101 protein-coding genes, 2 tRNA genes and 1 pseudogene (1 of these 104 running past the window's edge) are annotated in these 113,834 nt (G+C 74.6%); 43 read left to right on the forward strand and 61 right to left on the reverse strand.

Annotation, left to right across the window (positions count from 1 at the left end; all coding sequences use genetic code 11):
* The first annotated feature begins 1,107 nt into the window (after positions 1-1,107).
* Together Acit_RS02920 and Acit_RS02925 are read left to right on the forward strand one after the other, a co-directional pair.
* Entirely contained in the window at positions 1,108-2,340 is a 1,233-nt protein-coding gene (locus tag Acit_RS02920; protein ID WP_248105535.1) for a diguanylate cyclase domain-containing protein, read from the forward strand.
* Positions 2,337-2,609 carry an EAL domain-containing protein gene (locus tag Acit_RS02925; protein ID WP_248105536.1) on the forward strand — a complete coding sequence of 91 codons (273 nt, stop codon included), beginning with the start codon at positions 2,337-2,339 and terminating at the stop codon, positions 2,607-2,609. Before Acit_RS02920 ends, Acit_RS02925 begins: the two co-directional genes overlap by 4 nt.
* 10 nt (positions 2,610-2,619) lie before the next feature.
* On the opposite strand, the gene Acit_RS02930 is transcribed toward Acit_RS02925, so the two are convergent.
* Positions 2,620-3,639: an aldose 1-epimerase family protein gene (locus tag Acit_RS02930; protein WP_248105537.1), complete on the reverse strand. Its 1,020-nt coding sequence runs from the start codon at positions 3,637-3,639 to the stop codon at positions 2,620-2,622.
* A gap of 111 nt (positions 3,640-3,750) precedes the next feature.
* Here Acit_RS02930 and surE point away from each other — a divergent pair, with 111 nt between their 5' ends.
* From surE to Acit_RS02950, 4 genes are all read left to right on the forward strand, one after another.
* Positions 3,751-4,635: a 5'/3'-nucleotidase SurE gene (gene surE, locus Acit_RS02935; protein WP_248105539.1), complete on the forward strand. Its 885-nt coding sequence runs from the start codon at positions 3,751-3,753 to the stop codon at positions 4,633-4,635.
* Between the two features lie 482 nt (positions 4,636-5,117).
* Entirely contained in the window at positions 5,118-5,762 is a 645-nt protein-coding gene (locus Acit_RS02940; protein WP_248105541.1) for a transglycosylase family protein, read from the forward strand.
* A 122-nt stretch (positions 5,763-5,884) separates the two neighbouring features.
* Positions 5,885-6,844 (forward strand): alpha/beta fold hydrolase, encoded by a 960-nt coding sequence (locus tag Acit_RS02945; RefSeq protein WP_248105543.1) that lies wholly within the window; start codon positions 5,885-5,887, stop codon positions 6,842-6,844.
* A gap of 127 nt (positions 6,845-6,971) precedes the next feature.
* Positions 6,972-7,736 carry an enoyl-CoA hydratase/isomerase family protein gene (locus tag Acit_RS02950; protein WP_248105545.1) on the forward strand — a complete coding sequence of 255 codons (765 nt, stop codon included), beginning with the start codon at positions 6,972-6,974 and terminating at the stop codon, positions 7,734-7,736.
* A gap of 42 nt (positions 7,737-7,778) precedes the next feature.
* Here Acit_RS02950 and Acit_RS02955 read toward each other — a convergent pair whose 3' ends face one another.
* Positions 7,779-11,948 (reverse strand): DEAD/DEAH box helicase, encoded by a 4,170-nt coding sequence (locus tag Acit_RS02955; RefSeq protein WP_248105549.1) that lies wholly within the window; start codon positions 11,946-11,948, stop codon positions 7,779-7,781.
* A 283-nt stretch (positions 11,949-12,231) separates the two neighbouring features.
* On the opposite strand from Acit_RS02955, the gene Acit_RS02960 reads away from it, so the two are divergent.
* From Acit_RS02960 to Acit_RS02980, 5 genes are all read left to right on the forward strand, one after another.
* Entirely contained in the window at positions 12,232-12,723 is a 492-nt protein-coding gene (locus Acit_RS02960) for a DUF1707 SHOCT-like domain-containing protein (RefSeq protein ID WP_248105550.1), read from the forward strand.
* Between the two features lie 101 nt (positions 12,724-12,824).
* Positions 12,825-13,262, forward strand: coding sequence for a WXG100 family type VII secretion target (locus Acit_RS02965; protein WP_248105552.1), 438 nt, complete (start codon positions 12,825-12,827; stop codon positions 13,260-13,262).
* Positions 13,263-13,423: 161 nt separating this feature from the next.
* Positions 13,424-14,797, forward strand: coding sequence for a hypothetical protein (locus Acit_RS02970; RefSeq protein ID WP_248105554.1), 1,374 nt, complete (start codon positions 13,424-13,426; stop codon positions 14,795-14,797).
* Positions 14,798-15,202: 405 nt separating this feature from the next.
* Positions 15,203-17,188, forward strand: coding sequence for a hypothetical protein (locus Acit_RS02975; RefSeq protein WP_248105556.1), 1,986 nt, complete (start codon positions 15,203-15,205; stop codon positions 17,186-17,188).
* Between the two features lie 163 nt (positions 17,189-17,351).
* Entirely contained in the window at positions 17,352-18,089 is a 738-nt protein-coding gene (locus tag Acit_RS02980; protein WP_248105558.1) for a hypothetical protein, read from the forward strand.
* Here Acit_RS02980 and thiC read toward each other — a convergent pair.
* Positions 18,052-19,863, reverse strand: coding sequence for a phosphomethylpyrimidine synthase ThiC (gene thiC / locus Acit_RS02985; RefSeq protein WP_282436137.1), 1,812 nt, complete (start codon positions 19,861-19,863; stop codon positions 18,052-18,054). The two genes, Acit_RS02980 and thiC, sit on opposite strands and share 38 nt — an antisense overlap.
* Before the next feature lie 200 nt (positions 19,864-20,063).
* Here thiC and Acit_RS02990 point away from each other — a divergent pair, with 200 nt between their 5' ends.
* Entirely contained in the window at positions 20,064-21,761 is a 1,698-nt protein-coding gene (locus tag Acit_RS02990; RefSeq protein ID WP_248105560.1) for a carbamoyltransferase family protein, read from the forward strand.
* Here the strand turns inward: Acit_RS02990 and Acit_RS02995 are convergent.
* Entirely contained in the window at positions 21,721-22,854 is a 1,134-nt protein-coding gene (locus Acit_RS02995) for a glycosyltransferase family 4 protein (protein ID WP_312709280.1), read from the reverse strand. The two genes, Acit_RS02990 and Acit_RS02995, sit on opposite strands and share 41 nt — an antisense overlap.
* 216 nt (positions 22,855-23,070) lie before the next feature.
* On the opposite strand from Acit_RS02995, the gene Acit_RS03000 reads away from it, so the two are divergent.
* The 4 genes from Acit_RS03000 (at position 23,071) to Acit_RS03015 (ending at position 26,955) form a co-directional block, all read left to right on the forward strand.
* Entirely contained in the window at positions 23,071-24,345 is a 1,275-nt protein-coding gene (locus Acit_RS03000; RefSeq protein ID WP_248105562.1) for a cytochrome P450, read from the forward strand.
* A 73-nt stretch (positions 24,346-24,418) separates the two neighbouring features.
* Complete coding sequence (locus Acit_RS03005) at positions 24,419-25,471, forward strand: hypothetical protein (RefSeq protein ID WP_248105564.1); 1,053 nt, start codon at positions 24,419-24,421, stop codon at positions 25,469-25,471.
* A gap of 12 nt (positions 25,472-25,483) precedes the next feature.
* Positions 25,484-25,984 carry an SRPBCC family protein gene (locus Acit_RS03010; protein ID WP_248105566.1) on the forward strand — a complete coding sequence of 167 codons (501 nt, stop codon included), beginning with the start codon at positions 25,484-25,486 and terminating at the stop codon, positions 25,982-25,984.
* The gene (locus Acit_RS03015; protein ID WP_248105568.1) at positions 25,981-26,955 is read left to right on the forward strand and encodes an MBL fold metallo-hydrolase; all 975 of its coding nucleotides are present in this window, start codon (positions 25,981-25,983) and stop codon (positions 26,953-26,955) included. The genes Acit_RS03010 and Acit_RS03015 overlap by 4 nt, the downstream gene beginning before the upstream one ends.
* Before the next feature lie 45 nt (positions 26,956-27,000).
* On the opposite strand, the gene Acit_RS03020 is transcribed toward Acit_RS03015, so the two are convergent.
* Positions 27,001-27,756, reverse strand: coding sequence for an SDR family NAD(P)-dependent oxidoreductase (locus tag Acit_RS03020; protein ID WP_248105570.1), 756 nt, complete (start codon positions 27,754-27,756; stop codon positions 27,001-27,003).
* A gap of 124 nt (positions 27,757-27,880) precedes the next feature.
* Between Acit_RS03020 and Acit_RS03025 the strand changes: the two genes are divergently transcribed.
* Positions 27,881-28,300 (forward strand): DUF3054 domain-containing protein, encoded by a 420-nt coding sequence (locus Acit_RS03025; protein ID WP_248105572.1) that lies wholly within the window; start codon positions 27,881-27,883, stop codon positions 28,298-28,300.
* 184 nt (positions 28,301-28,484) lie between these two features.
* On the opposite strand, the gene Acit_RS03030 is transcribed toward Acit_RS03025, so the two are convergent.
* A complete protein-coding gene (locus Acit_RS03030) occupies positions 28,485-29,435 on the reverse strand; it encodes a pirin family protein (protein WP_248105574.1) in 951 nt (316 codons plus the stop codon).
* Between the two features lie 57 nt (positions 29,436-29,492).
* On the opposite strand from Acit_RS03030, the gene Acit_RS03035 reads away from it, so the two are divergent.
* Entirely contained in the window at positions 29,493-30,515 is a 1,023-nt protein-coding gene (locus Acit_RS03035; RefSeq protein WP_248105576.1) for a nitronate monooxygenase, read from the forward strand.
* Positions 30,516-30,579: 64 nt separating this feature from the next.
* The gene (locus tag Acit_RS03040) at positions 30,580-31,356 is read left to right on the forward strand and encodes a maleylpyruvate isomerase N-terminal domain-containing protein (RefSeq protein WP_248105578.1); all 777 of its coding nucleotides are present in this window, start codon (positions 30,580-30,582) and stop codon (positions 31,354-31,356) included.
* Here Acit_RS03040 and Acit_RS03045 read toward each other — a convergent pair.
* Positions 31,350-32,189, reverse strand: a complete 840-nt coding sequence (locus tag Acit_RS03045; RefSeq protein ID WP_282436138.1) for a helix-turn-helix domain-containing protein — start codon at positions 32,187-32,189, stop codon at positions 31,350-31,352. The two genes, Acit_RS03040 and Acit_RS03045, sit on opposite strands and share 7 nt — an antisense overlap.
* A 62-nt stretch (positions 32,190-32,251) precedes the next feature.
* Between Acit_RS03045 and Acit_RS03050 the strand changes: the two genes are divergently transcribed.
* The gene (locus tag Acit_RS03050; RefSeq protein ID WP_248105580.1) at positions 32,252-33,718 is read left to right on the forward strand and encodes a glycoside hydrolase family 1 protein; all 1,467 of its coding nucleotides are present in this window, start codon (positions 32,252-32,254) and stop codon (positions 33,716-33,718) included.
* A 33-nt stretch (positions 33,719-33,751) separates the two neighbouring features.
* Here the strand turns inward: Acit_RS03050 and Acit_RS13425 are convergent, their stop codons facing one another.
* The 7 genes from Acit_RS13425 to Acit_RS03085 form a co-directional block, all read right to left on the reverse strand.
* Positions 33,752-35,092 (reverse strand): M16 family metallopeptidase, encoded by a 1,341-nt coding sequence (locus tag Acit_RS13425; RefSeq protein WP_248105587.1) that lies wholly within the window; start codon positions 35,090-35,092, stop codon positions 33,752-33,754.
* Positions 35,089-36,387, reverse strand: coding sequence for a M16 family metallopeptidase (locus Acit_RS03060; RefSeq protein WP_248105588.1), 1,299 nt, complete (start codon positions 36,385-36,387; stop codon positions 35,089-35,091). The genes Acit_RS13425 and Acit_RS03060 overlap by 4 nt, the downstream gene beginning before the upstream one ends.
* A 4-nt stretch (positions 36,388-36,391) precedes the next feature.
* Positions 36,392-36,568 carry a hypothetical protein gene (locus Acit_RS13430; protein ID WP_248105589.1) on the reverse strand — a complete coding sequence of 59 codons (177 nt, stop codon included), beginning with the start codon at positions 36,566-36,568 and terminating at the stop codon, positions 36,392-36,394.
* Positions 36,569-36,904: 336 nt separating this feature from the next.
* Complete coding sequence (locus Acit_RS03070; protein ID WP_248105590.1) at positions 36,905-38,233, reverse strand: sensor domain-containing phosphodiesterase; 1,329 nt, start codon at positions 38,231-38,233, stop codon at positions 36,905-36,907.
* A 234-nt stretch (positions 38,234-38,467) separates the two neighbouring features.
* On the reverse strand, positions 38,468-39,442 hold the full coding sequence (locus Acit_RS03075) for a phosphotriesterase family protein (protein ID WP_248105591.1): 975 nt from the start codon (positions 39,440-39,442) through the stop codon (positions 38,468-38,470).
* A gap of 83 nt (positions 39,443-39,525) precedes the next feature.
* Positions 39,526-40,497 (reverse strand): SPFH domain-containing protein, encoded by a 972-nt coding sequence (locus tag Acit_RS03080; protein ID WP_248105592.1) that lies wholly within the window; start codon positions 40,495-40,497, stop codon positions 39,526-39,528.
* On the reverse strand, positions 40,494-40,973 hold the full coding sequence (locus Acit_RS03085) for an NfeD family protein (protein WP_248105593.1): 480 nt from the start codon (positions 40,971-40,973) through the stop codon (positions 40,494-40,496). Before Acit_RS03085 ends, Acit_RS03080 begins: the two co-directional genes overlap by 4 nt.
* A gap of 124 nt (positions 40,974-41,097) precedes the next feature.
* On the opposite strand from Acit_RS03085, the gene Acit_RS03090 reads away from it, so the two are divergent.
* From Acit_RS03090 to Acit_RS03100, 3 genes are all read left to right on the forward strand, one after another.
* Positions 41,098-42,153, forward strand: coding sequence for a GGDEF domain-containing protein (locus Acit_RS03090; protein ID WP_248105598.1), 1,056 nt, complete (start codon positions 41,098-41,100; stop codon positions 42,151-42,153).
* Between the two features lie 178 nt (positions 42,154-42,331).
* The gene (locus Acit_RS03095) at positions 42,332-42,706 is read left to right on the forward strand and encodes a nucleotidyltransferase domain-containing protein (protein WP_248105600.1); all 375 of its coding nucleotides are present in this window, start codon (positions 42,332-42,334) and stop codon (positions 42,704-42,706) included.
* On the forward strand, positions 42,690-43,109 hold the full coding sequence (locus Acit_RS03100; protein WP_248105601.1) for a HEPN domain-containing protein: 420 nt from the start codon (positions 42,690-42,692) through the stop codon (positions 43,107-43,109). Before Acit_RS03095 ends, Acit_RS03100 begins: the two co-directional genes overlap by 17 nt.
* Positions 43,110-43,254: 145 nt before the next feature.
* Here the strand turns inward: Acit_RS03100 and Acit_RS03105 are convergent, their stop codons facing one another.
* The 7 genes and pseudogenes from Acit_RS03105 to Acit_RS03135 all read right to left on the reverse strand — a co-directional run bounded on the left by Acit_RS03105 (position 43,255) and on the right by Acit_RS03135 (position 51,243).
* Positions 43,255-43,629, reverse strand: coding sequence for a VOC family protein (locus Acit_RS03105; protein ID WP_248105603.1), 375 nt, complete (start codon positions 43,627-43,629; stop codon positions 43,255-43,257).
* Positions 43,630-43,720: 91 nt separating this feature from the next.
* Complete coding sequence (locus tag Acit_RS03110) at positions 43,721-44,656, reverse strand: hydroxymethylglutaryl-CoA lyase (protein WP_248105605.1); 936 nt, start codon at positions 44,654-44,656, stop codon at positions 43,721-43,723.
* The gene (locus Acit_RS03115; protein WP_248105607.1) at positions 44,653-45,390 is read right to left on the reverse strand and encodes an isochorismatase family protein; all 738 of its coding nucleotides are present in this window, start codon (positions 45,388-45,390) and stop codon (positions 44,653-44,655) included. Before Acit_RS03115 ends, Acit_RS03110 begins: the two co-directional genes overlap by 4 nt.
* A gap of 5 nt (positions 45,391-45,395) precedes the next feature.
* A complete protein-coding gene (locus tag Acit_RS03120) occupies positions 45,396-47,288 on the reverse strand; it encodes a hydantoinase B/oxoprolinase family protein (RefSeq protein ID WP_282436140.1) in 1,893 nt (630 codons plus the stop codon).
* Between the two features lie 4 nt (positions 47,289-47,292).
* Positions 47,293-49,353, reverse strand: a complete 2,061-nt coding sequence (locus tag Acit_RS03125) for a hydantoinase/oxoprolinase family protein (RefSeq protein WP_248105609.1) — start codon at positions 49,351-49,353, stop codon at positions 47,293-47,295.
* 41 nt (positions 49,354-49,394) lie between these two features.
* Positions 49,395-50,470: pseudogene (locus Acit_RS13840) on the reverse strand (CaiB/BaiF CoA transferase family protein).
* A gap of 62 nt (positions 50,471-50,532) precedes the next feature.
* The gene (locus Acit_RS03135; RefSeq protein WP_248105611.1) at positions 50,533-51,243 is read right to left on the reverse strand and encodes a GntR family transcriptional regulator; all 711 of its coding nucleotides are present in this window, start codon (positions 51,241-51,243) and stop codon (positions 50,533-50,535) included.
* 171 nt (positions 51,244-51,414) lie between these two features.
* Here Acit_RS03135 and Acit_RS03140 point away from each other — a divergent pair, with 171 nt between their 5' ends.
* Positions 51,415-51,990: a GNAT family N-acetyltransferase gene (locus Acit_RS03140; RefSeq protein WP_248105613.1), complete on the forward strand. Its 576-nt coding sequence runs from the start codon at positions 51,415-51,417 to the stop codon at positions 51,988-51,990.
* Here the strand turns inward: Acit_RS03140 and Acit_RS03145 are convergent.
* From Acit_RS03145 to Acit_RS03205, 12 genes are all read right to left on the reverse strand, one after another.
* Positions 51,944-53,326 (reverse strand): sensor domain-containing phosphodiesterase, encoded by a 1,383-nt coding sequence (locus Acit_RS03145; protein WP_248105615.1) that lies wholly within the window; start codon positions 53,324-53,326, stop codon positions 51,944-51,946. The genes Acit_RS03140 and Acit_RS03145 overlap by 47 nt on opposite strands.
* Positions 53,327-53,394: 68 nt before the next feature.
* A tRNA-Asn gene (locus Acit_RS03150) sits at positions 53,395-53,470 on the reverse strand.
* A gap of 74 nt (positions 53,471-53,544) precedes the next feature.
* Positions 53,545-54,924, reverse strand: a complete 1,380-nt coding sequence (gene rpoD / locus Acit_RS03155) for an RNA polymerase sigma factor RpoD (RefSeq protein ID WP_312709313.1) — start codon at positions 54,922-54,924, stop codon at positions 53,545-53,547.
* Complete coding sequence (dnaG, locus tag Acit_RS03165; protein ID WP_248105617.1) at positions 54,921-56,801, reverse strand: DNA primase; 1,881 nt, start codon at positions 56,799-56,801, stop codon at positions 54,921-54,923. The genes rpoD and dnaG overlap by 4 nt, the downstream gene beginning before the upstream one ends.
* Before the next feature lie 27 nt (positions 56,802-56,828).
* Complete coding sequence (ppdK, locus tag Acit_RS03170) at positions 56,829-59,483, reverse strand: pyruvate, phosphate dikinase (RefSeq protein WP_248105618.1); 2,655 nt, start codon at positions 59,481-59,483, stop codon at positions 56,829-56,831.
* A gap of 71 nt (positions 59,484-59,554) precedes the next feature.
* A complete protein-coding gene (locus Acit_RS03175; RefSeq protein WP_248105857.1) occupies positions 59,555-60,841 on the reverse strand; it encodes a glycine--tRNA ligase in 1,287 nt (428 codons plus the stop codon).
* Positions 60,842-60,909: 68 nt separating this feature from the next.
* Positions 60,910-62,157 (reverse strand): coproporphyrinogen-III oxidase family protein, encoded by a 1,248-nt coding sequence (locus Acit_RS03180; protein WP_248105619.1) that lies wholly within the window; start codon positions 62,155-62,157, stop codon positions 60,910-60,912.
* Positions 62,154-63,644: a cryptochrome/photolyase family protein gene (locus Acit_RS13435; RefSeq protein ID WP_248105620.1), complete on the reverse strand. Its 1,491-nt coding sequence runs from the start codon at positions 63,642-63,644 to the stop codon at positions 62,154-62,156. Before Acit_RS13435 ends, Acit_RS03180 begins: the two co-directional genes overlap by 4 nt.
* Positions 63,641-64,357 (reverse strand): DNA repair protein RecO, encoded by a 717-nt coding sequence (recO, locus tag Acit_RS03190; RefSeq protein WP_248105621.1) that lies wholly within the window; start codon positions 64,355-64,357, stop codon positions 63,641-63,643. The genes Acit_RS13435 and recO overlap by 4 nt, the downstream gene beginning before the upstream one ends.
* Complete coding sequence (locus Acit_RS03195; RefSeq protein WP_248105623.1) at positions 64,354-64,641, reverse strand: hypothetical protein; 288 nt, start codon at positions 64,639-64,641, stop codon at positions 64,354-64,356. Before Acit_RS03195 ends, recO begins: the two co-directional genes overlap by 4 nt.
* Before the next feature lie 3 nt (positions 64,642-64,644).
* On the reverse strand, positions 64,645-65,385 hold the full coding sequence (uppS, locus tag Acit_RS03200; RefSeq protein WP_248105625.1) for a polyprenyl diphosphate synthase: 741 nt from the start codon (positions 65,383-65,385) through the stop codon (positions 64,645-64,647).
* A 179-nt stretch (positions 65,386-65,564) separates the two neighbouring features.
* On the reverse strand, positions 65,565-65,768 hold the full coding sequence (locus Acit_RS03205; RefSeq protein ID WP_248105628.1) for a cold-shock protein: 204 nt from the start codon (positions 65,766-65,768) through the stop codon (positions 65,565-65,567).
* Between the two features lie 137 nt (positions 65,769-65,905).
* Between Acit_RS03205 and Acit_RS12780 the strand changes: the two genes are divergently transcribed.
* Entirely contained in the window at positions 65,906-67,975 is a 2,070-nt protein-coding gene (locus tag Acit_RS12780; RefSeq protein WP_282436143.1) for an ATP-dependent DNA helicase, read from the forward strand.
* Here Acit_RS12780 and era read toward each other — a convergent pair.
* The 11 genes from era to lepA all read right to left on the reverse strand — a co-directional run bounded on the left by era (position 67,969) and on the right by lepA (position 78,571).
* On the reverse strand, positions 67,969-68,874 hold the full coding sequence (era, locus tag Acit_RS03215; protein ID WP_248105630.1) for a GTPase Era: 906 nt from the start codon (positions 68,872-68,874) through the stop codon (positions 67,969-67,971). The two genes, Acit_RS12780 and era, sit on opposite strands and share 7 nt — an antisense overlap.
* Before the next feature lie 12 nt (positions 68,875-68,886).
* Positions 68,887-70,251 carry a hemolysin family protein gene (locus Acit_RS03220; RefSeq protein WP_248105633.1) on the reverse strand — a complete coding sequence of 455 codons (1,365 nt, stop codon included), beginning with the start codon at positions 70,249-70,251 and terminating at the stop codon, positions 68,887-68,889.
* A gap of 20 nt (positions 70,252-70,271) precedes the next feature.
* Positions 70,272-70,784: an rRNA maturation RNase YbeY gene (gene ybeY / locus Acit_RS03225; protein ID WP_248105637.1), complete on the reverse strand. Its 513-nt coding sequence runs from the start codon at positions 70,782-70,784 to the stop codon at positions 70,272-70,274.
* Entirely contained in the window at positions 70,774-71,745 is a 972-nt protein-coding gene (locus Acit_RS03230; RefSeq protein ID WP_248105639.1) for a PhoH family protein, read from the reverse strand. The genes ybeY and Acit_RS03230 overlap by 11 nt, the downstream gene beginning before the upstream one ends.
* 64 nt (positions 71,746-71,809) lie before the next feature.
* Positions 71,810-72,181: a histidine triad nucleotide-binding protein gene (locus tag Acit_RS03235; RefSeq protein WP_248105641.1), complete on the reverse strand. Its 372-nt coding sequence runs from the start codon at positions 72,179-72,181 to the stop codon at positions 71,810-71,812.
* Positions 72,182-72,227: 46 nt separating this feature from the next.
* On the reverse strand, positions 72,228-72,479 hold the full coding sequence (locus Acit_RS03240; RefSeq protein ID WP_248105643.1) for a helix-turn-helix domain-containing protein: 252 nt from the start codon (positions 72,477-72,479) through the stop codon (positions 72,228-72,230).
* Between the two features lie 115 nt (positions 72,480-72,594).
* Positions 72,595-73,170, reverse strand: a complete 576-nt coding sequence (locus tag Acit_RS03245; protein WP_248105645.1) for a transcriptional regulator — start codon at positions 73,168-73,170, stop codon at positions 72,595-72,597.
* Between the two features lie 108 nt (positions 73,171-73,278).
* Complete coding sequence (locus tag Acit_RS03250) at positions 73,279-74,094, reverse strand: RsmE family RNA methyltransferase (protein ID WP_248105647.1); 816 nt, start codon at positions 74,092-74,094, stop codon at positions 73,279-73,281.
* A gap of 4 nt (positions 74,095-74,098) precedes the next feature.
* Complete coding sequence (gene dnaJ / locus Acit_RS03255) at positions 74,099-75,238, reverse strand: molecular chaperone DnaJ (protein WP_248105649.1); 1,140 nt, start codon at positions 75,236-75,238, stop codon at positions 74,099-74,101.
* On the reverse strand, positions 75,238-76,389 hold the full coding sequence (gene hrcA, locus Acit_RS03260; RefSeq protein ID WP_248105651.1) for a heat-inducible transcriptional repressor HrcA: 1,152 nt from the start codon (positions 76,387-76,389) through the stop codon (positions 75,238-75,240). Before hrcA ends, dnaJ begins: the two co-directional genes overlap by 1 nt.
* Positions 76,390-76,783: 394 nt before the next feature.
* On the reverse strand, positions 76,784-78,571 hold the full coding sequence (gene lepA / locus Acit_RS03265) for a translation elongation factor 4 (protein ID WP_248105657.1): 1,788 nt from the start codon (positions 78,569-78,571) through the stop codon (positions 76,784-76,786).
* 108 nt (positions 78,572-78,679) lie between these two features.
* On the opposite strand from lepA, the gene rpsT reads away from it, so the two are divergent.
* Positions 78,680-78,973: a 30S ribosomal protein S20 gene (gene rpsT / locus Acit_RS03270; protein ID WP_248105658.1), complete on the forward strand. Its 294-nt coding sequence runs from the start codon at positions 78,680-78,682 to the stop codon at positions 78,971-78,973.
* On the opposite strand, the gene holA is transcribed toward rpsT, so the two are convergent.
* From holA to Acit_RS13440, 3 genes are all read right to left on the reverse strand, one after another.
* Positions 78,924-79,922 carry a DNA polymerase III subunit delta gene (holA, locus tag Acit_RS03275; protein ID WP_248105659.1) on the reverse strand — a complete coding sequence of 333 codons (999 nt, stop codon included), beginning with the start codon at positions 79,920-79,922 and terminating at the stop codon, positions 78,924-78,926. The genes rpsT and holA overlap by 50 nt on opposite strands.
* 68 nt (positions 79,923-79,990) lie before the next feature.
* Positions 79,991-80,899 (reverse strand): dihydropteroate synthase, encoded by a 909-nt coding sequence (folP, locus tag Acit_RS03280; RefSeq protein ID WP_248105660.1) that lies wholly within the window; start codon positions 80,897-80,899, stop codon positions 79,991-79,993.
* A 52-nt stretch (positions 80,900-80,951) separates the two neighbouring features.
* Positions 80,952-81,659: a tetratricopeptide repeat protein gene (locus Acit_RS13440; RefSeq protein ID WP_248105661.1), complete on the reverse strand. Its 708-nt coding sequence runs from the start codon at positions 81,657-81,659 to the stop codon at positions 80,952-80,954.
* Between the two features lie 132 nt (positions 81,660-81,791).
* On the opposite strand from Acit_RS13440, the gene Acit_RS03290 reads away from it, so the two are divergent.
* Both Acit_RS03290 and Acit_RS03295 read left to right on the forward strand, forming a co-directional pair.
* Complete coding sequence (locus Acit_RS03290; protein WP_248105663.1) at positions 81,792-82,874, forward strand: phosphotransferase family protein; 1,083 nt, start codon at positions 81,792-81,794, stop codon at positions 82,872-82,874.
* Positions 82,871-83,815 (forward strand): PAC2 family protein, encoded by a 945-nt coding sequence (locus Acit_RS03295; RefSeq protein ID WP_248105665.1) that lies wholly within the window; start codon positions 82,871-82,873, stop codon positions 83,813-83,815. Before Acit_RS03290 ends, Acit_RS03295 begins: the two co-directional genes overlap by 4 nt.
* A gap of 20 nt (positions 83,816-83,835) precedes the next feature.
* On the opposite strand, the gene Acit_RS03300 is transcribed toward Acit_RS03295, so the two are convergent.
* Positions 83,836-84,348 carry a hypothetical protein gene (locus Acit_RS03300; protein WP_248105666.1) on the reverse strand — a complete coding sequence of 171 codons (513 nt, stop codon included), beginning with the start codon at positions 84,346-84,348 and terminating at the stop codon, positions 83,836-83,838.
* Positions 84,349-84,496: 148 nt separating this feature from the next.
* Here Acit_RS03300 and Acit_RS03305 point away from each other — a divergent pair, with 148 nt between their 5' ends.
* On the forward strand, positions 84,497-85,531 hold the full coding sequence (locus Acit_RS03305; protein ID WP_248105667.1) for an LLM class F420-dependent oxidoreductase: 1,035 nt from the start codon (positions 84,497-84,499) through the stop codon (positions 85,529-85,531).
* A 116-nt stretch (positions 85,532-85,647) separates the two neighbouring features.
* On the opposite strand, the gene leuS is transcribed toward Acit_RS03305, so the two are convergent.
* Positions 85,648-88,131, reverse strand: coding sequence for a leucine--tRNA ligase (gene leuS, locus Acit_RS03310; protein WP_248105669.1), 2,484 nt, complete (start codon positions 88,129-88,131; stop codon positions 85,648-85,650).
* A gap of 71 nt (positions 88,132-88,202) precedes the next feature.
* The gene (locus Acit_RS03315; protein ID WP_248105671.1) at positions 88,203-88,604 is read right to left on the reverse strand and encodes a flagellar export chaperone FliS; all 402 of its coding nucleotides are present in this window, start codon (positions 88,602-88,604) and stop codon (positions 88,203-88,205) included.
* 275 nt (positions 88,605-88,879) lie between these two features.
* Here Acit_RS03315 and Acit_RS03320 point away from each other — a divergent pair.
* A tRNA-Ala gene (locus tag Acit_RS03320) sits at positions 88,880-88,953 on the forward strand.
* A 131-nt stretch (positions 88,954-89,084) separates the two neighbouring features.
* Here the strand turns inward: Acit_RS03320 and Acit_RS03325 are convergent.
* The 3 genes from Acit_RS03325 to Acit_RS03335 form a co-directional block, all read right to left on the reverse strand.
* Entirely contained in the window at positions 89,085-89,378 is a 294-nt protein-coding gene (locus Acit_RS03325) for a DUF5615 family PIN-like protein (RefSeq protein WP_248105672.1), read from the reverse strand.
* A 4-nt stretch (positions 89,379-89,382) separates the two neighbouring features.
* Positions 89,383-89,700 carry a hypothetical protein gene (locus tag Acit_RS03330; protein ID WP_248105675.1) on the reverse strand — a complete coding sequence of 106 codons (318 nt, stop codon included), beginning with the start codon at positions 89,698-89,700 and terminating at the stop codon, positions 89,383-89,385.
* Between the two features lie 176 nt (positions 89,701-89,876).
* A complete protein-coding gene (locus tag Acit_RS03335; RefSeq protein ID WP_248105677.1) occupies positions 89,877-90,323 on the reverse strand; it encodes a hypothetical protein in 447 nt (148 codons plus the stop codon).
* 96 nt (positions 90,324-90,419) lie between these two features.
* Between Acit_RS03335 and dtd the strand changes: the two genes are divergently transcribed.
* Positions 90,420-90,857 (forward strand): D-aminoacyl-tRNA deacylase, encoded by a 438-nt coding sequence (dtd, locus tag Acit_RS03340; protein WP_248105679.1) that lies wholly within the window; start codon positions 90,420-90,422, stop codon positions 90,855-90,857.
* 106 nt (positions 90,858-90,963) lie between these two features.
* Here dtd and Acit_RS03345 read toward each other — a convergent pair whose 3' ends face one another.
* Complete coding sequence (locus Acit_RS03345) at positions 90,964-91,890, reverse strand: IclR family transcriptional regulator (protein WP_248105681.1); 927 nt, start codon at positions 91,888-91,890, stop codon at positions 90,964-90,966.
* 155 nt (positions 91,891-92,045) lie between these two features.
* On the opposite strand from Acit_RS03345, the gene Acit_RS03350 reads away from it, so the two are divergent.
* From Acit_RS03350 to Acit_RS03380, 7 genes are all read left to right on the forward strand, one after another.
* Positions 92,046-92,714, forward strand: coding sequence for an acetate uptake transporter (locus Acit_RS03350; RefSeq protein WP_248105683.1), 669 nt, complete (start codon positions 92,046-92,048; stop codon positions 92,712-92,714).
* On the forward strand, positions 92,711-95,164 hold the full coding sequence (locus Acit_RS03355; protein WP_248105685.1) for a xanthine dehydrogenase family protein molybdopterin-binding subunit: 2,454 nt from the start codon (positions 92,711-92,713) through the stop codon (positions 95,162-95,164). Before Acit_RS03350 ends, Acit_RS03355 begins: the two co-directional genes overlap by 4 nt.
* Entirely contained in the window at positions 95,161-96,090 is a 930-nt protein-coding gene (locus tag Acit_RS03360; RefSeq protein ID WP_248105687.1) for an FAD binding domain-containing protein, read from the forward strand. Before Acit_RS03355 ends, Acit_RS03360 begins: the two co-directional genes overlap by 4 nt.
* Entirely contained in the window at positions 96,087-96,614 is a 528-nt protein-coding gene (locus Acit_RS03365) for a (2Fe-2S)-binding protein (RefSeq protein WP_248105689.1), read from the forward strand. The genes Acit_RS03360 and Acit_RS03365 overlap by 4 nt, the downstream gene beginning before the upstream one ends.
* Positions 96,611-98,182 carry a class I adenylate-forming enzyme family protein gene (locus tag Acit_RS03370; protein ID WP_248105691.1) on the forward strand — a complete coding sequence of 524 codons (1,572 nt, stop codon included), beginning with the start codon at positions 96,611-96,613 and terminating at the stop codon, positions 98,180-98,182. Before Acit_RS03365 ends, Acit_RS03370 begins: the two co-directional genes overlap by 4 nt.
* Positions 98,179-98,997, forward strand: coding sequence for an enoyl-CoA hydratase/isomerase family protein (locus Acit_RS03375; RefSeq protein WP_248105693.1), 819 nt, complete (start codon positions 98,179-98,181; stop codon positions 98,995-98,997). Before Acit_RS03370 ends, Acit_RS03375 begins: the two co-directional genes overlap by 4 nt.
* Before the next feature lie 146 nt (positions 98,998-99,143).
* Complete coding sequence (locus Acit_RS03380) at positions 99,144-100,811, forward strand: histidine kinase N-terminal 7TM domain-containing diguanylate cyclase (protein ID WP_248105695.1); 1,668 nt, start codon at positions 99,144-99,146, stop codon at positions 100,809-100,811.
* 45 nt (positions 100,812-100,856) lie between these two features.
* Here Acit_RS03380 and Acit_RS03385 read toward each other — a convergent pair whose 3' ends face one another.
* From Acit_RS03385 to Acit_RS03395, 3 genes are all read right to left on the reverse strand, one after another.
* On the reverse strand, positions 100,857-101,225 hold the full coding sequence (locus tag Acit_RS03385) for a VOC family protein (protein WP_248105696.1): 369 nt from the start codon (positions 101,223-101,225) through the stop codon (positions 100,857-100,859).
* Between the two features lie 112 nt (positions 101,226-101,337).
* On the reverse strand, positions 101,338-102,252 hold the full coding sequence (locus Acit_RS03390) for an esterase/lipase family protein (protein WP_282436145.1): 915 nt from the start codon (positions 102,250-102,252) through the stop codon (positions 101,338-101,340).
* Positions 102,253-102,438: 186 nt separating this feature from the next.
* Positions 102,439-103,737: an acyl-CoA dehydrogenase family protein gene (locus tag Acit_RS03395; protein WP_248105698.1), complete on the reverse strand. Its 1,299-nt coding sequence runs from the start codon at positions 103,735-103,737 to the stop codon at positions 102,439-102,441.
* Between the two features lie 220 nt (positions 103,738-103,957).
* Between Acit_RS03395 and bioB the strand changes: the two genes are divergently transcribed.
* A complete protein-coding gene (bioB, locus tag Acit_RS03400) occupies positions 103,958-104,968 on the forward strand; it encodes a biotin synthase BioB (RefSeq protein ID WP_248105700.1) in 1,011 nt (336 codons plus the stop codon).
* A 5-nt stretch (positions 104,969-104,973) separates the two neighbouring features.
* Positions 104,974-105,207 carry a biotin synthase auxiliary protein BsaP gene (bsaP, locus tag Acit_RS14045; RefSeq protein WP_446650469.1) on the forward strand — a complete coding sequence of 78 codons (234 nt, stop codon included), beginning with the start codon at positions 104,974-104,976 and terminating at the stop codon, positions 105,205-105,207.
* Here bsaP and bioD read toward each other — a convergent pair.
* Together bioD and bioA are read right to left on the reverse strand one after the other, a co-directional pair.
* A complete protein-coding gene (gene bioD / locus Acit_RS03405) occupies positions 105,204-105,902 on the reverse strand; it encodes an ATP-dependent dethiobiotin synthetase BioD (protein ID WP_248105702.1) in 699 nt (232 codons plus the stop codon). The genes bsaP and bioD overlap by 4 nt on opposite strands.
* Positions 105,899-108,424, reverse strand: a complete 2,526-nt coding sequence (gene bioA / locus Acit_RS03410) for an adenosylmethionine--8-amino-7-oxononanoate transaminase (RefSeq protein ID WP_248105704.1) — start codon at positions 108,422-108,424, stop codon at positions 105,899-105,901. Before bioA ends, bioD begins: the two co-directional genes overlap by 4 nt.
* 256 nt (positions 108,425-108,680) lie before the next feature.
* Between bioA and ribC the strand changes: the two genes are divergently transcribed.
* Entirely contained in the window at positions 108,681-109,166 is a 486-nt protein-coding gene (gene ribC, locus Acit_RS03415; protein ID WP_248105707.1) for a riboflavin synthase, read from the forward strand.
* A gap of 29 nt (positions 109,167-109,195) precedes the next feature.
* Here the strand turns inward: ribC and mobF are convergent, their stop codons facing one another.
* Positions 109,196-110,458, reverse strand: a complete 1,263-nt coding sequence (gene mobF / locus Acit_RS03420; protein ID WP_248105709.1) for a MobF family relaxase — start codon at positions 110,456-110,458, stop codon at positions 109,196-109,198.
* A 103-nt stretch (positions 110,459-110,561) separates the two neighbouring features.
* Positions 110,562-112,607, reverse strand: a complete 2,046-nt coding sequence (locus Acit_RS03425; RefSeq protein WP_248105712.1) for a helix-turn-helix transcriptional regulator — start codon at positions 112,605-112,607, stop codon at positions 110,562-110,564.
* A 41-nt stretch (positions 112,608-112,648) separates the two neighbouring features.
* On the opposite strand from Acit_RS03425, the gene Acit_RS03430 reads away from it, so the two are divergent.
* Together Acit_RS03430 and Acit_RS03435 are read left to right on the forward strand one after the other, a co-directional pair.
* Entirely contained in the window at positions 112,649-113,677 is a 1,029-nt protein-coding gene (locus Acit_RS03430) for a cytochrome c oxidase assembly protein (protein ID WP_248105714.1), read from the forward strand.
* Positions 113,678-113,725: 48 nt separating this feature from the next.
* Positions 113,726-113,834 carry the beginning of an acyl-CoA carboxylase subunit beta gene (locus tag Acit_RS03435; protein ID WP_248105716.1) on the forward strand. It continues 1,388 nt past the right edge of the window, so the window shows 109 of its 1,497 coding nt (coding positions 1-109); its start codon is at positions 113,726-113,728; its stop codon lies beyond the right edge, outside the window.

Raw genomic sequence — 113,834 nt, forward strand, 5'->3', positions numbered from 1 at the left:
CACCACCGGCGCCGCCAACTGGAGATCCCCCGCCGAACCGAAGAACGACGCGTCCCCGAACGAATACACGTCCCCCGCCGAGGTCACCTCCCAATACCCGCCGACGCCGGCCGTCGAGAGCAGCACCGATCCCGCCCGCAGCGGGACAGGCGGCGAGCCGTTCGGGCGCGCCGGAGCACTGGGGCGCACAAGCACCAGCGCCAGCAGGGCGAGGAGGCCGACCATGCGCAACCAGCCGCTGGGAGCTGGGACCCGGTCGGTCCCGACGAACCGCCGAGCTCCCCGCGTCCACCTCGCCCTACGAAACCACCCCATGCATCGATCCTCCCACAGACGGTCCCATCGAAGGGGCGGCGTTCGAGAACGGGCGGACCGCTCGACTCGTTCGGTGCCTTCTGAACCTCCGGCGTCCTCCGACGCCGGAGCGCTCCAGGGGCAGACCAGCACTGCCACGGTCGAGGCGTCGGCGGCTCCCCCCGGGGACGGCCTCGACGTCACGGCCGAGCTTCGTTCCCGCCTCGCTGTTCTTCGACGGGGCGTCGTGGGTTCGGCTCTGGCAGAGTCTGGCTGCGTCCTGGGCTTCCTCCTGCTCTACGCCCTGCTCCCTGGCCATCCCCCGCTGCAAGGCTCTCTCTACGCTGCCGCGCTGGCCGGCGCCACGGCCGCCGCCGGTGCGCTGGGCCTCCTGCTGCGGCGGCTGCCCGACGAGCTCGCCGAGCGCTTCGGGGTCGGGGAGCTCTGGGGCCTGTTCGATGTCACGGCCATCTCCGTCGGGATCGCCGCCTCCGGCGGCGCCCGCTCCGACCTCTTCCTCGCCTATCTGGTCCTCGCCGTCTTCCAGGGCGGGGTCGTGTTCCGCCGCACGAGCCGGCTGGCCCTGAACCTCGCAGCCCTCGCCGCCTACCCGCTCACGTTGGCGGCGCTGGGGTGGCACGTCGGCACGGCCCCGATCCTCCTGCGGGAAGGCCTGCTCGCCACCGTGGTCTGGGGCACCGACCTGCTCTCCCAGGCGGTCGGCCAGGAACTCCGCGCACCGTCCGGCTCTCGGTTCGGTCCCGCCAGGGCGCTGCCCTCTGGCGACAGGCTGCTCGCCTGGGTGGGGCCTGGGTGGGCCTCGACATGGCGGACCTGTGGGCCCAGCTGCCGAGGGATCTCGCCAGCCTGGGCTACCCGGCGGCCGCCGTCGCCACCGTGGACCTCCAGCAGCGGACCTTCACCCCCCGCGGGGTCGTCGGCCTGCCCGGTGCGCTCGTCGGGCACCCCCAGACCCTCGAAGGCCGTCTGGCCGAGGAGCGTCGCCGGGCCGACACGGCCCGCCACCTGCTCACCGAGGCCCCCGAGGCGCTGCTCGTCGCCGACGCCCAGGGAACCGTCCGTGAGGCGAACCGAGCGGCTGCCCAGGCGTGCGGCGTGCATGCCGAGGAGCTGATCGGCGAACCTCTCGGCCGGCTGCTCAAAGCCCCGTACGACCCGTCGTCGCCCCTCGCCCTCGCCGGTCTCCTCGACGAGCCCGTGGCCGCCTCGGGGACCGTCGGCCCCATCGACATCGTGGTCCGCCGGTCCGACGGCAGCACGTTCCCCGCCGAGGCCCGGCTCTCGGCGGTCCAGGGACCAGAAGGCCGCCTGCTGGCCGTGACCTTCGTCGACGTGGCCGCCCGCCAGGCCCGGGAAGCCCAGCTCGAGGAGCGGGCCAGCACCGACGAGCTCACCGGCCTGGCCAACCGCCGACGCCTCTTGGCCGCGCTCCGCACCGCCCTCGGAGACCGGGCATCGGGCCCGTCGGCCCTCTGCTTCGTCGACGTCGACCACTTCAAGTACGTGAACGACAGCCAGGGCCACCAGGTCGGCGACGACCTGCTCCGGCAGGTCGCGGCCCGGCTGGGCCAGGTGGTGCCGCAGGCGGTGGTGGCCCGGTTCGGCGGCGACGAGTTCGCGGTGCTGGCCCCCGGTGTCGAGGACGCCGAGGGGGCCTTGACCGTCGCCCGCCAGCTGCTCGCCAGCCTGGAACGACCCCTCACCCTCCAGGGCGCGGACCTCCCGGTCACGGCGTCGGCCGGCGTGGTCCTCGTCGCCCCCGGCGACGATCCCCTCGACGCCCTGCGCCGGGCCGATGCCGCCATGTACCTCGCCAAGCGTCGGGGTCGCGCCCAGGCAGCCCTCTTCGAGGACGGCCTCACGGTCGAGGCGACCCATCGACTGGCCGTTGCCGGCGGCCTCCAACGGGCCCTCCGCCACCACGAACTCGACCTCGCCTACCAACCCCTCGTGGCCCTCCGGAGCCGTCGGGTCGTGGCGGCCGAGGCCCTGGTGCGCTGGCCGACCTGCCGATCGACGTCTTGAAGATCGACAAGCTCTTCGTGGACGACCTCGGGGGCCGGTCCCGGGGGGTCGTCCAGGCGGTGGTCGACCTGGCCCGCGCCTACGGCCCGACGGTGACCGCCGAGGGGATCGAGGACCCCGGTTGCGCCGAGGAACTGGCCCGCCTCGGTTGCCATCTCGGCCAAGGCTTCCTCTTCGTCCGCCCCGGCCCCCTCGGAGCGCTGCTCGACCAGCTCCGGGCCCAAGGGCCGGGCCTGGACGAGGACTGGCTGCCCGAGCCGAGCCGCTGAGCCGGGCCCCTCAGTCGACCCGCGAGGACCCCGCCCGGGAGTCCTCGTGGCCGAGGGGTTCGGCCCCCGGCCCCAGCGGCTCGATCCCCCAGCTCGCCTGCCAGCTGGCCAGCGGTGCCAGCATCACGAGGTCCTGGCCGCTGCGCAGGGCGTCGGGTGGGCAGGTCATGGGCTCGATGGCCACCGCCGCCCGCCGACGACTCGCCGGCTCCACGCCATCGGCGCTGTAGACCATCAGGTAGCCGAAGGCCCGGTCCACCCAGAGCCGCACCGCCCGACCCGTGGCCGGGTGCTCCAGGGTGGCCGTGGCCCGACCCTGTTCGTCACGGACCAGGTCGGTGAAGGCCGTGTCCAGCCGCGTCGGCCCCAGCACCCGTCCGGCGAGGAAGTCGTACTCCGTCCCGGCGACCGCTTGCCGACCGGTCGGCAGGCCCCGCTCGTCGGCCACCAGCCGGGTCCTGGCCGGCACCTGCAGCCGGACCCGGTCGACAGGGACCAGGCCGACGGTCAGGTAGGGGTGGAACCCGAGACCCAAGGGGACGGTCTCCTCGTCCGAGGGGTTCTGGGCCGTGGCGGTGACCGTGAGGCCTCCTCGACCCAGCCGGTACTCCACCCGGAGGTCCACGCACCAGGGGTAGGCCGGCTGGGGCAGCAGCCGGCAGCCCATCACCACGAGGTTCTGGGCGCTCGAGAGCACCTTCCAGGGCAACCAGCGCACCAGGCCGTGGATGGCGTTGCGCCGCTCGGGCTCGTCCAGGGGGGCCCGCCCGGTCTTGCCGAGCAGCTGGTAGCGCCCGTCCCCCAGGCGGTTCGGCCACGGTGCGAGGACCTGGCCCCGGCCCGACGAGCAGACCTCCTTGGCGCCAAAACCGTCGAGCACCGCCTGCCCGTCGACCTCGTAGCTCCGCAGGGTGGCTCCCACTTCGGTCACCACCACCCGCTGGCCGCCATGACCGATCACGTACTGGCGCCCCGACGGCACCCCGTCGTAGGCCGGTCCCATCACCCCGTCCCGCCTGGCCTCCGGCATGCTGGCTCCGCTCCCGTCCCCTCGCACCCCGGCACCAATCGGCGGAACCGGGCACCGGTATGGTACGCAGGCGGGGCCAATCAGGTGACGGGCCGGAGGGGAATCGAGTCGATGCGGGTGCTGGTGACCAACGACGACGGGGTCGACGCACCGGGCATCGCCGCCCTGGCGACGGCCGTGCACCGAAGCGGGGCGGACACGGTCGTGGTTGCCCCCCTCGAGAACGCCAGCGGTGCAGGAGCGGCGGTCGGTCCGGTCCACGGCCGGGGTTCGATCGCCTACGAGCGTCGCCGTCTGCGGGGTCTCGAGGAGCTGCCGGCTTTCGGGGTCGACGGCCCGCCGGCGCTGGCCGTCATCCTCGCCTGCGTCGGCGCCTTCGGTCCCCGGCCCGACCTCGTCCTCTCGGGCGTCAACCACGGGGTCAACGTGGGCCGCTCGGTCCTCCACTCCGGCACCGTCGGGGCGGCCCTGACCGCCGCCCACTTCGGCCTTCGGGCTCTCGCCGTCTCGCTCCGTTTCGGCCCCCCACCCGAACCCTGGGAGACCGCCACCACCTTGGCCGTGGCCGCCATGCCCGATCTGGCAGCCGCCCCTGCCGGCACCGTCTGGTCCCTCAACGTCCCCGACGTGCCCCTCACCCAGCTGGCCGGCGTCCGTCGAGCTCGCCTGGGTCGGGCGGCCACCATCCGGGCGGCCACGCACGACGGGGCTTGTGGGCCCGAGGCCGCTGATCCGGGGTGGCTGCCCGAGGGTGACGGCACCTTGCGCCTCGACCTGGTCCGGCCTGCGACGCCGGGACAGCCCAGCGGCTCGGCCGATGCCGACAGCGACGCTGCGGTGGTCGCGGCCAACCTGGCGGCACTGACCCCCCTGGTTGGTGTGCGCGAGGCCACCGACGACACCACCGAGGAGTTCCTCGGACGGGCCCTGGTGACCCTCCAGTCGGCGTGCCCTCGCCCCCCGATCGGCCCGCAAGCCGACCTGCCGGCCACCTGAGCCGCCCCACCTCACGTCCGACCCGCTCGCCGTCGACTCGGCGGGCCCCGGTGCCCCCAGGTTGCACGGCTCGGGACGGATCGCTAACCTGCCCCCACCTACTGCACCAGACAGATGGGTGTCGCGCGGCAGTGCGGAGGCTGCCGAGCACGAGGCCGGAAGGGCCCGTGCGCTGCGACCCGTTGCCGGTCCCTGGGATTCGCTGTCGCCCTTGAGCGCGCCAGCGGGGTTCCGCGGGAACTGGCCTCCTGCTCACCATGCCGACGTTCTTCCCACGAGCTTCCGACCAGGAACGCTGAGAGGCGCCTAACGCAGCACCACCAGGGTCGTCCCGTCTGCACCTCGTACGGACGTCTCGTCCAGGGCCGGCTGTCCCTTCCACGGCGCCGGAACCGCGAGCTGGATGCACCGACGACGGGCTGCCCGCATTCCCAAGCCGACCTGGAGCCCTCCGGGGATCCCGTGACTCGAGGAGGCGCAAGATGCGGAAGCACCGACTCTCCGGTGTTGTCGTCATCGCGACCTTGCTCGGGGCGGGTGCAGCGCAGTCGCACCGCTCCGAGCCCCATGCCAACCAGACCACGACGTCGTTCCAGACGGTCAGCGACACGCTGGTCCGATCAGACGACTTTCCCCTGACCAGCAGCGTGCAGCGGGCCGGGAGCCGGGCCTTCGCCTTCCGCCAGCCGGCGGTCCCCGCACCGACTTCCGGGGCCCTCACCCTGGTGCCCTTGGCCGGGCAGCTGACCGATCCTCCCAGCCTGCCCCCGCCCCCGCCGGCACCAGCCCCCAGCCCTGCCCCGGCGGCCGTTGTCGCCGCAGCACCGGCGCCAGCACCACCCCCACCCCCTCCGCCACCGCCGCCACCTCCCCCGGCACCGAGCGGACCCACGCCCAGCCAGTGGCTGGCCTTGCGGATCTGCGAGTCGGGGGACGACTACCAGGCGAACACGGGCAACGGCTACTACGGCGCCTACCAGTTCTCCCTGGCCACCTGGCAGTCCCTGGGCTACAGCGGGCTGCCGTCGGCGGCCTCGCCGGCCACCCAGGACGCCGCGGCCGAGCGACTCTGGGCCGAGGCCGGCTGGAGCCCGTGGCCGGTGTGCTCGGTCCAGCTCGGCTTCTGACCCCCGGTCCCCCGAGGGATCCTGCGGATCACCGGTCTGGGGGACCGTCCGTCCGTTCGCGGCCGCTGGCGGCCGTTCGGACGGTCCCCCGGGCTGCCTGCTCGGACCGCTAGGGTGCCGCCATGGCGCAGCACGGCCATTCCGCTCGACCGCTCTCCCTCGTGCCTCGGCCCCCCGACCTGGCCGCTCGGGCTAGCGCAGTAGTGGGCCGGTCCTTGCGCGTGCTCGGCGACCTGGTCGACCGACGGCCCTTCGACGAAGAGTGGCTGGATCTCGACGGGGAGCTGGTGCACGTCGAGCAGTTCGGCACCGGCCCCCGGGTGGTCGTCCTCCTGCACGGCATTCTGCTGGACAGCCAGATGAACCACCGCCTGGCGGCGTCCCTCGCCGACGCCGGCTATCGGGTGGTCCTCGTCGACCTGCCCGGCCACGGTCGCTCGACCCGGTCCCGGGATCCCCACGACCACCGGGTGGACCGCTACGCCGAGGTCCTCCTCCGGGTGCTGGACCGCCTGGAGATCGAACGAGCCGTTGTCGGCGGGGTCTCCCTGGGCGCCAACGTCAGCCTGACGCTCGCGGTCGCCCACCCCGAACGGGTCCTGGGCCTGCTCGCCGAGATGCCCGTCCTCGAGCACGCCACCCCCACCGCCGGGGTCTGCTTCCTGCCGCTCTACTTCGCCGTCTGGGTCGCAGGCCCGCTGCTGCGGCCGCTGTCCCGAGTGGTTCGCCGCCTGCCGCGCAGCCGGGTGGGCATCCTCGACACCTTCGTGCAGGTGGCGGCCTCGGACCCCTCGGAGGTCGCCGCTGTCCTCGGGGGCGTGGTCACCGGTCCCCTCACCCCCCGGCTGGCCGACCGACGAGCCTTGCGGGTGCCGACGCTGGTGATCGGTCATCACTTCGACGCCGTCCATGCGTTCGCCGACGCCAAGGACCTCGCCGAGGAAGTGCCCGGGGCGCAGCTCGTCCTGGCCCGCTCGGTGGCCGAGCTTCGCTTGTCCCCCGGCCGGCTGACCGAGCGGATCCGGTCGTTCCTGGCCGCGGTCTGGGCCGGCACCCCGACGAGCGACGCCCAGGCCAGCTGAGTCCCGTACCGCCCATCGATTCCGAGCGCTGCGGTCGATCCCGAACCCGAGGAGTTTCGACGTGTCCGAGCACCCCGACGCACCAGCCCCTGCCGGCCCAAGCGCCCCGGGGGGATCCCCGCCCGCCGTGCGGGTCGAGCAGGACGGCCTGGTGCAGATCGTCACCCTGAACCGGCCTCCCCACAACCTGCTCGGCGAACCCGACCTCGCTGCGCTGGCCGACGCCCTCGACGAGGCGGCGACCTCGGCCCGGGCCGTCGTCCTCGCGAGCGAGGGCCGCTCGTTCTGCGCCGGGGCGAACTTCCGCTCCGAGGACGCCCCGGACCCGACCGACGCCCAGGCCTTTCGGACCCGGACCGCAGCGTTCTACGCCCAGGCTCGCCGGATCTTCGCCGCCCCCCTGCCGGTGGTCGCCGCGGTCCACGGTGCAGCCATCGGGGCCGGTTTTGGCATTGCCCTGGCCTGCGATCTTCGCGTGGTCTCCTCCCAGGCCTTCTTCCAGGCCAACTTCGTCACCTTGGGCATCCACCCGGGATTCGGGCTGACCCTGACGCTGCCTCGACTCGTCGGACCCGGTCGCGCCGCCGACCTCTTCCTGACCGGTCGTCGGGTCGCGGGCGAGGAGGCCGTGGCCCTGGGGCTGGCCGAGCGCCTGGTCCCCCCGGGCCAGGAGCGTGCCGCCGCCCTGGAACTGGCCCACCAGATCGCCCAGGGCGCTCCCCTAGCCCTGGCCGCCACCCGCCGGACGCTCCGTCGGGACCTGGTCGAGCTGGCCGCCGAGGCCATGGCGGTCGAGCTCCAGGAGCAGGCCGCCCTGGCCGGCACCGCCGACGCACGCGAAGGCGTCGCCGCGGTGCTCGAGCGCCGCGCCCCGCGCTTCGGGGGCCGCTAGGCCCCCGGGCTGCCCTCAGCGGCTCGGCTCGGGTCCCTCACGCTAGGAGGCGGCCCGCTGCTCCTCGGAGGCTGGGGTGACCACCACGCCGCTCCCCGCCACGTCCAGCTGCGCCAGGCCTGGCAGCTGCCGAGCTGCCAGCACCAGCGGGTCGTGGCGGGCGAGCCGCAGCGGCGTGGGGCCACCGCGCTGGTCGGCCAACCGTTCGGGCACCCCCGGGGGCACGAACTGTTCGCCGCTCAGACCGGCCACGAACCGTCCGCCGAGCAGCAGCCCCTGGGCTTCCTGCTGGCGCGCGGCCCGCCGCAACGCGAGCCAGGGCACCGCCACCCGCTGCAAGGCGGCCGTCTCCCGACACACCAGACCCCAGCAGGTCGCCAGCTGGCTCACCACCAAGTCGGCCGCCGCCTCCTGGTCGGGGATGGCCGCCGCCGGCAGCACGCTGAAGCGGCCCCCGACCCCCTGGGGCTCCCAGCCCCCCCGTCGACCACCGCCCGATCCGCGGCCCCTCCCTCGACCTCGGCCCACCAGCGAGCGCACCGCCTCGAAGCTGTCCGCCGTCACCAGACCGCTGGCCGCCAGCACCGCCAAGCCGTCCAGCACGTCGCTTGGGAGGCGCCCCGTCCGGTCCACCAGGTCCTCCAGGAACAGGGCTCCCTCCGTCTCGAGGATCCCTCGCAGCTCCGCGGCGGATCCCGTCAGTCGATCCGCTCCCGCCTCGGCCCGCCGCTCGCCCCGCACCAGCCCCAGCCATTGGGCCAGCATCCGCCTGGGCACCAGCCCGAGCGGGGTGTTCCGGTGCAGCCCGGCTCGCCGCATCCCCTCGCCCCTGACCGGTTCCCGCAGCCGGGCCCAGGCGACCTCGCCGCGCTGGCAGAGCCCGTCCAGCCACGCCGGTTCGTAGGCCCGCAGGCGAGCGGCCAGCACGCCCCGCTCCCACCAGCCGGCCGGCACCTCCAAGCCCTGCAGCTGCTCCACCACGGCCCGCACCCCGCTCGCCCCCTCCAGGCGCTGCTCGGCGGTCAGGTGCTGCCAGTCCTGCAGGAAGCAGCCGTAACGGGCCAAGGGCACCGCCACCGTCGTGGCCCGCCGGGCCCGCCGCGCCCCGCTGTGCAGACGTTGCGCGCTCCGTCGATGGGCCCACTGCGCGTCGGGCCCCAGTCGAGGGTCGAACGGTCCCTGCAGCGCAAGCCCCCGCTGCTGCAAGCTGGCGAGGGCACGTCGCAGCACCTGGCGCCTGAGCCCGGTGGCCCGGACCAGCTCTTCCTCGCTCACCGCCCCGCTGCGCTCCAGGTGGCCCTCGACGATGGCGGCCGCAGCGTCGTCCGGATCGGGGCCGTCGGGGCCACTGGCGGATGCGCACGCCTCGGCCGACCCGGCCGTCACCACCGCTGCCGGCCAGCACGCCCGCACCGCCGCCCAGCGCTCCGACGCGCACCAGCGCAGCTCCCCGTCCTCGCCGGGCAGCCGACACCCCACGGCTCGTCCCGCCCGCTGCAGCTCCTCGAACCACCTGCTCCAGCGCGCCTCGGGGATCAGCGGTGAGCAGCGCAGCAGCAGGTCGTGCAGCTCTTCGGCGTCCCGCGGGGGCGCCGCCGCCCACGCGGCCACCTCGTCGCACACCTCCGGCGGCACCACCGTCAGGGGCACGGCCAGCGCTGGACCGGGCCGACTCCGCACGGCCCTGGACCGCCGCTCCTCCAGGGGGGCGTCGTCCAGGAAGGTGTAGGGCCGACCGTGGAGGATCTCGTGGGCCAGGACTGACGGCTCCACGGTCTCGGCCAGGTGGACCGTCAGCCGGCCGGCCTCCAGGTCGCCGACCACCGCCTCCATCCCGGCCCCGTCCAGCACCTCCTCCAGGCATTCGGCCAAGGTGGCGGCCACCAGCGGATGGTCGGGCACCGGCACGGGGCCCGCCGCCGTGTTCTCCTGGCACGCAGCCAAGGCGGGGAAGACCGCCGCCATCAGGTCCGCGGCCTGCATTCGCTGGATCGGCAGGGGGACCCGTCGACCAGCCCGCGACCGGGCAACGGCGAGGGATCGCACCGCGACATGGCGCCAGTGCACCGGGAACAGCGGCGAGGTCAGAACCGCCTGGGCCAGGACCGCCCGCCGCCCGGCTGCCCGCAACAGGGCCGGCACGTCGGCCAGGGCCAGGCCGTGCTGCGCCCCCAAGGACAGCAAGGCGGCGTCGTCGTTCGCTGCGGCTTGCAGCTCGAAGTCGAAGGTGGTGCAGAACCGCTTCCGCAAGGCCAGGCCCAAAGCTCGCATGATCCGCGCCCCGAGCGGTGCGTGCACGATCAGCTGCATGCTCCCCGCCTCGTCGAAGCACCGCTCGATCACCACGCACCGGTCCGTCGGCAACCGACCGAGTTGGGCCAAGGCGGCTCGCAGGTAGTCCACGACCTCGCCGGCCACCGCCGGATCCACGCCCGCGTCGGCGGCCAGCGCCGCCACCACCGCGCTGCGCGGCTCGTCCCCCCGCTCTTCGATCCAACGCCGCAAGCGGCCCACCGCCGCCGAGAGCTCCGGGCTCCGTCCCGGAGCCTCGCCGACCCAGAACGGCACGGTCGGCGCCGCCCCGCCGGCGTCGGCCACCCGCACCCAGCCGTCGTGGACCTGGAGCACCCGCCAGCTGTGGGTCCCGAGGGTGAAGACGTCCCCCGCCATCGTCTCCAAGGCGAAGTCCTCCGTCACGCTGCCCAGCTCCAGGCCTTCGGGGTCCAGCACCACTCGGTAGTCCCCGCTGTCAGGGATCGTCCCCCCGTTCACCACCGCCGAGAGCCGGGCCCCTCGCCGAGGCCGCAGCCTGCGATGAACCCCATCTCGGTGCAGCCACGCCAGCCGCCGGCCATGACCGGTCGGGATGCCCTCGCTCACCAGGCCAACCAGCCGCTCGAAGGTCGCCCGGTCTAGGTCCTCGTAGGGCGCGGCCCGCTGCACCATTTCGAAGAGCCGCTCCTCCTCGACGCAGCCGGCCGCCGCCACCTCGGCCACCAGCTGCTGGGTCAGCACGTCCAGGGGGCCTCGCCGGACGGCCAGGGCCTCCAACCCACCCTGCCGCCGCGCGCCCAGGAGGGCCACGATCTCGACCAGCTCGTCTCGCGTCGTCGGGTAGAGCACGGCACGCGCCACGCCGCCGACCCGGTGGTTGGCTCGCCCCACGCGCTGCAAGAACGTCCCCAGGGCCCGGGGCGAGCCGACCTGGCACACCAGCTCCACCGGACCCACGTCGATGCCCAGCTCCAAGGAGGCCGTGGCCACCACCACCTGGAGGTCCCCCGCCCGCAACCGGGCCTCCACCTGGCGCCGCCGAGTCGCCGACAGGCTCCCGTGGTGCGCCGCCACCCGGCCCTCCCCCAGCCGCTCCTCCACCAGCCGGGCCAGACGCTCGGCGAATCGCCGCGTGGCGACGAACACCAGCGTGCTCCGGTGCTCGCTCGCCTCGAGGGCCAGCCGATCGGCCAGCTCCTCCAGCTGGGCGTTCGACAGCACGGCCGCCAGCGGCCCGCTCGGCAGGGCCACGCGCAGCTCGGTGGCCCGCTCCTCGTCCACCGCCACGACCTCCACTGCCTTGGCCCGGGCGCGACCCACCAGGAAGCGGGCCACCTCCCCGAGGGGACGAGCCGTGGCCGAGAGGCCGATGCGCTGGGGCCTCCCCCCCGCCTGCAGCCCGTCCAGTCGGGCCAGGCTCAGGGCCAGGTGGGCCCCCCGGGCCGTGCCCACCAGGCTGTGCACCTCGTCCACCACCACGGTCCGCACCTGTCGCAGCGTCTCCCTCGACCGGGCCGCGGTCAGCAGCAGGTAGAGGCTCTCCGGGGTCGTCACCAGGATCCGGGGTGGCCGGGCGGCCATCCGGGCCCGCTCCGCAGCCGGCGTGTCCCCGGTCCGCACCCCGACCGGGATCGCCGGCAGGGCCACGCCCCGGGCCGCAGCCACCCTCGCCAGCTCCTCGAGCGGCTCGACCAGGTGCTCCTTCACGTCCACAGCCAGGGCCCGAAGCGGCGACACGTAGAGCACCTGCGGCCCCACCTCGCTGCCCAGGGGCTCTTGGAGGGCCTGGTCGATGGCGACCAGGAAGGCCGCCAGGGTCTTGCCCCCACCGGTTGGTGCGCTCACCACCACGTCCCGACCAGCCCGCACCAGTGGCCAGGCTGCTCGCTGCGCGGGGGTCGGGCCGGCCGGGAAGCGCTGCTGGAACCACTCGGCCACCACTGGATGGAAACCCCGCAGCGGATCCTCGCCCGACCCCCCGGGAACCGGCCCGTTCCCCGGTGCACCGGCGCCAGGCTCCCTCCCAGGTCGCCACGGGCTCGACCAGCCGGCTTCGGGCACCCCGCCATTCCACCACTGGCCTGTGACCACGCAGTCCCCCCAGGCTCGGCCACTCCGGCTGGCCCCCCGACCCCGACACCAGGGGCGCCGTCGACGCCCCGGGCGTCCTGCCGGTCCGCCGACCCCTGCAGGGCGACCGAACCTCGGGCAGACTGGTGAGGTGGCCGACCTCCGGGGGCTCCGCTGCGGCGACGAGGACCGTGAGCGGGCGGCGGCCGTCATCCGCCAGGCCCTGGCCGAAGGACGGCTCGGCCTCGACGAGCTCGACCCCCGCCTGGACGGGGTCTACGCCGCCCGGACCTACGGGGAGCTCTGCCAGCAGGTCGCCGACATCCCGGGGGGACCCGAACGGGTCCTGCCGGCCCCGCCGGCCCCGCCGGCCCCCAGCCCCGCCCCCGTCACCCGCCACCGTCGGCGAACGCCTCGCCAGGCCATTCGGGCCTACCTGACCACCGTGGCCTGCTGCTGGGGGCTCTGGGCCTTCAGCGTCGCTGCCTCCCCGCAGCACGCCGCCGAAGCCATCTGGCCACTGTGGGTCACCGTCCCCTGGGGCATGGTCCTCCTCAGCCGCTACGGACGACGACGGACCGAGCCCCCGTCGCCACCCTCGGCCCTCCCCCCCAGCCCGGGCGACCCCCGAGCCGGCTGGTAACATCCGCCGGGATCCGGCACACCGGGTGGTGGAGACCGGGGGGTCGGGCTCCTGGCAGGGCCCGAGGCCGGCAAGGGCGGACGAGCGGAAAGGATGCGGGCGTGGCCAACAGCGGGTACCAGGTATCCCCTGAGCAGCTGGAGCTGGCCGCCACCCAAGTGGAACGGGGGGCAGCCAAGGTCAAGGCAGCCGTCGAGGACGTCCTGCGGATCATCGAGGGGGTCAGCGCCCAGTGGAGCGGCACGGCCCAGAAGCAGTTCGCCGCGCTCTGCAACAGCTGGGCGGCCAACGCCAGTGAGCTGGACCGCTCCATCCTCACCATCGCCACCCTGCTCAAGAACGCGGCGGCGGCCTACGAGCAGGCCGAGGCCCAGGTGGCTCGGCTCTTCGGCCAGCCCGAGTCCACGGCAGCACCACGGGCCGAGGCCAACGGGCCCGAGGCGCCGACCGCTCCCGTGCCCCCGACTCCGGCCCCCTTCCAGGGCATCGGCCTGCGACCCCGGGCCGAGGCTTTCGGGCCGGCGGACGGGGAGGGGTGAGCCCCAAGGGCGAGCGGTGCGCCGCCGCACGATCCACACCGCGGCCCTCCGGGTGCCCACACCCGGGGACGCCGCAGCACTGACGAGGTTGGGAGTGCCGTGCGGAGCCGTCGGGGGGCGCTGCCACCGCACGCCGAGTTGAAGCGGGGGAGACGGGGACCGTGGCCGAGGCCAACACTGGCGCAGCAGATCTCACCAGTTACCTGATCGCCGCCTGGCGGGCTGCCGCCGAGCGGGACGAGTCCGCCGGCGGGTCCGCCTGGCCCGACGCCGAGGCGGCTGGCCTGGCTCTCGCCCTGACCAGTCCCTTCGCCGACGAGGAGACGCAGCTTCGAGCGGTCGAGGAGGCCGCTCGACGGCTTCTCGAGCGGGCCGCACCCGAGCGGGGCCGTCGGCTGCTCCGCTGCCTCGACCAGGTCCTCCGGGACGGTGGCTCGCCCTACGGTCTCGCGGCCATCGCCCCGCTCTTCCAGGAGCCGCCTGCCCCCGAGCCTCGACCCTCGGGGTCGCCGCCGGTCGAGGCGCTCTCGGCGCCCGAGCCGGCCGGTCCTGAGCCCAAGGCCGGCCACGGCTGGCGCCTCGTTCCGCCACCTGCTGCCGAGGAGCCGAAGGCCAAGGAGCCCGCTCCCGAGCAGCCCACCGGGGCGGCACTGGCGGCCGAAGCACCAGCGACTGACGAGCCCGCTCCCGAGGCGCCCTCGCCGGTCGGCAGCGAGCCCCCGGCCGAGCCCGTCGACGGGCCCTCTGCCGAACGGGTGGACGCCTCCGAGACCGGCGACGGCAGCCAGGAGGTGACGGTCCACGCCGCCGAGGCACCGGCATCGGCTCCTCCCGAGGATGGGTCGACCGAGCCGGCACCACCGCCCTGGTGGGCTCGACCGGTAGCCGGGTCGGCGACGACGGTTCCCGAGGAGCCCAGCGGCGCCGCACCGGACTCGTCCCGAGCGGAGCGCTGGGACCAGCCCGCGGGGCCCGTCCAGGGACAGCCCATGGTCGAGGCTGTCGAGCACGAGGTCCTCGGCGGTTCCTCGACGAACGGCCGGCTCGAGGTCCGACCGGCGGAGGTGGCCGACCGGGCCACCTTCGAGTCCGTGGTCTGCTCGCTCGTCGACGAGAAGACCCCCTTCGCCGTGTGCTTCGTCGGCCTCGACGAGGTTCCCGGGCCGGTCCTGGGCGTGCCCGAGGAGGACGACGCCCCGGAGGAGGAACGGGCGGTGCGAGACACCCTTCTCCGAGCCCTCGCGGAGCGCACCAGTGGCCGGGGCACGGCCTACGCCATCGGTCGGGGTCTGGTGGCCATCACGCTGCCCGGAGCCCGTCTCCGGGAAGCCGAGCGGCTGGCCCGTCGGCTGCCCGCTGGGGCCATCAAGGCATCCTTCAGCTGGGGCGCCGCCGAGTTCCCCGACGAAGCCGACGAGGTTCGGGAACTGCTGCGGGTCGCCCTGGTCCGCCTGGCCGACATGCGGGACGGCCGAAGCAGCCCGCCCCTTCTCGGTCGGCTCCGCCGGCGGAACAGCGCTCGCTCCTCGGCCTGAGTCGGCCGCCCGCAGCCCGACTGGACTCGATGGCCGGGGCTCGGGGCCACGAGCCTCGGGCAGGGGTCGAGGCGCGACGGGCAGCACCTGCGAGCGGCGACACCGGCACCGGTCCGCCGAGCGAGTTCCGCTCCCCAGGGCCGTCGACGGGCTCCAGTGGGGGACAGCATGCGATTCGCCGCACCGCCCGGGCGGGCACCGAAGGACCATTGGTGGCCGCCAGAGATCGGGCCCCGTGGCCGGTCTCGGCGCGCTGGCGGGAGCGAGCGGACCGGCCGGTCCTTGGCCGCCCGATGGTGCCGCCCACTCGCCGCCCTCGTCGTGGCGGCCGGCCTGCTGGCTGCCTGCGGCACGTCGACCCGGCCGGCTCGATCGAAGACCAACGTCGCCACGCCAGTCCTCAGCGTGGCACCGGTCCCCCACGCCATCACCGTGCACGGGCCGGGGACCACATGGGGGGCGGCAGTCCCCGGCGCCCCGGTGTGCGACCCGCTCGGCGGCCAGCACTGCATGCTGCCGTTCCCCAGTGACGACTACACGGTGGCGGACCCGTCGACCTCGTCAGGCCGTCGGGTGGACTTTCCGGTGGCCACCATGCCCCGAAACGTCCAGGGCCAGCCCATCGACCCTGCCGCCTGGAACGCCAACGACGGCTTCTCCCCTGGCTCCACCATCGAGGTGGAGGTCCCCGGACTGGACCCCGCCCGTTCCGGGATCGTCGGGCCCTACCAGGTCGCCGCATCAGTGGCTCCCTCGGCTCCGGTGGTCCTCCTCGACGCCACCACCGGGCGTCGACTGGCGTGGTGGGGCGAGATCGACGCTCGCGACCCCGACCACGCTGACCCCCTGCTTCTCGTGCATCCGGCCGCCGATCTCTCCGAAGGGCATCGGATCGTCGTGGCCCTTCGGGACCTGCGCACCGCCAGCGGCACCCTGATCAGCCCGACTGGCGCCTTCGCCACCATCCTCCACGGCGGCACCCCGTCCGAGCCGGGCGGCGCCGTGCTGGCCGCCCACGAGCGGCGTCTGCTCACCCTGCTGCACCATGACGCTGGTGTCAGGACCACCGGCTTGTACCTCGCATGGGACTTCACCGTCATCAGCACGGCCAACCTGACCGACCCGGTGCTGCACATGCGCGACGTGGCCCTCGCCGACCTGCACGGCGGGCTGCCCCACTACCAGGTGACTGCAGTCACCGACCTCGCCCAAAGCGCCCACGGCGGCCGGACCGACACCTTCCGGCTCGGGCCCAACGGTCTGCCCACCACGGCCGCCGGGGACGTCGAGCAGGCCGTCTTCTCGTGCCTCATCCCCCGATCGGTCGACCCGAACCCGGCCGCGGCCAGCTCCCCGGTGACCCCGGGCCGGCCCGTCCTCTACGGCAAAGGCTTGTTCTCGGTGGCCACCCAGATGACCGTGACCGGCGTGCGGGACCTCGCCGATCGCTACCGGTTGGTGCTCTGCTCCACCAACTGGCTGGGTCTCGACGGGAACGACGTGCTCACCGACGCCGGCCTGCTGGCGAACCTGTCGGCGTTCCCGAGCCTCCCGGACCATCTGCAGCAAGCCATGATCGACGCCCTCTACCTGGCTCGTCTCGAGGCCAGCCCACACGGCCTGGCCGCCAACCCGGCCTTTCAGTCGGCGGGCCCATCGCACCGGCCGTTCATCGACACCGCCGAACCCCTGACCTACGACGGCAACAGCGAAGGCAGCCTGATGGGCGGCGCGCTGACGGCCATCTCGCCGCTGTGGCGCCGGGCCGTTCTGGGCGTGCCGTCAATGAACTACTCGATCCTCTTGCCCCGCAGCGTCGACTTCGCCCCCCTCTACCCGTTCTTGGACAAGAGCTACCCCAACGAGGTGACCCAGCAGCTCATCCTCGACGTCCTGCAGATGCTGTTCGACCGAGGCGAGACGGACGGCTACGTGGAGCAGCTCACCACCCACCCCCTGCCGGGAACCCCACCGCACCAGGTCCTGTTGCAGATGGCCTTCGGTGACCACCAGGTGTCGAACTTCGCCACCGAGATCGAGGCCCGGACCCTCGACGCCGCCGTCCACCGCCCGGCCCTCCCGGCCGGTCTGGTCCACGGCAACCCCTTCGCCCGGCTCCCCACCGCGACCACGGCAGCGAGCGGTGCCTCGTCGAGGGCGCCAGCCACGCTCTACGTCTGGGAGGACCCCCACAGCCCCCCGCCCCCGCTGACGGATGTGCCACCCACCGCCGGGATCGACCCTCACGACTTCATTCCCCGCAGCCTGCCGGCCGCCCAGCGCCAGCTCATCACCTTCCTCGAGCCCGGGACCGTGCCCGACGTCTGCGGGACCGGGCCCTGCACCACCGACGTGACCAGCGCCGTCCACCTGGCCCACCCGACCCCCTGACCACGGGCCCCGCCGGTCCTCACCCACCCTCGAGGGTCCCGCACCCTCCGGGAGCCCTGCCGAACCCTGGTCCTCGTTCCGGGCCACCGGCCGCGCGAGCATGGAGGGGCACGTCGGCCGGCCACCGGGCATCCCGGGCCGGCCCCGCCGATCAGGAGGGGTCATGAGCGAGATACCGCAGGGGCCCGGCTGGTGGCTTGCCTCCGACGGGCGCTGGTACCCGCCCGAGACGGCCCCGCCAGGGCTCTTCGAGGGTGCCTATCCCGGCTACCAGGCCTACTACTGGGACCCTGCCTCGCCCACGGCCCCCCCGAACCCCGGTGCCGTCCCGGCGGCCGACCCCACGACGCCGGCAGCCCCGACGCCCCAGGCACCGGCGACGCCGCCCGACGACGCGCCGGACCAGGCCGCCTCGCTGGGCTCCCTGCCCGGGGTCGGCCCGACCGTCACCGAGCCGTCGCCCCCCGCGGCCAGCGCCGGCCCGTCGCTCGCCGAGCCCGCGTCCAGCACCGGCGGCGACCCCTGGTCGGCCGCGTTCCCGGCCACGCCCCACCCAGCGGCCCCGGCCGCAGAGCCGTCCTGGTCGGCTCCGCCCGGGTCAGCGCCGGTCGAATCGCCTCGGGTCGCATCGCCCCGGGTGGAGTCGCTTCGGCCCGAGGCGGCCCCCCGAGCCCCCGCCGACCGCTGGCGGCCCTGGCTGGCCCTGCTCGGCGTGGCCCTGCTCCTCTGGGGGGCGGGCCAAGGGCTCTTGGCCTGGGCCCAGTGGCGCCTGGTCCGTCAGCAGCTGACCAGCCTGGGCACGGTCACCCAGGGCCACCTGGGCCTGGCCCTGACCGCGGCGGGCATCGTCATCGCCGGTCTGGTCACCCTGGTGTTGTCGGCGACCCTGCCCCGCCGCTGACCGCCAGCTGCTCCGGCGGCGAGGCCAGCTCGGCCGGCGACACGTAGAGCTCCCCGCCCCGGGCCCGGAACTCGGCGGCCTTGGCCGCCAGGCCGGCCGCCACCGCCGGGTCGACCGTCTCGTGGCCCGCCCCGGCTCCCGCCGAGGCCGCCCGGCGGAGGTCGGCGCTGATCCGCATGGAGCAGAACTTCGGGCCGCACATGGAGCAGAAATGGGCGGTCTTCGCTGCCGGGGCCGGCAGGGTCTGGTCGTGGAAGGCCCGGGCCCGTTCGGGGTCCAGGGCCAGGTCGAACTGGTCCTCCCAGCGGAACTCGAACCGGGCCTTCGACAGGGCGTCGTCCCAGGCCCGGGCCCCCGGGTGGCCCTTGGCCACATCGGCCGCGTGGGCCGCGATCTTGTAGGCCACCATGCCGGCCCGCACGTCCTCCCGGTCCGGCAGGCCCAGGTGCTCCTTCGGGGTCACGTAGCAGAGCAGGGCCGTGCCCGCCATGGCGATGACCGCCGCCCCGATGGCCGAGGTGATGTGGTCGTAGCCGGGGGCCACGTCGGTCGTCAGGGGGCCCAGGGTGTAGAAGGGCGCCCCGTGGCACCACTCCTGCTGCAGGGCCACGTTCTCCGCCACCTTGTCCAGGGGCACGTGCCCGGGTCCCTCGATCATGACCTGCACGTCGTGCGCCCAGGCCACCTCGGTCAGCTCCCCCAGGGTCCGAAGCTCGGCCAGCTGGGCCTCGTCGTTCGCGTCGGCCACCGACCCGGGCCGCAGGCCGTCCCCCAAGGAGAAGGCCACGTCGTAGCGGGCCAGGATCTCGCAGAGCTCCTCGAAGTTCGTGTAGAGGAAGTTCTCCTCGTGGTGGGCCAGGCACCAAGCCGCCATGATCGAGCCTCCCCGGCTCACGATCCCCGTCACCCGACCGACCGTGAGCGGCACGAACGCCAGCCGGACCCCGGCGTGGATCGTCATGTAGTCCACGCCCTGCTCGGCCTGCTCCACCACCGTGTCCCGGAACACCTCCCAGGAGAGGGCCTCGGGACGTCCTCCGACCCGCTCCAGGGCCTCGTAGATCGGGACCGTGCCGACCGGGACCGGCGAGTTCCGGATCAGCCACTCCCGGGTGGTCCCGATGGCCGGGCCGGTCGAGAGGTCCATGACCGTGTCAGCCCCGAAGCGGGTCGCCCAGGCGAGCTTCTCCAGCTCCTCAGCCACCGAGGACCGCACCGAGGAGGTCCCCAGGTTGGCGTTCACCTTCGTCAGGAACCGCCGCCCGATGACCATCGGCTCGGCCTCCGGGTGGTTGACGTTCGCCGGCACGATGGCCCGCCCGGCCGCCACCTCGGCCCGCACCACCTCCGGGTCCACCCCCTCCCGCAGGGCAGCGAAGGCCATCTCCGCGGTCACCACCCCCGCCCGGGCGTAGGCCAGCTGGGTCGGCCGCCGCCCCGCCTTGGCCCGCCGGACGGCCCGAGCCGGCCCCCGGAACGGGGGGAACCCGGCCCGCTCGCCCTCGCGGTCGGCGCCCGTCGCCGCCCCCGGCCCCATCGGCTTGCGCTCCTCGCAGTCCCCCCGTGCCGTCAGCCACGGCTCCCGCAGCCGGGGCAGGCCCGTCTCGGGGTCTCCGCCGGGGCCGCTCGTGTCGTAGAGCCGCACCGGCGGGTTCTCGACCGGACCCTCCGGGCCCGCCGAGGGCTGGAGCAGGACTTCGGTCCACGGGATGGCCAGCCGCAGGGGCTGCCCCCCGACCAGCACCTCGCGCTCCTCGTACACCTTGCGCCGCATGGCTCTCCTCCCTCCGCCGGCATTACCCGGATCAGGTTCCACGGTCGGCGCCGCTCTGAGGCGCCCTCTCAGCCCGGTTCGCCCGAGCTCCCGTCGGGGCCATCCTCGCGCACCTGGCCCCCGGACCGCCCGCCACTTCGCTAGGGTCCGACCGGACCGACCAGCTCGCCGCCGGGCGCGCCGACCAATCCCCGACCGCCATGACCGCCATCCTCGGAGTTAACTGCTTCAGCCACGACACCGCCGCCTGCCTCCTCGTCGACGGCCAGGTGGTGGCCGTCGGCGAGCAGGAGCGCTTCGACCGCCGACCCCACACGAAGGCCTTCCCCGACGACGCCGTCGCCTACTGCCTGCGCGCCGGTGGCCTCGACCCCCAGGACCTCGACGCGGTGGCCGTCGCCCAGCGCCCCTGGCTGGACCTGGCCCGGGGCGGGGCCGACGCGATCCGCCGCCTGGCCCCCAAGCGCCTGGCCGCCCAGGGGGTGGTCGACCTCCGGCTCCTCGCCCAGGAGCTGGACTTCCGCCGCCGCTACGGCTTCCGGGCGCCCCTGGTCCACGTCGGCCACCACGACGCCCACGCCGCCGCGGCCTTCTTCGCCAGCCCCTTCGAACAGGCCGCCGTCCTGACCGTCGACCGCGGCGGGGACTTCCTCTCGACCACCCTGGCCGTCGGCCGGGGCAACCAGCTCGAGGTCCTGGCCGAGATCGCCAACCCCGACTCCCTCGGCGAGGTCTACTCGGCCATCACCTGGTTCTTGGGCTTCACCCCGAACGCGGACGAGGGCAAGGTCATGGGCCTGGCCCCCTACGGCTCCACCCGCCTGGCCCGCGAGCTGGCCGAGCTGGTCCGCCTCGAGCAGCAGGGCCGCTTCCGGGTCGACCTCCGCTGGTTCGGCTACCACCGGGAAGGGAAACCGGTCTCCCGCCGCTTCCTCGCCCGCTACGGCCCGCCCCGCCAGCCCGAGGGGCCCCTCGCCGAGCGGGACAAGGACCTCGCCATGGCCGTCCAGCTCCTCGTCGAGGAGGCCGGGCTCCACCTGGCCCGCTGGCTCCGGGAACGAAGCGGCCTGCCCCGGCTCTGCCTGGCCGGCGGCGTGGCCCTCAACTCGGTCATGAACTTCCGCCTCCTCCAGGAGGCCGGTTTCGAGGACCTCTGGGTCCAGCCGCTCTCCTCGGACGCCGGCAACGCCCTCGGGGCCGCGCTCTACGTCCACCACGTCCTGCGGGGCGCCCCCCGCCGCTACGTCATGGACCACCCCTTCCTTGGGCCCGAGCACCCCCCGGCGGCCGCCGAGCGGGCCCTGGCCGCCACCGGCCTGCCCCTCGAGCGGCCCGCCGACCCCGCCGCCCGGGCCGCCGAGCTCCTGGCCGCCGGCCTGGTCGTCGGCTGGTACCAGGGGCGGGGCGAGGTCGGGCCGCGGGCCCTCGGGAACCGCTCGATCCTCGCCGACCCCCGCCGGGCCGAGATGCGCGACGTCGTGAACCACCGGGTCAAGCGCCGGGAGTGGTTCCGGCCCTTCGCCCCGGCCATCCTCCACGAGCGGGGCCCCGACTACTTCGTCGACTACCGGCCCAACCCCTTCATGACCATGGTCGAGGCCATCCGCCCCGAACGCCAGGCCGAGATCCCGGCCGTCACCCACGTCGACGGCACCGGCCGCCTCCAGAGCGTCACCGCCGGCTTCAACCCCCGCTTCCGGCGTCTCATCGAGGCCTTCGACCACCTGACCGGCGTGCCGGTGGTCCTCAACACGAGCTTCAACGTCCGGGGCGAGCCTATGGTCAACACCCCCGAGGAGGCCGTCGCCGACTTCCTCCGCACCGAGATGGACGCTCTCGTCCTCGGCGACCTCCTGGTCATGAAGCCCGAGCGCCGCCGCCAGCTCGATCCGAGCTGACCTCCCCGGCCGCCGAGGGCACCTGGCCCTCGATGGCCTCCCCGGCGTCTTCGCCGGCTCCGAAGAGGTCCCGCCGGCGCTCGGCCAGCACCCGCCGGTAGATCCGCAGGTGGTCCTCCACCATCCGCGCCGCCGAGAACCGCTCCTCGGCGCGCCGCCGGCAGGCCGCCCGGTCCAGCGCCGCCGCCCGGCGCACCCCGGCCACCAGCTCCTCCTCGCTGGCCCCCAGGAACCCCGTCACCCCCGGCTCCACGATCTCGGGCGCGGAGCCCATGGGGGTGGCCACCACCGGCGTGCCGCTGGCCAGGGCCTCGATCATGACCATGCCGAAGGGCTCGGCCCACTGGATGGGGTTCAGCAGGCAGCTGGCCCCCCCGAGCAGCGCCAGCTTGTCCGCCCCGCCGACCTCCCCGACATACTCGACCGAGCCGCCCAGCAGCGGGGCCACCTCAGCCTCGAAGTAGGCCCGTTCCAGGGGCTCCTGCATCTTCGCGGCAATCTTCAGCGGCACCCCGGCCCGCCGGGCGATCCGGGCCGCCAGGTGCACCCCCTTGTCCGGGTGCATCCGGCCCAGGAACAACGCGTAGCCGCCCTCGCCCCGGCCCACCGGGAACTGGTCGAGGTCCAGGCCGTGGTGCACCACCCCCGCCAGCTGCACCCCCTTCGCCGTTTTCGCCTGGTGGTGCGAGATGGCGATGACCGGGACTCGCTGGGAGATCACCCGGTAGATCGGCCCGAGCTCCCCATCGAAGGGCCCGTGGTTCGTCGTCACCACCGCCAGCCACGGGAACCGGTCGGCGTAGAGCGGGCCGACCAGGGTGTGGTCGTGGACCACGTCGCAGTCCTGCACCGCCTCGTAGGCGGCCAGGGCCTGTCGAAGCTCCGGCACCGGGCCCGGGGCCCCCACCCCCAGGGCCTCCTCGTAGACCCAGGCCCGGGGGACCGGACAGCTGCTGTCCCCCGTGCAGAACAGCACCACCTCGTGCCCGGCGGCCACCAGCCCCCGGGCCAAGACGTCCAGGACCCGCTCCGTGCCGCCGTAGGCGGGCGGCGGCACCGGCACCACGGGCGGGGCCACGATGGCGATCCGCACCGCTTGGACCTCCTCTGTCAGCTGCCTGCCTCCGCTTGGCGTCGCCACCCCGCGTCGGCACCAGCCCTCGGGGCGGCCCACCACCAGATTAGCACTCGTCGACCGCGAGTGCTAACGCCCGGCAGGATCTGCCACGATGGTCGCGCTTCGGCTACCCTCCAGGCCGGCGGGGTCCAGCAGCGGACCGCCCGGCGGTCCACGACGGAGGGAGGGGACGTGACCACCACCGACCTCGGCCTCACCGAGGAGCTCGGCCGCCTGCTCGTCCGGCCCGAGGCCTGGGCCGACATGGACCACTGGCACGCCGCGGTCGCCGAGGCCCGCCGAAGGGCCCCGGTCTGGCCCATCGAGGTCGAGGGCTTCGCCCCCTTCCTCGCCGTCCTCGCCTACCGGACCGTCCAGCAGGTCTCCCGGGACAACCAGACCTGGCTCAACACCCCCCGCTCGGTCCTCCAGCCCGAAGCCGAGTACCAGGCCATGCTGGCCGCCGGCATCCCCGAGCCCCGGACCCTCGTCCACCTCGACGGGGAGGAGCACCACCTCCACCGCCAGGTCACCGCCGAGTGGTTCAAGCCCCAGACGGTCAACGCCCGCCAGCCCCGCATCGACGCCATCTGCCAGCAGTTCGTCCAGAAGATGGCCGACCTGGGCGACACCTGCGACTTCGCCCAGGACATCGCCCAGCCCTTCACCCTGCGGGTCATCATGGACATCTACGGGGTGCCCGAGTCCGACGAGGCCCTCATGCTCCAGCTCACCCAAGGGCTCTTCGGCGCCGGGGACCCCGAGTACATGCTCGACCCGACCGACCCCCACGCCTCGCTCGTCGCCTCGGTCACCACCTTCATCGAGTACTTCACCGCCCTGACCGAGGACCGCCGCCGCCACCCCCGCGACGACCTGGCCACCGTCATCGCCAACGGCCAGCCCGGCGGCCAGCCCATGGGGGAGGCCGAGCGGCTCTGGTACTACATCATCGTGGCCACCGCCGGCCACGACACCACGTCCTTTGCCATGTCCGGCGGCCTCCACCAGATGCTCCGCCAGCCCGAGATCCTCCCGGCCATCGCCGAGGACCCCGGCCGGGCCGTGGCGGCCGCCGAGGAGGCCCTCCGCCTCACCTCGCCGGTCCGCCACTTCCTCCGCTACGCGGCGACCGACACCGAGGTCGAGGGCGTCCCGGTCCGGGCCGGCCAGCGGGTCCTCCTCAGCTACCCCTCCGCCAACCGGGACGAGACCGTCTTCCCCGACCCGAACCGCATGGACCTCGAGCGGCCCAACGCCGATCGCCACCTCGGCTTCGGCATCGGCGCCCACTTCTGCCTCGGCGCCCAGTTCGCCCGCCGGGAGCTCCGCACCATGTACGCCCGCCTCGCCCAGGACCTCGCCGAGATCGAGCCGGCCGGACCCGTCGAGTGGGCCCAGTCGAACTTCGTCTCGGGCCCCAAGCACCTCCCCGTCCGCTACCGCTTCCGCCCCGGCCGCCCCTGAGCCGCCCCGACGGCTCGCCGCGGCCCCGGGGCCCGGCTCGCTGGGGGGCGACGCCGACCCCTAGCATGGCCCCGTGCTCGCCTCCCTCCGGCGCTGGTGGCAGGTCGGGCCCGACCGCTGGCGTCGGCGCCTCGTCGTGGCCCTCGGCCTGGTCTGGATCCTCGACGGCCTCCTGCAGTTCCAGCCCAGCATGTACAGCCGGGGCGGCGACAGCTTCGCCGGGACGGTCCTGCAGTACAACACCATGGGCCGGCCCAACCCCCTGACCGACCTCATCCACTTCGCCGTCACCCTCACCTACGGCACCGCCCTCCGCCAGGACGTCTTCAACACCCTCGCCGCCCTCGTCCAGCTCGCCATCGGCCTCGCCCTCCTGCGTCGCCGGAGCGAGAAGCTCGGCCTGGCCGGCACCTGCCTGTGGGCCCTCGTGCCCTGGATCGTCGGCGAGGCCCTCGGGCAGATGCCCTTCCCCCAGGCCTCCATGGCCATCGACGGCTCGCCGGGCGCCGCCGTCGTCTACATCCTCCTGGCCCTGGCCCTCTGGCCCCGGCGATCCCCGTCCGCCAGCGCCGGGCCCGACGGGCTCGCCTCGCCCGCCGACGGCGGGCTGCTCGGCAGCCGGGGGGCCCTCGGGCTCTGGAGCGCCATCTGGGTCGGCACCGCCCTCCTGGAGCTCGAGCACGCCAACTGGGCCCCCAACGCCCTCGCCGCCCAGCTCCGGGCGAACGCCGACGGGGAGCCCGGCTTCCTCGCCAGCCTCGACCGGGCCGTCGCCCACCTCGTCGCCGGCCACGGCCTCGAAGCCGCCCTCCTCATGGCCCTCGTCCAGGTCTGGGTCGGCATCGCCGCCCTCCGGCCCCTCACCCGGACCACCGCTCTCAAGGTCGGGGTCGTCGTCTCCGTCCTCTACTGGGTCGTCGGCCAGAACCTCGGCGGCCTCCTCACCGGCTCGGCCACCGACCCCCAGCTCGGGCCCATGCTCGTCCTCTACGCCCTCGCCCTCTGGCCCCGGGCCGCCCACCCGGTCGGCCTGCCCGGCCCCACCGAACCGGTCGAGCCGGTCACCACCACGGCCCCCCTCGACGCCCCGGCCGAACCGGCCCCCCCGCCCGTCCCGGTCGGCTGACCACCTGCGGCCATGGCGCTTCGGATCGAGGGCAGCCGCAGCGTCGAGATCGCGGCCCCGCCGACCCTCGTCTGGCAGCTCGTGGCCGACGTCACCCGCATCGGCCAGCTCTCCCCCATCACCGTGGCTGCCCGCTGGCTCCCGCCCCACCAGGGCCCGGTCGTCGGGGCCCGCTTCCAGGGCACCAACCGCCTGCCCCTGGTCCGTCGCTGGACCTCCGTCGCCACCGTCACCGACGCCCAGCCCGGGGTCCGCTTCGCCTTCGCCGTCGGCCGCGACCCCGCCCGGCCGAACACCCTCTGGTCCTACGACCTCGAACCCACCCCCCTCGGCTGCCGGGTCACCGAACGCTGGCAGATGGTCCGGGAGCCCTGGATCGTCCTCCTCTACTACCGCCTCGTCGGCCAGGCAGACCGGGTGGCCCGGGGCGTCGAGCAGACCCTCGCCCGCCTCAAGGCCGCCGCCGAGGCGCAGGCCCGCCGCGACCCCGTCGACCCTGGGCGGACCCCGTGAGCGGGCCCCCCGGCCCGACCTCCGGCTGGCAGCCCCTCACCCCCCGGGTGGCCTGCCACCTCCAGCTCCCCGGCGGCTGGGGCCTGGCCAACAGCGGCCTGGTCCTCGGCCCCGAGGCCTCCCTCCTCGTCGACGTCCCCTTCGACCGCCGCACCACCGAGGCCCTCCTCGCCGGCCTCGACCCCCTCCTCCGGGGCGCCGGGCCCCTCCGCTGGCTGGTCATCACCCACGCGAACGGCGACCACTGCTACGGCGCCGGCCTCCTCGAGGTCCCCGAGGTGCTCGCCACGCCGGCCTGCGCCGAGGAGCTCGCCGCCCTGCCCCCGAGCGCCCTGGCGGCGTTCTGCGCCCAGGCCCCGGCCCTCGGCGACGCCGGCCGGCTCCTCGCCCACGCCTTCGACCGCTTCGACTTCACCGACCTGCCCCTCCGCCTCCCCGACCGGACCCTCGACGCGCCCCTCACCCTCCACGTCGGGGGCCAGCCGGTCGAGCTCCGCCCGGTCGGCCCGGCCCACACCGCCGGCGACCTCGTCGTCCTCCTCCCCGAGGACCGCGTCCTCTTCACGGGCGACCTCGTCTTCGCCGGCAGCCACCCCGTCGTCTGGGCCGGGCCCGTCCGCCGCTGGATCGCCACCCTCGCCCAGCTCGAGCAGGAGGCCGTCGGCTGGCGGGTCGTCCCCGGCCACGGCGCCCCCGGGGACCACCGCCTCCTCGCCGCCACCCGCCGCTACCTCGAACAGCTCCTCCAGCGGGCCGAGGCGCTCGTGGCCGCCGGGGTGCCCTACGAGGACGCCCTCGGGCGGCTCGACCCCGGCGGCTTCGACCCGGAGGTGGCGCACTGGCTCGAGCCCGAACGCCTGGCCGCCAACCTCGCCGCCTGCTACCGCGACCTCGGCCAGGACGCCCCGGCCCAGCCCCTCGACCTCCTCGCCGCCATGGGACGGCTCCTCCCGCCCCCGCCAGCCCCCTGAGCCCGCCCCCGACGGCGGGACCCGGGGAGCGGGCCCCCAGGGCCCTCAGGCGCCCTCGGGCGACGGACGCCGGTGCACCACGCTCGCCCCGGCCTGGTCCCGGGCCAGGACCACCAGCTGGTCCACGTTCACCCACGCCGGCCGGGTCACGCAGAACAGGATGCACTCGGCCACGTCCTCGGCCCGCATCGGGGTCAGGCCCTCATAGACCGCCTTGGCCCGCTCGGCGTCCCCCCGGAACCGGACCACGGAGAACTCCGTCTCCACCAGCCCCGGGTCCACCTCGCTCACCCGCACCGGCCGGCCCAGCAGCTCCAGGCGCAACGCCCGGGTCAGGGCCCGCTCGGCGAACTTCGCCGCGTTGTACCCCCCGCCGCCCACGTAGGCCTCGTGCCCGGCGATCGACCCCACCATCACCACCACCCCGTCCCCGCTGGCCTCCAGCTTCGGCAGCAGCGCCCGGGTCATCCGCAGCGTCCCCAGCACGTTCGTCTCGTACATCCGTCGCCAGTCCGCCTCGTCGGCCTCCTCGATCCGTTCCAGGCCGATGGCCCCCCCGGCGTTGTTCACCAGCACCCGGCACTCGGGCACCTCGGCGCAGAACCGCTCCACCGACGCCGGGTCGGTCACGTCCAGGGGCAGCGCCCGGGCTCCGATCGGGTCGGCCACCTCCCGCAGCCGCTCCAGCCGCCGGGCCCCCACCACCACCTCGAACCCCGCCCCGGCCAGCGCCCGGGCCGTCGCCGCCCCGATCCCGCTGCTCGCCCCCGTCACCACCGCCACGCCCCTCGCTGCGCTCATGGCCCCATCCTGGCCGTCGGCCACCCCGCGCTCCAGCCCGCACGGGCCGCCCCGCCCTGCCTGGCCGGCGGTTCGCCGCCAGCAGCCGCTGCCGGGGCCCCGAGCCCCCCGCTAGCGTCCTGCCGTGGCCTCCCCCCTGTCCCGCCCCGGCACCCGGGCCCTCGCCCTCCTCCTCGACGCCCTCCTCGTCCTCCTCTTCGTCGTCCTCGGCCGCATGGCCCACGCCAAGGGCCTCAGCCTCGCCGGCGTCGCCTCCACCGCCTGGCCCTTCCTCGCGGGCGCCGCCCTCGGCTGGCTCGTCAGCGCTGCCTGGCAGGATCCCCTCTCGGCCCGCCGCACTGGTCTGCCCGTCTGGCTCAGCACCGTCGGCTGGGGCATGGCCCTCCGGGCCATCGGCCACCAGGGCGTCGACGCCGTCTTCCTCGGGGTCGCCGCGGCGTTCCTGGCGCTCTTCCTCGTCGGCTGGCGGGTCCTTGCGCTCCTCGTCGCCGCTGGCCTCGACCGGCGCTCCCAGGCGGTCCACCGGAGCCACCCGGTCCCCTGACCCGCGACGGCCAGGAGGACGCCCCCGGGGGGCGCCGCCGCCGTTGTTTCACACAAACTCCACAACGCCGGCGTGCGAGCGGTTCGGCATGCGGCGTCGTTGTGTCACACAAACTCCACAACGCTGGCGAGGACAGGGCCATTCGGTGCTCAGCGCCGGGCGCCGCAGCCCGCCCCTGGCTCCCTCAACGCGCCGTGTCCCACGGCAGCGGGGGCGCCACCAGTCGGGGCAACGCGGACCGGACCGGCCCGAAGCGGGGCTCGCCGGCTTCCCAGGCGCGGCGGGCCTCGGCGAGCTCCACCCGGCTGCGGCCCACGAAGTTCCACCACATGACGAGCGGTTCCTCGAAGGGCGGCCCGCCGAGCAGCAAGACGACCGCCGGCCGCTCGGCCTCCACGGTCACGACGTCCCGCCCAGGCGGCCACACCGCGAGGACACCGGGCTCGAGCCGGTGAAGCCCGAGGCGCAGTGGGCCCCCGGCGAGCAGGCAGAGGCCGTGCTCGTCGGCGGCCCGCACCGGCAGGCGCAGGGAACCAGCGGGCAGCCGGAGCTCCGCCCCGAGGTGGGGGGTGTCCCGGCGGGCCGGCGAGCGGGCCCCGGCCAGCTCCCCGACCAGCACCCGGGCCTGGCCGCCCCCCGGGAGGGGGAGGACCGGGAGGTCGACGTGGTGCTCGAAGGCGGCGGCACCCCCGGCGGTGGCCGCCGGCTGGGCGATCCACAGCTGCGCCCCCTGGAGGCGGGGCAGGGCCCGCCCCGTGGGCTCCTCGGCGTGGGCCACCCCGTGACCGGCTGTCATGAGGCTCAGCTCGCCGGGGCGCACCACCTGCTCGCTCCCCAGGCTGTCCCGGTGCAGGACCTCCCCGTGGAGGAGCCAGGTCACGGTCTGCAGGCCGCAGTGCGGGTGGGGCGGCACGGCCAGGCCCGGCCGGCCGGGCCCGGTCGAGACCGGACCGAGGAGATCGAGGAAGCACCAGGGTCCGACGCTGCGCCGGGCCCGCTGGGGCAACAGGCGGGTGACCGGCACCCCACCCACCTCGGTCGCCCGTCCCCGGAACAGCTCGACCTCGGCCTGCCCGGGCCCTGCGCCCGGGGATGCGCCGGTCGCCGCCTCGTCGCGCTCGAGCGGCCCGCTCATCACCACCCGAGCCTCCCACGCCCGGCCGGGCGTCGCCGAGCCGGTACGGTCGGGCCCGTGCGCCGCGACCTGCGGGAGCTCCTCGGCCCCCGGCCCCTGGTCCTTGCCCCCATGGCCGGGGGACCCACCGGGGCGGCCCTCGTGGCCGCGGTGGCCGAAGCGGGCGGCCTGGGCCTGCTCCCCGCCGGGTACCGCAGCGCCGCCCAGCTGGCGGCGGACCTCGAGGAGCTGCGAGCCCGGGGGGTGTCCCGCTTCGGGGTCAACCTCTTCGTGCCCCAGGGGCCCTGCCCGGACCGCCAGGCCCTCGACGCCTACCTCGACGCCCTCCGTCCCGAGGCGGAACGGCTCGGGGTCGAGCTCGGCGAACCCCGCCACGACGACGACGACTGGGAGGCCAAGCTGGCCCTGCTGCTCGCGGAGCCGCCCCCACTGGTCAGCTTCGTCTTCGGCTGCCCCCCGGCGGAGGTGGTCGACGCCTTCCACCAGGCCGGCTGCCTCGTGGTGGTGACCGTCACGCGGCCCGACGAGGCCCGCGAGGCGGTGGCGGCCGGGGCCGACGGCCTCTGCGCCCAGGGCCTCGAGGCGGGCGGGCACCGGGGCGGGACCCGGGACGACCTCGACGGCCAGCTCCCCCTCCTCGACCTCCTCGGGGCCCTCCGCGGGGTGACCGACCGGCCCCTGCTGGCCGCAGGGGGGCTGGGCAGCGCGGCGGCGATCCAGCGGGCCCAGCGGGCCGGTGCCCTCGCCTGCCAGTGCGGCACCGCCTTCCTGCTGGCCGACGAGGCCGGCACCAGCGACGCCCACCGCCAGGCCCTCCAGACGGGCCGCTTCCCCACCACCGTCCTCACCCGGGCCTTCACCGGACGCTTCGCCCGGGGACTGGCCAACCGCCTGGCCCTGGCCGGCCGGGACGCCCCTGGCTGCTACCCCGAGATCCACCACGCCACCCGGCCCCTCCGCCAGGCCGCCGCGGCCAGGGGCGACCTCGAGGTCCTCCACCTCTGGGCCGGCACCGCCTTTCCCCTCGCCGAGGCCCGGCCCGCCGGGGAGATCGTCGAGCGGCTCTGTCCCGCCGGCTGATCGCCCCGGCATGGCATCCACATTTCGGTTCAAAGCGAAGTGTTCGACGGTTACGGTGCGGCCCATGCCGAGCCCGAACCGATCGAACCGCCCAGCGAGCAGCCTGGAACCCGAGAGAGAAGCGTTCCTCGAGACCCTCGAACGAACCCCGCCCGACGCTGCCACAGCGTGTCGCCTCTGGCGGGCCCACGAGCTGACCGCGCATCTTGCGGCCGGGGCGGTTGAGATCGCCCGGACGCTGGAAGCCTTCGGTGAGGGACGCCCAGTTCCCCCGACCCGGTCCTTCGAGGAACGCGAAGCCCCCTATCGGTCAATGGGCCCAGCCGTGCTCAAGGCGGCCCTTGCCACCAGTCTGGACCGAGTGACTGGTGCCATCGAAGCGGTGCTCCAGCGCGATCCCCAGGCCATCGTGCCCTGGACCGGTCGTCGGATGGCTGTGGCGAGCTTCGTCACCCATCTGCGAAGCGAGCTTGCCCTGCACCGGTGGGACCTCGTTGGCGACGACGGGGACGGTTTCCGCCTGCTCGGACAGCCGGAGTTGACCGAGCACGCGGTGGCGTCGTTGGGCCGAGTGCTCGTGTCCCGATCGCCCCGCCCCTCGTCGAACAACCGCCGCATCGCCCTGCACTCCCCTGATACCCCCGACGTCGTCGTGGTCGTCGACCAGGAGGGCGCCAGGCTCGAACACGGGACTGGCACCGAGGACCCGGCGCTCGTCGCCGACCCGGCTGCCCGCCTCCTCGTGCTCTGGGGTCGGCAGCCCGCCGACCCTCGACGGGTCCGGGTCCCCGCTGGTCCTGACCTGTTGGCGGAGCTGCGGACCCTCCTGGCCGGCTACTGAGCCCTGTCGAGGCCCGCGCCGGGCGGCAGAAGGGCCAGGTCCCAGCTGGCCGGGTCGACCCCCAGGACCTCCTCGAGGGCAGTCCTCCCGCTGGCCGTCACCAGGACGATCCGGCGTTCGCCCAGCCGAAGCCACCCGAGCTCCAGCAACCGCCGCAACAGGCGAGCGCCGAGAGCACCAGCCAGGTGGGGCCGACGCTCGCTCCAGTCCACACAGGGGCGGACCAGGGGTCTTCGCCCGCTGCTCGAAAGGTCCACGCCCACGCATGCCAGCGCCGCCCGACCCGAAGGCGTCAGCCGATACGAGCGGGAGGGAGGCCCACCAAGGCAGGCATCTCCCGACTCTTCCTCGAGCAGTCCGCGGGCGAGGAGGCCGTCCAGAAGGGCTACGCCCAGCCGACCTGCCAGATGGTCGTAGCACGTTCGGGCCCGTCGGAGGGCCTCGGCGTAGGTGCCCTGACGCAGGGACCTCACCGACTGGCGCGGTGCGACCCGAGCCAGTGCCTCGAGTGCCTGGGCCACCTCCGGTCGGGCCAACCCGTAGACCCGCTGCCGACCTTCCCGTCGGACCGTCACCAGCCCGCCAGCGACCAGGCGCGCCAGGTGCCCGGACATCGTCGAGGGCGCCACGCCGGCTTCGGCAGCGAGCACGCCCGCCGGCTTGGGCCGACCATCGAGTAACGCCATGAGGGCGGCAGCCCGGGCCGGTTCTCCCACCAGATTCGCCACCGAAGCAACATCGGCGTCCCCGCCCACGCTCCCACCGCTCCGCACGGTGCCAAGCCTAAGGCTGCCCCTGCGCCGGCGACCGGGGCGGTCGGGCACACCTGCCATGAGCGGCCGGTCGAGCTTTGCGTTCCCGGCGTCCCGACCCGTTTCGTGCCAGGCTCGGGGCCATGAGCGGCACCTTGAGCACGCCGCCGGACCGAGGCGGACCGTCCGGATCTCTCCTGCCCCCGGGTTTCCGCTTCGGGGTGGCCACCGCAGGGTTCCAGGTCGAGGGCGGCTACAACGGACCGGGCGAGCCGGCCAACAACTGGCTGGCCTGGGAGCGGGCCGGGCGGGTCGAGCCCTCGGGGATCGCCCTCGACTTCTGGCGGCGCGCCGAGGAGCAGCTGGAGAAGGTGGCGGCCCTCGGCTGCGACACCTTCCGGCTTTCGGTGGAGTGGGCCCGGGTGGAGCCGGCCCCGGGGGAGCTCGACGAGGCGGCCCTCGCCCGCTACCGCCAGATCCTGCTGGCCTGCGCCGAGCGGGGCCTGACCCCGGTGGTGACCCTCCACCACTTCACCCACCCGGCCTGGCTCGGCGAGGAGTTCTGGCTGGACCCGGCCGCCCCGGAGCGCTTCGCCGGGTGGGCCGAGGCGGCCGTCGCCCGGCTCGGGGAGCACTGCCGGCACTGGGTCACGCTGAACGAGCCGAACGTCGTGGCCTTCGGCAGCTACCTGCTCGGGCTCTTCCCCCCGGGCCGCCGGGACCTCCGGGCGGCCCTGGCCGCCTTCGACCACCTCCTGGCCGGCCACCTCCTGGCCTGCGGGCGGATCCGGCGCCGCCAACCCGAGGCCTGGGTGACGACGAACACCGCGGCGGCCTCGGTCCACGAGGTCGACCGCCTGGGCCTGGACCTCCTGGTGGCCGACCCGGCGGACCTCGACCCGGGCCGCTTCCCCGACTGGCTGGCCGCCGCCCGGGCCGCCTGGGACGCCCTGGTGCCGCCCCCGGACCCCGTGGACCGGTGGTTCCGCCGCCTGGTCCGGCGCCGCTTCGAGGGACCGCTGCGGTCCGGGCTCTCGGCCACCGTGGCCGCTCGCCGCCAGGACCCCGAGCTCCGGGCCCTCGACGCCGTCGGGGTCGACTACTACAACCCCTACCTGTCCCGTCACCTGCGGCTCCCCGGCCAGCCGACCGCCGGGGGCCGTTCCTGGTCCATCAGCCGGCCCCTGTGGGACGACGTGGTGGACCCCGCCGGTCTCCTCGTCTTCTGCCGGGCGGCCGCTGCCACCGGCCTGCCGGTCTGGATCGTCGAGAACGGCCTGGCCAGCCGGGTCCGCCGGGGCCGGGCCTTCCCCCGCCTGGACGGCTGGGACCGTCCCCGCTACCTGCGGGCCATGCTGGGCGCCGTCCTGGCGGGCCTGGCCGAGGGCCTGCCCATCGAGGCCTACCTGCACTGGACCCTGGCCGACAACTACGAGTGGGGCAGCTACGAGCCCCGCTTCGGCCTCTTCGGCGTGGACCGCGAGCGGGGCCTGCGCTGGTCCGAGCACGACAGCCTCGGCCAGGACGCGGCCGGCACCTACGCCCGGATCATCGCTGGGCTCCGGGCCGGGGACCCGAGCGTCGTCGACCGCCTGGCCTCGGCCCGCTGAGCCCCGCCCGGGCTGGCCCGGTCCGAGCGGGGCTCAGCGGTCGGCCACCGCCAGGGGCCCGAGGGCCGAGAGCTCCTCGGCCACCTGCGGGTCGCCCAGGACCACGGTCCGCTGGCCGGCGGGGGCCAGGAGCCGCCGGGCCGCCGCCCGGACGGCATCGGGCTCGACCGCCTGGAGGGCAGCGCTGTGGCGCTCTAGGTAGTCGGCCGGCAGGCCATCGAGGGCCTGCCCGATGAGCGAGCCGGCCAGGCCCCCGCCGGTGGCCGTGGCGAGCAGCAGGCTGCCCAGGGCGTAGCGCCGGGCGTCGGCCACCTCGTCGGCGTCGAACCCGAGGGCCGCGGCCCGCCCGAGCTCGTAGGCCACCTCGACGAGGGCCGGGGCGGTCACCTCGGTGGCCACGTCCAGGGCCACGAGGAACCGGGACCCGGCGAGGCGGTGCTCGATGCCCGAGTGGGGCGAGTAGGTGTAGCCCCGGCGCTCCCGCAGGTTCTCGACCAGCCGGCTGCTGAAGAGGCCCCCGAACGCCAGGTTGGCGAGGACCGTGGCCGGCCAGGAGGCATCGGCTCGGCGGGGGGCCGGCCCCCCGATCCGGATGGTGCTCTGCACCGCCCCCGCTCGCCTCACCAGGGCCAGGGGCCCCGCAGGCGGCGCCCCGAGCGGCTCGGGCAGCGCCAAGGTCGGCTGGGTGGCCGCCTCGGCGAACCAAGGCCCAAGGGCCTCCTCCACCCGGGCCAGGGCCTCGGCGGGCGGCCAGTCGCCGACGAGGACGAGCCGGGCACCGGGGTGCCCGAAGACCGTCCGGTGCAGGGCCCGCAGCCCCTCGGCCCGGACCCGCCGCACGGCGCTCGGGCTGGGCAGGCCCTGGCCGTAGGGGTGGCGGGGATGGAGCCGCCGGTCGAGGGCCTCGCCGGCCAGCACCCGGGGCTGGCTGCGGGCCAGCAGGATCTCCTCGGCCACCCGCCGCCGGTCCCCGGCCACCACCCCCTCAGGGTACTGGGCGTCGTGCAGCACCTCCCCGACGAGGGCCAGCAGCGCCGGCAGCTCCTCGGCGAGGCTCCCGGCCCGCAGCACCGCCCGGTCCCGGCCCACCTCCACCGAGAGGTAGCCCCCCAGGCGCTGGACCGCGCCGGCCAGCTCGGCCCGGTCCCGTTTCGTGGTCCCGCCGAGGACCGACTCGTCGAGGACCGCCAGGGCGGCCCGCTGCTCGGCGGCCGCCGCCGGCAGGGGCCAGGCCAGGCGCAGCTCCACGAGGGGCACGGCGGCCCGCCGGACCGCCCAGCCGACCACGCCGCCGGGGAGCGTGGCCTCGGCCCACTCCCCCAGGCGGAACTGGGCCGTCACCTCGGGCACCGGGGGCCGGGCCGGGGCGTTCACCGGGCCTCCCCGCCCGGCAGGACCTCCAGGACCGCCGGGTGCTGCTCGGCCAGCCAGCGGGCCGCGGCCCGCACCCGGGCCTCGTCGACCGCGCCGAGGCGGGCCGGCAGCTCGACGAGCAGCTCGGGTCGCTGGTGGATCACCGTCAGGTCGGCCACCTCGAGGGCCCGGTCCAAGACGTCCTCCTGGCCCCGCCAGCGCTCCGCCTCCAGCACGGCGCGGACCCGGGCCAGCTCCTCGGGGGCCGGGCCCTCCTCGGCCAGCCGGCCGAGCTCCGCCACGATCGCCTCCCACAGGGCCCCCTCGGGGCGCACCCCCGGGTGGAAGAGGGTGACCTGGAACAGCAGCGGGTCCCGCATGGAGAGGGGGTCCCCGAAGGTCCCGAGGTAGCAGCCCACGTCGGTCGCCACCCCCTCCTCGTGGACCAGCCGCCGCCGGAGCCGGCTGGCGTCCCCGTCGCCGAGCAGGGCGGCGACCACCAGGCAGTCCAGCAGCCGGTCCAGGTCCCCCACCGGGTCCGGGGCCCGCAGGCCGTAGGCCACGGCGGGGCTCGGGGCCCGGGGGTCGGTCACCTGCCGGCGGCGGGGCTCGGGCAGGGGCGGTTCGGCGAAGCTCGGCCGGGCCGGCTTCGGCCTCGCCTCGATCGGCCCGAAGTGCTCCTCGGCCAGGGCCAGGACCCGCTCGGGCTCGCAGTCCCCGCAGACCGCCAGCACGGCGTTGGCCGGGGCGTAGTAGGTGCGGTAAAAGGCGGCGGCGTCCTCCAGGCTGGCGCCCTCGAGGTCCTCGAAGGAGCCGTAGCCGTTGTGGGCGTTGGCGAAGCTGTCGAAGGCGACCGCGGGCAGGTCGATCCAGGGGAAGCCCCCGTAGGGCCGGTTCAGGACGTTCACCCAGATCTCCTCTTGGACCACGGCGATCTGGTTCTCCAGCTTCTCCTGGTCCAGGGCGAGCCGCCCCATCCGGTCGGCCTCCAGGAACAGGGCCAGCTCCAGGGCCGGGGCCGGCAGGGCCTCGTAGTAGGAGGTCAGGTCCGGTCGGGTGTGGCCGTTGAAGACCCCCCCGGCTCCTTGGACCAGGCGGGCGTGCTCCATCTTCCCGACCCCGGCCGAGCCCTGGAACATGAGGTGCTCGAAGAGGTGGGCGAATCCGGTCCGCCCCTCGGGTTCCGAGCGGAAACCCACGTCGTAGACCACGCTGACCGCCACCACGGGGACGGCGTGGTCGGGGAGCACCACGACCTCCAGGCCGTTGGCCAGCTGGTCGCGCACCAACTCGAGGGTCCGTGCCGGGGGCGCCACCTCCTCATCGTGCCAGGCCCCCTCCCGCCCCGGCCAACCCGACCTCCCTCGTGCCGACCCCCGGGGCCGGCCACCGGGGGCGCTCGCCGGCCTCGGGCAGGACCAGCACCGGGCAGGCCGCCTTGGCGAGGAGCAGGGGCGCCACCAGCCCGGTCCGGCCTGGGTCCTCGGGGCCCGCCACGCCATGACGGCCTCCAGCGCCACCCCCCGGCAGGCCGCCTCGGCGGCCGCCATCACGAGCGCCCCGGGCGAACCCGAGGTCGGGCTCACCCCGCAGACCACCGGCCCGGCCCCCCAGGGCAGCCCGGCGAACGGGTCGAGGCGGTCGGCGGCAGGCATGACGGGCGGTCAGCGGAAGGTCGGGCCATGTCCTCCGGGGCGGTCCGCTCGGCGTTCACCCCAAAGAACCAGGCGACGATCCCACCCAGGATCATCACGCCGGCGCCCAGCAGGTACCGGGGGACCAGGGGTCAGGACCGTCCCGGCCCTCCGTGGCCCAACCCTCTCGAGGCCCGGTTCACACCCGTCGGCGAGCAGGTGAGGGATCGGAACAGGCTGTCGGCGATTCGCCCAGGGAACCGGGCCGGGCCAGGTAGTAGCCCTGGCCGTACTCCACCCCCAGGGCCTCCACCGTGGCCAGCTCGCCGGCCGTCTCCAGCCCCTCGGCCACGACGAGGGCGCCGGCCCGATGGGCGAAGCCGACGAGGCTCGCCGCCAGGTCCCGCCGCAGCCCGTCCCGGTCGATCCGCCGCACCAGGCTCCGGTCCAGCTTCACCATGTCGGGCCGCAGCTCCAGGACGTGGGAGAAGCTGGCGTAGCCGGCCCCGGCGTCGTCCACCGAGAGCCGCGCCCCGTAGCGCCGCAGCCGGGCCACGGCCTCCCCCAGGCCGGCGTAGTCGTCGACCCGCAGGTGCTCGGTCAGCTCGACCACCACCCGCTCGGCCTCCACCCGGCCCACCAGCTCGGCGAAACGCTCGTCCCGGAGCGTCACCGGCCCCACGTTCACCGCCAGGGCCACGGCCGGGGGCAGCTCGGCCAGCAGGGCCAGGGCCCGCCGGGCAGCCGCCAGCTCGAGGTCCGCCCCAAGACCCACCCGCTCGGCTTCGGTGAACCAGCGGTCCGGTGGCCGAACCGGCCGGGTCGGGAAACGGGCCAGGGCCTCGACCCCGACCACCGACCGACCCCGCAGCTCGAAGATTGGCTGGACCACCATGGTCGGGCCGCCCTCCGCGAGGACCGCCTCGATCGCCAGGCGTCGCCGCCCCAGCTCGGCCAGGCCGGGGTCCACGAGGGAGGTTACGAAGGCCCCCACCGCTTCGATCTCGGCGGCGTCGACCCGCAGCCCGGCCCGGTGCCCCGGCGTGCTGAAGTCGCTCACCAGCTTCGTCAGGGCCTCGCTGGTCGCCACCACGGTGGCCACCACGCTGGCCACCGCCTCGGCTCGCCGCAGATCGGTCTCGTTGAAGGCCTTCGGCGAGGGCGAACCGGCAGCCAGCACCCCCACGACCTTGCCGGCGTGCATCAGCGGCACATACAGCGACGACCGCAGTCCGTTGGCCGCCATGATCGCCCGGTCCACGTTCGGGTCGCTCCGGGCGTCCTCGCAGATCGCCGAGCGACCGGTGGCCATCGCCCAGCCGCAGAGGCTCTGGCGCACGTCGACCACGATGTCGAAGTCGCCCTCTCGGTCCCGGATCGTCCGGAACAGGTAGACCGTGCCGTCGGGCCGGGGGAGCCCCACGCTGGCGCTGCCGGCGTGGTCGAGCAGCTCCAACAGGCCTCGGGAGGCCCGCCGAACCAGCTGCTCGGGGTCCAGGCCCCGACGCCCCATCGCGCCCTCGGCCACCACCTCAGCCGCTCCCCTGCCTTTCCCACCCCCCGCCGGTTCCGACCCGTCCCCGACGCCCCAGCGTCCTCGGTCAGGCACCCGGCCACCTTGACCGTCCCCGACGCGCGTAGTGCGAGGGTCGTTGGCCGTTGCTGCCATGTTGGCACCGATCAGGGCCCCTGTGAAGGGTTTTCCTGCTCTCGGGCCCGGTCGAAGGCCACGCCCCCCGGCCGACGCCGGTGCCGGCCACCGTCAGTAGGGCTCGACGTGCTCGAAGTAGCGCCGAGGGTTCTCGACGAGCATGGTCCGGATCTGGTCCTCGCTGACCCCCCGTTCCCGCAGGGCCGGCACCACGTCCCGCAGGACGTGCTCGTAGTGCCAGTTCGGCATGACCTGCTCGACGACGCCGGCCGGGAACCAGTCGATGTAGCAGGAAGCGTCCTGGGAGAGGACCATCCGGTCGGCGTAGCCCTCGGTGCACAGTCGCACCACCGTCTCGACCCGTTGCTCGAAGGGCAGGAGGACGTCCAGCCCGAAACGGTCCATGCCGAGGATCGAGCCGGCGTCGGCCAGCTGCCGCAGGTAGTCCAGGTCGGTGGAGTCCCCGCTGTGGCCGATGACCACCCGGGTCAGGTCCACCCCTTCTTCCCGCAGGACCCGCTGGACCTCGAGGCCGCTTCGGTTGTGGACGTTCGTGTGGACCGTGATCGGCGCGCCGGTGGCCCGGTGGGCCTTGGCCACGGCCCGCATGACCCGCTCCACCCCCGGGGTCAGGCCCGGCTCGTCGATGGCGCACTTCAAGAACGCGGCCTTCACCCCGGTCCCGGCGATGCCCTCGGTGATGTCCGAGACGAACAGCTGCACGAGGGGCTCCTCCCCGTCGAGCAGCGTCCCGGGGCCTACGTAGTGGAGGGGGAAGGGCACGTCCCGGTAGGTGTAGAGCCCGGTGGCGACGACGATGTGCAGGTCGACCTGCTCGTTGACCCGCTGGATGCGGGGGATGTAGCGCCCGAGGCCGACCACCGTGGGGTCCACGATGGTGTCGACCCCCTGGGCCTTGAGCCGCCGGAGCTTCTCCACCGCGTCGGCGACCTTCAGCTCTTCGTCCCAGCCGGCCGGGTAGTTCTGCAGCATGTCCGGGGTCAGCACGAAGACGTGCTCGTGCATCAGCGTGGTGCCCAGGGCCGCGGTGTCCACCGGCCCCCGGACCGTCTCGACCGTCGCCATCGCCCCCTCCCGTCTCTCGGCCCTCGCCGGCCCCGTCAATCCGGACGCACCCGGAGGCGTGGCCGTCGAGGGACGCTCGGAGCCTAGGCCAGGCTGTCGGCTGCGGGTTGGACCGTCCCGTCGTCGACCGGGGCCCCCTCGGGCCGGTCCGGGCCCGGCACCAGCGGGCCCGTGCCGGCCAGCAGTCGCCGCACCCCGGCCGCCAGGTCGGCCAGCTCCATGGGGAGCACGAAGGTCGAGCCCGCCGACTCCCCCACGCGCTGCAGCGTCTGGAGGTACTGCAGGGCCAGGGTCCGCTCGTCGAGCCCCCGGGCCACCGTCTCGAGCTCCGTCAGGGCACCGGCCAGCCCCTGGGCCCGGAGGCGGGCCGCCTGGCGCTCCCCCTCGGCGGCCAGCACCGTCGCCTGCTGCTGGCCCTCGGCCAGGGTGATGGCCGCCTGCCGCTCCCCCTCGGCGGCCAGCACCGCCGCCTGCTTCTGCCCCTCGGCCTCGGTCACGAGGGCCCGCCGGGCCCGTTCGGCGGCCATCTGCCGGGTCATGGCCTCTTGGACCGTCGGCGGCGGGTTGACCTCGCGGACCTCGACGTTCGTCACCTTCACCCCCCAGCGCTCGGTGACCTCGTCCAAGCGGACCCGCAGCGCAGCGTTGATCTCCTCGCGCTTGGAGAGCACGTCGTCGAGCGAGATCCCCCCGACGACGCTCCGCAGGGCGGTGGCCGCCAGGTTGAGCGCCGCGCCCTTCAGGTCCTGGACGGCCACCACCGACTGCCGGGGGTCGACCACCTTGTAGAAGATCAGGAAGTCGATGGAGATCGCCGCGTTGTCCTTCGTGATGGCCACCTGGTGGGGCACCTCGAAGAACTGTTCCCGCAGGTCCACCAGCTGGGTCCGGTCGGTGACGGGGTTCAGGAACACCACCCCGGGGCCCTTCGTCCCCACCACCCGGCCCAGCCGGAAGACCACGAGCCGCTGGTACTCCCGGGCGATCCGCAGCGAGGTACCGAGGGCCACCAGGGCCGCGAGCACCACCACGGCGATCACGATGCCGACGATCACGTCTCCCCCTCCCCGGCCGCCGGCTCGACCTGCTCGCCCCAGACCCGCAGCCTGAGCCCCTGGACCTCCAGCACCTGCACGGCGCCCCCGGCCGGCACCGTTCCGTTCACCGCCTCGGCGCTCCACTCCTCGCCGGCCACCCGCACCACCCCGAGGGGGGCCAGGCGGCTGAGCGCCACCCCCATGGCCCCCTCCAGGGACGCCCCGGACCCCGAGGGCCCTGACGGTGCTGCGACCCGGTCCCGCCGGAGGGCCGCCAGCCCCGCCGTCCCGAGGGCGCCGCTCACCGTCAGGTCAGCCCCGAGGAGCACCCAGAGAAGGGTCCGGCCGTCCCCCAGGGCCGCCATGACCACCAGCCACGCGGCCGCCAGGATCCCCAGGGCCGCGGCCAGGACGTGGGCGTGGGGCCCGGCGTGGAAGCCGGCCAGGGCCACGAGGACCACCAGGCCGAGCAGAACACCAGCCACCAGCCACATGGCCGCTCCTCTCGAGGTCAGCCAACACCCAGCCTAGGCCCCCGCCGCCCCCCACCGGCACCGGGCATGTGCACCGGGGTACGAGCGGGTTCAGGGTGGCCGGGTTGCTGCCGATCACTGTCCCGTGCCCCTCGGCGAGCACCGTCCCCACGAGCCCGACCCCGGCGCCCTGGCCCTCGAAGTGGCCGTCCTCCGCCAGGAGCTGGCCCGGACCCAGGCCAAGCTGGCCGAGGCCCGGGCTCTCGCCGAGCTGGTCGAGCGCTCCCCCCACCCGGCCCTGGTCCACGACGGTCGGGTGGTCCTCTGGGCCAACGACGCCGCCGCCCACCTCGTCGAGCTCGAGTCCGGCCAGGCCTTCGTGGGCACCCCCCTCGTCGACGTCGTCGAACCGGCCTCCCAGCGAACGGCCTGGGAACGCATCGCCGCCACCCTCCGGGGCGAGCCACTCCCGACCCCCGGGGAGTTCGTCATCCGGACCCGCAGCGGTCGCCGGGTGGTGGTCGAGACGCGGGCGTCCCGGACCGTCTGGCGGGGCGTCCCGGCCGTCTACATCGTCGTCTGGGACGTCACGGCCCGGCGGGAGCACGCCGCCCAGCTCGCCTGGGCCGCCACCCACGACACCCTCACCGGGCTGCTCAACCGGGACGGCATCCGGGCCCACCTCGACCACGACCTCGGCGCCCGGCCCTGCCCGGACCCCGACCACACCCCCGCCCAGGTCATGGCCGTCCTCCTCCTCGACCTCGACGGTTTCAAGGCGGTCAACGACCGGAACGGGCATGCCGCCGGCGACGCGTTCCTCCAGGCCGTGGCCGCTGCCCTCCAACGGACCGCCGGGGACCACCCGCTCGGCCGTCTCGGCGGCGACGAGTTCCTCTGCCTCCTCCGGGACCCCGCCCCCGGGGAGCCCGAGGCACTCGCCGAGCGCTTGGCGGCGGCCGTGGCCGAGACGGCCCAGCCGCAGAACCCGCCCACTGCGGACTCGGCGACGGCGGCCACCGATGCAGCAGTCCCCGCGGTCACGGCCAGCATCGGCGTGGCCATCGGCCGGACCGGCCAGGTCTCCCCCTCGGTCCTCCTCGCCGCCGCCGACGCCGCCATGTACCGGGCCAAGCGCCGCGGCGTCAGCCACGAGACCGTCGACCTGACCAGCGTCCCATCCGCTCCTGTCCGGGGCTGAACCAGACCTGAGGCGACGAGGCGCCAGGAGCGGTCCCTCGGGCCGAGGGGCGAGCATCCGGCGCGTCTCCGTGCTCCCGAAGTCATCCTGCGGCGCCGTCGGCCCCGTTGGGCAAGCGCAATCTCGTTATCATCCTCGGAGTCGAGGCCGTAGCACCCGTCGAGCAGGAGGTTGGCCAGTGAGCTCGGTCACCTACGAGGCACGAGGCGGCAAGGCAATCTACAACGGCCGGACGCTTGCCGAATGGGTACCCGAGGTCGTCGACGCCCTCGTACGGGCCTGCGACCCCGAACAGGTCCTCCTCTTCGGGTCGGTGGCGCGAGGAGATGATGGCCCCGATTCGGACCTCGACCTGATGGTGGTGTGCTCGTCCATCGACTACACCAAGCGTCACGAGCTGGAGGCGGAGCTCTATGCCGAAATCGGCGGTCGTGCACCGGTCCAGCTCTTCGTTACCGACCGCCGTGAGTGCGAACGTCGCCGCGACGTCATCGGCTCGATGCACTACTGGCCGCTCCGGGAGGGACGGGTCGTCTATGCCCGAGCTGCCTGACAACAACGACGAGGAAGCCCGCCGTTGGCTCCAGAACGTCGAGGACGACCTCCATGCCATGCGTGCCGTTGTACGAGACCCCGAGTCACCTCGTCGCATGGCGTGTTTTCTCTCCCACCTCGTCGTCGAGAAGGCGCTGAAGGCCACGCTGATCGATGCCGGCGTCCCGTTCCCAAAGACCCACAACTTGCTCGTCCTGCACGACGCGTGCCTCCAGCAGCGGCGCCTGCTGACCCTGGAGCGCCCGTTGCTCGCACAATGCAACCCCTGGGCGATCGACGGACGCTACGCCGATGATCTCGCCGAGGCGGACGTCGAGCAGGCGAACCGGTTAGCAGCGTTTGCGGAGCAGGTGGTCGGTGAAGTTCGCCGAGAGCTGCAAGCAAACCGTCGCAGCCCCTGACCGCGTGTACCACCCCGGGCTCGGTCGAGGCTCTCACGCTGTGATTCCGACCAGGACGCGGTCCACCAGGCAGGCCGGCTCGTCGAGCGGGGACCGCCGGCCGTCTCGACACGCCCTCTGGCTCGCGCTCGCCCGTCCAGCCGGTTCAGGCGGGAGCGGTCTGTTGGAGCACGATGCCGTTGCCGTCGGGATCGTCGAAGGTCACGAACCGCCCCCACGGCTGGGTCTGGATCCCCCCTTCGATGACGACACCTTTGGCCACCAGGTCGGCCACGTCGCCCTCGAGGTCGTCGGTCTCGAGGACGAGGCCTTTCACCGATCCTGCCGGCATCGTCGGGAACCACGTGACAAGACTGATCGACGTTGCAGCACCCTTCGGCGCGACCTGGACCCAGCGGGCATCGGTCCCCATCGGGTTGTCCCGGACGAGGTCGAACCCGAGGACGTCCACGTAGAAGGCCCGGGCGCGGTCCTGGTCGCTGACCGGCAGCGAGAGCAGCTGGACGTGCGTGATGGCCACTGGCGGAGCATAGACACCGGGCCGTCCTCCGGTCGCTGGCGCCGGATGCCCCGGGCTCCCCGAGCCCCGGCCCCCAGGGACCCGCCCTGCCTCAGGACCCGGCCCGCTCGGGGGGGAACGGGCCGGCCCGCCCGAGGGCCGAGGCCGTCGGGTGGCCCAGAGCATCGGCCAGCCAGGTCCGGGCAGCCAGGAGGGCTGCAAGGTCAAGCCCCGTGGCCACGCCGCTGCGGGCGAAGAGGTAGGCGAGGTCCTCGGTGGCCACGTTGCCCGTCGCACCCGGGGCGAAGGGGCAGCCGCCGATCCCCCCCAGGCTGGCGTCCAGCGACGTCACCCCGGCCTGGTAGGCGGCCCAGGCGTTCGCCGTCCCGGTCCCTCGGGTGTCGTGGAAGTGGCAGCGCAGGGCCAGGCCCGGGGCGAGACGCGAGACGGCCCCGACCCGCTCGGTGACCTGGGCCGGGACGGCCACCCCGATGGTGTCGGCCAGGCAGAGCTCGTCCGGCCCGGCGGCCGCCACCGCCCCGGCCACCTCCTCCAAGCGGCCGAGGGGGACCTCTCCCTCGAAGGGGCAGCCGAAGGACGCCCCGATGGTCACCGACGTGGTGAGGCCGGCGGCCCTCGCCGCACCGAGCAGGTCCGGGAGGCGCGCCAGCGTCTCCGCGGTCCCTGCGCCCTGGTTCGCCCGGCTGAAGGTGTCGCTGGCCACCACCACCAGGTTCACTTCCTGCACCCCGGCAGCGGCGGCCCGGGCCACCCCCCGCTCGTTCACCACCAGGCCACAGAGCCGCACCTGCCCCCGGGGCCCCGGCGGGTCCTCCTGGAGCAGCCCGAGGAGCGCCTCGGCGTCCGCCATCTTCGGCACGACCTTCGGGCTCACGAAGCTCGTGACCTCCACCCGCCGGGCGCCGGCGGCCACCACCCGGCGGACCAGCTCGGCCTTCGCCTCGGTCGGCAGGTCCGCCGGGTCGTTCTGCAGACCGTCGCGGGGCGCGACCTCGACGATCTCCACCGCTGCCCCTGCCCCGCTCACGACGCCTCCCGGCGCGCGCCGCTCCCGGCTCCCTCGCCGAGCAGGCCCGAGAGGGCCTCGCCCAGGCCGATCACATCGGCGTACTTCGCCTGCAGGTCGAACAGGTTCTGCTCCTGGGTGGCCGGGTCCCGGTCGGCGACCGCCTCGGCCACCACCAGGGGCCGGAAGCCGTGCTGGAGGGCGTCGAGGGCACTGGCCCGCACGCAGCCGCTCGTGGAGAACCCGGCGAGGACCACCGTGTCGACCCCGGCCTGCACCAGGCTGCTCGCCAGGTCCGTCCCGAAGAACGCCGAGGCGTAGCGCTTCTCCACCACCGCCTCCCCGGCAGCTGGTTGGAGGCCTTCGCAGAAGGCCCCGAGGGGGCTGCCGGCCACGAAGGCCGCCAGGGCCGGCACCTTGGCGAAGAACAGCGGGGCGTCGACCGCTCCCCGGGGGTAGCGGACGGTCGGCCAGAACACCGGCCGTCCCCCGGCCCGGGCCGCCCGGAGCAGCTCGGCCATGGCGGCCACGACCCGGGGACCCTCGGCCAGGTAGAGCGGCGACCCCGGCGTGCTGTAGGCGGCGAGCGCGTCGACCAGCACGAGGGCCGGGGCCCGGCCCCAGCCCAGCCGGCCGAGGAACCCCGCCCGGGCGCTGTCCTCGGCCCGCCCGTCGGCCACCGGAGGGGCCGGTTCGGTCCGGTCGGACTCGGACTGGGCCGGTTCGGTCCGGGCCGGCACGGTGGGCTCGGCCATGCCCGTCACGACCCCTGTCGGGCGAAGGGCGGGAACTGGGGCGGTTTCGGGGTGGGCAGGCCGGTCTCGGCCAGGCAACGGGCCCGGAGCTCCTCGAGGTCCGAGAACCCCCGGTCGAAGAGGGGCAGCTCGCCCCGGTTGGCCCGGATCTCGGCCCGCAGGGCCTCGGTGGCCGGCTGGTCGACCCGGCCTTCCTCGTCGAGGACCACCCCGTAGCGCCGGGCCCCCTCCCGGGTCACGAGGCCCCGCTCGACCTCCAGGGCCACGAGCTCCGGGTCCCGCTCCAGGGGGTCGCCCCAGCCGCCCCCGCCCCAGGTCACGTAGTGCAGCAGGTCGCCCTTGTGGACCTGGACCCGGTCGCACTTGGAGGGCAACACCTCGACCGTGCCGTCGGCCCGTTCCAGCCACTTCCGGCTCCGGCCCCCCGGCAGGCCCCCGTTCACCCCCCAGGGGTAGGTGAACCAGCGGTCGTCGTGGATCGAGACCTGGCCGGGCTCCAAGAACCGGTAGGCGATGTCGATGCCGTTGCCACCCCGGTAGAGGCCCGGGCCGCCCGAGTCGGCCACCGTCTCGTACTTCTCGATGACCAGCGGGAAGTACGCCTCCAAGAACTCGTTCGGCACGTTCGTGAAGCTCGGCCAGAGCGAGTGGCCATCAGGGCCGTCCCCGGCCGGCCGTCCCGGGATGCCCCCGAAGCCGATCTGGTAGAGCTGGAACCACTCCCCGGCCCGCTCCCCCTCGGTCCAGGTCCCCGAGTACATGAGGTGCGGGGAGGACGAGAAGCCGGCGGCGCAGAGGAACTCGGGCTGCCGCTGGCCGAGCAGGCCGGTCAGGATGTCGAAGATCCGCCCGAGCCCGTGCGTCCGGCAGGAGAGCGCCGCGGGGTAGCGGGGCTTCAGCAGGGTGCCCTCGGGGATCCGGACGTCCACCAGCGGGTAGAACCCGTCGTTCCACAGGATCTGGGGGTCGAACACCGAGATCATGTAGGTCCCGAAGAACATCTTGTAGAGGGACTCGTTCAGGTAGTAGTTGATCGGACCCAGCGACTGCGGGTCGGTCCCGATGAAGTCCAGGATCAGCTTCCCCTCCTCCCGCCACATCGAGCAGTGGATCTTGTAGGGCCCGTACCCCATGCCGTCGTCGCAGACGTAGTCGGTGAAGGTCAGCACCTCGTCGGCCGGGATGGTCGTCTCGATGAGGGTCTTCATGGCGTCGTAGTTCCGCTGCAGCAACGCGTCCAGGGTGGCCAGGTAGACGTCGGTGCCGAAGCGCTCGCAGAGCTCCTGGATGCGCCGGCCGGCGTTCCGGCACGCTGCGACCAAGGCGTTCAGGTCCGAGCGGTTCCACTCCCGCATCCGGACGTTGTTCAGGGCGATCCGCAGCACGTCCTCGTCGAGGCGGCCCTTGTCGTAGAGCTTCACCGGGGGCACCAGGACCCCCTCCTCGAAGATGCTCGTGGCGTCGGTCGGCAAGGAGCCGGGCACCTTGCCCCCCACGTCGGTCATGTGGCCGAACTGGGCCGCCCAGCCCACCAACCAGCCGTCCACGTAGATCGGCAGGATGACCAGCCAGTCGTTGGCGTGGCTGATGGCCCCGCCGCAGGCGTAGGGGTCGGAGGTGAACAGCACGTCGCCCTCCTCGACCGTCCCCTCGAAGCCCTCCAGGAACGCCGGGATGGAGAGGCCGAACTGGCCGACCACCATGAGGCCCTCGGGGTTGGCGATGAGCGGGAACTCGTCGTGCTGCTCCCGGATCCCCGGCGACATGGCCGTCCGGAACAGCACGGCGTCCATCTCGGCCCGGGCGTTGCGCAGGGCGTTCTCGATGATGTCGACGGTCACCGGGTCGACCTCGGCGGCCTTCGGCAGCGGGTCGGTGCGCTGGACGATGCGGGCCATGGCGTCAGGCCTCCTCGGGTCGGATGAGCAGGGTGCCGATGCGGTCCACCTCGGCCCGGTGGCCGGGCAGGACCAGGGTGGTCGAGTCCATCTCGGTGACGACCGCCGGGCCGGGCACGACGTTGCCGGCCTTGAGCCGGGCCCGGTCGTAGAGGCCGGCCTCGTGCCAGCTGCCGTCCACCCAGATCCGCTGGCTGCCGACCCGGGCCGCCCCCGGGTCCGGGCCGCCTTCCTCCAGGACCGGGGCGGCCACCCGGGTCGGGCGGGCCTGGGCGATCGCCCGGAGGTTCACCAGCTCGTGCTCGGCTTCCAGGTCGAACAGGAACAGCCGACGGTGCTCGGCGTCGAAGCGCCGGCCGGCCTCCTCGAGGAACCGGCCCCCGGCCACCAGCTCGGGCTCCAGGTCGACCGGCACCTCGAAGCCCTGGCCGTGGTAGCGGACGTCCACCTGCCAAGCCACCGTCTGCTCGGCACGGGGCACCCCCTCGGCGTCCAAGGTGGCCCGAGCCTCCTCGGCCAGCTCGGCCAGGACGCCCGCCACCTCCTCGTCGGAGGTCTCCGAGAACCGACGGATGAAGGTCCGGGCCGCCTCGTCCCGCAGGCTGGTGGTGGCGTCCCCGTAGGCGCAGAGCACCCCCGGGGAGAGCGGCACCACCACCGGCCAGGAGCCGAGCAGGCGGGCGAGGGCGTTGGCGTGCAGGGGCCCGGCCCCGCCGAAGGCCACGAGGGCGAAGTCCCGGGGGTCGTAGCCCTGCTGGACCGAGACCAGGCGCAGGGCCCCGAACATGTTCTCGTTCACGATGTCGATGATCCCGGCGGCGGCCCGCTGGACGTCGGGCAGGCCCATGGCCTCTGCCACCTTTGCCACCGCCGCCTCGGCGGCCCCCACGTCGAGGGTCATCTCCCCGCCGATCAGCCGGGGCGGCAGGTAGCCGAGGACGACGTTCGCGTCGGTCACCGTCGGTTCGGTCCCGCCCTTGCCGTAGGCGGCGGGGCCCGGCTCCGCCCCGGCCGACTGGGGCCCGACCCGCAGGGCCCGGGTCAGCTCGGGCACGTGGGCGATCGAGCCCCCGCCGGCCCCCACCGTCCGGACGTCGACCGAGGAGGCCCGCACCGCCAGGTCGCCGACCACCGTGTCCCGGCCCACCTGGGCCCGACCGTGTTGGACCAGGCAGACGTCGGTCGAGGTGCCCCCCATGTCGAAGGTCAGCAGGTTCTCGAAGCCGGCCTGGCCCGCGGCCCAGATGGCCCCGGCCACCCCGCCGGCCGGCCCCGACATGAGCAGGTTCACCGGGGCCACCGTGGCCGCCGGGATGCTGGCCAGGCCCCCGTCGGAGCGCAGCACGTGGACCGTCGCCCCGACCCCGCCCTCGGCGAGCTTCGAGGTCAGCGAGGCGAGGTAGCGCCCCACGACCGGTCGGACGTAGCTGTTCGCCACCGTCGTGATAGTCCGCTCGTACTCCCGGATCTCCGGCAGGATCTCGCTCGAGAGCGACACCGGCACCCCGGGGAGCACCTCGGCGGCCAGCTCGCCCAGGCGCCGCTCGTGGGCCGGGTTGGCGAAGGCGTTCACCAGGGCGATGGTGAGGGCCTCGACCCCCTGGCGGGCCAGGTGGGCCAGGGCGGCCCGGGCCGCCTCCTCGTCGAGCGGCCGCAGGACCTCGCCCCGGCTGCTCATCCGCTCGGGCACCTCCACGGTGTCCTCCAGCCGGGCGAGCGGCGTGGGCTTCGGCCAGGTGATCCAGCCCCCGAGGCCCCCGGGCACGTAGGACCGGGCGACCTGGAGGACCTGGCGGAACCCGGCGGTGGTCACCAGGCCGACCCGGGCGCCCCGGCCCTCCAAGATGGCGTTCGTGGCCACGGTCGTCCCGTGCAGCACCCGGCCGATCGCCCCCGGTTCGACCCCGGCGAGCTGACAGACCTTCCGGATGCCCTCCAGGACCCCCTCGGACTGGTCGGCCGGGGTGCTCGGGGTCTTCGCCCGCCAGGTCACCCCGCTCTCCTCGTCCATCAGGAGGACGTCGGTGAAGGTGCCCCCCACGTCCACCCCCAGCTGGTAGCCCACCGTTCCCTCCTTCTCCTCGCCGCCTCGCAGACCGCCCTGACTCAGATCACGCCGGCCTTCGCCAGCTCGGCCAGCTCGCTCGCCGAAAGGCCCAGCAGTCCCCCCCAGACCTCCTCGTTGTGCTCCCCCAGGGCCGGTGCCAGCGAACGGGCCCGCCCCGGGGTCGCCGAGAGGCGCGGGAACGGGGCCGGCATGGGGAACGAGCCGAGCAGCGGGTGGGCCAGCCGGACGATGGCCTCCCGGGCCGCGTAGTGGGGGTCGGCCAGCATGTCCTTCGCCTGGTAGACCCGGCCGGCGGGCACCCCGGCCTCGTGCAGTCGGGCCAGCAGCTCCTCGGCCGGCAGGGTGGCCGCCCAGGCCCCCACGATGCCGTCCAGCTCCTCCTGGTGCGCCGCCCTGGCCGAGTTCGTCTCGTAGCGCGGGTCCTCGGCCAGCGCCGGTCGGCCCATCACCTCGGCCAGCCGGGCAAAGACCGTGTCCCGGTTCGCGGCGATCAGCACCTCCTCGCCGTCCGCCGTCCGGTACGCGTTCGAGGGCACCGCCCCGGGCAGGACCGAGCCGGTCCGCTGCCGCTGGTAGCCGGCCAGCTCCCACTCGGCGACCTCCGCTTCCATGAGGGCGAAGACCGCCTCGTAGATGGCCGAGTCCACCACCTGGCCCCGCCCGGTCCGCTCCCGGGCCCAGAGGGCCAGCAAGGTCCCGAGGCAGGCGAAGGTGGCGGCCAAGGAGTCCCCGAGCGAGATCCCGACCCGGGCCGGGGGCCGGTCCGGTTCGCCGGTCAGGAACCGAGCCGGGGGTTCAGCGCCCAGAGGTCCTCGGGGCCCAGCCCCCAGCGCTCCAAGGTGCCCGGCCGGAAGTTCTCCAGCAGCACGTCGGCCTTCGCCGCCAGGCGCCGCACCAGGTCCCGTCCCTCCTCCCGGCGCAGGTCGGCGGTCACCGACTTCTTGTTCCGCCCGATGATCGGCCAGTGCAGCGAGAGGCCCTGGACCTTCACCTGGCCCCACTCCCGCATCGGGTCGCCCCGACCCGGGTCCTCCACCTTGATCACCTCGCCGCCGAAGTCCCCGAGCAGCTGGCCGCAGAACGGCCCGGCGATGAGCGACCCGAGCTCCACCACCCGCACCCCGGCCAACGGGCCACCGGGGGCGGGCCGTTCCGGCTGGGCATCCGGCTGGTCGGTCACTGCGCCACTCCTTTCGCCACCGCCCGGCCCGCCAAGATGTGGGTCCGCATGACCGCCTCGGCCCACTCGGGGTCCCCGGCGGCAATCGCCTCCACCACCTCCTCGTGGTGCCGGCAGCTCCGGCGCAGCTGGTCCGCCGAGTACCCGTGGAAGGTCCGCTCCACGAGGGCCCGCTGGACCACCGCCTCGACCACCGAGGCCAGCCGCCGGTTCCCGGCGACCTCCAGCACCTTGGCGTGGAACCGGTTGTTCAGGTCCGTGACCGCCTCCAGACCGGCGCACGGGTCGGCCAGGAACGCCTCGGCCGCCTCCCGCATCTCCTCGCAGAGGGCGGCCAGCTTCGCCACGTCGTCGGCCCCGGCCCGCTGGGCGGCGAGCGCGGCGGCGTGGCTCTCCAGCTCGACCCGCAGGGAGAAGATCTCGTCGACCTCCTCGGCCTCGAACCGGGCCACCCGCGCCCCCCGCCGGGCCTCCAGCTCCACCAGCCCCTCGGCCGCCAGCCGGCGCAGCGCTTCGCGGACCGGTGTGCGGCTCACCCCGATCTCCTTCGCCACCTGCTCCTCCCGCACCGGCTCCCCGCCCCGCAGGCGCCCCGAGGCGATGGCCTCCCGCACCACCAGGTAGGCCCGGTCCGCCGCGCTCCGGCCGGGCCGCTTCGCCCCCGCTCCCCCCTGCTGCTCGCCGGGCACCCCCCCAGGGCCCATCATGTATGCAGGATTACCCCTAAGTGGGCAGATTGTCCAGAGTGCCTGCCAGTTTCGTATGCAATTGGTCTGACCGGCGCCGGCGGGCCACGGGTCGTCGCCCCATCCTCGGGGCAGCCTGGCGGCGGGGCCGCCGGCCGGCCACGGGTCGTCGCCGGCGGCGATACTGAGGTCGTGGGGCACGAAGCGTCGGAGGGGACGTCGAACCCGCCGGACCGGCCCGAGGGCGCCGAGGAGGTGCTCTGGGTCCGGCCCATGACCCTCGAAGAGGCGCCCCTGCGGATCGACTACTTCCTGGGCGCCTCCGACGACTACTTGCGGCTCCTCGGGGTGGACCGGGCCAAGCTCCCGACCCGGGAGGCGTGGCTGGCCCGCTACGAGGACGACCTGGCCAAGGCACCCCAGGAGCGGGACACCTACTCGATCGTCTGGCTCCTCGGGGAACGCATCGTGGGGTTCAGCACCGCCGACCGCATCCAGCCGGGCCAGGAAGCCTTCCTGCATCTCCACGTGCTCGACCCCGGCCGCCGACGCCAGGGCCTCGGCTCGCGCTTCGTGCGCCTGAGCGCCGAGCACTACCGCGAGGTCCTCGGCGTCCCCCGCCTCTACAGCCAGCCGAACGCCCTCAACGTGGCCCCGAACCGGGCCCTCCAGCGAGCAGGTTTCCGCTACCTCTGGACCAAGGAGTGCGTCCCCGGGCCGATCAACTTCCGCCAGGCCGTGACCCGCTGGGTCTGGGAGGCGCGGTGAGGGACGCGGCTGGCTCGGGATCGTGGGGTGCCGGGGTCTCCTCGAGGAGGCGCTGGGCGAGCGCGCTGGCGGCGGCGGTGACGACGTCCCGGTCGAAAGTGAGGACGTAGTCGAAGGTCCGTTGCGCCAGGGGCGCGTCCTTCGGCGGGCCGTCGCCCCGTTCCCGGGCGGCGAGCAGCGCAGCGTACTGCGGGCCGAGCGCGCAGACCGTCCACTCCCGGGCTAGGGGATCCTCGGCGGCCAGCGGACCGGCCCGGACACCCGTTGGCGGGTCCGCCAGGCCGACGCCGAGCGCGCCGACCAGGCTGAGGTCTCGGGCGAGTCGCCCGTAGTGCGACCGGACCGCTTCGGGGAACCGCTCGGTTCGCTGGAAGTTGGCCAGCAACAAGCCAAAAGGTCCGAGGCTTGCGGCTTCTTGCTCCAGGAAGCGGCTGATGCCGTAGACCACCGAGCCCGGCGCCTCCACGAGCGCGTGGCCTTCGCTGGCCAGCGCGAAGGGACCGGCCTGGGCCGAAGCGCCGTGTCGCCGAACGCTGCGGTAGCGCCGCAGGCGGAGGGGAGCCCGGGGTCGGGGCGGCGCCGTCAGCGGTCCGGGCCGCCCGAAGTGCCACCCCTGGGCGAAGGCGGCGCCGCGGGCCTGGGCGAGACGGACGTGCTCCTCGGTCTCTACCCCTTCGGCCAGCAGGACCGCCCCCGACCGCTCGGCGTAGGCCATGGCGCCGCAGACCACCGCAGCGTGCCACGGGCTGCAGATCCGCTGCTGGGTCACGGCGAGGTCCAGCTTCACGACCTCGGGTCGCACGAGGTCCAGCAGGGCCACCGATCGGGGATCGACCCCGAGGTCGTCGAGGGCCACCCACCAGCCGTAGCGCCGCACCTCGTCGACGAGGCGGAGCAGCTCCGCCGGGCGGGCCGTGAGAGCCCGCTCCGTCAGTTCGATGACCACCTGGAGCCGCTCCCGGGCTCGGTCGAGGACCTCGAGGAACCCGAGGGGGGCCTCTGCGGTCAGCACCTCGGGCTCCACGTTCACGAAAAGCACGAGCGGCCGCTCGAACCCGGCCCCGAGGGCCCCCTCCACCGCCGCGACTCGGCACGCCCAGTCCAGCTCGGCGAGCCGGCCGAACCGGCGTGCGGCGCCGAACAGCGCGTCGGGGGTCGCCAGCGGGCTGTCCTCGGGTCCCCGGGCCAGGGCCTCGTAGGCCACGGTCTCCCCCGTGGCGAGCCGAACGATCGGCTGGTACACGGACCGCACCAGGCAGTCCCGCAGGACCCGGTCCAGCTCCTGTCGCACCGAGTCGTCGGTCGCGCCAGGAGAGCCCACAGACGGAGGGTTCATCAGGGGAGTCCTCGACCGGTCGGCCGACAGACTTGAACGTGCAGGCCCTGCACCCGAGGCTCGCCCCTTGGCTCCGGGGGAGAGACTCGAACTCTCAACCTAGCGGTTAACAGCCGCTTGCTCTGCCAGTTGAGCTACCCCGGAATCCCTGCTCGGCCGGCCCCGCTGGCCCGTGGGGGCCCCGCCTGGCCGGCCGGCGCCTCACCCTAGCCGACCGCTCAGGCCTCCTCCAGGAAGTCCCGGAGGGGCTGGGCGGCGTTCGGGTGCCGGAGCTTCGCCAGGGTCTTCGCCTCGATCTGGCGGATCCGTTCCCGCGTCACCCCGAAGGCCCGGCCGACCTCCTCGAGGGTCCGCATCCGGCCGTCGTGGAGGCCGAAGCGCAGCTCCATGACCTCCCGCTCCCGCTCCGGCAGGCAGGCCAAAGCGGCGCGGACCGCGGCGTGGAGCATGACCCGGGCGGCCGCGTCGTCGGGCACCTCGGCCCCCTGGTCCTCGATGAGGTCCGAGAGGGAGAAGTCGTCCTCCTCCCCCATGGGCTGCTCGAGGGAGATGGTGTCCTGGTTGATCCGCTGGATCTCCCGGACCCGCTCGGCGGGGAACTCGACCCGGGCGGCGATCTCCTCGACGGTCGGCTCCCGGCCCAGCTCCTGGAGGAGCTGGCGCTGGACCCGGACCACCTTGTTGATCGTCTCGACCATGTGGACCGGGATCCGGATGGTCCGGCCCTGGTCCGCCAGGGCCCGGGTGATGGCCTGGCGGATCCACCAGGTGGCGTAGGTGGAGAACTTGAAGCCCTTCGTGTAGTCGAACTTCTCCACCGCCCGCATCAGGCCCAGGTTCCCCTCCTGGATGAGGTCCAAGAAGGCCAGGCCCCGGTTGCGGTAGCGCTTGGCGATGGAGACCACCAGGCGGAGGTTGGCCTCGATGAGGGCCTCCTTCGCCTGCTGGCCCCGCCGCACCGCCTGGGCCAGCCGGGCCCGCTCCTCGGCGCTCGCCCCGCCCTCGCCCCGCTCCAAGGCGGCCAGCCGCTCGGCGGCCTGGTGGCCAGCCTCGATCCGCCGGGCCAGCTCCACCTCGAGCTGGCCGGTGAGCAGGGGCACCTTGCCGATCTCCCGCAGGTAGGTGTGGACCGGGTCCGCCCCGCTGTCCGCCGGCTGGGCCCGCCCCCGCCCCCGGGGGTGCTGCCGGGCCATGAGCTCGTCCTCGGGCTCGGCCTCCGCCCGCCGGCCCCGCCCGCCGCCGGGTCGGCCGTGGGCGCTCCGCCCGCCCTTGGGGGCCGCCGTCGCCCCGTGCCCGGGCCCGCCGGCCAGCGGCGCGTCCCCGAGGCCCAGGGGGGCGTCCTCGCCGGGGAGGGCTGCGGGCCGGAGCTCGCCGGCCACCTCGTCCACGTAGGCCACCCCGGCGGCCCGCACCGCGGCCACGACCTGGTCGATGAGCTCGTGGCTCAGCTCCACGTCCCGCAGGACGTCGATCAGGTCGGCCTGCGAGAGGTAGCCGCGTTGGCGGCCCACCTCGATCAGCCGATCGAAGGCCCCCTCGGCCACCCCCGGCGGTGCCAGCGTCGGGGGAGGACCGACCGACCCATCGGGATCGCTCATCCGTCCTCCTCGCCCCTCCCGGCCAGCCAGGCTACCAACCCCTCGACCGCCTCCCGGTCGGCCGGCTGCTCGTCCAGGCGCTCCAGGGTGCTGCGGACCTGGTTGGCCTCCTGGGCCAGCTCGGCGGCCCGCTCGGGGCTCCGTCGGGCCTCGGCCTCGAGGGCCCGAAGCGCCCGCTGGACGGCCACCCGGACCAGCTGGGCCACGACGTCGTCGACCTCGGCCACCGGCTCCTCGACCGCCAGGCGCCGCAGCAGGGCCGCCGCCGCCGGGTCGGTCTCCTCGGCCAGCCCGATGGCCTCGTGGAGGTCCTCGGCGGCCAATAGCGCCCCGAGGACCTGCCGCTGGGTCGGGTCGGCGAACAGGCAGGGGTCCAGCCGGTCCCCGACCGCCTCGGGCCGGTGCACGGCCAACCGCAGGGCCTCCAGCCCGGCCCGTGCCTCCCCGGCCGGCGCACGGCGGCTCCGCTCAGGTCCCCGGGGCCCCGGAGGCGCCTCCTGCTGGGACCCGAACGTCCCGGGTCGCCCGTCACCGGGTCGCCCGTCCCGGCCCCCAGGCACGAGGGCCTCCCCGGGCCGGGGGCCCTCGGTCCTGGCCCCCCGGGGCAGGCGGGCCAGGAGGGGCCGGAGCTGCTCGGGGTCGAGCCGGCAGCGGTCGGCCACCGCCACGAGGTACTGGTCCTGCACCAAGGGGTCGGGGTGCTCGGCCACCACTACAAGGGCGGCCTCGGCGGCCTTCGCCCGGCCTTCGGGCTCCCGCAGGTCGAAGGCCCCGAGGACCCGGTCGACCTGGACCCGGAGCAGGGGCCGGGCCTCGTCGACGGCGCGACGCAAGGCCTCGGGATCGGCCCGGGCCAGCTCGGCCGGGTCGGCACCCTCGGGCAGCTCGGCCACCGCCACGTCCACCTGGTGGGTCCGCTCCCACTGGTAGACCCGGGCGGCGCCGGCCTGCCCGGCCCGGTCCGCGTCGAAGCAGAGCACGATGCGCTTCGCGAAGTTCGCCAGGAGCCGCAGGTGCTCCTCGGCGAGGGCCGTCCCGCAGGTGGCCACCGCCTCCTCGACCCCGGCCAGCTGGCAGCCGATGACGTCGGTGTAGCCCTCGCAGACCACCACCCGGCCCCGGGCCACCACCGCCTGCTTCGCCCAGGACAGGCCGTAGAGGGTGCGGCGCTTCTTGTAGAGCGGCCCTTCCGGCGAGTTCTTGTACTTCGGCCCCGGGGCCCCCGGGAGGACCCGCCCCCCCAGGGCGATGGGCTGGCCGGAGGGGTCCAGGATCGGGAAGACCACCCGGCCCCGCAGCCCGTCTTGCTGGCGGCCCCGGCGGTTCACGAACCCGAGGCCCGCGCCGACGAAGACCTCGTCGGGCACCCGCAGGGCCCGGGCCAGGGCGTCGAACTCGTCGGGGGCCCAGCCCAGCTGGTAGCGGCGGACCACCGCCCCGTCGTAGCCCCGGGAGCGCAGGTAGGCCCGGGCCGGCCCGGCGTCGGGCCCCTCGAGGAGCCGCTGGTGGTAGAAGGCCACCGCCCGGGTCAGCGCGTCGAGCAGCGCGGCCCGGGCCGGGCCCCGGCTGCCCTGCTCGTCGCGGTCATCGGGCAGGGCCACCCCGGCCTTCGCCGCCAGGCGCCGCACCGCCTCGACGAAGTCGCAGCCCTCGGTGGCCCGCACGAAGCTGATGGCGTCCCCCGAGGCGTGGCAGCCGAAGCAGTAGTAGAGGCCGGCCTCGGCGTTCACCGAGAACGACGGGGTCCGCTCCTCGTGGAACGGGCAGCGGCCCACGAACCGCCGCCCCTGGCGCCGCAGGGCGGTGTGGGCCCCGACGAGGGCCACGAGGTCGGTGCGCGCCCGGACCTCGGCGATGACCTCCTCCGGGATGGCCACGACCCGGCCCCGGGCCCCGGCGCCGGCTCAGGCCGGGACGCCGGCGGGACCCTCGTCCTTCACGACCCCGAGGGCCAAGAGGGCCTGGGCGGCCGCCAGGCGGGCCACCGGCACCCGGAACGGGGAGCAGCTCACGTAGTCCACCCCCGCCCCGGCGAACACCTCGATGGAGGCCGGGTCGCCCCCGTGCTCCCCGCAGACCCCCAGCTTCAGGTCCGGCCGGTGAGCCCGGCCCCGCTCGCAGGCCAGGCGGACCAGCTCCCCGACCCCCTCGGGGTCGACGGTCTCGAACGGGTTGGCCGGCAGCAGCCCCTTGGCCAGGTAGGCGCTCATCATGCGGCCCTCCACGTCGTCCCGGGAGAAGCCGAAGGTGAGCTGGGTCAGGTCGTTGGTCCCGAACGAGAAGAACTCGGCCACCTCGGCGATCTCCCCGGCCCGCAGGGCCGCCCGGGGGGTCTCGATCATCGTCCCGATCCGGACCTCCAGGCCGCCCGCCCCCGCCTCGGCCAGGGCCTCCTCCACCCAGCGCCGGGCCTCGGCGAGCTCCGCCTTCGCCACCGTCAAGGGGATCATGATCTCGACCACCGGCCGGCCCCCCGCCGCCACCCGGTCGGCCGCGGCCTCCATGAGGGCCCGGACCTGCATGCTGTAGAGGCCCGGCTTCAGCACCCCGAGGCGGACCCCGCGGACCCCGAGCATCGGGTTGAACTCCCGCCAGGCCTTCGCCGCGCCGTAGAGCCGCTCCTCCTCGTCGCTCAGGCCCTCGGTCGCCCGCTTGAGCTCCAACTCGGCCACGTCCGGCAGGAACTCGTGCAAGGGGGGGTCCAGGAGCCGGACGGTGACCGGCAGGCCGTCCATCTCCTCCAGGATGGCCCGGAAGTCCTCCCGCTGGACCGCCCGGAGCTCCTCCAGGGCGGCCCGCTCCTCCTCCTCGGTCTCCGCCAGGATCATCCGCCGGACCACCGGCAGGCGGTCCTCGCCGAGGAACATGTGCTCGGTCCGGCACAGCCCGATCCCCTCGGCCCCGAGGCGCCGGGCGTTGCGGGCGTCGGGGCCGTTGTCGGCGTTGGCCCGCACCGCCAGGTGCCCGGCCCGCAGCTCGTCGGCCCAGCCCAGGATGGTCTGGAGCTCGGGGGGCGGCTCGGCGGCGGTCAGGGGCACCTGGCCGAGGACCACCTGGCCGCTCGAGCCGTCGATGGAGAGCCAGTCGCCCTCCTCGACCACCGTGCCGCCGACCTCCATCCGCCGACCGCTGATCCGCAGCGCGTCGGCCCCGACGACCGCCGGCTTGCCCCAGCCCCGGGCCACCACCGCGGCGTGGGACACCAGGCCGCCCCGAGCGGTCAGGATGCCCTGGGCGGCCAGCATCCCGTGGACGTCCTCCGGGGAGGTCTCGGTCCGCACCAGGATGACCGGCTCGCCCCGGGCAGCGGCCGCCTCGGCGTCGTCGGCCGAGAAGTAGGCCCGCCCGACCGCCGCCCCCGGCGAGGCGGCCAGGCCGGTGGTGAGGACCTCGAGGTCCTGGGTGGCGAACTGGGGGTGCAGGACCTGCTCGACGTGGTCCTCGGTGATCCGCTGGATCGCCTCGGCCCGGCTGAGGGCGATGGCCGGGTCGCTGGTCATGTCGACCGCCATCCGCAAGGCGGCCCGGCCGGTCCGCTTGCCGACCCGGGTCTGGAGCATCCAGAGCTTGCCCTGCTCGATGGTGAACTCCGTGTCGCACATGTCCCGGTAGTGGCGCTCCAGGCGGGCGAAGATCTCGAGCAGCTCGGCGTGCACCTCGGGGAACAGCTCCGCCAGGGCCGAGAGGGGCAAAGTGTTGCGGATCCCGGCCACCACGTCCTCCCCTTGGGCGTTCACCAGGAAGTCCCCGTACTCGCCCTGGGCGCCGGTGTTGGGGTCCCGGGTGAAGCCCACCCCGGTGCCCGAACGGTCGTCCCGGTTCCCGAAGACCATGGCCTGGACGTTCACCGCCGTGCCCAGGTCGTGCGGGATGCCCTCGTGCTCCCGGTAGGCCCGGGCCCGGGGCCCGTTCCAGGAGCGGAAGACCGCCTCGATCGCCCCCCGGAGCTGCTCGTCGGGGTCCTGGGGGAAGGGCCGGCCGGTGGCCCGCTCGACGATCGCCTTGTAGGAGTCGCAGAGGAACCGCAGCAGGACCACCGGGACCCCGGCGTCGGCGTCGGTCCCGGCCAGCTCCTTGGCCGCCTCGAGCAGCCGGTCGAACTCCTCCCCGGGGATCTCCAGGACGATCCGGCCGTACATGGCCAGGAAGCGCCGGTAGGAGTCGTAGGCGAAGCGCTCGTCACCGGTCTGCTTCGCCAGGCCGGCCACCGAGCGGTCGTTCAGGCCGAGGTTGAGGACCGTGTCCATCATGCCCGGCATGGAGAACTTCGCGCCCGAGCGGACGCTGACCAGCAAGGGGTCCTCGGGGTCCCCGAGCCGCTTGCCCATGCGCTCCTCGAGCCGGGCCCGGGCCGCGGCGACCTCCTCGTCGAGCCCCGCCGGCCAGCCCGCTGTCAGGTAGGCCCGGCAGGCCTCGGTGGAGATGGTGAAGCCCGGGGGGACCGGCAGGCCGAGGACCGAGGTCATCTCGGCCAGGTTCGCCCCCTTACCGCCGAGGAGGTCCTTCAGCTCCATCGGCGGCCGCTCGTGGCGGTGGTCGAAGTCGAAGACGTACCCCATGGCCTCTCCCCCTCGGCGGACGGACGCCCAGAGCCTACCGGCACCGACGCCGGGCCCCGGGGGCCGAGGGCTCAGGCGAAGAGCCGCCGGCAGACCTCGGGGACCAGCTGGTCGATGGCCACCCGGACCTGCTCGGTGGTGTCCCGGTCCCGGATGGTCACGGCACGGTCCTCCAGGGACTCGAAGTCCACGGTCACGCAGAGGGGGGTGCCGACCTCGTCCTGGCGGCGGTAGCGCCGGCCGATGGACTGGGTGACGTCGAAGTCGCACATGGCCACCGGCTGGAGCAGCCCCAGGACCTCCCGGGCCAGGGGGACGAGGCGCTCGTGCTTCGAGAGCGGCAGGACCGCCACCTGGTAGGGGGCCAGGCGAGGGTGGAGCCGGAGGACCGTCCGGCGCTCCCCGCCCACCTCGTCCTCCTGGTAGGCGGCCAGCAGGAAGGCCATCATCGTGCGGGTCGCCCCGGCGGCCGGCTCGATGACCCAGGGCACGTAGCGCTCCTGGGTCTGGGGGTCGAAGACCTCGAGCTTCTCTCCCGAGGCCGCCGAGTGGGCCTTCAGGTCGTAGTCGGTCCGGTTGGCGATGCCCTCGAGCTCGTCCCAGCCCCAGGGGAAGAGGAACTCGACGTCGGCGGTGGCCTTCGCGTAGTGGGCCAGCTCCTCGGGCTCGTGCTGGCGGAGCCGCAGGCGGTCCTCGGGGATCCCGAGCTCCCGGTACCAGCGGAGCCGCTCGGCGGTCCAGTAGGCGAACCACTGGTCGGCCTCGGCCGGGGGCACGAAGAACTCGAGCTCCATCTGCTCGAACTCCCGGGTCCGGAAGACGAAGTTCTGCGGGGTGATCTCGTTCCGGAAGGACTTGCCGACCTGGGCGATGCCGAAGGGCGGCTTCTTCCGGGTGGTCTGGAGGACCTGCAGGAAGTTCACGAACATGCCCTGGGCGGTCTCGGGGCGCAGGTAGCAGACCGTCGCCTCGTCCTCCACCGGCCCGGCATGGGTCTTGAACATCAAGTTGAACGCCCGGGGCTCGGTCAGGTCGGTCGAGCCGCAGCTCGGGCAGACCCCGTCGATCTTGTCGGCCCGCCAGCGCTCGTGGCACTGCCGGCAGTCCACCAAGGGGTCGGTGAAGTTCGCCAGGTGCCCCGAGGCCTCCCAGATGCGGGGGCTCGAGAGGATGGCGGCGTCCAGGCCCACCACGTCGTCCCGCAGCTGCACCATGCTCCGCCACCACGCGTCCTTCACGTTCCGCAGCAGCAGGACCCCGAGCGGCCCGTAGTCGTAGGTCGAGCGGAACCCGCCGTAGAGCTCGGCCGAGGGGAAGATGAATCCCCGCCGCTTGCAGAGGTTCACGACCTTCTCCATGAGGTCCTCCTGGCCCGGCTGGCTGGCCGGGGCGGGGGCCTCGGGGACCGGGGGGTTCGCCGGGGGGGTCATCCGGGCGAGGATACCGGCCGGGCCGTCGGGTCGAGGTGGACGGCCAGGGCGTCGGCCAGCAGCCGGCCCCGGCGGGTCAGGACCAGGCGGTCCCCCGCTGCCTCGACGAGCCCGGCCAGCTCCGGCCGGCCGGCCAGGGCCTCGGCCAGGGCCGCCCGGGGCACCCCCCGGGGGGTGCGGAGGGCCAGGGCCAGGCGCTCCAGGCGCCGCTGCTCGGGGGTCAGGACCTCCCCGCCGGCCAGGGCCGGCCGACCGGTCTCGACCGCCTGCAGCCAGCGCCGCAGGCTCCGCTCGTGCCACCAGCGCCGGCCCTGCAGGTGGGACGCGGCCGAGGGGCCCAAGCCCAGGTAGTCGCCGCCGGCCCAGGTGGCCTGGTTGTGCTCGCAGGCCCCGCCGGGCCGGGCCCAGGAGGAGATCTCCACCCAGCGGTAGCCGGCGTCGCCGAGCAGCTCGTCGACCAGCTCGTAGCGGGCGGCAAGCTGCTCCTCCTCCGGCCAGCGGGCCGGGTCCCGGGCCAGGGCGGTCCGGGGCTCGACGGTGAGCAGGTAGCAGCTCACCTGGCCGGGCGGCTTAGGCAGGGCCAGGAGGGCCTCGAGGGCCCGGCGCAGGTCCTCCTCGGTCTCGGCCGGGGACCCCACCACGAGGTCCACCCCAAAGCGCGCCAGGCCGGCCCCGCCGAGCAGGCGGGCGGCCCGCAGGCCCGCCTCGGGGGCCTGCCGGCGGCCCAGGCCGGCGAGCACCGGGGCGGCGAGGGCCTGGACCCCGAGCGACACCCGGTTCACCCCGGCGGCCAGCCAGGCCTCCAGGGCCTTCGGGGTCACGTCCTCGGGGTTGGCCTCCAGGGTCACCTCCGCACCGGGCCGCCGGGGCAGGGCGGCGAGCAGCGAGCGCAGGAGGGCCGGGGGTAGGCGCGAGGGCGTGCCCCCGCCGAGGTAGACGGTGCTGGCCCCGCCGGCCAGCCGCTCGGCCACCTCCCCCGGGTCGACCGGCGGGGCGGGGGGCTCCAGGCCCGCCCGGGCCAGCCGGTCGAGCTCGGCCCGGACCCCGGCGACGAACCGGGCCGCCAGGTGGTCCTGGCCGACCGCCACCGCGTAGCCGCAGTAGTCGCAGCGGTCCCGGCAGAAGGGCACGTGGACGTAGAGCCCGAAGCCTCCCTGGGCAGAGTCCAGCGCGGCGCCGTCGGGCGCCCCCATGGACAGCGGCTCAGGGCGCACCGGCCCGGGGATCACCGGACCAGGGCTCACCGGCCCGGGCTCCCCCGCGCCGGGCCCTCGCCGGAGGCCTGGCCCTCCCGGGCGGCGGCCTGGGCGGCCCGCCAGCGGGCCAGGGCGTCGGCCCGCTCGACCCCGTGGTCGACCAGGGGCGGTCGGGCGGGCGCCGAGCCCAGGTAGCGGCGCCGGTAGACCCCCTCGGGGTCGAACCGCTCGGCCTGGCGGTCGGGGTTGAAGACCCGGTAGTAGGGGGCGGCGTCGGTGCCCACCCCGGCCACCCACTGCCAGCCCTGGTTGTTCGAGGCCAGATCCCCGTCGACCAGGTGCCAGAGGAACCAGCGGGCCCCGAGACGCCAGTCGAGGTGCAGGTCGTTCACGAGGAAGCTGGCGCAGACCATGCGCACCCGGTTGTGCATCCAGCCCTCCTCGAGGAGCTGGCGCATGCCGGCGTCGACCAGGGGGTAGCCGGTCTCCCCCCGGGCCCAGGCGGCGAAGCGGGCCTCGGCCGCCGGCCCGCGCTCGACCCGCAGGAAGCGGCCCGCCAGCACGAGCGGTGACCAGGCGGCCTCGGGCCGGTGCCAGAGGACGTCCGCGTAGAACTCCCGCCAAGCCAGCTCGGCCACGAACCGCTCCAGGGCCGGGCCCCTGGCCGCGGCCTGGGCCTCGGCCAGGACGGTTCGGGGATGGAGGACGCCGAGGTGGAGGTCGGCCGAGAGCCGCGAGGTGCTCGGCAGGTCGGGCCGGTCCCGCTCGCGGTGGTAGGCGGCCAGGGGCCCGTCGCAGAACGCCCGCAGGCGGGCCCGGGCCGCCTCGCTGCCCGCAGCCGGCAGGCGGGGGGCCGGTCCGAGGGGCAGCCCCGCCCACCAGGCCGGCAGGCCGAGCGCCCCGAGGGCGGCGGCGTCGTCGTTCGCGGCCGAGAGGACGTCGATGCCGCCGAGCAGGTCGTCGACGGTGACGTCGCTCGCGAGCCCCTCGGTGCGCAGGTCAGGGGCAGGCCGGGGCGGCTCGACCGGGACCTGGAGCCAGGCCCGGTGGAAGGCGCTGAAGACCGCGAAGGGCTGGCCGTCGGCCCGCCGGACCCGCCCGGGGGCCACCAGGTAGGGGGTGCCCTGGCGGACCAGCCGGCGCCCGTCGGCGGCCAGTCGCTCGGCCACCGCCCGGTCCCGTCGGCGGCCGTAGGGGGTGGTCTCGCCGCTCGCCAGCACCACGTCGGCCCCGGCCTCGGCGGCCACCTGGGCTACGACCTCGGCGACCGCCTCGGCGCCCCCCTGACCCGGGGCCCGGCGGAGGGTCAGGGTCCCCCCGAGCCGGCGGTCCAGGTCGGCCAGGCAGGCCGCCAGGAAGCGCCGGCGGTTCGGGCCAGCCCCGCGGGCGGCCCGGGGGTCGAGGACGAAGAGGGGGACGACCGGGGCCGACCCGGCCGCCTCGGCCGCTGCCTGGAGGGTGGGGAGGTCGTCGACCCGGAGATCCCGGCGGAACCAGAAGACGACGGGCCGTCCGGGGGTGCGAGCCGGGCTCACGGTCGGACCGGGGTCCGCAGACTGCGCAGCCGGCGGTCCAGGTGCTGCTCCATGAGCTCTCCGGCCAGCTCGGCCACCTCGGCGACCGCCGGGCCGGCCGGCTGAGCCAGGGCCCAACGGAGCTGGCCCCCCAAGACGGCCTGGAGGAGCCCCAGGGCCTCCCCCGAGAGCCCCCGGCCGCTGGCGTGGGCCCGGCAGCGCACCCCGCCGGCCGGCCCGTCGAAGGCCACCAGCTGGTCGGTCGCCCCGCACTCGTTGCAGGCGGCCACCTGGGGCGCTGCTCCCTCGAGGGCGAGGGCCCGGAGGAGGAAGGCGGGGACGAGCAGCGGGGGGTCCTCGGCCTCGAGGACCCCGAGGGCCCCCACCAGGCTGGCCACCAGGGGCGTCGGGTGGCGTTCCTGGACCAGCTGGTCGGCGACCTCCAGGAGCACGAAGGCCTTCGCGGTCCGCTCCAGGTCGGCTCGGATGCCCAGGTAGGGGTGGAGGACCTGGGCCTGGGTCACCGTGTCCAGCTCGCCTCGGCCCCGCCAGCACTGCACGGCCACGTGCGTCAGGGGCTCGAGGCGCCCTCCCCAGCGGGACCGGGTCCGCCGGACCCCCTTGGCCACGGCCCGCACCTTGCCCTGCTCGGCCGTGGCCACCACCACCACCCGGTCGGCCTCCCCCAGGCGGAAGCTCCGCAGCACGACGCCCTCCGCCCGGTAGTGGCTCATGGCCCCTCCGGCGCCCCCTCGGGCCCGGCCTCGGCCGCGGGGGCGGCGCTCCCCGGGGGCACCGGGTGGTCCTGTGGCTCCGACGCCTGGGCCGGGCCTCGGGGCACGGGGATCGGGTCCCGGCGGGGCGTGCCTCGACCCCCCAGCCGAGTGCCGAGGACGATCATGGCGACGATGCCGACCAGGGTGAGGAGGATGCCGAGAGCACCGGGGGAGCCTGCTGCGGCCATGATCGAGAGGAGGGCCACGACCGCCAGGCCGAAGAGGATGGCCAAGGTCCGCATCGCCTAGGCCCCTCGGTCGACCCGGACGCCGCCGTAGCGGCGCTCCCGGCGCTGGTACTCGGCCACCGCCTGGTAGAGGTGCTGGCGACGGAAGTCGGGCCAGAGCACGTCGGAGAAGACCAGTTCGGAGTAGGCCAGCTGCCAGAGGAGGAAGTTCGAGATCCGGTACTCCCCCGAGGTCCGGATCACCAGGTCCGGATCGGGCTGGTCCGGGTGGTAGAGCCGGGCTCGGATGGCCCGCTCGTCGACCCGTTCGGGCCGGACGCCGTCGGCCACCAACTGGCGGACCGCGTCGACGATCTCGGCCCGGCCACCGTAGTTGAAGGCCATCGTCAGGGTCATCCGACGGTTCTTCTCCGTGAGCGCCACCGACTCGTCCATGCGCCGCAGGACCCGCCGGGGCACCCGCCAGTCCCGGCGGCCGGCGAAGCGGATCCGGACCCCCTTCTCGTGCAGCTCGTCCCGCCGACGCACCAGCAGGTCCTCGTTGAAGTGCATCAGGTAGCGGACCTCGTCGGGAGGCCGCCGCCAGTTCTCGGTCGAGAAGGCGAACATGGTCAGCCAGCGGATCCCGAGGGCCAGGGCCCCCTCGACGGTGTCCCACAGGGCCGTCTCCCCCGCCGCGTGCCCCTCGGTCCGAGGCAGGCCCCGGCGGGCCGCCCAGCGCCCGTTGCCGTCCATGACGCAGGCCACGTGCGCAGGGACTCGGCGCGGGTCGATGCCCTCGGGGAACTCCTCGGCCACGGACCCGACGCTAGCGGCCCCGTCGAGGCCCCACGAGGCACGGTCAGCGCCGAAACCCCAGGACCGAGGGGGCCCGGCCGGGACCGCCAGCCGGGACCGGGACCAGGGGTCCGGACGCGCCGGAGGGCCGGGCACCCGCCCGACCCTCCGATCCCGTCTCGGGTTCGTCGCCTGAGCGCTCAGAGCGCCTTCACGCGAGTGGCCTGGGGCCCCTTCTGGCCCTGGGTGGTCTCGAACTCCACCCGCTGGCCCTCGAAGAGCTCCCGGTAGCCCGTGCCCTCGATGGCCGAGAAGTGCACGAACACGTCGGCACTGCCGTCATCGGGGGTCAAGAACCCGTAGCCCTTCGTGGCGTTGAACCACTTCACCGTACCTTCGGCCATGACGCCTGCCTTTCCACGCACTCCAAGCCTGCGGGTGACAAGACGCCAGCCGACACAGCAACGTCGGGCAGCGTGTCCATCCCGACGCTGGCGGCACTCTAGCACGGCGCGGGGCCCGGACCGCTAGCCTCCCGCCGATGGCCCCCGAGGCGCCCACCCCGACGACCGCCGGGTCGGCGGAGGGGCTCCTGCAGGCCCTCCGAGCGACCCTCGGGCGGGTCACCGCCGAGCTGCCCGGGGGAGCCGAGCCCCGCCCCGGCCAGGAGACCCTGCTCGAGGCGGTGGGACGAGCGGTCCTCGCCAAGCGGCACCTGGTGGCCGAAGCCGGGACCGGCACCGGCAAGACCCTCGCGTACCTGGTCGGCAGCCTGCTCGCCCCGACCCCCGTGGTGGTGGCGACCGCCACCTTGGCCCTCCAGGACCAGCTGCGCCACCAGGACCTGCCGCTCCTCGCCCGGGCCCTGGCCGACCCGGGCCTGCCCGAGGCGACCCGCCGGCCCCGCCTGGCGGTGGCCGTGGTGAAGGGCAGGGCCAACTACCTCTGCCGGCAGCGGGCCGCCGAACGGCTCGGCTACGCCTCGTGGCCCGAGCTCGAGGCCACCGGCGCCCTGGGCGACGAGGGGCTGCGGCCCGGGCCGAGCGCCCCGCCCCTCTCCCCGGGACTGGCCCGCCTGCTGGCCTGGGCCGCCGACTCGCCCGACGGGGACCGCAGCAGCCTGCCCGAGGAGCCCGACCCGCGGGACTGGGCGGCCCTGAGCATCGAGCAGCAAGCCTGCCCGGGGGGCTTCGCCTGCCCCTCGGGGGGCGCCTGCTTCGCCGAGCTGGCCCGGGCCCGGGCCCAGACCGCCGACGTCGTGGTCACGAACCACGCCCTCTATGCCAGCCAGCTGGCCGGGGCCGCGGTCCTGCCGGAGCACGGGCTGGTGGTCCTCGACGAGGCCCACGAGTTCGAGGAAGCCCTCCGCCAAGCCCTCAGCAGGGAGGTCAGCCCGGCTCGGCTCCGCCAGGTCGCGGCCGGGGCACCGGGGGACGAGCCCGCAGCCCAGGACCTCGAACGGGCCGCCCAGGCCCTCGAGGGCCTGCTGGCCAGCCGGCCCGGGCAGCTGCTCGACGGGCCAGCCACCGAGGCCCTCGCCGAGCCCCTCACCCGGGCCCAGGGGGCCGCCCTGGCCCTGGCCGAAGCAGCCCGGGGCCGGGCCGAGTCGGCCCGGCGCGCCGGGGCGCTCCAGCGGGCCGCCGCGGCGGCCAGCCGCCTGGCCGCCGACCTGGCCGCCCTGGTCGACCCCGAAGCCGACCTGGTCCGCTGGGCAGGCAGCGGCCGGACCCCGAGCCTGCGCGGGGCCCCGGTGGACCTGGCCCCCACCCTGGCCGGCCGGCTCTGGCCCCGGACCATCGGGGTCCTGACCTCGGCCACCGTCCCCCGGGACCTCGTCGAGCGCCTCGGCCTGCCCCCCGATCGGACCGACCAGCTGACCGTGGCCAGCCCCTTCGACTACCGCCACCAAGGCCTGCTCTACGTGGCCGCCGACCTCCCCGACCGGCGCCGGCCCCAGGCCGACCCGGCGGCCCTGGCCCGACTCGAAGCCCTCATGGAAGCCGCCGGCGGCCGGACCCTGGCCCTCTTCACCAGCTGGCGGGCCCTCCAGGACGCCGAAGCCCACCTGGCCGGCCGGTTCCCCTGGCCGCTCCTCGTCCAGGGCCAGCTCCCGAAGGCCGAGCTCCTGCGGCGCTTCGCCGACGAGGAGACCAGCTGCCTCCTCGCCACCGTCTCCTTCTGGCAGGGGGTCGACGTGCCCGGCCGGGCGGTCAGCCTGGTCGTCCTCGACCGCATCCCCTTCCCCCGGCCCGACGACCCGGTCCTCAGCGCCCTGCGCCAGCGGGCCGGCACCCAGGGGTTCCGTCGCGTCGACCTGCCCCGGGCCGCCACCTTGCTAGCCCAGGGCGCCGGTCGGCTCATCCGCCGGGCCTCCGACCGGGGCGTCGTCGCCGTCCTGGACCCCCGGCTGGCCACCGCCAGCTACCGCCGGCTGCTCCTCGACGCCCTGCCCCCCCTGCGCCGCACCACCGACCTGGCCGAGACCCTGGCCTTCCTCAGCGCCGCGGTCGCCGACCACGACGGGACCGGGCCTTTCGGGGAGCACGGTGCGGCCCCCGGCGACCGCCCCCGTGGGCCCCGGGCGGCGAGGACAGCGGGCGAGGCTCAGTAGCCGAGACGCTCGATGGCGTCGGGGCGCTGCTGCCAGCGGGGCTCGACCACGACGTGGAGCTCCAGGTAGCAGCCGGGGGGGAGCTGGCGGCGGACCCGCTCGCCGACCCGCCGGAGAACCGCCCCGCCCCGACCGATGACGATGGCCTTCTGGGAGGGCCGCTCGACCAAGATCTCGACCCGCAGACGGGGCCAGTCCCACTCCACCAGCCGACAGGCGATGGCGTGGGGCAGCTCGTCCTCGACGACGGCCAGCAGCTGCTCCCGGACCAGCTCGGCCACCCGGACCTCCTCGGGCAGGTCGGTCAGGACCTCCGGGGGGTAGTAGGGCGGGCCCTCGGGCAGGCGGGCCACGATGGCCTCGGCCAGCTCGGCCACGCCCCGGCCGCTGCGGGCCGAAACGGGGTAGAGCTCGACGCGGTGTCCCGACCCGGCCAGGTCCCGCAGGGCCTGGTCGGCCTGGGCCAAGCGGGCCAGGACCTCGGCCGGGCGGGCCCGGTCCAGCTTGTTCAGCACCACCAGCATCCGCTCCTGGCCCCGGCCGTCGCCGACGGCCGCCAGGCTGCGGGCGAGCACCAGGCGGTCCCCGGGCCCGACGTCCCCGGTGGCGTCGAGCACCGCCACCACCACGTCGAGGTCCTCGAGGGACTCGGCCACGTGCTCGTTCAGCCGAGCACCCAGGGCGCTGCGGGGCCGGTGGAGGCCGGGGGTGTCGACGAAGACCGCTTGGCGACCCGGCCGGTGCAGGACCCCACGAACAGGACGACGGGTGGTGTTCGGCCGGGGCGAGGTGATCGACACCTTGCTGCCGACCAGCCGGTTCACCAAGGTGGACTTGCCGACGTTGGGTCGACCGACCACCGTCACGAACCCCGAGCGGAACCCCTGGTCCTCCCCCATCGGTCCCCCCGCTCAGCCTCGGCCGACCGGGGCCGTCGGCGAACCGGCCTGGCCGTCCGCACCGGCCGACGCGGCGCTGTCGAGGGGCGGGCCCCCACGGGTGCCGTCCCCGGGGAGCTCGCCGGCCACTGGTGGCGGCAAGGGCTCGACCCGCACCCGGCCGACCCGGTTGCCCTGGACCCGTTCGGCCACCAGCCGCCAGCCGGCCACCGCCACGGCGTCGCCCTGCAGGGGCACCCGACCGAGGAGGTCCGAGAGCAAGCCGCTCACCGTGTCCCAGGTGCCCGTGGGTAGCTCCACGTCGAGCTCCTCGGCCAGAGCGTCGACCGTCAAGCGCCCCGAGACCGAGCGGCTGCCGTCGGGCAGGCGCTTGATGGGGGGCTCCTCGACGTCGTACTCGTCGACGATCTCCCCGACCAGCTCCTCGATGAGATCCTCAAGGGTCACCAGGCCGGCCGTGCCGCCGTACTCGTCGACCACCAGCGCCAGGTGGAACGTCTCGGCCTGCATCTCCCGCATGAGGGCCGCCACGCGCTTGGTCTCGGGGACGAAGTGGGCGGGCCGCAGGTGCCGGCGGACCTCCTCGCCGCCCTGGCCGGCTCGCTCGGCCCGGACCAGGTCCTTCACGTAGGCCACCCCCACGATGTCGTCCACGTTGCCCTCGAAGGCCGGCAGCCGGCTGAAGCCCACCGCCAGGGCCCGCTCCAGGGCCTCGGTGACACTGGCGCTGGCCTCGACCGCCTGCATCTCGGGCCGGGGCACCATGACCTCGCGGACCACGGTGTCCCCGAACTCGATGATGGAGTGGATCAGGGCCCGCTCCTCGGTCTCGATGACCTGCTCCTCGACCGCCACGTCGGCCAGGGCGAGCAGTTCCTGTTCGCTGACCTCCGCGGGCCGCCGCCGGCCCCCGCTCAAGGCGGCCGCCAAGCGGACCAGCCCCTGGGAGAAGACCCGGACCGGCCAGAACTCCACCAGGGCGGCCACGAGCGGCGCCGCCAGGAGGGCCGACCGCTCGGGGTTCTGCATGGCCCAGTTCTTGGGCAGGGCCTCAGCCAGGACGAAGAGGACCACCACCTCGAAGACCGTGGCCACCGCCACCCCGAGGCCCCCGAAGAGCTGCTCGGCCAGGATCCCGACCAGCGTGGCCACCACCAGCTGGCAGACCAGGACCAGGAGCAGGACCCCCGAGAGGAACCGCTCGGGCCGCTCGACCAAGGCCAGCAGCTTGCCGGCCCCCCGCCGGCCCTCCTCGACCAAGGCCAGGGCCTTGGCCCGACTGGTCCGCACCAGGCTCGTCTCGGCCAGCGCCAACAGCGCCGAGACCGCCACCAGGAGGCAGACGACCCCCACCAAGGCCCACTGCCCGGCGCTCACCGCCCCCGCACCGCCCGGCCTCAGCCGGGCCGGCGGTAGAGCAGGTCCAAGAGCTCCTGCTCCCGGCGCTCCATCCGCTCGGCCTCCTCGTCCTGCTCGTGGTCCATGCCCAGCAGGTGCAGCACCCCGTGGACGACCAAGAGGGCCAGCTCGTCCTCCAAGCTCACCCCGTGCTCGGCAGCGTTCCGCTCGGCCACCGCCGGGCAGACCACGATGTCGCCCAGCAGCACCGGCACTTCCTCGTCGTCCGGCTCCCCACTGTCACCCGGGCCGGGCCCACCGGCGTCCGGGGAGCGGCCCCGGACCTGGGGCTCGTCGTCGATGGGGAACGCCAGGACGTCCGTCGGCCCCTCGCGTCCGAGGAAACGGTCGTTCAGCTCGGCGATCGTGGCCTCGTCCACGAACAGCAGCGAGACCTCGGCGTCGGCCACCACCCCCTCGGCGGCCAAGGCCCCCCGGGCCAGCTCGGCGAAGCGCTCGATGGCTACCGGCCGGTCGGCCTGCTCGTCGGCGCAAAAGACGTCAACCGGCACGGAACGCGCCCCTCCCGCCCTGCTCGGCTCGCTCGTAGGCCGCCACGATGTCGGCCACGATCCGGTGCCGCACCACGTCCCGGTTGTCCAGCTCCACGAAGGCGATCCCCTCGACCCCGCCCAAAACGTCGGCCAGGCCCAGCAGGCCCGAGCGTCCCCCGGGCACGTCCACCTGGGTCACGTCCCCGGTCACCACCGCCTTCGAGCCGAAGCCGATCCGGGTCAGGAACATCTTCATCTGCTCCGGCGTCGTGTTCTGGGCCTCGTCCAGGATGATGAAGCTCCGGTTCAAGGTCCGTCCCCGCATGAAGGCCAGGGGAGCCACCTCGACCGTGCCCCGCTCCAGCAGCCGCTGGGTGCCCTCAGCCCCCACCAGGTCGAAGAGCGCGTCGTAGAGGGGCCGCAGGTACGGGTCGACCTTCGCCATGAGGTCCCCCGGCAGGAACCCCAGCCGCTCCCCCGCCTCGACCGCCGGCCGGGTCAGGATGATCCGCTCCACCTCCCGGCCCTGGAGGGCCTGCACCGCCAGGGCCACCGCCAGGTAGGACTTGCCGGTCCCCGCCGGGCCGATCCCGAAGGTCACCGTGTGCCGGGCGATGGCGTCTGCGTAGCGCTTCTGCCCGGCGGTCTTCGGCCGCACGCTCCGCCCCCGAGCAGCGCGCAGGAGCTCGGTGGCCAGCACCTCGGAGGGCCGAAGGTCGTCCTTCACCATCCGGATGCTCCGGCCCACGTCCGCCGCGTCCAGCCGCTGACCCTTGCCCACCAGGGCGACCAGCTCCTCGAACAGCTGGCCCACCCGCTCGGCCTCCGGCCCGTCCACGCTGATCTCGTTGCCCCGGACCACGATCCGCGCACCGGGGAAGGCATCCTCGACGACCCGCAGCAGCTCGTCGTGCTGCCCCAGCAGACCCACCATGAGGTGGTTGCCCGGGACGAGGATCTTGACCGAGGTGGCGGACACGGGCGCTCGAGCTCAGGCTACCAGCCGACCCGGCGGGCCGTCTCGGGGTCCAGGGGCACCGGCCTCAACCCGGCGGCCAGCCCAACCGTCGGCCACCCAGCACGTGCAGGTGCAGGTGCCCCACCGAGTTCAAGGCGTCCGCCCCGACGTTCGCCACCAGCCGATACCCCGAGTCCAAGACCCCCTCCTGCGCCGCCACCTGGCGGGCCAGCACGAACAGGTCGGCCAGCAGCGACCCGTGCTCGGCTTCGAGGGCCGCCGCGTTCTCCACATGGGCCTTCGGCACCACCAGCACGTGGACCGGCGCCTGCGGGTTGATGTCCCGGAACGCCAGGCCCTGGGCGTTCTCGGCCACCACGGCGGCCGGCACCCGGCCGGCCACGATCCCGCAGAACAGGCAGTCGGACGAACCGCCCGAGGACGCCTCGGCGCTCACCCGACCACCTCCCCGCAACCCCAGTGGCCGGCCCCAGCCGTCCTCGTCACGACCGCACCGCCTGGTTCCGGCCCTGCCCCTGGCCCTTCAGCTCCGGGTAGAGGTGCTCCAGGCTGCCCGGCGCGATCCGGCAGGACTCGATGAAGCGCTCCACGTCCTCCTCCTTCAGCCGGATGACCCGGCCGAACCGGTAGGCCGGCAGCGACCCCTCGTCGATGAACCGGTAGAGGCTCCGCAGCGTCACCCCCAGGTGCTCCGCCGCCTCCTTCGTGCTCATCCACTGGATCCGTTCGCTCATGGTCTCCCAGGGGCCTGCCGACTCGCGCCCAGCCGCCCCGCCAGGCACCGCCGCGCCCGGTCATCGTAGCCAGCGGACCCGCTCGACCAGCCGCGTCCAGCGATCCGAAGGAGCCTCAGGGCGCCGAGACCCGCAGGCCCAGCTCGTCGAGCCGACGGCTCATGGCGTCCGGCGTCACCCCGAACAGGCAGGCGATCGCCCGGAGGTCCTCCGAACGGATGGTGATCATCCGACCGTTGAAGTCCTGCCGCTGGACCTGGATCATGCTCAGGAACCGCCGCAGCAGGTCCCGCTCCGGCCCGCTCACCGTGTTCAGCTTCGTCAGGTCGATGGTGACCTTCTCCTGGCCGTCCCAAGGCCGTGCCGGCCGCCGCGCCACCGGGCTGGCCTCGGCCCCGCCCCAACGGTCGTCGTCCTCGTCCTGGGGCAGCAGCTGGTCCACCGGCACGTCGTAGAGCCGCGCCAGCCGCTGCAGCCGGGGCACAGAGATCGCCCGCTCGCCCCGCTCGTAGGCCCCGAGGACCGACGCCTTGAACTCCTGCTCCGACATGGCCTCCACGGCCTGCAACGACAACCGCATCTGTTTCCGCACGGCCCGCAGCCGCGAGCCCACCGCCCGGGCGTAGGCCGCTCGAGCAGCTTCCTCTTCTTGGTCCTCGTCGGCCGACAGCGGCTGGTTCACCATCGTCATGGCATCCTCGTCTGGTCCGACCGCTCCTGCGGTCCCTCGCCGTTGCGCACCGTCCCCCCACCGCCCTTACGGCGGCGAACCGCACGGCACCTGCAGTCTTCCCCACGCTCAGTGGCCAGCGCAAGCATCGCGCAGACGAAGCCCGGGTGGCGGCACAGCACCGGTCACGCCTCGCTCCTTCTCGGCTTCGAAGCGCAGCCCGCACAGCCGGCTCGCCACCGCCACCGCCGCCGTCTCCACCCGGAGGATCGTCGGCCCGAGGTCCAGCGCCGCCCGGGGCTGGCCTCTCGGGCCGAGGAGCTCCTCGACCACGAAGCCGCCCTCGGGCCCCACCAGCACCGCCGGCTCGGCCAGGCTCGGCACCCCGGCGGCCCCGGGCACGCACACGGCCGCAGGACCTTGCCCCTCGGCCCCCAGCAGCTCGTCCAGCTCGGCCAGGGACATCGGGCCCAGCACCGCCGGCAACCAGGCCCCCCGGCTCTGGCAGAGGGCCGCCTCGGCCACCCGTCGCAGCCGCGCCACGTACCGCTCCGCCCGCTGCCCCTCGACCCGCACCACGCCCCGCTGGGTCCGGAGCAGCACGATCCGGTCCACCCCCAGCTCGGTCAGCTTCTGGACCGCCCACTCCGTCCGCTCCCCTTTCACCGGGGGCAGTCCCACGGTCAGCTCGGGGTGCAGCCGCGGGGCCCACACCATCGGCCCATCGGGCTCCAGCCCGGCCCGGCTTCCCTCCCCGGCCAGCCGGCAGCGCCGCCAGCCGCCCCGGCCGTCCAGCGCCACCACCGGACTGCCCGGCGCAAGCCGCAGAACCCGCGCCAGGTGGTGCTGCCCGTCAGGACCCAGCGCAGGCTCTCCCAGATCATCGACCAGGACCGCCGCGCTAGCCCCAGCCGACGCCGGCCAGCGACCCTCGTCGAAGGCCACCGTCTCAGCCGAAAGCGGCCTTCAGCCGGGCCAGGAACCCCTCGTGCTGCCCCTGGCCGACCGGCTCGCCTCGCTCGGCCGCGAAGCGCCGCAGGAGCTCCTCTTGGGGCTTGGTCAGGTCGGTCGGCGTGTCCACCACCAGATGCACCAGCAGATCGCCCCGGCCCCGGCCCCGGACGTGGGGCACGCCCTTGCCCCGCAGCCGTACCACCGTGCCGGTCTGGGTCCCCGGGGGCACCTGGACCCGCTCGCTGCCGTCGAGCGTCTCGACCTCCACCACCGTCCCCAGGGCAGCCTGGGCCATGGTCACGTGCAGGTTGGCCACCAGGTCGTCCCCCCGCCGGGCGAAGCGCTCGTCGGGAGCCACCCGCAGGTGCACGTAGAGGTCCCCTGGCGGTCCGCCCCGCGGCCCGGCCTGCCCCCGTCCGGCCACCCGAAGCGTGGCCCCGTCGTCGACCCCGGCCGGCACCTCCACCGTGATGCTGCTGCTGGCCGCCCGTCGCCCCTCGCCTTGGCAGCTCGGGCACGGCGTCGTGATGGCCTCCCCAACCCCTCGGCACCGCGGGCAGGTCACTGCGGTCACGACCTGCCCCAGGATCGACTGCCGGACCCGGTGCAGCTCGCCGCTGCCCCCGCACTCCGGGCAGCGCACCGGGGTCGTCCCCGGCCGAGCCCCCGAGCCCCCGCAGGTCTCGCAGGTCACCAGGGTCTCCAGGGTCAGCTCCTTGCGGGCCCCAAAGACCGCCTCCTCGAAGCGCAAGTCCAGGACCACCTCGGCATCCGCCCCTCGCACCGGTCCCGACCGGGCCCGCCCCGGGCGGCCCCCGCCGGCCATGGTGAAGAAGGCGTCGAACAGGTCGCCCAGGCCACCCGAGCCGAAGGGGTCGAAACCCACGCCCCCCGGCCCCGCCGACCCGTCGGTCCCCTCGGGCCCGTAGCGGTCGTAGCGGGCCCGCCGCTCGGGGTCCCGCAGGACCTCGTAGGCCCGGGTCACCTCCTTGAACCGCGCCTCGGCCTCGGGGTCTCCGCCGGTGCTGTCGGGGTGCAGCTGCCGGGCCAGCCGGCGGTAGGCCCGCTTGATCTCCTCCTCGCTGGCGTCTGGCCGGACGCCCAGGAGCTCGTAGTAGTCCACCGCCTTGGCCATCAGCTCGACCCTACGCCCCGTCGGCCACCCTGGTCGCCTCGTCCGCCCGACGTGAAGCGCCCAGGCCCCTCGGCCCCCAGCACCTGGGCGATCCGGCTGCTCAGCTGCTCGCCCACCAGCTGCACCGCCGCCAAGGCCCGCGGGTAGTTCATGCGGGTCGGCCCAAGGACGCCGATGACCCCCGTCGTCTCCCCTTGGACCTCGACCGGCGACACCACCAGCGCGCAGGAGGCCAGCGGTTCGAAGCCGTGCTCCGCCCCGATGGCCACCGACAACCCCCGGTCCAGGACCTCCTCGATGAGCTCGACCACCACCAGCTGCTGCTCCAAGATGGCCAGCACCGAGCGGACCGTCTCCACGGCGTCGAAGGCCGAGGCCACCCGGGACGAGCCGCCCACGAAGACCTGCTCGGCCTCGGGCCCCTCGGCCAGCGCGGCGATCGCCTCGGCCGCCGCCTTCCCGATCCGGTCGACCACGGGGTCCCCGCTCGACCCCACGCCCTCCCGGGCCAGCTGGCCCAGGGTCCGGCCGGTCCAGGACCGGGCCAGGTGGGCGGTGGCCCCGCCCAGGGCCGCCTCGGAAACCTCCTCGGCGAACTCCAGGGTCCGCTTCTCCACCGCCCCGTCGCCCAGGACCACCACCAGCAGGGCCACCGTCGGCGCCAGGCCTACCAGCTGCACCGAGCGCACCGGTGCCTGCTCGTGGCGCGGCCCCACCACCACGGTCGCGTAGTTCGTCAGCTCCGTCAGCAGGCCCGAGGTGCGCGACAGCAGCTCTTCGACCTCGCCGTGGACCTCGGCGAAGAAGCGCCGCACCTCTTGGCGCTGGGACTCGTCGAGGGCCCCCTGGCTGGTCGCCAGGTGGTCCACGAAGAACCGGTACCCCTTGTCGGTCGGGATCCGGCCGGCCGAGGTGTGGGGCTGCACGAGGAACCCCTCCCGCTCCAGGCTGGCCATCTCGTTGCGCACCGTGGCGGCCGACACGTCGATCCCTGGCCGACGGGTCACGTGGGCCGAGCCGACTGGCTGGGCCGTCTCGATGTACTCGGCCACCACGGCGTTCAGGATGGCGGCCTTGCGCTCGTCGAGTTCCGGCCGCGCCTCAGGGCGCTCGGCTCGCCGGCCCGACGGTCGCTCTGCCCGCTCAGCCATCCTTGCTCACTGCCCCTGGCTCCTCGCCCGAACCCCGCCCTCGGCCCACCGGCCACGAGCTCCCACGGTCTGGGGTCCGGCACCTGTGGTGCGTGTTGCCCTCGACGTCCTGGCACTCGAGTGTACCGACTGCTAGGCGAGGCACGGGAGCCGCCGGAGGAGGCGGGTGCGGGGGTTCGGACGACGATTGTGGAGTTCGTGTGAATCACGCATCGTGGGCGTCGATGACCCAGGACGACCGTGTGGCAGGGATGATCCCCCGAGATCACCACTGAACGCGGCGATGAAGCGGCTGTTGTGGAGTTTGTGTGCAAAGGGTTCGACCGGCCAGGCCCACCCCGCCGGCCACCCCTGCCCTCCGCCCCCGCTCACGCCGGCGCCGCCGCCGCCGGCCTTAGTCGTCGATGCGGAGGGCAGCGACGAAGGCCTCCTGGGGCACCTCGACCCGGCCGATGGTCTTCATGCGCTTCTTCCCCTCCTTCTGGCGCTCGAGGAGCTTGCGCTTGCGGGTGACGTCACCGCCGTAGCACTTGGCCAGGACGTCCTTGCGCTTGGCCTTCACCGTCTCCCGGGCGATGACCCGCCCCCCGATGGCCGCCTGGATGGGCACGTCGAAGAGCTGCCTCGGGATGAGCTCCCGGAGCTTCTCGACCATCCGCCGCCCGTAGGCCTCGGCCTGGCTGCGGTGGACGATGGTCGAGAAGGCGTCGACGGGGACGTGGTTGATGAGCAGGTCGACCTTGACCAGGTTCGCCACCTGGGTGCCGGCCGGCTCGTAGTCGAGACTGGCGTAGCCCTTGGTGCGGCTCTTCAGCTGGTCGAAGAAGTCCACGACCACCTCGGCGAGAGGGATGCGGTAGCGGAGCTCGACGCGCTCGGGGGAGAGGTAGTCCATGCCCTCGAGCTCCCCCCGGCGGGCCTGGCAGAGCTCCATGACCGCCCCGGTGTGCTCGGCCGGGGCGATGATGCTGGCCCGGAGCATGGGCTCCTCGATCTGGGCGATCCGGGAGGGCTCGGGCATCTCGGAGGGGTTCTCGAAGGTCACGCTGGAGCCGTCGGTCAGCTGGGCCCGGTAGGCCACCGAGGGGGCGGTGGCGATGAGGGAGAGGCCGAACTCCCGCTCGAGGCGTTCCCGGACGATCTCCATGTGGAGCAGACCGAGGAAGCCGCAGCGGAAGCCGAAGCCGAGGGCCCCGGAGGACTCGGGCTCGAAGCTGATGGAGGCGTCGTTCAGCTTGAGCTTCTCCAGGGCTTCCCGCAGTTCGGGCAGCTGGTCCCCGTCGATGGGGTAGAGGCCGCAGAAGACCATGGGCTTGGGGTCCCGGTAGCCGGCCAGGGGCTCGGCGGCCGGCCGCTGGGCGTCGGTGACGGTCTCGCCCGAGCGGGCCCCCCCGACATCCTTGACCCCGGCGATGAGGTAGCCCACCTCGCCGGGTCCGAGCTCGTCGACCCGCCGGGGCTCGGGGGTCCGGATGCCGAGCTCCTCGACCTCGTGGACCGTGCCGGCCTGGAAGAACCGGACCCGCTGGCCGGTACGCAGGACCCCGTTGACCACCCGGATGGAGCTGACCACCCCCCGGTACTGGTCGTAGGCCGAGTCGAAGATCAGGGCCTGCAGGGGGGCCTCGGGGTCCCCGGTCGGGGGAGGCACCCGGGCCACCACCGCGTCGAGCAGCTCCGGCACGCCCTGGCCGGTCTTGGCCGAGATCTGCAGGACCTGGTCGGCGGGGATGCCGAGGACGCGCTCGAGCTCCTCGGCGCAGCGCTCGGGGTCGGCCGCCGGCAGGTCGATCTTGTTGAGGGCAGCCACGATCTCGAGGTCGTGCTCGAGGGCCTGGTAGCAGGTAGCGAGGGTCTGGGCCTGGATCCCCTGGGAGGCGTCGACCAGTAGGACGGCCCCCTCGCAGGCGGCCAGGGACCGGCTGACCTCGTAGCCGAAGTCGACGTGCCCGGGGGTGTCGATGAGCTGGAGCCAGTGGTCCTTCCAGTGGACCCGGACGTTCTGGGCCTTGATGGTGATGCCCCGTTCGCGCTCGATCTCCATCGAGTCGAGGAACTGTTCCCGCATCAGCCGGGGGTCCACGGCCTGGGTCAGCTCCAGGATCCGGTCCGAGAGCGTGGACTTGCCGTGGTCGACGTGGGAGATGATGGAGAAGTTCCGGATCGAGCTGGCGGGGAGCACGGCGAGGGCAGCGTAGTGGCTGGGGCCTGCTAGTCTTGCCCCGCCTTCCGGCGAGCCCCGGCACCCGGCCGGTCAGCTCCAGCCAGCCCTTGAGGACGAGGACCTGCCGTGGCCAACATTCGGAGCCAGATCAAGCGGAACCGTCAGAACGAGCGTCGGCGCCTCCGCAACAAGTCGGTGCGCTCCGAGCTGCGGACCCGGACGAAGCGGGCACTGCAGGCGGCGCAGTCGGGGGCCGAGCAGACCCCGGAGCTGCTGCGCCTGGCGGTGAAGCGGATCGACAAGGCGGCGGCCAAGGGCATCATCCACAAGAACCAGGCCGCGAACCGTAAGTCGCGGCTCATGCGGAGGATCACCGCCCTGAGCGCCGCCCAGTCGGGCGAGTCGCCGGCCGGCGACTGAGCCGAGCCAGGCGAGCGACCAGCACCTCGAGGACGACCTCGGGCGGCAGGCCGCTGGCCCCTTTGAGGTCGAGGTCGGCCTGGGCCACCAGGGCGAGAGCCCGGTGGACACCCTCGGGCCTGAGCCGGCCAGCGTGCCGCAGGGCCTTTTGGACCGGGTAGCTCGAGCGGGCGCCGAGGGCCGTGGCGGCTTCCTCGGGCGTGCCCCACGCCCCCCCCTCGACCGAGAGCAGCAGGTCGGCCCAGCGTTCGAGGATCTTCAGGACCGCCAGGGGGTGGAGCTGACCACCGTCGAGGAGCCGGTGGAGGGCCCGGAGGGCCCCGGGGAGGTCCCCGGCCTCCAGGGCATCGGTCAGGGCCCAGGGCTGGGTCCCCCCGGCCGCCCCCAGGTAGGGCAGCAGGTCGTCGGCCCCCACCCGGCTCCCTGGCCCCAAGGCGGCCGCCGCCCCGGCCAGGATCCCCTCCACCCGGCCCAGTTCGTCGCCCAGGTGCTGCTCGAGGAGGGCTCGGGCGTCAGGGGTCAGCCGGACCGGGGAGCGGCCGAGAACCGCGGCCCAGGCCTCCTGCCGAGCGCCCCGGGCCCGCAGGCTCCGCTCCACCACCGAGCCGCCGGCCTCGCGAACCGCGCGGACGAGGGGCTCGGGGACCGTCCCGCCGCTGCCCTCCAGGACCAGCCAGACCCCCTCGGCCAGGCCGCCCAGGGCCTCGGCGAGCTGGCGGCCCTCGGCGGTGCTCAGCCGGCCCGCCCCCCGGACGACCAGGATCCGACGGTCGGCGAGGAACGGCGGGGTCCCCAGACCGTCGAGGACCGCTGCGAGGGACAGCTCCTCTCCGCCCCCGCCCTGCTCCTCGACCACCATCCCTCGGTCCCGGCCCTCCAGGAGCTCCTCGACTACCGCCCGCAGCTCCCCGGCGACCACCGCCGGGTCCTCGCCGCGCACCAGTACCACCCGGCCGGCGCCAGCCCCAGGGGCAGCTGCGCCCGATCCCCGGCTGCCGGAAGCCCGGCTGCCGGGGCTCACCGGGGCCGGCCCTCGGCTGCGGTCGGCGAGGACACGGTCTGGGCGTCGAGGAGGGCAGCCAGGCAGTCGCGGACCTGGCGGGTCCGGGCCACGTCGTGGACCCGCAGGACCCGGCAGCCACGGATGATCCCGAGCGCCGCCGCCGCGAGGGAGGCCTCGCCGCGGCGGTCGACCGGGAGGTCCAGGAGGACCCCGAGGAAGGTCTTGTTCGAGGCCGAGAGCAGCAGGGGGTAGCCGAGCTGGGCCAGCTGGCCCGAGACCCGGAGCAGGGCCAGGGACTGGCTGGCCGTCTTGCCCAGGTCGAGGCCGGCATCGAGGACGATCTGGTCGGATCCGAGGCCGGCCCGCTCGGCCCGCTGAGCTCGCTCGAGCAAGAAGGCCCGGACCTCCCCCAGAAGGTCCTCGTAGTGGGGCTCGGGGTCCGGGACCCGGGGGGCGAGCCGGATGTGGGTGCAGACCACGCTGGCCCCGGCCTTGGCCGCGGCCGGGAGGTAGTCGGGGTCGGCGAACCCGCTGATGTCGTTGCCGAGGACCGCCCCGGCCTCGAAGCAGGCGGCGGCCACCTCGGCACGCCAGGTGTCCACCGAGACCGGCAGGTCGAAGCGGGCCACCAGGGCCTCGACCGCCGGCACCACCCGGTCGAGCTCCTCGGCCAGGCTGACCTCGGGCCCCGGCCCGGCCTTCACCCCCCCGACGTCCAGCAGGTCGGCACCCTCGGCCACCACCTGCTCGGCGCGCCGCAAGAAGGCGTCGAAGGCGAAGGTGGCCCCCTTGTCGTAGAAGGAGTCCGGGGTCCGGTTCAGCACGGCCATCACGAGCGCCCGGCTGGTCAGGTCGTAGCGCCGGGTGCCCAGGCGCAGCTGCCCGGTCGGCGCGACCGCCGGGTCCCACCCGTACGCGGCCACCGTTGCGTCCCCGTGTCCTGCCGACCCTCGGCTGGCGCCGACGGCTCAGAGCTCAGAAGAGGCGGGCCGCCAGCTGCTTGCGGTAGCTGGCCGTCCGGGGGTCCTCGGGGCCCAGGGTCTCGAGCAGGTCCAGGAACTCCTGCCGGGCCGCCTCGTCCTCCTTGACCCGCTCCAGGAGCTGCCCGAGGAGCTCCTCGACCCCACCGGCGGGCACCTCGACGTGGGCCTTGGCCAAGCGGGCCTCGGCCGCCACCTGCTTGGCCTCGGCCGTCTCGGGGATCCGAGCCAAGAGCTCCAGGGCCTCCTCGGGCTTGCCCTGCTCGACCAGCAGGCGGGCCAGGCCCACCACCGCCCCCGGGTGGTCCGGTTGGAGCTCCAGGGCCCGCCGCAGTGACGCCTCGTCGCCCTGGGCCGCGAGCCGGTCGGCTTCGCTCGGCTCGGGCCGCAGCCGGGCCACGAACTCCCGGACCTGGGCCTCGGGCAGGGCACCGATGAAGCCGTCCACCACCTGGCGCTTCACCACGGCGTAGACCGCCGGGATGGACTGGACCTGGAAGCTGGCGGCCACCTGGGGGTTCTCGTCGACGTTCACCTTGGCCAGCTCGACCGCCCCGTTGGTCTCGGCCACCACCCGCTCCAGGATGGGCCCGAGGACCCGACAGGGCCCGCACCAGGGGGCCCAGAGGTCCACCACGACGGGCACCTCCTCCGAACGGGCCAGGACGGCCGTCTCGAAGGTCGCATCGGTCACGTCAGCCACGCCCCGACCCTACCGGCTCGCCAGCTGGCGCCGACAGGGCTGCCAAGAGGCTTCGCGGCAGCGGCCCCCCGGCAGCGACCGGGCCGCTGCCCTTCGGCGACGGCGCTGGCCAGGGGCGATAGCGTGCCGGGCATGACCAGCCAGGAGGCCCCGAAGAGCTCCCCGCCGGCCCAGACCCAGGAGGACGTCGAGGGGATCGACGTGCCCCGGGTCAGCGCCTGGCTGGCCGCCCAGCTGCCCGACCTGCAGTTGCCGCTCCGCTTCGAGCTGGTCGCCGGGGGCCGCTCGAACCTGACCTACGTGGTCCGGGACGCTGCCGGTCGCCAGCTGGCCCTCCGGCGCCCGCCCCTCGGCCATGTGCTGCCCACCGCCCACGACATGGCCCGGGAGCACCGCATCCTCTCGGCCCTGAAGGGCAGCGCCGTGCCCGTCCCGACCCCCCTGGCCCTCTGCCAGGACCCGGCGGTCAACGGCAGCCCCTTCTACGTCATGGCCTTCGTCGAGGGCTACGTCCTCCGGGACGCCGAGAGCGCCGTCCGCTGGCTGCCCGAGGCAGCCCGCCACCGGGCCGGCCTGCGCCTGGCCGAGGTCCTGGCCGAGCTCCACGCCATCGACGTCGACGCCGTCGGCCTCGGCGACCTGGGTCGCCGGGAGGGCTACGTGGAACGCCAGCTCCGCCGCTGGATCACCCAGTTCCGCCAGTCCGAGGTGCCCGGCGAGTCCCTGCCGGCCGTGGTCGAGGAGGTCCACGAGCGCCTGGCCGCCCGGGTGCCCGAGCAGCGGGCCACGGCCATCGTCCACGGCGACTACCGCCTGGACAACGCCATCCTGGGTCCCGACGGCGAGGTCCGGGCCGTCTTGGACTGGGAGATCTGCACCCTCGGGGACCCCCGGGCCGACCTGGGCCTCCTCATGGTCTACTGGGCCGAGCCCGGCGAACCCCCGGCCCTCGTCGGGGTCTCGCCCACCACCGCCCCCGGCTTCCCCAGCCGCCAGGAGCTCCTGGCCCGCTACGCGGCCACCAGCGGCACCGAACCCGAGGACCTGCCCTACTTCATGGCCTTCGGCTACTGGAAGCTGGCCTGCATCCTCCAGGGGGTCCACGCCCGCTACGCCGCCGGGGCGGCGGCCGGTGACCGCAGCAACGTCAGCAGCCTGGGCCCGGCCGTCGGCCACCTGGCCGAGCGGGCCCTCGAGGTCCTCAAGCGCCCGTGACCCCCGAGCCCACCCCCGCCGAGCTGATCCACTGGCACCAGCGGCCGACCCTCGACCAGCCGGTTCTCGTCGTGGCCCTCGAGGGCTGGGTCGACGCCGGCCTCGGGGCCGAGGGTGCCATCCAGGCCCTCCTCCGGGCCGCCCCCAGCCAGCTCCTGGCCAGCTTCCCCGGCGATCCCCTTCTGGACTGGCGGGCCCGGCGGCCCACCGTCCGGCTCCTCGACGGGCTCGTCCAGGGACTCAGCTGGCCGACCATCGAGCTCCGAGCCACCCACGACGCCGCCGGTCGGGACGTCCTGATCCTCCACGGCCCCGAGCCGGACTTCGCCTGGCAACCCTTCGCCGCCAGCATCGTCCAGCTGGCCCAGGAGCTCGGGGTCGAGCTGACCGTGGGCCTCGGGGCCTTCCCCGCGCCGGCCCCCCACACCCGCCCGATCCGCCTGGCGGCCACGGCGCCGCCCGCCTCCGCCGAGCTGGTCCGCCAGGTCGGCACCGTCCCTGGCCTCCTCGAGGTCCCGGCCGGCATCTGGCACGTCCTCGAACTGGCCCTCGGCGACGCCGGGATCCCGGCGGTCGGCCTCTGGGCCCGGGTCCCCCACTACGTGGCCGGCATGGCCTTCCCCGCCGCCTCGGCAGCCCTCCTCGACGGCCTGGCCCAGCTGGCCCAGCTCGACCTCGACACCACCGAGCTCCACGCGGCCGCCGACGTCGCCGTCCAGCGGGTCGACGAGCTCATCGCCAAGAGCCCCGAGCACACCGCCATGGTCCGGACCCTCGAACGGAACCTCGACGCCCTCGAGGGCAACCCCCTCGACCTGCCCCGGGTCCCCACCGGCGACGAGCTCGCCGAGGAGCTCGAGCGCTACCTCCGCCAGCTCCCCGGGACCGGGCCCGGCGAGTCCGACGACCAGGACCCCGAGGGGCCCTCGCCACCGCTTTGACCCTCGGCGAGGACTGGCGGCTAACGCCCCCTGCCGGGCCGACGGGCCAGGACAGGCCGCAGGCCGAGGGCTGTCGGGTGGCCGTGCTGGACGACCAGGGCCAGCACCACCCCCAGGAGCACCAGGACCAGCACGAGGATCAGGACTGCCACCAGGGCGACCAGCCGTGGGTCCAGCGGGCCCTGGCGCACCCGGTGGGCCTGGCGGGCCCGGGCCAGGTCGACCGGGTCGAGCAGCCGTCGTCCCCCCGCCGGTGGCCGTGTCGGGCCGTCCCCGGGCGGCCCGGTCTCCGTCGCTTCCGGTCGGGCCGAGCCGGCGGCCCGAAGGGCCCGTCTGGGGTCCCAGGCGGGCCACCCGGCCAGCTGCCGGGCCAGGGCGTCGAGCATGGCCGGTTCTCGCGCCTGGCCGATGAGGTCCAGCAGCTCCAGGTAGTCGCTCTCGGCCAGGGCGCCCCGCTGGAAGGCCTCCAGGGCGGCCGTCGTCGCCCGATCGCGTGCCGCCGTCATCCGCACCCCGCCGGCCCCGACCTCCACCCCACCACGATAACTACTCTTCGAGTCCTTGTCACTACTTTTCGTGCCTGAAGGGGAGCGGGGCTCAGGGTGCCGGGGGAAGCGACCTGTGCTAGGCAGTGCGCCCACAGCCCCCCGGACCTCGGGGCCTGAGAGAGGAGCGTGGACCATGCTGGTCGACAGCGGCATCGGTTTCGACCCCAAGGACCCCGCCAGCGTGGCGAAGCGGGCCGAGGCCGACGGCTACGCCGGGGTCTGGTGCCCCGAGACCGGCCACGACCCCTTCCTGCCCCTGGCCCTCGCGGCCCAGCACACCGAGCGCATCCAGCTCGGCACCGGCATCGCCGTGGCCTTCGCCCGCAACCCCATGACCATGGCCATGGTGGCCAACGACGTCCAGCTCTACGCCAAGGGCCGGCTCCTCCTCGGCCTGGGCTCCCAGATCAAGCCCCACATCGAGAAGCGCTTCTCCATGCCCTGGTCCCACCCCGCCCCCCGCATGCGGGAGTTCGTCCAGGCCATGCGGGCCATCTGGGCCTGCTGGAACGAGGACGCCCCCCTGGACTTCCGGGGCGAGTTCTACACCCACCGCCTCATGACCCCGTTCTTCAACCCCGGCCCGAACCCCTACGGCCCCCCGAAGGTGTTCCTGGCGGCCGTCGGCTCCCTCATGACCGAGGTCGCCGGCGAGGTCGCCGACGGGCTCCTCGTCCACGGCTTCACCACCGAGCGCTACCTCCGGGAGGTCACCCTGCCGGCCTTCGAGCGCGGCCTGGCCCGCTCCGGCCGCACCCGCCAGGACGTCCAGGTCTCCTACCCCGCCATGGTCGTGACCGGCCAGGACGAGCAGCAGATGGCCGCGGCGGCCAGCGCAGTGCGGAACCAGATCGCCTTCTACGGCTCCACCCCGGCCTACCTGCCGGTCCTCGAGCTCCACGGCTGGGGGGAGCTCCACCGGGAGCTCAACCGGCTCTCCAAGCAGGGCAAGTGGCAGGAGATGGGCCAGGCCGTCGACGACGAGGTCCTGCGGACCTTCGCCGTGGTGGCCGAACCCGACAAGGTGGCAGGGGAGCTCCTGCGGCGCTTCGGCGACGTCATCGACCGCATGAGCTTCTACGCGCCCTACGCCTTCTCCGACGAGGGCTGGCGGCGGATCGTGGCCGAGCTGCGGGCCGCACCGGGCCGGGACTCGGGGAGCGCCTGAGCCGCCGAGCCGGGCTCAGGGCCCGAGGCCCGGGGCCCGGGGCCCTCGTGGTCCGGCTTTCTCAACGAAACACACAAACTCCACAACGGCCGGCGGAGACCCGAGGGCCGTCCGCCTCAGCCCACCACCAGGTTCACCAGACGCGGTGGCCGGGCCACGATGCGCTTGGGCTGCTGGCCGTCGAGGGCCGCGAGCACCTTGGGCGAGCCCAGGGCCAGCGCCACCACCTGGTCCTCGTCGGCGTCCGCCGGGACCGCCAGGCGGTCCCGGAGCTTGCCGTTGACCTGGACCACCAAGGTGACCGTGTCCTGCCGGACCAGTTCGGGGTCGGCACTCGGCCAGGGCATGCGGTGGATGTCGGCACCAGGGCCGTGGCGCCGCTCCCAGGCCTCGGCCGCCACGTGGGGGGTCATGGGGGCGAGCACCAGGAGCAGCCGGTCGAGGGTTTCGTCCAGGGTGGCCCGGTGGGGCCCACCGGGGGCGGTGCGGAGGTAGCGGGCGCAGTCGTTGCTGAACTGCATGCAGGCGGCCACCGCAGTGTTGAAGGACCAGCGCTCGATGTCTTCGGTGACCTTGGCCACCAGGCGGTGGGCACCGCGGAGGAGCTCCCGGTCGTGCTCCTCGGGGTCCCCCTCCCGCCAGCTGGCCACCTCGGGCTCGACGCAGAGGCGCCAGACCCGCTCGAGGAAGCCCCCGCAGCCGTGCTCGATGACCTCGTCGGTCTGCTCGGTCCAGTCCACGTCGTCGGTGGGCGGCCCGACGAAGAGGTGGAAGAGGCGCAGGGCGTCGGCCCCGACGGTCTCGAAGTACTTCTGGGGCGCCACGAGGTTGCCCTTGGACTTGGACATCTTCGTGCCGTCCATCCGGATCATGCCCTGGGTGAAGAGCCGGGCGAAGGGCTCCCGGGGCACGCCGGGCGCCAGGCCCACGTCGACGAGGGCCTTGGTGAAGAAGCGGGCGTAGAGCAGGTGGAGGATGGCGTGCTCGATGCCGCCGATGTAGTTGTCGACCGGCATGTAGCGGGCTGCGAGAGCCGGGTCGAAGGGTCGGTCCTCGGCCCAGGGGTCGCAGAAGCGCAGGAAGTACCAGGAGGAGTCGACGAAGGTGTCCATGGTGTCGGTCTCACGCTCCGCCGGCCCGCCGCAGCGGGGACAGGTGGTGTGGCGGAAACCGGCGTGGCGGGCGAGGGGGGACTCCCCTGTGGGCCGGAACTCGACGTCGTCGGGGGCCAGGACCGGCAGCTGGTCCTCGGGGACCCCCACGATGCCGTCCGTCGGGCAGTGGACCACGGGGATGGGGCAGCCCCAGTAGCGCTGGCGGGAGACCAGCCAGTCCCGGAGCCGGTAGTGGACGACCCGCCGGCCCTTGCCCTCGGCTTCGAGCCACTCGATGGCCCGGGCCTTGGCTGCGGCGACGTCGAGGCCGTCGAGGAAGCCCGAGTTGATCTTCGGCCCGTCCCCGGTCCAGGCCCCGCCCTCGAACCCCTCGGGGGGCTTCGTGGTGCGGACCACCGGCAGGCCGTGCGCCTGCGCGAAGGCCCAGTCCCGCTCGTCCTCGGCCGGCACCGCCATGATCGCCCCGGTGCCGTAGCCCATGAGGACGTAGTCGGCGACGTAGACCGGGATGGGCTGGCCGGTGAAGGGGTTGAGGACCGAGCTGCCCGTCGGCGCGCCCCGCTTCTCCAGGCTCGCCGGGTCCCCGGCCGCGGTCCGTTCCAGCTGGGAGGAGCGCTGGGCCAGGGCCCGGATCTCCTCGACCGCCGCCCGCTGCGCCGGCTGGGTCAGGCGGTCCAGCAGGGGATGCTCGGGGGCCACGACGGCGAAGGTCATGCCGAAGGCGGTGTCGGGCCGGGTGGTGAAGACCCGCAGGGCGGCCCCGTCGGCGGCCCCGACCACCGGCAGGTCGATCTCGGCCCCCTCGGAGCGGCCGATCCAGTTCCGCTGCATGGTCTTGACCCGCTCGGGCCACTCCAGGTGGTCCAGCTCAGCGAGCAGCTCGTCGGCGTAGGCCGTGATGCGGAAGAACCACTGCTCGAGGTCCCGCTGGACCACCAGGTCGCCCGAGCGCTCGCAGGTCCCGTCGGCGAGGACCTGCTCGTTGGCGAGGACCGTCTGGCAGCCCGGGCACCAGTTCACCGGGGCCGAGGCCCGGTAGGCGAGGCCGTGCTCCAAGAAGCGCAGGAAGATGAGCTGGTTCCAGCGCATGTAGCGGGGATCGTGGCTGCGGATCTCCCGGCGCCAGTCGTAGACCGCGCCGAGGGCCAGGACGCTGGCCTTCAGCTCAGCGATCCGGGCGTCGGTGAAGGACCGGGGGTGCTCGCCGGTCTTGATGGCAGCGTTCTCGGCCGGCAGGCCGAAGGAGTCGAAGCCGAAGGGGCTCAGGACCCCGTAGCCCTGCATGGTCCGGTAGCGGACCAGGAGGTCCCCGAAGGTGTAGTTCCGCACGTGGCCCTGGTGGGCCGGGCCGCTGGGGTAGGGGTACATGCAGAGCACGTACCACGGCGGCCGGGGGTCGTCGGGGTCCAGCTGGTAGGTCCCCTGCTGCGCCCAGCGTTCCTGCCACTTCCGCTCGATCGCTTGCACGTCGTAGGCCCGGGCCATCGGAGGAAGTCTACGAGCCGTCGGTCACCGGCCCCCGCCCGGGGCGCCGCGGGCGGCCGGCGACCGGTGCCTCAGGGCCCGACCGGAGTGGCCTGGGCCAGCTGGGCGGCCGCGGCCCGCCAGGCCTCGGCGAGCTGCTGCACCATGGCCCTGACCGGGGCCAGCCGCTCGGCGTCCTTCTGGAGGTTGACGGCCACGAGCTCGTCGTGCCAGAAGCGGTAGAGGGCTTTCAGCTGCTCCCCCGCCGCCCACTGGGCCGGGTCCAAGGTGTCGTGGAGCACCAGCAGGATCTCCTGGGCGTGGACCAGGCGCTGGTTCGCCTCGAACCAGTCCCGCTTGGCCAGGGCGGCGGCGGCCCGGTCCAGATCGACGCAGAGCCGGTCCACGATCATGAGGAGCCGCTCGGCGGGCGTGGCGGTCTCGACCGCCTCCCGGAGGTAGCGGATCCGAAGCGCCTCGGCCGCCTCGCTCATGCCGGACCGTCCCCTGGCGGGCTGGCCTGGACGGCACGAGCACTGCGCTGGGCTGCCGACACGCGTCCTCCTCACTCCTGTCTTCTTCGGGGGGAGCCCTGCGCTTGGGGATCCCTCCGCCCCGGGCTCCCGCACCAGGCAGGCGCCCGCCCCGGACCACCGAGATGATCGGCCCGAGCGCCGCCCCACTTGACCCCCACTGCTCGTGGCCGCTCCGGGGCCCAAGGGTGGACCGTCAGCGGTCGACGACGGGGCTGGTAAGGTACGGCCCACCCGGGGGCGTAGCTCAGCTGGTAGAGCGCTTGACTGGCAGTCAAGAGGTTCGGGGGTTCGAGTCCCCTCGCCTCCACCCGGTCGAACACGCCGAGGAGCGGCGTCGAAGCCGTGCGGGGCGGACCAGCCCGCGGTCGAGAACGTCGGGGCTCAGAGGGCGACCGTGAGGTCCCGCCAGTGCTCCGGCGTCGGCCGGTCCCAGAGGAGTCAAGCGACGCCACTGGCGGTCGCGTGGAACTGGTTGTGGACGAGCGTCCAGATCAAGATGCAGCCGGCGTGATGACGATTTCCTTCGGCCGATTCCCGCAGCAACGGTGCGAAGTCCCGAGCGTTGCGCGTGACAAGGACTCGCTCCTGTTCCGCTGCCAGTGCCAGGACCTCGGGATCGTCGAGGGCCCCGAGGACGGGATCGGCAGCGAGGCACAGGACGTCGTGGCCCTGGCGACCAAGGACGCTGCCAATCCGCTTGGGTGAGCGTTGGGCGTCGAGCACGAGACGCATTCCGCTAGCCAGCCGCGAACTCCACCCACGGATACAGTTCCCTTCCTTCGCTGACCGACCGGCGGTTCTCGGCGATAGCCTCCTTGATCTCCTCGGGATAGGCCGTGCGGTACGCGACGGCGAGACGAACCTGATGTGGAGTCACCGGCGTCTCGGCCACCAGTGCCTCCGCTGAACCGAAGTCCTCCAGCATCTGGCACAGTTCCCACACGTCCAGGCCGGAGCCGATCACCCAGGCCCGTCTGCGGGCGTCGTCCCCCCGGAACGCGATCCCCGGGAAGCGGCGACATCGGGCTGCCTCCTCGGCAAGGACCTCGGCCACCTTGCTCTTTGAGCGCCGAGTGCGACGTGCCTCAGCCTCGACCAGCCGCTCGGTTGCCTCCTCGAGACGGACGCTGAATGGCCGCCCTTTCGCCATCGTCACCCCTTCACTACAGCTTCTACAGCGCAGTCGAACGAGACCAGCCTGGGGCTGCGCCCCGACGGTCCGCTCGACCGTCACCGTGTCCCCTGCCGGCGCTGCTGGACCCCCACGCCGATGGCCGTCCCGATCCCGACGAGCAGGGCTGCGCCGTGGGCTGTCTCAATCGCCACCAGCGCGCCGGCGCCCAACAACGCCAGCGCCACGGCGGCCACCACCAGCCCCACCACCAGGAGGCGGGCCAGGCCCTCTCGCAGCACGACGGCAGCGCCCAGGACCGACCGGGCCAGGCGCTGCTCCCAGGCATCTGCGTGCTGCCCGCCCGGGTCAGCCCGCCACCGTCGACGCAGGACCAGCACTTCAAGGAGCACCAAGCCGGGACCGGCCCCGGCGAGGGAACCGGCCAGGAGCGCCACCAGGCAGTAGGCCCCGACCCCGGCCTCGGCCGGGCGTACCCGCTGCCACCATGGCCGGGATCCCGACGCCTGCGGCGGGGGTGATCGAAGAGGGGTGACGCTTGCCATGGGACACCTCCCGAGCGCCTGAGCGCCCGAGCGCCCTGCTCGGACCAGCGCAGTCTGGCAGAGGGGTATCGCGGTCACCCCGCTACGGTCGGCCCCGTGCGCGCCGTGGTCCAACGGGTCAGCCGAGCATCGGTCAGCGTCGAGGGCCAGGTCCTCGGGGCCATCGGCCCGGGCCTCCTCGTGCTGGTCGGGGTGGGGCGCCGCGACGGCCCTGCCCAGGCTGACCGCCTGGCCGAGCGGCTCTGGCAGCTCCGGATCTTCGAGGACCACGAGGGCCGGCCGAACCTCTCGGCGGCCGACCTCGGCCTCCCCCTCCTCGTCGTCAGCCAGTTCACCCTCTACGCCGACACCTCCCGGGGCCGGCGCCCGTCCTTCGCGCCGGCCGCGCCCGCCGAGGAGGCCGAGCCGCTCGTCGAGCGGGTGGTGGCCCAGCTCCGGGACCATGGGGCCGAGGTCGCCACCGGCCGGTTCGGGGCCACCATGACCGTCGCCCTCGTGAACGAGGGACCCTTCACCGTGCTCCTCGAGACCTGAAGGCTCCTCGGGACCTGAAGGAGCCCGCACGCCCCCGGAACCGGACGAGAGCGGACCGTGGTCGTGCGGACCGACCGCCCGAGGCGACCGAGCAGAACGCCGGGTCTCAGCCGGCCACTTGGGTCGCCACGAGCCCGACCGGCCAGGGCAAGGGACCGGCCGAACCAGCCAGGCGCAGCAGGGCGCCGACCGCCCGGGCGGTCGCCTGGACCTCGGGCCCGAGCTGGGCCACCCGCTCGTCGTCCAGCCGGTAGAGCGGTACGCAGACGGAGACGGCGGCCACCGGCCTGCCCCGGGCGTCGAGAACCGGCGCCCCCACCCCACCGACGTCGCTTCGCCGCCGTCCCAGGTTCACGGCGTAGCCCCGCGTCCGGATGGCCTCCAGCTCAGCCCGCAACTCGGCCGGGTCGCTCACCGTCTCCGGGGTGAGCCGGGCCAGCGGCCCCTGCAGCAGCTGGGCCTGGGTCCCGGGGTCCTCGAAGGCCAAGATCGCCAGCCCACCCGAGACGCTGTGGACCGGGACCCGCTCCCCCACCCGTCCGAGCGAGAGCACCGGCCGGGGCGAACTGAGCTGCTCGAGGTAGACCAGCTCCTGACCGATCCGGGCGGTCAGCTGGACCGTCTCCTCGGTCCGGTCCCGCAGGTCCCCGAGGAGCCCGAGGATCTCCTCCCGGACCTCCAGCCGACCCAGGGCGGTGCAGATGGCGAAGGCCCGGGCGCCGAGACGGAACCGGCTGTCGGCCCCCTGGGTCAGCCAGCCGCAGGCCAGCAGCTCCCGCCCAAGGCGGTGCGCCGTGGCTCGGGTCGTCCCGATCCGCCGGGCCAGCTCGGCAGCTCCCATGGGTCCCTGCTCGGCCACGGCCTCGACGATGCGCAGGGCCTTGCGGACCGACGTCCCGACCGCAGCCGTGCCCGAACCGTCGCCGCTCCCCCCCAGCCCGTCTGCCGGGTCCTCTCTCGCCTCGTCGCTCGCCGCGCCGACAGGCCCTGCGGCGACCGGCTCCGGCTTGCCGACCTTCCGCTGGGCGACCATCTCCCTATCGTAGGCCGCGCCGTCCCGAACGCCACGGAACGACACGATGTCTTGCGCTACATGACATGACTCGTTTACGATGACGATATCGGGTCTGGACTGGCGTCGGCTCCAGACGGACGTCGAGCCCGACGACGGCTGAAAGGAGGCCGCTGATGGCACCGTCCCCGGAGTCCTCGGGCAGCCCGCCCCGCGCGGTGCCGCGAAGCGATTCGTCCAGCAACAGCGTCGGCTCGTCCGGCCAGCGGGTCAGTCCCGCCCCCATCGCATTCGGGGCGTTCGCCGGCACGACCTTCTTGCTCAGCTGGGTCAACACCGGCCGGTTCAGCGCCCCGGGGATCGAGACGGCCGTGGCCACCGCCTGGGCATTCGGAGGCCTGGTCCAGCTGGTCGTCGGCTTCTGGCACCTTCGCAACGACGAGCTCTTCCCGGCGGTGACCTTCGGGTCCTTCGGGGCCTTCTGGATCTCCTTCGCCCTCTTCGCCACCCTCTACCTCGACCAGATCCCCGCAGCGTCCCGCGGCAGCGCCACCGCTCTCTTCCTGGTGCCCTGGGCCGTCTTCAGCTTGTACATGCTCGTCGGGGCGGTTCGGGTCAACCTTGCCGTCTTCGTGGCCTACGTCCTGGTGGAGGCCACCGTGATCGCTTTGATCGTGGGGGACGCCACGGGCCACCAGAGCGCCGTCCACGTGGGAGGCTGGCTCGGGGTCGTCCTGGCCGCCGAGGTCTGGTACATCGCCGCTGCCGAGGTCCTCAACCACCAGTTCGGCCGCCAGCTCCTGCCCTTGGGCACCCGGCGGCGGGCGACCCTCCCCTCGTCGTGACCACGCTGCCCCCCGTCAGCGTCCCCGAGGAGCGGCTCGACGAGGGGCCGCCGGGCCGCTGGCTCGGCCGGCCCACGCCGCGGCTCGACGACGAGCCCCTGCTGCGAGGATCGGCCTGGTTCGTCGACGACCTGGCCCCCTGGCCAGGCCTGGCCGAGGTGGCGATCGTCCGCGCCCCCCTGGCCCACGCCCGGCTCCTCGGCGTCGAGACCGCCGCAGCCCGCCAGATGCCCGGTGTCCTCGGTGTCCTCACCGGCTCGGACCTCGAGCGGTTCCTCCGGCCGCTGCCCTCGGTGCTCTCCGAGGCCATCCCCTACCGGCCCATCGCCCTCGACCGGGTCCGCTACGTCGGGGAACCGGTCGCCGTGGTCGTGGCCACCGACCGCTACCGGGCCGAGGACGCCGCCGAGGCGGTCGAGCTCGACCTTGACCCCCTCCCGGCGGTGCCCAGCGCGCACGCCGCCCTCGACCCGACCCTGCCGCCCCTCCACGAGGGCCTGCCCAACAACGTGGCCTCGGACCGCACCCTGCGCTACGGGGACCCCGATGCCGCCTTCGCCCAGGCCGAGCTGGTCGTCCGAGCCCGGTTCCAGCAGCCCCGGTCGATCTGCACCCCCCTCGAGTGCTTCGGGGTCCTCTGCCGCACCGATCCCGTGAGCGGCGACGTCGAGGCCTGGTCGAACTTCCAGGGACCCTTCAGCCTCCAGGTCGTGGCCGCCCAGGCGCTGGGCATCCCGCCGGCGAAGCTCCACCTCCGGACCCCCGAGCACTCAGGGGGGTCCTTCGGGACGAAGGCCGCGGTCTACCCCCTCGTAGTCCTCCTCGCCGCTTGCTCCCGGGCCCTCGGCGGCCGACCCCTCAAGTACCTGGAGGACCGCCGGGAGCACCTCATGGCAGCGACCGCCGCCGGGGAGCGCCTGAGCGAGGTCCAGGCGGCCTTCAGCGCCGAGGGCCGCCTCCTGGCCCTCCGGCTGGACCTGGTGGACGACGTCGGGGCCTACGTCCGGGCCCCCGAGCCCGCCACCCTCTACCGCATGCACCCCTGCCTGACCGGCGCGTACCAGGTCGCCCACCTCGAGGCCCGCTGCCGGGTGGTCCTCACCAACCGCTGCCCCACCGGCCTCAACCGCGGCTACGGCGGCCCCCAGCTCTACCTGGCCCTCGAGCGGACCATGGCCATCGCCGCCCGCCGGCTCGGCCTCGACCCGGCGGAGCTCGCCCGCCGCAACCTCGTCCCCCCCGCCGCCATGCCCTACACGACGGCCAGCGGCGGCCGCTACGACAGCGGGGACTACCCGGCGGTCCTGGCCCTGGCCCTCGAGCGCTTCGACTGGGCCGGCAAGCGGGCCCGGGCCCGGGCCGCCCGGGCGGAAGGACGCCTGGTCGGCGTCGGGTTGGCCTGCGTGGTGGAGCCCTCGGTCTCGAACATGGGCTACGTCGACCTGGCCAGCCCGCCCGAGGTCCGGGCCCGCCGACCGGCGAAGTCCGGCAACGTCGAGGGGGTCAGCCTGGCCATGCTGCCCGACGGCACCGTCCAGCTGCGGACCACCACCACCCCCCAGGGCCAGGCCCACGCCACGGTCCTGGCCCTGGTGGTCGCCGAGGCCCTCGGGGTCGACCCACGGCAGGTCCAGGTCCGAGCCGGTGCCGACACCGCCGTGGGGCCCTGGTCCATCTCCTCGGGCAACTACTCCAGCCGCTTCGCCGCGGTGGCTGCCGGGGCGGCCTGGCAGGCCGCTTCGGCCCTCGCCGACCAGCTCCGCCGCCTGGCCGCCCAGGACCTCGGCTGCCACCCCGAGCAGGTCCTCCTGGCCGACGGCCATGCCCGCCTGGTCGACGACCCCGAACGCGACGTCCCCCTGCGGCGCCTCGCCGGCCGGGCCCACTGGGACCCCGCCAGCCTGCCCCCCGGGGTCCGGCCCGGCCTCAGCCTGACCCACCACCTGGCGATCCCCGACCTCCCGGCCCCCGACGCCCAGGACCGCGCCAACGGCTCGGCCACCTACGGCTTCCTCTGCGACCTCTGCGAGGTCGAGGTCGACCGGGGGACCGGCCGCCTTGAGATCCTCGACTACCTGAGCGTCCACGACGCCGGCCGCATCCTTCATCCTGTCCTCGCCGAGGGCCAGGTCCACGGCGGTCTCGCCCAGGGGATCGGCATGGCCTGCTTCGAGCAGCTGGCCTTCGACCCCGACGGTCAGCCCCTCTCGACCACTTTCCTCGACTACCTCTGCCCCACGGCCCCCGAGGTGCCCGAGGCCCGCACGGTCTTCGTCGAGTCCCCCTCGCCCCTCACCCCCCTCGGGGCCAAGGGCCTCGGGGAGGGCACCACCATGAGCGCCCCCGCCGCCCTCGCCAACGCCGTGGCCGACGCACTCGAGGTCGAGGAGGTTCCCTTCCCCCTCACCCCCGAGGCCCTCTGGCGGGTCGTCCACGGAGCGGAGGGATGAAGCCGCCGCCGCTTCGTCTCCTCCGACCGGCCAGCCCCACCGAGGCCTGCGCCCTGCTCGCCGAGGCCGGGGACGCCGGCCGGGCCCTGGCCGGGGGCCAGAGCCTGGTGCCGCTCTTGAACCTCCGCCTGGCCGCGCCCGAGGTCCTCGTCGACCTGAACCCCTTGACCGAGCTGGCCACCCTCGCCTGCGGGACCGGGGCGCTCCGGGTGGGGGCCATGGTCCGCCAGCGCACCCTCGAGCGCGACCCCCTGGTCCGCCGGCGCCTCCCGGCCCTGCCCGCGGCGCTCGCCCACGTCGGGCACCTCGCCACCCGCAACCGTGGCACCATCGGCGGCTCCCTGGCCCACGCCGACCCGGCGGCCGAGCTGCCCCTCGTGGCCGTGGCCCTCGGCGCCACCGTGGAGCTCCTCGGCCCCAAGGGCCCCCGGGAGGTGCCGGCGGCCGAGCTGGCAACCGGCTTCCTCAGCACCTGCCTGGAGCCCGGCGAGCTCCTCGTCGCCTGCACCTTCCCCCTCCTCGGTCCCACCGAGGGGGCCGGCTTCGCCGAGGCTGCCCCCCGGGCCGGCGACTTTGCCCTGGCCGCCGCCTGCTGCCGGCTGGGCCTCGACCCCGAGGGTCGAGTGGCAGCGGCCACCGTGGCCGTCGGGGCCCTCGGCCCGACCGTCCAGGTCGTCCCCGAGGCCGCCCAGGTCCTCCTCGGGTCGCCACCCGGCCCGGCCCGCTTCGCCGAAGCCGGGGCGCTGGTCGGCGCGAGCGACCGCCTCGACCCCCCGGCCTCCCTCCACGCCAGCCCCCCCTACCGCCGTCACCTGGCCCGACTCGTGGTCGAGGAGGCCCTGGCAGAAGCGGCCCGGGCCGCCCAGGCGGCCCGCAACGGGTCCCCCTCGCGTGAGGACCGCCGGGAAGAGGAGCACGGGGCATGACCCGGTCGATCGAGCTGCGAGTCAACGGGACGACCCACCGGGTCGAGGTCGAGGACCGCCGGCTCCTCTCGGACTGCCTCCGCCACGACCTCGGCCTGCGGGGCACCCGGGTGGGCTGCGAGCACGGGGTCTGCGGCGCCTGCACCGTCCGCCTGGACGGCCAGGCGGTCCGCTCCTGCCTGCTCTTCGCCGTCCAGGTCGAGGGCCAGGAGATCCAGACCGTCGAGGGCCTGGCCGACCCCGAGGGACCCCTCCACCCCCTTCAGGAGGCCTTCCACCGCCACGGGGCCCTCCAGTGCGGATACTGCACCCCCGGCTTCCTGCTCACCGCGGCCCAGCTCCTCGACGAGCTCCGGGCCGAGCCCAACCCCGAACCGCCCAGCGAGGAGGAGATCCGCGTGCTGCTCGCCGGCAACCTCTGCCGCTGCACCGGCTACGGGCCCATCGTCCGGGCCGTCCTCGAGCAGGCCACCTGCGCCGCCGGCGCCGACCCGACCGAACCGAGCGGGGAGGACCGGCGATGACCCTGGCCCGGCAGCTCCTGGCCGCCGCCGAGCGCCGACCCGAGGCCGAGGCCCTCGTGGACGGCCCGGAGCGCCGCCGGGCGGGCGAGCTGGTCGAGGGGGTCCAGGCCGTGGCCGGCGGTCTCGCCGAGCTCGGCGTCGGGCCGGGGGACCGGGTCATGGTCTGCGCCCGCAACCGGCTGGAGACCTGGCTGCTCTCCTGGGCCACCTGGTGGCTCGGAGCCTGCCTCGCCCCGGTGAACTGGCGCCTGCCCCCGGCCGTCGTCGGCCAGCTGGCAGCCGACGCCGAGGCGAGGGTCTTCGCGGCCTGCGACGCCGGCGCCCCCTCGGCCCGAGCCCTCGAGGGCCGCCTGCCCCTCGTCGCCCTCGACGAGGCCGCCCCGGGCCTGCCCCTGGCCCAGCTCCGCCTGGCCGCCGGGCCGGCCGAGCCGGTGGGGGTGGACGACCGGGCGCCGGCGCTGCTGCTCTACACCTCCGGGACCACCGGCCTCCCCAAGGGGGTGATCCGCAGCCACCGGGCCGAGTGGCTGGCCGCCCTGGCCCACGTGATCCAGACCCGCATGGTCCCCGGCGAGCGCACCCTCGGGGTCATGCCCTGGTGCCACACCATGGGCCAGCGCTCCCTGCTGGCCACCGTGGCCCTCGACGGCTGCCTGGTCGTCCAGCGGAGCTTCGACCCGGCGACCACCCTGGCGCTCGTGGCCGAGGAGCGCATCGGCGCCCTCTACCTCGCCCCGACCCTCTACCACGACCTGGTCGTCGAGGCCGAGCGCCAGGACCGTCGCCTCCCGGTCCCCCGCCTGGCGGCCGCCGGCGCCCCTCTCTCCCCGAGCCTGGTCCGCCGGCTCGTCGACCGCTTCGCCCCCGAGGTCGTGGTCAACCACTACGGCTCCTCGGAGGTCTACACGGTCAGCATCGGCCCCGACCAGGTGGCCAAGCCCGGGTCGGCCGGCCGGGCCGGGCTCCACGCTCGGATCCGCCTGGTCGAGCCCCGGGAGGACGCCCAGCCCGAGGACCTGGTCCCCCCGGGCCACACGGGCCTCATCCTCGTCGGCCTCGACAGCCCCGAGGCCTTCGACGGCTACTGGCGCCGCCCCGACGCCGACCAGCGGAGCCGCCGGGACGGCTGGTACGTCACGGGGGACCTGGGCCGCGTCGACGAGGACGGGGACCTCTGGATCGTGGGCCGTCTCGACGACATGATCGTGACCGGCGGGGAGAACGTCCACCCCACCGAGGTGGAGGAGGTTCTCCTCGGCCACCCCAAGGTCCAGGCCGCCGCCGTCGTCGGCCTGCCCGACGAGCGCCTCGGCCAAGTGGTCACGGCCTGTCTCGTGGCCCCCGGCGAGGACCCCGAGGCCCTGGCCGCCGAGCTCGACGCCTACTGCCGGGCCTCGCCCACCCTGGCCGGCTTCCAACGGCCTCGCCGCTTCGTCGTCCTCGACGACGTCCCCCGCACGGCGTCGGGCAAGCTGCAGCGGGCCGAGCTGCGCCGGCTGCTCCTCGAGGGGCCGGCCACCACCCCGGGGGGATCGGCGACCACACCATCCAGCGAGGAGGCGACATGAGCCAGCAGACCACCGACGGGCAGGGGGCCACGGCGGCCGGGACCTACGACGGCTTCCGGGTCGAGCTCGACGAGGCCCGCAAGGTGGCCACCATCACCCTGGACCGCCCCGAGAAGCTCAACCGGGTCTCCATGCCTGCCCGGGCCCAGCTCGCCCAGGTCTTCGACCGCCTCGGCGAGGACCCCCGGGTCCGCTGCGTCGTCCTGGCCGGAGCCGGGGACCGGGCCTTCACCGCCGGCGGCGACGTGGCCGGCTTCCTCCAGCGCAGCCCCGAGGAGCTCAGCCACCTGGCCAAGAACGTGGCCGCCCCTGAACGCTGCCCCCTGCCGGTCGTCTGCGCCCTCCACGGCTTCGTCCTCGGGGTCGGCCTCGAGATCGCCCTGGCCTGCGACCTCCGGGTAGCCGCCGAGGACGCCCAGCTGGGCCTGCCCGAGGTGAACCTCGGCATGGTGCCCGGCTCCGGCGGCACCCAGCGCCTCACCCGGCTGGTCGGGGTGGGCCGGGCCAAGGACATGATCCTCCGAGGGCGCCGCATCTCGGCCGACGAAGCCCTGGCCTGGGGCCTGGTCAACGAGGTCGTGCCCCGGGACCGGCTCGACCAGCGGGTCGCCGAGCTGGCCGACGAGCTGACCGCCAAGGCCGGCCTGGCCCTCCGCATGGCCAAGCGCCTCGTCAACCTCGCCGAGGAAGGGCCCCTGGCCATGGGCCTCGAGCTCGAGGGCCTGGCCTACGGCCTGCTCCGCAGCACCCACGACTTCACCGAGGGGGTCCAGGCCTTCGTCGAGAAACGCCCTCCGGCCTTCGAGGACCGCTAGACCTCGGCCACGAGCTGCCCGGCGGCCAGAGCTCGGCGGCACTGACCGGCCGGTCAGGACACGCTCCAGGGAGGCGCCGCTCGCGCCGAGAACCATGGGGGGCGGCACCCCGGCCGCCCCCTCGGCCGCCCGGGGACGGCCCGCCCATGCAGCTCGACTGGTACCTCGCACCCTTCGCCCTCGCCACCCTCCTCGCCTGGGGGGTGGCGGTCGTGGCCTGGCGCCGCCGGCAAACGCCGGGGGCCCTGGCCCTGGCCGTTGTCATGCTCGGGGTCGGGCTCTGGTCGGCCATGGACTTCGGCCAGTGGGCCGTCACCGAGCCGGCCCTCCTCCGGGGTTTCGACCGGGCCCTCTACCTCGGCGTGGTCCTCGCCCCACCCGGACTCGTCGCCCTGGCCCAAGACCTCACCGGCCACGGCGAGCGCCTCACCGGGCGCCTGCTCGCCCTCTTTGCGATCGAGCCGCTGGCCGTCCAACTGGTCCTCTGGACCCCCGAGCTCGGCCACCTCTTCCTCGCCCGCCTCCAGGTCCAGCCGGGCTCCCCGGTCGAGCTGGCCGTCACCTACGGCCCCCTGTTCTGGGTCCACTCCCTCTACAGCTACGCCCTCATCCTCTGGGCGCTCGTCACCGTGGCCCGGGCCCGCCGCCACGCCTCGCCCCTCCTCCGCCGCCAGCTCGGCACCGTGCTGGCCGCCGCTCTACCACCGGTCCTGGCCAACGGCCTGACCCTCTTCGAGGCCCGGACCCAGCTGGCCCTGCTCCGCAACCTCGACCTCACGCCCCTGGGTTTCGCCCTGACCGGCCCGATCCTCGCCTGGGCCCTCTTCGGTCAGGGCATGTTCGACCTCGTCCCCGTCGCCCGCGATCGGGTCCTCGAACTGGTGCGGGACGCCGTCCTGGTCGTCGACCGCCAGGGCCGCCTCACCGACGCCAACCCTGCCGCCGACGAGCTCCTCCGTCTCGTCGACCCTGGCCTGCCGCCCCGTCTGGCCGGTCAACGCCTCGAGACCCTCCTCGCCACCTGGCCACCCGGAGCCCGACGAAGCCTCGCCACGCTGCGCCAGGCTCCCGCCGCCGACGAGCTCCGGCTGCCCACCCCCAGCGGCCTTCGCCGCTTCGAGCTCCGCCGCTCCCCGCTCAGCGACCGTCGGGGACGGGTCCTCGGCGAGCTCCTGGTTCTTCACGACGAGACCGAACGCCTGGCCGCCCAGGAGGCCCTCGCGCAAGCCAACGCCGACCTCCAGCGGCAGCTCGCCACCGTGGCCGAGCTCCAGGCCCGCCTGGCCGAGCAGGCCATCCGAGACCCCCTGACCAACGCCTACAACCGCCGCTTCCTCGACCGGGCCCTCGAGGAGCACCTGGCCGAGGCTCAGGAACGGGGTACCGGCCTCAGCCTGGTCTTCGTCGACCTCGACCACTTCAAGGCCCTGAACGACACCTGCGGCCACGCCACCGGCGACCAGGTCCTCGTCGCCGTAACCCGCCTCCTCGACCGCGGGGCCCGGTCCGGGGACCTCGTCTGCCGCTACGGCGGCGAGGAGCTCGTGGTCCTCTTGCCGGGGACCCCGAAGGCGACGGCCCTGGCCCGGGCCGAGCAGTGGCGCCGCCAGCTCCACCAGCTCCGGGTCCCCACCACCGGCCCCAACAGTGGCCCCCAGGTCACCGCGTCCTTCGGGGTGGCCAGCCTGCCCGAGGACGCCTGCTCGGCCAGCGCCCTCCTGGCCGCCGCCGACGCCGCCCTCTACGCCGCCAAGCGGGCCGGCCGGGACCGGGTGGTCGCTGCTGGCCTCACGGCCACCAACGCCGCCCCTTGAGGGAGCGACCCGTCGCTCGGCGAGGCCCCGAAACCTCCGGTACCCTCAAGGAAAATCGACCGTGCACAGACAGAACGGGTGGCCGGCTGGGTCGGCGTACACCCGGAAGTGGTCGTTCGGCACCGAGTCCAGCTTCACCGCTCCCGCAGCGAGCACCCGAGCTTCAGCGCCGTCCGGGTCGTCGACCCGGAAATCCAGGTGCACCTGCATGGGCACGGCCGGATCGGGCCACGTCGGACGCACGTAGGTCGATGACTGTTGAAAGTCGATCCGGCCACCGGGACCGTCGACCGTCGCCCATGCACCGTCGTCATAGATCACGGCCCCATCGGTGATCTCCGCATAGAACGCTGCGAGGGCGCTGACGTCAGGACAATCAAGCACCGCCGAGATGAGCCTGACCATCTGCGGCATGACGCGGCTCCCTTACCGGAGGGGACAGAGCCCTCGAATGGTAGCCAGGCCCACGTGTCTTCGTGCTTGCCCCTCGACCGGCTCCCCGAGACGCCGAAGCGGACCCGGGCGCTCAGACGTTGCCGATCAGCGGTCCCACGAAGCTGCAGACCGGCTGGAACGTCGGGCTGTCGGGTCCCAGCGCGTTCACCACGTCCTGGAGAGCGTTGGAGTCGTAGGGGATCGAGAGATGGTCGCTGTGGTCCTGCGGGCACTGCTGCTGGAGCAGGACGTTCTGCACGTTCGGACCGGGCGGCAAGAAGGCGCTCGTGTAGGGCGTCACCACCTCGTCGTACTCCGTCTCGATCACCACGTAGCGCACCCCTGGTGCCACCCCGCCGCCGGCGTTCAGCTGGGAAAGGAAGCTCGAACCAGCCAGCTGCTGCACGCAGGCCTCGCAGAGCGGCGAGACGAGCGCCGTGGCCAGGCCCAGGCCCCCGAGGTCCGAGACCAGGGTCTCGAGGCCGTCCAGGGTGGTGCCGTGGTTCGACGGCGCCAGCGCCACCAGCTCGTGCACGTAGCGGGCCCCGCCGAGGTCCGAGATGTAGTAGCGGGGCATCATGCCCCCCTGGGACCAGCCCACGATGTCCACTTGCTTCGCCCCGGTCTCGGCCAGCACCTGCTGCACGAACTGGCCGAGTTCGGCTGCCGACTGCTCGATGTTGCCCATGGCATCGAAGGCCGACGGGGTGATGGTCTGCCCGTAGTTGAAGGCGTAGACGCAGTAGCCGGCGTTCGCCAGCCAGGGTGACAGCGCCCCGAAGCTGTCCAGCATGTTGGCGAAGGTGCCTTCCGAGAGGACCACTGGGTAGGGGTGGGCCGCGTCCGGGATGCAGCCGGTGTTCGCCCCGGGCGGCGCCGCGTACCAGTTCCAGGGCAGGGCTGCTTCGAGGTAGGAGCCAGCCTCGCCTTGGACCGGGAAGGTCCCGGCCCCGGCCACCTGGCCACCCCCGATCAGCACCGCCACGACGCTCACCACCGCTGCCATGCCGGCAGCCACCGCGCGCCACCACCTGCCAAGAACCCGTGCTCGCACGGTCCCCTCTCCTGGTCGTCACACTCCCCGCCTGGCCCTCGCCGGGCGGTCCCCCCGAGCGCGACCCGTGGGGTGCGCCGGACGTCGATCATTCTGCGGGAAGCGGCGGTGTCTGTCAACGAACGCCGACCCGCCGGGTCAGTCGTTCGCGGTGGCCAGCTCCAGCAGCTCGGCGAACTTCCGCTTCGCCGCTTCCCGGCGCGTCGGCACGTGCTCGGAGGGCACCTCGTGGGGCTGGTAGCGCTTCAGGACCTGCCGGGCCACCGTCACCTTGTGGACCTCGTCCGGCCCGTCGTAGATGCGGGCCGCCCGGGCCGCCCGGTACATGCGCTCGAGGGGCAAGTCGGTGGAGAACCCCAGGCTCCCGTGGGCCTGGATGGCCCGGTCGATGACGTTGTAGAGCACCGCCGCCCCGTAGTACTTGATCATGGCGATCTCCACCCGGGCGGCCGGCGCGCCCTCCTGGTCCATCTTCCAGGCCGCGTAGAGGGTCATGAGCCGAGCCGCGGTCATCTCGGCCATGGAGTCGGCCACCCACTGCTGGACCATCTGCTTCTCGGCCAGCAGCGAACCGTGCAGCCGCCGCGACACGGCCCGCTCGCAGAGCATGTCGAAGGCCCGCTGGGACTGGCCCAGCCAGCGCATGCAGTGGTGGATGCGGCCCGGGCCCAGCCGGAGCTGCGCCAGCTTGAAGCCCTCGCCCTCTCGGCCCACCAGGTTCTCGACCGGCACCCGCACGTCCCGGTAGATCACCTCCGAGTGCCCGCCGATCCGCCCGAAGTGCTCGACGGGGTGCTCCATGGTCGGGATGTCCCGCAGCACCTCGACCCCCGGGGTGTCCCGGGGCACGATGATCATCGAGCAGCCCTGGTAGGGGTGCACGTCGGGGTTCGTCACGCACATGACGATCAGGAAGTCGGCCACCGACCCGTTCGACGTGAACCACTTGTGGCCGTTGATCACCCACTCGTCGCCGTCCCGGACCGCCCGGGTCTGGATCATGGTCGGGTCCGCCCCCGCCCCCGGCTCCGTCATGGAGAAGGCGCTCCGCAGCTTGCCGTCCAGGAGCGGCTGGAGCCACTGCTCCCGCTGGTCCTCCCGCCCGGTCTGCTCGATCCCCACCGCCAGCAGCTCGGCATTGCCCGAGTCCGGCGCGTTGTTCCCGAAGACCACCGGCGCGTACATGCAGCGCCCCAGGATCTCGTGCAGCAAGCCCAGCTTCACCTGCCCGAACCCCATGCCGCCGAGCTCGGGCGGCAGGTGCGCGGCCCACAGGCCCTGGCGCTTCACCTCCTCCTGCAGCGGCCGGATCGCCCGGTCCAGCTGCTCCTGGCTGAGCTCCAGGGTCTCCAAGGGGAGGATCTCCTCGTCCACGAACTCCCGGGCCCAGGCCAGCTTCGCCTCGTACTCCGGCTCCGTCGAGAAGTCCCAGGCCATCTCGTCTCCCCTCCTTCGCGGCCGGCCCGCTACCGTGGCAGCCATGCCCGACCAGCCTTCGTCGAGCCCAAGCTGTAGCACCCCGAGCGGCCGTTCCACCACTACGCCCCGGACCGACGCCGCCGCGGGGTCGGCCCCGGGCGGCTCAGCGCCGGTCGCCCTCCTGCGCCGTCCCAGCGGGGAGGCGGCAGCGTCCTGTCCGGTCAGCCTGCCGCCCACCTTGAGCCCGCAGGAGGCCCAGGAGGCCCTGGCGGACGCCCGGGAGGCCCTCCTGGGGGAACGCCGTCTCCTTCGGGTCGAGGAGCTCGCCCGCTTGGCCGCCCTCCCCGACGACCAGGTGGCGGCCCTCGGTGCCCTGGCCCACGAGGTCCGCCTGGACCGCCTGGGCCCGACGGTGGAGGTCGAGGGGATCCTGTCGGCGAAGACCGGGGGCTGCCCCGAGGACTGCCACTTCTGCGCCCAGTCCGCCCGCTTCGACTCCCCCCTTCTCGCCACCCCGATGCTCGACGACCAGGAGGTCCTCCAGGCAGCCTGGGAGACCAAGGCCAGCGGGGCCAGCGAGTTCTGCATCGTCCTCGCCATCCGGGGACCCGACGAGCGGGTCATGGCCCGTCTGCTCGAGCTCGTTCCCCTGGTGCAGCGGACCACCGGCCTCCAGGTGGCCGTCTCGGCCGGCATCCTCACCGAGAACCAGGCCCGCCGCCTAGCCGAGGCCGGCGTACACCGCTACAACCACAACCTCGAGACCGCCCGGTCGTTCTTCCCCCAGGTGGTCACCACCCACTCCTGGGAGGAGCGGGCCGAGACCTGCCGGCTGGTGCAGCGCCACGGCATGGAGCTCTGCTGCGGGGTCCTCTTCGGCATGGGCGAGACCCCGGCCCAGCGCGTCGAGCTGCTCGGCCAGCTCCAGGAGCTCCGGCCGGCCGAGGTGCCCATCAACTTCCTCAACCCCCGTCCCGGCACGCCCCTCGCCGAGCGGCCCCTGGTCGGGGCCTGGGAGGCCATCCGCTGGGTAGCCCTCGCCCGCCTGGCCCTCCCCGGGGTCCTGCTCCGCTACGCCGGGGGCCGCGAGGTGACCTTGCGGGACCTCCAGGCCCTGGGGCTCACCGCCGGCATCAACGCCCTCATCGTCGGCAACTACCTGACCACCCTGGGCCGTTCCCCGGAGGAGGACCTGCGGATGCTCGAGGACCTCGCCATGCCCGTCGGGGCCCTGAGCGCCGCCTGGTGACCGCCGTGGCCCCCGAACCCGGACCCGGGGACGGCGGGGCTAGCCACTGCCCGGGCTGCGGCCGGCCCCTCGCCCCGGGGCCTGGGGGCGCCGACGCCGGGCACTGCCCGGGCTGCCTGCCCCCGCTCGACCCGCCCCGGTTCTGCCCGGCCTGCGGCCGGCGCCTCCGGGTGCTCGTGAGCCCCCGAGGCTGGCGGGCCACCTGCAGGACCCACGGTCCCCTCGGACCCGACTTCTAGTCCGGGACCAACGAGTCGTCCGGCTGCTGGGCCAGCTCGCTGGCCAGCTGGTCGAGACCGGCCGGGTCGCCGACCCGCACCGCCAGCCGGTCCCGTTCGACCAGCCACCGCCGGTTCAGCTCGTGGAGCTGGACCTGGGGGTCGAAGCGGTTCAACACCACCCGCACCCCGAAGGCCAGCCCGTCGCCCCGGGCCCCGTCGAGCGCGTCGAGGGAGAGCCGGACGTGGTTGATGGTCCCGAGGCCCGCGTCGGCCACCAGCAGGACCCAGTCGGGCCGCAGGAGCCGGGCCAGGTCCAGGACGTCGCCGTCGTGGCCCTGGGGGGCCCGCAGCCCCCCGGCCGTCTCCACCAGCCCGACCTCAACCCCGGCGGGCCAGTCGAGCGCGGCGAGCTCGCCGACCCCGAGGGGCGGGACCCCCAGGACCTCGGCGGCCATCGGCGGCGCCATGGGCACGGCCAGCCAACGCTCCCGCGGGCACACCTCGCCGGGGTCCTCGCCGCTCGCGGCCGCCAGGACCTCGGCGTCGGTGGGGCCCTCACCGGGGCCGAAGGACTGGGCCGGTTTCCGGGCCGCCACCGCGAGGCCCCAGGCCCGCCAGCGGGCCAGCAGCTGGGCCGACGTCCAGGTCTTGCCCACCTCGGTCCCGGTCCCGCACACCAGCACCACCACCCTCGGCCACCCCGGGCCCCTCATGCTCGCCCTCCGCCGGGCAGCACCGCGGCCAGGGCGCCGAGGAGGCCCTCGACCTCCTCGGGCCGATGCTCGGCCGACAGGGTGACCCGCAGCCGGGACGTGCCCGGCGGCACGGTCGGGGGCCGGATGGCCGGGACCAGGAACCCCCGGGCCTCGAGGTCCTCGGCCACCGCCAGGGCCGCCCGCTCCTCGCCCAGGACGACCGGCACGATCGGGGACCGGCCCACCGCCGCCGGCAGCTCGAGGCCGAGGGCTCGCAGACCGGCCACCAGCTGCCCGGTCCGTTCGGCCAGGGCGGCCCGGCGGGCCTGGCCCTCCGCCGAACCGAGGACCTCCAGGGCGGCCAGGGCGGCCGCCGCGTCCGCAGGGCTCAAGGCGGTGGTGAAGATCCAGGACCTCCCCAGGTTCCGCACCAGGTCGACCAGGGGCCGGCTGCCGGCCACGAAACCCCCTTGGCTGCCCAGGTGCTTCGAGAGGGTCCCCACCCGGGCGTGGGCCACCCCCTCCAGGGCCGCCCCGGGGTCGGGGCCGAGCACCCCGTGGGCCTCGTCGAGGACCAGCAGGGCCCCGTGGCGCCGGCAGCATTCGGCCAGGTCCTCGACCGGGGCCCAGTCCCCGTCCATCGAGAAGACCGTGTCGCTCACCACCACCGCCGGGCCCCCGTGCCCGCCCAGCCGGGCCTCGAGCGCCTCGAGGTCCCCGTGCGGGTAGACGGCCACCTGGGCCCGGGAGAGCCGGCAGCCGTCCACGATCGACGCGTGGTTCCGCTCGTCCGAGCAGATCAGCACGTCCTCGCCGCCCAGCGCCCCGAGCACCGCCAGGTTGGCGGCGAAACCGCTTGGGAACACCACGGTGTCCTCCTCGCCCGCCCACCGGGCCAGGGCCTCTTCGAGGGCCTCGTGGACCGGCCGGGTCCCGGTGACCAGCCGGGACGCCCCCGCCCCGCTGCCCCAGCGGGCCAGGGCGGCGCTGGCGGCCGCTCGGACCGCCGGGTGGGTGCTGAGCCCCAGGTAGTCGTTGCCGGCGAACGACACCACTCGGCCCCGCCCAGCCAGCCGCCCCCGGACCCCGAAGGCGTCGAACACCCGGGGCGCCCGCCACCGCCCAGCCGCCACCAGCGCCTCGCGCCGCGCTGCCAACCGGTCCGCCCAGCGCGCCCCGGCCGGCCCCCAGGCTCGCGGCCCGAGGGGGACCGGGGCCGCTTGGGTCGAGCCGGCCTCACCGAGCGACGCGCTGGCGGCCGCCAGGTCCGGTTCGCAGACCTCGGCCAGGGCGCCGGCCAGCACCTCGACGAGCTCCTCGGCCTCCGCCGCCGTGGTGGTGAGCGGCGGCATGAGCACGATCACGTCGCCCAGGGGCCGAAGCAGCACCCCTCGGCGGACCGCAGCGGCGCAGACCCGCCGCCCCCAGCGCAGCCCGGGTCGGGGCGGGACCAGCTCGACCCCGGTCATGAGGCCCCGCTGGCGCACCTCCCGCACCGCCGGGTGCTTCGCGACCCGACGGGCCAGCAGGTCGGCCAGCTGCTCGGCCAGGGCCGCGACGCCGGCGAGCACCCAGGGCTGCCGGACGAGGCGCAGGTGCGCCAGCGCCACGGCCGCCGCCAGGGCGTTGCCCCCGAAGGAGTGGCCGTGCGCCAGGGTCCTCGGCCCGAGGTCCTCGCCGAGGAACGCCTCGTAGACCCGCTCGGCGCAGACCGTGGCGGACATCGGCAGGTAGCCACCGGTCAGGCCCTTGCCCAGGCAGAGCACCTCGGGCCGGATCCCGCAGACCTCCGAGGCGAAGAGGGCCCCGGTGCGGCCGAAGCCGGTGGCCACCTCGTCGGCCACCACCAACACCCCCCGCTCCTGGGCGGCCCGCACCACCCGGGCCACGTCCTCGGGCTCGGCCACGAGCATCCCCGAGGCCCCCTGGACCAACGGCTCCAGGACGAGGGCAGCCAGCCGCTCGTGCTGGGCATCGAGCACGGCCAGGGCCGCCTCGGCCCACCCGGGGTGGTCGTAGCCGGGGGTCCGCAGCACCGGGAACCGCAGGGGATCGAAGACTGCGGTCTCGAAACCCCCCGCCCCGAGGGACAGCGAACCCACGCTGTCCCCGTGGTAGGCGGCGCCCAGGCAGAGGAACAGGTTCCGCTCCCCCGCCCCCTGGTTGGCCCAGAACTGGAAGCAGATCTTCAGGGCCTGCTCGACGGCCGACGCCCCGTCGGAGGCGAAGAGCACGTGGGGCCGCTCCACCGGCACCACCTCGGCCAGGGCCTCGGCCAGCTCCACCACCACCCGGTTGCCGTTGCCCAGCAGCGTGCTGTGGGCCACCTTGTCGAGCTGCTCCCGCACCGCGGCGTCCAGGGCTGGCACCCGGTGGCCGAGGGTGGTCACCCACAACGAGGAGATGCCGTCGAAGTAGCGCCGGCCGGCCACGTCCACCAGGTGCCGGCCCTCGGCCCGCTCCACGATCACCGGGGCGTTCTCGGCGAAGCACGCCATCTGGGTGAAGCCGTGCCACACCACCGCCTGGTCCCGAGCCACCCACCTCGCGTGCCGCGCCTCCGGCCCTTCGCTCCCCTGCCCGGGGGACCCGGGCCCACTCCTCGTCTCCATCGCCCCGAGTCTCCAGAGCGACGCCCAGGCTCGTCCAGTTGGGTCCCCTCCCGGTGCCCGGCCGGCACCGTCGGCGCCCGTGCCATGATCCGACCCGGGAGGGACCCGGCGCGGGTCCCTGCGCGCACCCCGGCGGTCGCGGCCGACTCGGTCCCGACCGCCCCGGACGAACCTGGAGGGACCCATGGACCGCATCGGCGTCGTCGACACCATGTTCGCCCGCTACGACATGGGCGCCGAAGCGGTCGACGAGCTCCGCCACTGCCCCGGTCACGGCACCCGCTTCGAGATCCTCCGCCGGACGGTGCCCGGCTTCAAGGACCTCGGCGTGGCCTGCAAGAAGCTCATCCAGGAGGAGGGCTGCCGGATCGTCGTGGCCCTCGGCATGCCCGGTCGGGCCCCCATCGACCAGGTCTGCGCCCACGAGGCCTCCCAAGGCATCATGCTCGCCCAGCTCCTCACCAACACCCACATCCTGGAGGTCTTCGTCCACGAAACCGAGGAGGAGGACCCGGCGAAGCTGGCGGCGGTCTGCGTCGACCGGGCCCGCAAGCACGCCCGCAACGCCTACTGGCTGCTCTACGAGCCCGAGCAGCTCACCCGGCGGGCCGGCCAGGGGGTCCGCCAGGGCTACACCGACGCCGGCCCCCTTCTCCCCCCCGCCGACTAGCCCCGGCCGACCCGAGGCACCGGCCCTGCTCATCCGAGGGCCAGACCCCAGTCGGTCCCCCGCTCTCGTGACGGGCCCCGATCCCGCCAGGCCTCGATCCGCGGGGTGGTCAGCTCGACCCTGACTTCGGCCACCCCGGGTCCCCCAACCCCCCGCCCGACGTCCGGGGGGGCCAGGCGCGCCCAGAGCCCTTCCGCGCTGGCCCGCAGCCAGGTCGCGCCCCCCGGTTCGTTCGGGGCCAGCTCGCCGAGCACCCAGCCGACCGCCGCCACGACGTGCCGCGGCGCCACCGGGCGGCCCCGCTCCCGCAGCAGCCGCCCGGCCCGGGCCGACACCTGGGCGGCGAGCTGCCCAGGTTCCATCCCTGCCCCGTGGTCCCGCTGCCGGTCGGCCCGGCCGGCCTCGAGCACCGCGCTGAGCCAGTCGCCGGTCAATCCGACGGCTGCCGCCCGGGCCTGCCAGCCCGGGAGCAGGTCGGCCAGCTGGACGCCAGGGTCCTTGGCCGCCCGGGTCCGCCGGGCCGCCACCTCGGGGGAGGCACCCGGCCCGGCTCGGGCCAGCTCCTCGGCGATCTGGCGGCTGCGCTGCGAGAAGCACGCCAGCGCCCGGGGCTCGAAGCCGACCAGGTCGGCCCGGCCCCGCCGTCCGGGCTCGAACCCCACCCCCAGGGCGGCCACCAGGCCGGCTCGCAGCTCGGCGTGGTAGAGGGCGTCGGCAGCCGCTCGATGGGCGTAGAACCCCCGGCCGTCCAGCGACCGCCAGGGCCCCTCGACCCCCTCGAGCGGTCGGCCCAGGTTGGCCACGACGACGTGACAGTGCAGGTGCGGGTCGAGGGCCCGGCTGGTCCGGTGCACCATGGCCGCCCCCACCAGGCCGCCGACCGCCTCGACCCGGCGGACCCCGCCGTCGGCCACCCGCAGCCCCGCGGCCCGCTCCTCGAGGTAGCCGAGGGCGCGGGCAACGGCCCGCTGGTGGCACGCCAGCACCACCGACCCGACCTCCGCCCCGGCCAGGGTGGCCAGCAGGCTGACCGACTTCGGCGCAGCGAAGGTCAGGTCGTAGGCGCCGACCCGTCGGGCCGAAAGGGAGGGCCCGAGGGGTTCGCCGCTCTCGGGGTGGCACCCGGCCAACAGCCGCTCGAACGGCTCCCGGGCGACCGTCCCCGCCAGCCCGAGCGCGCCGACGCCGCGACCCAGCCACTGTCCGGCCGGCTCGGCTCCGGTCCCGGTGCCCTCGGCTGGCGCCAGGTAGTAGGCCCCACCCGCCGGACCCACCTTGCCGAGCCGCAGCACCTGCCTCCCGCCGCCGGTGGGTCCGGGGGCACTGCGGTGCCGAGCAGACCGACCGGGCGGAAGCCCGGGGCCGACCTCAGGCTAGACGGTCACCAAGGTACTTTCAAGTGCTTTTACTCTTTTCCGCGTTTTTTCCGTAACGCTGGAGGATCCGGCGCGCGGTCGTCGGCCCGAGGGACGCCAGGCTGGCCGGGGCGAGCAGGCGACCATGGGGGCCGAGGCGGACCAGCAGCCGTCCCAGCCAGGCTTCTCCGCTGACCGCCAAGGTGGCCACCGCCCCGCCGCCGGGCCGCTCCTCGACCTCGAGGGCTGGCACCCCTTCGAGCAGCCGCCGGCCCTCGGCGTCCACCGCCAGCTGGACCACCGTGGCCTCCGCCTCGACGGCCCCCTCGGTCAGGTCCCCAGCCGCCGATGCCTCGGCGGGTCGGCCCGTGGGCTCGGCGGCCAGGATCCGGTCCACCCGGTAGCGCCGCAGATCGCCCGTCCCGGGCGTTTGGGCCACCAGATACCAGTGCCCCCGAGCGCTGGTCAGGGCCACCGGGTCGACCTCGCGCGCCACCTCCTCGTCCCGGCCGGCCACCCAGTAGCGCACCGCCAGGCGCTGCCTCTCTTCGAGAGCCCGCCGGACCGTCGGCAGGTACGCCGGCTCGTCGAGGTCCACGCTCAGCACTCCCCGGGCCCCGAGGGACGCCTCCAGCTTCGCCAGCGCCTGGGCCAGGGCGGCCCCGTCCTCGGCCAGGCCCGGCACCCCGGCCACGGCCCGACCGGCGGCCACCAGGGCGAGGCCCTCGGCCGGGGTCAGACGCCGGGGTCGCGCCAGGGCCGGGTCCAGGTGCGCCTCGACCTCCTCGTCCCCGACGATGATCTCCATGAGCTGGTCCGGGGTGTAGGGCGGCAGGCCGCAGCAGGCGGCCAGCTCCAGGTCGGCTTGCAGCTCCTCGGGGCTCGTCCCGAACCGATCGGCCAGGGCCCGAAGCGGCATCCGGCCCTGGCGGGCCAAGACGGTCAGCACCGCCAGCAGCCGAAGGAGCCGACTGCCGGCGTCCCGACTGCCCCGGTCCGTCCGGGGGGCTGTCCGCCCTCCCGTCCCCAGCCCGGGGCGCCTTTCGGACCCCGCGAGGCCCGGCGGCGCTCCGTCGTCCTCGGGCTCGGCACCCGTCGGCCCTTCGGCCTGGCCCTCCAGCCAGCGGATCAGCTCCTCGCGCAGTGCCGGGGGACCGAGCAGCTCGGCGTGCTCCCCGAAGTCCAGCAGCCAGCTGCGCAGCGCCGCCCGGTTGGTCACCTCGAGGGTGAGCACGACGCTGCCGTCGGGCTCCTCGGCCACCGTAGCGCTCGGCCCCACGTCCTCGAGGGCGCTCGGGGCCAGCGGGGCAGCCACTCTCAGCTGGGCCACCACCGCCTCCTCCTGCCCGGCCCGCCAGGGCAGCCCCGTCCAGGCGGCCTCGGGGTCGAACCCCTCGGGCGGGGGACCCAGGGCCTCCTCGAGGCGGGGCTGGTCCTCGATGCGGTCCACGCGGTAGGTCCGGCCGGCCCGCCGGTCGACGTCCCACCCCACCAGGTACCACCAGCCCCGGTGGAACCGCAGCTGCGCCGGGACCACCCGCCGCTCCTGGCCCCCGTGACGGAACCGCACCCCCTGGCGGCGGCTCAAGGCGCTGAAGAGCACCGGCAGGGCGGGCAGGAGCGGCACCTCGGCCACCGTCGGCCCGGCGCTCCCCGGGCCGGACCCGCCCGGACCCGGGCCCTCTTGGACCGGGCCCTCGGGGAGCGGGCCCTCGGGGAGCGGGCCCTCGGGGAGCGGGGCGCCCAGGCGCCACAGGCCCAGGCGACCACTAGCATCCCCGCCATGGACGGCCGCGACCGCCAGGTTGAGGGCCACCTGCTCCTCGGGGGTGAGGTCCAGGTCCTGCAGGTAGAAGTCCTCCGGTCGGATCCGGTACCCGACCTGCTCAGGCCCGGGCACCGGCAGAGTGCTCACCACGATCCCCTGCTCCCGCAAGGTCCGCTTGTCCCGTTCGAACGCCTGCCGTCGGGCCTCTCCCGGCGGGGGGTAGCCGGGCACGGCGTCGGCGATCTCCTGCAAGGTCTTCGGCGGTCCCTCCTGGAGCAGGGTCAGGACGAGGTTGGTCAAGCGCTCCAGCCGGTCCACCCCGTCCAGGTTAGGCGTGGACTCGCGGGAGGCCACGGACCGTGAGACCCCGGGGCGATCCCTGGGCTTTCCATCCCCACCCCTTGGCGCTCCTGGCCGTCGCCCTGGTCACCGCCGGGGTCCTCTGGGCCCAGCAGGCCACCGAGGGGGACCCGGTCCGCCGCCGTCAGCGCCGACTCCTGGCCGGCGGTGCCCTGGCGCTCCTGGTCGCCGTCTGGTGGCCGCTCGCCGACCTGGCCGCCCACTGGTCGTTGCTGGCCCTGGTCGTCCAGCGGCTCCTCCTGACCCTCGTGGCTGCACCCTTGCTCCTCGCAGCCCTGCCCGCCGAGGCCCTGGCCCGTCTCACCCGGCCCTTCCTCGCCGACCTGGCCCTCGAGGTCCTGACCCTCCCCGCCGTGGCCGTCGCGCTCTTCACCCTCGTGGCCGTCGGCACCCTGCTGCCCCCGGCCGTGGCCTTCGACTCGGCCGGCGGCTGGCACGCCGGGCTCTTCGACGCTCTCCTGCTCGGCGCGGGCTTCGTCCTGTGGGGACCGGTCCTCGAGCACGTCCCGGGGGCCAGTCGACCCGGACCCCTCGGGGTCGCCGTCTACCTCGTGGTCCAGTCCCTCGTGCCCACCTTCTTGGCCCTGGTCTTCGTCTTCGCCCGCCACCCCCTCTACCCCGCCTACGCCCGGGCCGGTGGCGCCATCGGCCTCTCCCCGCTGGCTGACCAGGAGATCGCCGGGATCGTCGGCAAGGTCGGCACCTTGCCGATCCTCTGGACCGTGGCCTGGCGGGAGCTGGCCCGGGCCCGACGAGCCGAGGAGACCGGCCAGGACGCCCGGCCGCTGCGGTGGCTCGACGTCGAGCGGCGCCTCGCCCGGGCCGAGCGACGCGAAGGGCGTGCCCTGGCAAGGAACCGCCGGGCTGCTCGTCGACCGCCTCGCCAGCGCCGACGGGTGCTCGCCCGCCCCCAGCTCGTCGCCTACTTCCCCACCGTCGACGCCCCTGGGCCGGAGCACCCGGACGGGGAGCCCCCGGCGGAGGGCACCAACCCCGAGGCACCCGGCCCGGACCCCCGCCAGAAGTGACCGGCGGGTCACTGGAGCGGCCCCGGGCGCACTCCTAACCTGCCGAGCGTGGCCGCCGTCCCCCCGCTGCCCGAGCCTCCTGCCCAGCCGGCGCGCCCCACCCCCCTGGGCCCACCGCTCGGAGCCGGGGGCCGGGCGAGCGCCGAACGCACGAGCC

Source organism: Aciditerrimonas ferrireducens (assembly GCF_023130475.1).
Taxonomy (GTDB): Bacteria; Actinomycetota; Acidimicrobiia; order Acidimicrobiales; family UBA8190; genus Aciditerrimonas; species Aciditerrimonas ferrireducens.

Bases quoted from the DNA above. Each gene is read 5' to 3' on its own strand.
- Acit_RS02930 (WP_248105537.1), bottom strand. From the start codon at position 3,639: ATGCCGGAGGCCAGGCGGGACGGGGTGATGGGACCGGCCTACGACGGG.
- surE (WP_248105539.1), top strand. From the start codon at position 3,751: ATGCGGGTGCTGGTGACCAACGACGACGGGGTCGACGCACCGGGCATC.
- Acit_RS02940 (WP_248105541.1), top strand. From the start codon at position 5,118: ATGCGGAAGCACCGACTCTCCGGTGTTGTCGTCATCGCGACCTTGCTC.
- Acit_RS02945 (WP_248105543.1), top strand. From the start codon at position 5,885: ATGGCGCAGCACGGCCATTCCGCTCGACCGCTCTCCCTCGTGCCTCGG.
- Acit_RS02980 (WP_248105558.1), top strand. From the start codon at position 17,352: ATGAGCGAGATACCGCAGGGGCCCGGCTGGTGGCTTGCCTCCGACGGG.
- thiC (WP_282436137.1), bottom strand. From the start codon at position 19,863: ATGCGGCGCAAGGTGTACGAGGAGCGCGAGGTGCTGGTCGGGGGGCAG.
- Acit_RS02990 (WP_248105560.1), top strand. From the start codon at position 20,064: ATGACCGCCATCCTCGGAGTTAACTGCTTCAGCCACGACACCGCCGCC.
- Acit_RS03010 (WP_248105566.1), top strand. From the start codon at position 25,484: ATGGCGCTTCGGATCGAGGGCAGCCGCAGCGTCGAGATCGCGGCCCCG.
- Acit_RS03020 (WP_248105570.1), bottom strand. From the start codon at position 27,756: ATGAGCGCAGCGAGGGGCGTGGCGGTGGTGACGGGGGCGAGCAGCGGG.
- Acit_RS03030 (WP_248105574.1), bottom strand. From the start codon at position 29,435: ATGAGCGGGCCGCTCGAGCGCGACGAGGCGGCGACCGGCGCATCCCCG.
- Acit_RS03040 (WP_248105578.1), top strand. From the start codon at position 30,580: ATGCCGAGCCCGAACCGATCGAACCGCCCAGCGAGCAGCCTGGAACCC.
- Acit_RS03045 (WP_282436138.1), bottom strand. From the start codon at position 32,189: ATGGCAGGTGTGCCCGACCGCCCCGGTCGCCGGCGCAGGGGCAGCCTT.
- Acit_RS03050 (WP_248105580.1), top strand. From the start codon at position 32,252: ATGAGCGGCACCTTGAGCACGCCGCCGGACCGAGGCGGACCGTCCGGA.
- Acit_RS03075 (WP_248105591.1), bottom strand. From the start codon at position 39,442: ATGGCGACGGTCGAGACGGTCCGGGGGCCGGTGGACACCGCGGCCCTG.
- Acit_RS03085 (WP_248105593.1), bottom strand. From the start codon at position 40,973: ATGTGGCTGGTGGCTGGTGTTCTGCTCGGCCTGGTGGTCCTCGTGGCC.
- Acit_RS03100 (WP_248105601.1), top strand. From the start codon at position 42,690: ATGCCCGAGCTGCCTGACAACAACGACGAGGAAGCCCGCCGTTGGCTC.
- Acit_RS03115 (WP_248105607.1), bottom strand. From the start codon at position 45,390: ATGGCCGAGCCCACCGTGCCGGCCCGGACCGAACCGGCCCAGTCCGAG.
- Acit_RS03120 (WP_282436140.1), bottom strand. From the start codon at position 47,288: ATGGCCCGCATCGTCCAGCGCACCGACCCGCTGCCGAAGGCCGCCGAG.
- Acit_RS03135 (WP_248105611.1), bottom strand. From the start codon at position 51,243: ATGATGGGCCCTGGGGGGGTGCCCGGCGAGCAGCAGGGGGGAGCGGGG.
- Acit_RS03145 (WP_248105615.1), bottom strand. From the start codon at position 53,326: ATGAACCCTCCGTCTGTGGGCTCTCCTGGCGCGACCGACGACTCGGTG.
- rpoD (WP_312709313.1), bottom strand. From the start codon at position 54,924: ATGAGCGATCCCGATGGGTCGGTCGGTCCTCCCCCGACGCTGGCACCG.
- ppdK (WP_248105618.1), bottom strand. From the start codon at position 59,483: ATGGGGTACGTCTTCGACTTCGACCACCGCCACGAGCGGCCGCCGATG.
- Acit_RS03175 (WP_248105857.1), bottom strand. From the start codon at position 60,841: ATGGAGAAGGTCGTGAACCTCTGCAAGCGGCGGGGATTCATCTTCCCC.
- recO (WP_248105621.1), bottom strand. From the start codon at position 64,357: ATGAGCCACTACCGGGCGGAGGGCGTCGTGCTGCGGAGCTTCCGCCTG.
- Acit_RS03195 (WP_248105623.1), bottom strand. From the start codon at position 64,641: ATGCGGACCTTGGCCATCCTCTTCGGCCTGGCGGTCGTGGCCCTCCTC.
- Acit_RS03205 (WP_248105628.1), bottom strand. From the start codon at position 65,768: ATGGCCGAAGGTACGGTGAAGTGGTTCAACGCCACGAAGGGCTACGGG.
- Acit_RS12780 (WP_282436143.1), top strand. From the start codon at position 65,906: ATGGCCCCCGAGGCGCCCACCCCGACGACCGCCGGGTCGGCGGAGGGG.
- era (WP_248105630.1), bottom strand. From the start codon at position 68,874: ATGGGGGAGGACCAGGGGTTCCGCTCGGGGTTCGTGACGGTGGTCGGT.
- Acit_RS03240 (WP_248105643.1), bottom strand. From the start codon at position 72,479: ATGAGCGAACGGATCCAGTGGATGAGCACGAAGGAGGCGGCGGAGCAC.
- Acit_RS03245 (WP_248105645.1), bottom strand. From the start codon at position 73,170: ATGACGATGGTGAACCAGCCGCTGTCGGCCGACGAGGACCAAGAAGAG.
- dnaJ (WP_248105649.1), bottom strand. From the start codon at position 75,238: ATGGCCAAGGCGGTGGACTACTACGAGCTCCTGGGCGTCCGGCCAGAC.
- hrcA (WP_248105651.1), bottom strand. From the start codon at position 76,389: ATGGCTGAGCGGGCAGAGCGACCGTCGGGCCGGCGAGCCGAGCGCCCT.
- Acit_RS03290 (WP_248105663.1), top strand. From the start codon at position 81,792: ATGACCAGCCAGGAGGCCCCGAAGAGCTCCCCGCCGGCCCAGACCCAG.
- Acit_RS03305 (WP_248105667.1), top strand. From the start codon at position 84,497: ATGCTGGTCGACAGCGGCATCGGTTTCGACCCCAAGGACCCCGCCAGC.
- leuS (WP_248105669.1), bottom strand. From the start codon at position 88,131: ATGGCCCGGGCCTACGACGTGCAAGCGATCGAGCGGAAGTGGCAGGAA.
- Acit_RS03315 (WP_248105671.1), bottom strand. From the start codon at position 88,604: ATGAGCGAGGCGGCCGAGGCGCTTCGGATCCGCTACCTCCGGGAGGCG.
- Acit_RS03325 (WP_248105672.1), bottom strand. From the start codon at position 89,378: ATGCGTCTCGTGCTCGACGCCCAACGCTCACCCAAGCGGATTGGCAGC.
- Acit_RS03335 (WP_248105677.1), bottom strand. From the start codon at position 90,323: ATGGCAAGCGTCACCCCTCTTCGATCACCCCCGCCGCAGGCGTCGGGA.
- Acit_RS03345 (WP_248105681.1), bottom strand. From the start codon at position 91,890: ATGGTCGCCCAGCGGAAGGTCGGCAAGCCGGAGCCGGTCGCCGCAGGG.
- Acit_RS03350 (WP_248105683.1), top strand. From the start codon at position 92,046: ATGGCACCGTCCCCGGAGTCCTCGGGCAGCCCGCCCCGCGCGGTGCCG.
- Acit_RS03360 (WP_248105687.1), top strand. From the start codon at position 95,161: ATGAAGCCGCCGCCGCTTCGTCTCCTCCGACCGGCCAGCCCCACCGAG.
- Acit_RS03365 (WP_248105689.1), top strand. From the start codon at position 96,087: ATGACCCGGTCGATCGAGCTGCGAGTCAACGGGACGACCCACCGGGTC.
- Acit_RS03370 (WP_248105691.1), top strand. From the start codon at position 96,611: ATGACCCTGGCCCGGCAGCTCCTGGCCGCCGCCGAGCGCCGACCCGAG.
- Acit_RS03375 (WP_248105693.1), top strand. From the start codon at position 98,179: ATGAGCCAGCAGACCACCGACGGGCAGGGGGCCACGGCGGCCGGGACC.
- Acit_RS03380 (WP_248105695.1), top strand. From the start codon at position 99,144: ATGCAGCTCGACTGGTACCTCGCACCCTTCGCCCTCGCCACCCTCCTC.
- Acit_RS03385 (WP_248105696.1), bottom strand. From the start codon at position 101,225: ATGCCGCAGATGGTCAGGCTCATCTCGGCGGTGCTTGATTGTCCTGAC.
- Acit_RS03390 (WP_282436145.1), bottom strand. From the start codon at position 102,252: ATGGCAGCGGTGGTGAGCGTCGTGGCGGTGCTGATCGGGGGTGGCCAG.
- Acit_RS03395 (WP_248105698.1), bottom strand. From the start codon at position 103,737: ATGGCCTGGGACTTCTCGACGGAGCCGGAGTACGAGGCGAAGCTGGCC.
- bioD (WP_248105702.1), bottom strand. From the start codon at position 105,902: ATGAGGGGCCCGGGGTGGCCGAGGGTGGTGGTGCTGGTGTGCGGGACC.
- ribC (WP_248105707.1), top strand. From the start codon at position 108,681: ATGGACCGCATCGGCGTCGTCGACACCATGTTCGCCCGCTACGACATG.